Below are 115,343 nucleotides of genomic sequence, written 5' to 3' on the forward strand. Positions count from 1 at the left end.
GGTCAGGATGTGAAAGCAGGGGATGTATTGTATTCCCTAAATGATTCGACATATGTGTCCTCTTATAATCAGGCTCAAGCAGATTTAGATTCTACTAATGCAATTCTTACATCGGCGCGTCAAACCGACAAGCGATTTTCGGAGTTGCGTAAACAAAATAATGTTTCACAATCGGATACAGATGATGCCCATGTAGCTTACCTTGAAGCAGTTGCCAGCCAAAAGAAAGCGGAAGCTGCATTAGAAAGTGCCAAAATCAATTTAGCCTACACTAAAATTACATCACCGATTGATGGTCGTATTGGTATCTCCGACGTTACCGTAGGTGCTTTGGTGACAGCTAACCAAACAATCACTATGACTACTGTGCGTTCATTGGACCCTATTTATGTGGATCTATCACAAACCAGTTTGGACCAATTGAATCAACGAACTCTTCTGTTTAGTGATGATATTGAAGTAGGCAGCAATAAAGTATTACTAACTCTTGAAGACGGTACTATTTATCACTATCCAGGTGTTTTAAAAGCACGAGAAGTAAGCGTAGATGAATCAACAGGTAGCGTGACCTTACGTGCTGAATTCCCTAATCCTGATAATTTACTACTTCCTGGTATGTTTGTACGTGGAGAAATTCATGAGGCAACACACAGTGCGGCTTTATTAGTTCCTCAAAAAGGTGTGTCACGAGATGTTAAAGGCAACCCAATTGCTTATGTAGTGACGGCTGATAACATAATAGAAAAACGAATTCTTACAACAGAAAGGGCAATAGGTAATCAATGGTTGATCTCTTCTGGAATTAATGCAGGAGATAAAGTGGTTGTTGAAGGATCTTCAAAAATTAGAACGGGAAGCGCGGTTACCGCCGTGGAATTAACGTTCGATACTCAAACAGGCGCTATGCTTGCTCAAAATGAAGCAACAACATCGTCTTCGAACTAAGGGAGTATTGAAATGTTAGCGCAATTTTTTATAAACCGACCTGTTTTTGCTTGGGTTATTTCTATCGCCATCATGCTGGCGGGTTTGGGGGCAATTACTACCTTGCCTATTTCCCAGTATCCAGATGTTGCACCACCGTCGATTAATATTTCGGCTACTTACACGGGTGCATCAGCAGAAACCGTTGAAAACAGTGTAACTCAGGTTCTAGAGCAGCAACTGACCGGGCTTGATGGTTTGCTGTATTTTTCTTCTTCGAGTACGTCGACAGGTGGTTCTGATATTACAGTGACATTTGAGCAAGGTACGGATGCTGATTTGGCTCAAGTGCAAGTTCAAAATAAAGTGCAACAAGTGTCCTCTAGCTTGCCTGAAGCCGTTCAACAAAGAGGCGTGACGGTAACGAAATCGAACTCGGATTTCCTTTTAGTTGCGGCGCTCTATGATGAAACAGATACAGACAGTGCTTTTGATGTCGCAGATTTTATGGTGACAAGTGTTCAAGATATTGTTGCTCGTGTAGAAGGTGTCGGAAGTATCCGGGTGTTTGGTTCTGAGTACGCTATGCGCATCTGGTTAGATCCGTTAAAACTCGCTTCTTATAACTTGATACCTTCTGATGTTTCCTCTGCAGTAAGTACGCAGAACACTCAAATTGCTGCAGGTAGTTTAGGTGCTTTTCCTGCAACTCAGGGACAAGAACTAAATGTATCTGTTACGGCGCAATCAAAGCTGCAAACGGTCGAAGAATTTGAAAAGATCATCTTGGCATATGACGACAGCGGGGCAACAGTTCGTTTAAGCGATGTTGCTAGAATTGAAATTGGCAGTGAATCTTATTCTAATATTGTGCGGTTAAATGGTCACCCTGGTTCGGGCATGGCCGTTATGTTATCACCTGGTGCCAATGCCTTATCTACCTCTGAAGGCGTAAAAGCGACATTGGCTGCAATTGAGCCAGACTTACCTGACGGTTACAAATTAGCTTTCCCTGTAGACAGTACTGAGTTTATAAAAATATCCATTGAAGAGGTGGTGAAAACGTTATTTGAAGCCATCGCTTTGGTGGTTATTGTGATGTTTATTTTCTTACAGAATTGGCGAGCAACTCTTATACCTGCCATTGCGGTCCCTGTTGTTTTATTAGGTGTATTTGGTGTACTAGAAGTAGCTGGCTTCTCGATTAATACCTTGACGATGTTTGGTGTAGTGCTATCGATTGGACTACTGGTCGATGACGCGATTGTTGTTGTGGAAAACGTAGAACGAGTAATGGAAGAAGAAGGTCTTTCTCCAAAAGAGGCGACGATTAAATCCATGAAAGAAATCACCAGTGCCTTAATTGGTATTGCTGTGGTGTTGTCTGCGGTCTTTTTACCAATGGCGTTTTTTAGTGGTTCTGCTGGTGTTATTTACCGCCAGTTCTCTGTCACTATTATTGCCGCAATGGTACTTTCCGTTATTGTTGCATTAACGTTAACACCAGCATTATGTGCAACCTTGTTGAAACCAAACCATGGAGCACCTAAAAAAGGTTTGGGTGGTTGGTTTAACCGTAATTTTGATCGTGCAACAAACTCATATTCTGGTCGAGTGGCTCGTCTTGTCAAACAACCTGTTCGTTGGCTGCTTGGCTACGGCATTATTGTCGCTGGTTTGGGTTATATGATGACAAACCTACCAACGGGTTTTTTACCGACGGAAGACCAAGGTCGAATCATTGTCATGGTGAATTTGCCTGAAGGTTCGTCTCAAGCGCGTACTGATGAAGTGATGCGAAAAGTAGAAAATCACTTTTTAGTATCAGAAAAAGACAATGTTGACGCCTTGTTCACTGTGTCTGGTTTTAACTTTATCGGTAGTGGACAGAGTGCGGGTCTTGCTTTTGCTGCACTAAGTGATTGGTCTTTGCGTACTGATCCAAAAGACAGCGCAAGTGCTATTGTTGCTCGATCTTACGGTGCACTTGGTAAAATTCGTGATGCGCGTATTTTCTCCCTTATTCCTCCTTCTATTCGTGGTCTTGGTCAAACAAATGGCTTTACCTTCCAGTTATTGGCCTCTGGTAATACCAGCCGAGAGACGTTAATTACGATGCGAGATGCTTTGTTGTCGGATGCTCGCACGAGTCCGTTATTGGCTGGCGTTCGTTTGGGCGGTGAATCCGAAGCACCGCAATTAAAAATTGATATTGACCAAGAAAAAGCTTCAGCACTTGGTTTGTCTTTATCAAATATCAGTTCGACATTAACCAGTGCATGGGCAGGCAGTTATATTAATGACTTCATTGACCGTGGGCGAGTTAAGAAAGTCTACATGCAGGGTGATGCTGAATATCGTTCTACGCCAGAAAACTTACAGCATTGGTATGTTCGAGGTAGCGATAACACCATGACACCAATGTCTGCGTTTGCGACAAGCGAATGGACTTATGGTCCTAAGACGTTAAATCGATTTAATGGTTCTGCGTCTTATCAGATTCAAGGTGCGGGTGCGGCAGGTATCAGTTCAGGTGTTGCGATGGATGAGTTGCAACGACTCTCTGATGAAATGGCATCAGGTACGGTAGGTGCTTGGAGCGGTTTGTCTTACCAAGAACGATTATCTGGTGGTCAAACACAGCTTTTGTATGCAATTTCGATCTTGGTAGTTTTCCTATGTCTTGCTGCTTTGTATGAGAGCTGGACTGTTCCTTTTTCTGTGATGTTAGTGATTCCTTTAGGGGTTATTGGTGCGGCGGCTGCGGCACATTTACGAGGTTTGGAAAACGATGTGTATTTCCAAGTCGCTTTGTTAACGACGATTGGTCTGTCATCGAAGAACGCTATTCTGATTGTTGAGTTTGCAGAAGCGGCTTATCGGAACGGTGCGAATGCTTGGGATGCGGCTGTTGAAGCTTCAAAACTGCGTCTGCGTCCTATTATTATGACGTCATTGGCATTTATTGTGGGTACATTACCTTTGGCCTTATCGTCAGGCGCAGGTGCTAACAGTCGAATCTCAATTGGTTCTGGTATTGTTGGTGGTACCTTAACGGCAACGGTACTGGCTATCTTTTTTGTGCCATTGTTCTTTGTTGTTATACGTCGCTTATTCCCTAAGCGAAAAGAAGCAGATATATAACAAGGTAAGACTTTGAGTAAGAGTGATGAAAAAAGGAGCCTTGATCTCATTGATCTGGCTCCTTTTTTTGTTGCTTTACTTCATTCTTTGAAACGCTTTTTAATGATTTTATTTAAAGTAAAAGTTGTATTAAATAAAACCTTATATAAGGCGTTTACGAATATTGACTACGGCAATTTCAGCTAGGATAACAATCACAAAAACAGCCAATAAAGCGACGGCAACACGATCCCATTGAAACAAGTTCATTGAATCATCAAGTACGACACCAATTCCGCCAGCGCCAACTAAACCTAGAACCGCAGATTCTCGAACATTAATGTCCCAGCGAAATAATACGATACTAAAGAAAGCAGGCAAGACTTGCGGCCAGTAACCTTTTAGCAGAATGGATAACCAAGATGCGCCAGTGGCTTTTAAGGCTTCAATGGAACCCATGTTTACTTCTTCAATGGCTTCGCCAAGCAATTTACCCACAAAACCAATGGATCGAAACGCAATGGCTAATACGCCAGCAATAACGCCAGGGCCAAAAATGGAAACAAACAGCAGCGCCCAAACCAATGAGTTTACTGATCGAGAAGACACTAAAAAGAATCGAGATATCCACTGACACAGTGCGGAATCAACGATGTTTCTCGCGTTCATTAGCGCTAATGGAACAGCAAAAATAAGTGTGATGAGCGTGCCTAATGTGGCGATGTTGAGTGTTTCAATCATAGCGTCGTGAATGGCGACTGGATAATAAGCGAAATCCATTGGCCACATACGAGAAAACATATCGGCCATTTGTTCCGGAGCATCCAGCAGAAATTCAGGAATAACTTCGACAGATTGTACGGATTGAACAAACGCCATAACGAGAACCAAATAAACGGCATAGCGAGACAGTTTTTGTTTCAGGGTAAAGCGTTCCCAGTGATGATCTATTGTGTTCATAAAATAGGCTCCTAGGTCAAACTAGCGAAAAATGCGGCGAACAATGTTGGAAAGAAACTCGCCAAACATAATAAGAGCAATAATGATGATTAAGATGGCAGCAACAAAATCATAATCAAAGCGTTGAAAAGCAGAAAATAATGTTCCGCCTAAACCACCTGCGCCGACGATGCCGACCATGGTTGAGTTACGTAGATTTGAATCAAGCTGGTAAGTAGAAAAACCAATAAAGCGAGCAAATACTTGAGGCATCACAGAGAACAAGATAATGCTTGTAAATCCTGCGCCAGTTGCACGAATTGCTTCGACTTGTTTAAGTGAAATTTCCTCAATGGCTTCCGCAAAAAGTTTGGCAATAAAGCCTATAGACGCCACAATTAAGGTAAGAATCCCGGCCAATGCACCAAATCCTACGCTCTTAACAAATAAGATTGCAATGATGACGGGATGGAAAGTACGACAAAGCGCGATAACAGCACGTACTGGTGAGCTGATCCAGCTTGGCATCATATTACGAGCGGCAAATAACCCTAAAAATAGAGAGATGAAAATGCCACAAATACTGGAAATAACCGCAATTTCTAAACTTTCTATTAAGCCACTTAATAACAATGACCAACGGCTAAAATTAGGTGGAATCATGCGACCTAATAAATTGCTAGCATGCCCAAAGCCTTCGTTGATTCGTCCCCAGCTAAGATCCATCGCGTTAAAGGTGTAAAGAACATAACAGACCACAAGCAGCCAAATCGCACTGATAAACCAGTTATGTTTGAAGGGATTTTCTCGGTTTTTGTTTGTGTCTATACCATCCATGATTCACCTCCATAAATTTGTTTTAGGTGATCATCTGTGATGCCTTCAGGTGGACCATCATAAACCACAATGCCATTACTCATGCCGATCATACGTTTAGCAAAACGACTAGCCAGTTTAACGTCATGAATATTAACCAATGCAGGGATGTTTTTTTCTTCCGAGAAGCGTTCCAAAAGCTCCATAATTTCGACTGCTGTTTTTGGATCAAGCGATGACGTTGGTTCGTCCGCTAGTAAGATTTTTGGGTTTTGCATGACGGCTCTTGCGATACCAACACGTTGACGTTGTCCACCGGATAAACTGTCTGCTCGTTTAGATGCGTGCTCGGTTAAACCAACGGCGTCTAACAGTTCAAATGCGGTGTTGATGTCTTCTTGGCTGAACTTTCTGCGCCACGCTTGCCAAGCCGACATGTAGCCAAGTCGACCCGTTAATACGTTCTCAATAACAGTTAAGCGTTCAACAAGGTTGTATTCCTGAAAAACCATGCCTACTTGGCGGCGTAGCTTGCGAAGTTGGGCGCCTTTGGCCAAGCAAAGATCGGCGTTATCAAACAGAATCTGTCCATCAGTTGGATCAATGAGTCGGTTGATACAACGTAATAAGGTACTTTTCCCTGTTCCAGAAGGTCCGATAATGGCGATGATTCCAGGTTCGGTGATGTTGATGTCTATCCCTTTTAAAATGGGATTACCGGCAGTGTATTCTTTTTTTAAGTTTCTGATTTCAAGGAAACTTGAACGCTCAGCGACGCTTTGAGTTACAGACATGGTGTTTTCCTACAGGCAAAGAGATCCAAGCAGCCTGACTTCTCAGGCTGCTGGTTATTATTTCTTTAAATGAATTTAAATGTATTAACTAGAGGGTTATTAGTTCTTTTTCGCCGCTTCTTTTGCTCGTTTAGCTGCGGCTTTAGCTGCGTCTGCTTCTGCTAGCTGCTTAAGTCCAGTCTTGGTGTAAGCGGTGCCAGATGAATGAGCAATGTCTCGGATAATTTGCCAATCTTTTGCGTATGTCACTGGGAAGAAACGATCAGCGCCACCAAAAGTTTTTTGCATTTCAGCTGGGAAGCGGAAAGTGAAAAATGCTTCTTTGATTTTCTCAACAAGCTCAGGGTTTAAGTCATGAGCGTAGCCAAAAGAAGAGGTCGGAAAGCGTGGGCTAGTATAAATAGTACGAAAATCGTCTTTGTCTATACGTTCTGCTGCGATCATACGTTTGTATACATCAGAGGCAACTGGCGCAGCATCATAATCTCCAGAAAGCACGCCCATAATAGATTGATCATGTTTACCTGAGTATTTCACTTCATAATCCGTATCTGGCGTAAGACCCAATGCTGGGAATAAAGCACGTGGTGCTAAGTTACCAGAGTTAGAAGACGCAGAAGTATGGGCAACCACCTTGCCTTTTAAATCAGTCATTTTAGTGATGTCGCTGTCTTTGCGAACGATTGTAATTAGATTGTAGCCTTGGAACGATTCTTCCGTGCCTTTTACTGCGATAGGAACTAAGCCACCTAAGTTAACTGCGTAACCTGTTGGTCCTGTAGAGAAACCAGCAATGTGCAAACGGCCAGAACGAAGCGCTTCCACTTCAGCAGCATTTGAGTGAACAGTGTAATAAACCACTTTTTTACCAGTGACGTCGCTTAGGTATTTTTGAAAGTCGCTGAATGCGTCCTTATAAACTGCTGGATCTTCTACAGGCGTGTAAGTGAAAACAAGCGTGCTAGGGTCGCGCCATTGTTTTGAGTCTTTTGGAAGGTCAGCTACGAGGTCATAGTTATCGTCGCAAAACTTGTCGTCGAGAACGCCTCGATAAGCACAATCGTCGGCTAACGCTGTGCTGGCACCTAATAGTAATGAGCCAGAGAGAGCTAAGCCAGTCAGTAATTTAATAGACATTATTGTTTCCTCATTATGCATTTATTATTTTTGTTATCACCGGTCGGGAGGTTCCGTTGTCGGAGATGAGTCACTCAGCATTGGTGCTAAGCTGATTTGTATATAGCAAGGCAAGTGCCAATACGAATAAATCGTTTATAAACAGTCTGTTATGATTTTTCATGGACTTATGTTTATGTCACTTGGGACGCTTTGGTCTCATGATCGATTGTTAAATGGGTCACTCTTGTCCATCTTCTTCGTGCGCTTTGAATTGTTGCTTATCTAATTGATGTTTCTTCATTTTTCGATATAGCGTCTTGCGGGACATATCGAGTAATTCAGCTGCTTCGTTCAATTGTCCATTTTTGGCTCTAAGCCCTTCTTCGATAATGTGGCGTTCGAATTGCCCCATACGTTCTTCATAACTGCTGCTGGTATCATCTTCACGTTTTATTGAAGCTAAAGAGGTTTCACTGATTCCGAGTACAAAACGATCCGCCGCGTTTTTAAGTTCTCGTACATTGCCCGGCCATTGATGTTGAATTAAATGGTCGATAAACGAAGAGGTAATTACCGGCAGAGGCTTAGCAAAATGATCCGCTGCTTTTTGAGCGTAATGGTGAAAAAGCTGCAAGATGTCTTCAGGGCGATCTCTTAGCGGTGGAATAGTGAGGCTGGCGACATTGAGACGGTAAAATAAATCTTTGCGAAACTTTCCTTGTTCGCCCAATAGCGCGAGATTGTCTTTACTGGCGGCAATGACCGTCAGCTCGACGGGAATCGGAGTCGTGCTGCCAACACGTTCAATGGTTCGTTCCTGTAAAACGCGCAGTAATTTTATTTGCACTGGAAGCGGCATGGTTTCGATTTCGTCTAAAAATAGCGTACCGCCGTTTGCGGCTTCAATCTTGCCTATGTGGCGTTTGTTTGCACCGGTGAAAGAGCCAGCCTCATGTCCAAACAATTCACTTTCAATAAGACTTTCGCTGATGCCGCCGCAGTTAATGGCAATGAATCGGCTTTTGTTTCTGAGGCTGAATTGATGCAGCGCTCTGGCAACCACATCTTTTCCGCATCCCGTTTCGCCATAAATAATGGTGTCGATGTTGGCTTGAGCCAGTGAGGATATGTGCTGGCGAATACCTTTGATTGAAGCTGATTCGCCGATGATGAGCGCTTCTAATCCTGTTTGCTGGGCGATGTTTTGCTTTAAATTGCGGTTCTCTAAAACGAGCTGTCTTTTGTCCGCAGCACGTTGTAGTTGATTGATTAGTTGCGCAGGTTGCAGTGGTTTTTCCAGAAAATCATAAGCGCCTTCTTTCATGGCTTCTATTGCCATTGGAATATCGCCGTGGCCGCTCATGAGTAAAACGGGCAACTCATTATCCAATTCTTGGGTGCGAGCAAGTAGGCTTAATCCATCCATTTTTGGCATTCTTACGTCACTCAGAATAACCGCCGCACTGTTTTTATTTAATGAAATAAGCGCTTTTTCTGCTCTGATATGGCTTTCAACGTCAAAACCTTCTAGCTCAAGCATTTCTGTTAAGGCTTCGATGATGGTTGGGTCGTCGTCGATAATGATTATTTTTATTGTGTTGTTCATTTATCTTTCTGCCTTTTTTAATTCTAAGGTAAAGCTGCTGCCTTTATTTGGTGCCGAGATAACGCGTATTTGTCCGCCAAAGTCTTGAATAATGTTGTAGCTAATAGACAGACCTAAGCCTAAACCTTGGCCGACTTCTTTTTGAGTGAAAAAAGGGTCAAATATCTGATCTATTTGATCTTTTTCTATTCCTGTTCCTGTGTCATTGACGTTGATCATGACTTTATTGTCAGACTCATAAACCTCTATTGAAAGTTGTTTAACAGGTGCGCTTGATAAAGCATCAACGGCGTTGCTGATTAGGTTTACCATCACTTGCTCTAAACGGATGGGCTCGGCGAGAACATAAAGTGACGAATTACTCGCTTGGTAGCGAAACGTGCAGTTTTGGTCGTGGATCTGATTAAACATCAGTTCGATAGCGTCTTTTATAACGCTATCTAACAGCACTGGAGAAAGTTCTGTACCTGCCGCGCGGGCAAAGGCTTTTAGGTGTTTCGTGATGCGAGTGATTTTGTTGAGTAGCTGAGTGACTTTATCTAGGCTATTTTGCGCCTTATTGATTTGACCTTGTTCCATGTGGCGACCAGCTGTATGCAAATGACTGGCTATCGCTGTAAGAGGCTGGTTTATTTCGTGAGTAATACCAACACCAAGCTGTCCTAAAGCCGCGAGTTTTCCGGCTTGTACCAATTCGTTTTGAGTCGCTTTTAGTTGTGCTTCAGCGGCGACACGCTCTTCAATTTCTGCTGCGAGAATGTGATTAGTACGCTCGACTTCAATGGCGGTTTGTTGGAAGTATTGAAGGTCTTTCGCCATGCTGGACACTTCATCATGTCCGACAATGCGTATTTGAACATCGAGCTGGGAGTTGGCAATGGCTTGCATGTTTCGTTGTAGCTCGATAATACGCTGTAAGACATTACGGCGTACATAAAACCAAGAGATAGCACAGGCCACACTCAAACTGATGAGCGATAAAAGTAAGATATTTCGAATACTGTTGTTAATGGATTTAATCGCGCCTTCTAGTGAGGCTCGGATGCTGGTGTTGGTGTAGTTTGTGTACTGGTTGATCTGAGCGGCTAGCTGTTGAATGTGTTGTTGGCTGTTCTCTAAGAGAAAGCTTTGTTGGTACAGCAAATCCAACTCTTCATTTTTAAGCTGGAACAGGCTCCCTTGCCGTGAACTCATTTCCAGAAAGTCGGCTAATGACTGATTCAAAGAGGAAGGAGATTGAGGTAACTGTGTTAAGTGTTGAGTGATTTCTTGACCCAATGTCTCAAGTCTTAAAAAGGTGTAATCCAGCTCATTAAAAGAGGAATCATTACTCACTTTTTCAATTAACCCTGAAAAGTAATATAGCCGGCTGATAATTTGATCTAATTCTGGTGAATGATTCAGCTGATTCATTTTGGATATTAGGTTTTGAAATAATGGGAAAATCAGCACGGACTGCTTGGTTAACTCATGACGAATGACTTCTCGACGTTCCACACTTTGGTTTAGCAAGGTTAAGCTGTTTTGAATTTGGGTAATGAGTTCAAGAAAATAGCGATTATAGTCAGGCAAGTTCTTCATGAGCGCATCCATATCACTAATGGCAATTTGTAGCGCGCTCATCGCATTTTCTCGAGACGTTTTAGAGTCGCTGGTAACCAAAAGTGGGGCGGTTGCCACAATAAGTCGGCTTTTGTCGTTTAGTCGAGCCGCCGCGTCTAAACCAGGAATGTCTTGATGTTTTAGTAATAAAAGGCGGTCGCTGAGTTGCAGATAGGTATTGGTCGCTAGCCCACTGGCAACTATGGTAATCGACGAAATGAGTACGAAGGCCAAAAAAAGCCTACCGCCAATGCCAATATGGCGAAGCCAGTAAAACGAAGGGATGCTCATTGGTGCTTGTCCTGTTATTTTTATAATTGGATGTTCTATTTTTAATTCGATGTACTAATGAAAGATTGATGCCAACTCTGTAGCTCAATGATCACGGTCTTTTGTACCGAACAGAGGACAAAAGTGTCCCATCATAATCTTTTAATCGGTTTCTTCAACATTCTACTAATTGAATTTGGTAATTAAAAAGTTCTCCTTCGTTCATGTTCAGTCATTGCAATTAAAAGAATTGATATATTTATATATGGATATTAATATATATGTTAAATCGTATGTTTTTTTGTTTCATCTATTTATAATATTTGTATGTCAGGCTTATAAGCTCATATTGTGTGTTTGGGGTTTGATTGGAGAAAGTGTATGACTGTATTGAATACTAGTTTAGCCAATGTAAATGAAGAGCAGTTTTCGGTGCCAAGTGTTGGGATATTTCATACTGGTGTGTCGACTCATCCTGTACGTATTTTGTTGCTTTATGGCTCGTTGCGCGAGCGTTCTTATAGTCGTTTAGTCATTGAAGAGTGCGCTCGATTACTGGAAAAATATGGTGCAGATGTTCGCATTTTCAATCCGACAGGTTTACCTCAACCGGATGGTAATGATGGTTCTCATCCGAAAGTTCGAGAGTTACGTGAGTTAATGATTTGGTCTGAAGGGCAGGTTTGGTGTTCACCAGAACGGCATGGTGCGATGACCAGTATTCTAAAAAGCCAGATAGATTGGGTGCCTTTAAGTATTGGTGCTGTACGTCCTACACAAGGAAAAACGTTAGCGGTGATGCAGGTAAGTGGCGGCTCTCAATCATTCAATGCGGTTAATCAAATGCGTATTTTAGGGCGTTGGATGCGTATGGTGACAATCCCTAATCAATCGTCTGTAGCTAAGGCATTTCTTGAATTCGACGAAGAGGGTCGAATGAAAGAGTCGTCTTATTATCGTCGTATTGTTGATGTTGTTGAGGAGTTAATGAAATTTACCCTGTTATTAAGAGATAACAAAGATGTCTTAGTAGATCGTTATTCTGAGCGTGTAGAAAGTGCGGAAGAGCTATCAAAACGGGTAAATCAAAAATCAATTTAATTGTTTTGTTTTAAGACAAAGGTGTTGAAATGGGCTTGTTCGAGCGTTATTTATCGGTTTGGGTTGGTTTGGCAATTCTTGTTGGCATGTTGCTAGGTTTTTTGGTACCAGAAGTATTTTCTCTGGTTGCGACCTTTGAATATGCTCATGTGAATTTAGTCGTAGGCGCGCTGATTTGGTTGATGATTTATCCAATGATGGTGCAAATTGATTTCTCCTCCATTAAAGATGTGGGTAAAAAACCAAAAGGTTTGGCATTAACCTTGATAATCAACTGGTTGATTAAGCCATTTACTATGGCGTTTTTGGGGTGGTTGTTTTTCAAAGTGTTATTTGTCGGTTGGGTGGATCCCCAAAGTGCGTCGGAATACATTGCCGGTATGATTTTATTAGGTGTGGCGCCTTGTACTGCGATGGTGTTTGTTTGGAGTCAATTAACAAAGGGTGATGCTAATTACACCTTGGTTCAAGTGTCGATAAACGACATTATTATGGTTTTCGCCTTTGCGCCCATTGCCGGTTTCTTATTGGGAGCCAGTGATATTACGGTGCCTTGGGATACCTTGTTATTTTCGGTTGTTTTATATGTTTTGGTTCCGCTCATTGCAGGTATTGTGACCCGTAAACGTTTGGATAAAGGCGATGATCACAGTAAGTTAAAGTCTTTTCTATCTACAATGAAGCCTTGGTCTATTGTTGGTTTGCTGTCAACGGTTGTTCTTTTGTTCGGTTTTCAATCGAATACTATTTTGGACCAGCCACAAACTATTCTACTTATTGCTATCCCTTTATTGATTCAAACCTACGGTATTTTTGCCTTGGCCTATTGGTTGGCGAAGAAAATGAAACTTCCTCATGATGTGGCGGCACCAGCGTCTATGATCGGTTCATCGAATTTCTTTGAATTAGCCGTTGCAGTGGCGATTTCCTTGTTTGGGTTGCACTCTGGTGCGGCGTTGGCAACGGTTGTTGGTGTGTTGGTTGAAGTGCCTGTGATGTTGTCTTTGGTGTGGTTTGCGAATCGTACGAGACGTTATTTTCCATAATTTAGTAGACTTAATAAAACGAGGAGTTTGCAATGGTTGTCATTCATCATAATCCTGAGTGCGGAACATCGCGTAATGTATTGGCAATTATTCGCGCTGCTGGATATGAACCAAGGGTAATTGAATACATTAAAGAAGGTTGGACTAAGCCTCAGTTATTGGCTTTGTTTGCTGCAGCGGATTTGACGCCAAGAACGGCTTTAAGAACCACAAAATCACCAGCGGAAGAGTTGGGTTTATTAGGCGAATCGGTTTCCGATGAGGTTTTATTAGCTGCAATGTTAAAACACCCTGTGTTGGTTAATCGTCCTATTGTGTGTACTCCAAAAGGGGTGAAGCTCTGCCGTCCAAGTGAAACTGTATTGGATTTACTAGAAAAATGGCCTGAGTCTAATTTTGAAAAAGAAGATGGTGAAAAAGTCTTAGATAAAAATGGACGGCGCATGAGCTGATGGGAAGAAGCGTGTAAATAACGTTTGCATGTGGTGCTGTATTTGGTGTTTTAAGTCAATTGATTGTGCATTTGCATAAAATCAGCGAAAATAGAGCAACGTAATTTAACCTCATTTTTACGCATCTTTTTTGAGTTGCGTCTCATGTACAGTAGAAGACCCTAAATCATGTCTCAAGAGTTTATCGATCAAGTCGAGCAGCGTCGAACCTTTGCTATTATTTCTCACCCTGATGCGGGTAAAACCACGATTACAGAAAAACTGCTGTTGTTAGGTCAACTAATTCAAACAGCGGGCTCTGTAAAGGGTAGAAAAGGTGATAAACATGCAACGTCTGATTGGATGGCAATGGAGAAGCAGCGTGGTATTTCTATTACGTCTTCTGTTATGCAGTTTCCATATAAAGAACGTATGGTTAACTTGCTCGATACACCTGGACATGAAGATTTCTCGGAAGACACATATCGAACGCTAACGGCTGTTGACTCAGTGTTGATGATCATTGATGGCGCGAAAGGTGTCGAGGATCGTACTATTAAGTTGATGGATGTATGTCGTTTACGTGATACACCAATTTTAACCTTCATCAATAAAATGGACCGTGATATTCGCGATCCAATTGATCTATTAGATGAAGTAGAGGAAGTTCTAAAAATAGCGGCGGCACCCATTACTTGGCCAATCGGTATGAGTACCTTTTTTAAAGGTGTTTACAATCTTTATACTGATACTATTCATATCTTTGTTCGTGGTCGTGGTCATACTTTAACTGATGATATTCGTATTGAAGGTTTGCAATCGGACGAAGCAAAAGAATTGCTTGGTGACGAATGGGAAGCTTATGTTGATGAAGTTGAGTTGGTTCGTGGTGCCAGTCATCAATTCGATCATGAGGCGTATTTAGCTGGTGAGTTAACGCCAGTTTTCTTTGGTACTGCTTTGTCTAATTTTGGTGTTCGTGAAATGCTAGATGGCTTTGTTGATTGGGCTCCTTCTCCAATTGGACGTGAAACGAATACACGTGCGGTTGATTCGTTGGAAGCAAAATTCTCTGGTTTCATCTTTAAAATACAAGCGAATATGGACCCGAAGCATCGTGACCGTATTGCGTTTATGCGTGTGTGCTCTGGTACTTATAGTCGTGGTATGAAAATGCGTCATTGTCGTTTAGGTAAGGACATTAAGATCACCGATGCTGTGTCGTTTACAGCGGGTGATCGTGAAGGTGTTGATGAGGCATTTTCTGGCGATATTATTGGTTTGCATAACCACGGAACAATTCAGATTGGTGATACTTTTACTGAAGGTGAAGATCTTAAATTTACGGGTATTCCTCATTTTGCCCCTGAGCTTTTTCGCCGAGTTCGTCTAAAAGATCCAATGAAGATGAAAGCGTTGCAGAAAGGTTTGCAGCAGTTGTCTGAAGAAGGTTCTACGCAGTTGTTTATGCCGTTTCGTAATAATGACCTTATTGTTGGTGCGGTAGGTCAATTGCAGTATGAAGTAGTGGCATATCGCTTAAAAGATGAATACAAGGTTGAATGTATTTATGAACCGATTAGCGTTAACACCGCTCGTTGGGTTGAGTGTGATGATCCGAAAAAATTCGAAGAGTTTCAAAATAAATGCCGTGATAATTTAGCGATAGATGGTGGCGGCCACCTTACATATTTAGCACCAACTCGTGTGAATTTAATGATGGCCGAAGAGAAGTGGCCTGATGTTCGTTTCCGTTCAACACGCGAGCATTGATCAATACTTGACTAAAACACTTGGTTAAGACGATAATTCAACTATTGTAAACTGTATTTATTTAAATGATGTTAGTGGTGTCAAAATGAGTGGTGTTGAATCAGTAGATCCTATTGAGTTTACAGGGGCGGCGGCTGCGAAGTTGAAATCTTTGATTGATGAAGAAGAGAATGATCGGCTCATGTTGCGTGTCTACGTGACGGGTGGTGGTTGTTCTGGCTTTCAGTATGGCTTTACTTTCGACGAAGAGTATCAAGAAGACGATACTGAAGTTAAGCGTGATGGTGTGAGTTTGGTGGTTGACCCATTGAGTTTTCAGTATCTTGTTGGGTCGGAAGTTGATTATAAGGAGAATCTAGAGGGTTCTCGTTTTATGGTTCAGAACCCTAACGCCGCATCGACTTGTGGTTGTGGTGCTAGCTTTAGTATTTAATTGCTAATAAGTATTAAGAAGCCCCTCGTACGAATGTGCGAGGGGCTTCTTTGTTTTACATCGAATAAAAAACTATTAGGCCTGGATGTGAAGGTTGCTTGCCTGACGTGATTTCTCATCATCGTCAATAAAGCTATTATCTAGTGGTTTGTAGTCTCCGACAAATAGTAGACCAATTTTATTATCACCTAGCGCAACAGGTGAGAGTCTATTATTTTTGGCACGCCATATTCTTAATCCAAATACCTTAGGAGATATATCGCTTTCGGTTGTTGTTAATTGGCTTTGGTTTATATGCGCATAAAGTGGAGATAGCTGATCTGATTCGCCATCTTGATCTAGTAATATATGGTGGTGAGTGGGTTGTTGATTTAGAAAGTCTGGTGGATAGGGTGTATTTAGAACAGGCAGCCAGCTTTCCTTAGGAAAGGTGTGAAACATATCTAATGTTTCTGGTGATCCATTATGAGGTGATAGCAGTAGTGTCATTTCAACAGGTATATCATATGAGGGTTTGACTGGAATATGGAAAATTAACTGTTTTGCTGGGCGTCGACTTGGCTCAGGTGTCGCATAGGCTGCATTTGTTTTAGATTTTTCAGTATCCATAGGAGGAATTTGTAAGAAAACTCTCCAATCTTTACTGTCTAGATCAAGTTCTTCTGGTGAATGTAGGTGTAATTTAGAGCCCATTACATGGCTTAATACATGTTCAATGAGGTTTGCGAAAATACTTGTGGAGGCTGTCAGAGGTTGTTTAGTATAGCTGTCTAGGTGTATTTCTTTTACTTGGTGGGCAGCCGAACTCAAATCAACAGAATCTTTATTGCTTTTTATAGAGCGGGTTGTAGTTCTAATAAGCGATTTTTTATCACTCGATTGAGTGTTGGCTCTACTTATGGCCTCTATAAATAGCATGATATAGCTCCTTTGATGACTGTCAAAGGTATCGGCCAAATATTAAAAGAGTTTAGAGATAGTCGTTTTTTGAGTAAAAAGACTATCTCATTCGTCGTATTAGCGTAGTAAATTAGACAATTTTGGATTTGGCTCTAACGCAGCGCGGTAGAAAAGAGCGACTTTACCGATTGTTTGTACAGTTTCGCATTTCATTATTTTACTAATTTCTGCAATAAGGGCTGTACGAACTTCACGATCAGTGATGCTGATACGAATCTTTACAAGTTCATGGTCTTCTAACGCACGGTCTATCTCGGTTAGCACTGTTTCTGTTAAACCGTTTCCTGCAATCATTACCACTGGATTAAGTGCGTGACCGATTAGGCGAAATTGCTTTTTTTGGGCGTTTGTAATGCTCATAGTAATTTTTTCTCATCTTAGTTGACCCTCTTTATTGGAGGCTTTAGAGGTTAAGGGATATTATAGCGGAATATTGACTGATTTAGGTATGATGAAAACGTGGCAAGATCAAAAAGTAGTAATAGTTGGATGAAGGAACATTTTGACGATACATATGTCAAAAAATCCCAACAAGATGGTTATCGCTCTAGAGCCAGTTATAAACTGATAGAGATTAACGATAAAGACAAGTTGTTTCGCCCGGCTATGAAGGTGGTTGACTTGGGAGCGGCCCCTGGTGGTTGGTCTCAGGTAGCAGCGAAATTGGTTGGTGATAAAGGGACTATTGTCGCTTCTGATATTTTAGAGATGTCACCTTTGGCTGGGGTTACTTTCGTGCAAGGGGATTTTACTGAGCAAGATGTTTATGAAGCAATCTTGGCTGAAATGGGAGATGAGAAAGCAGATCTTGTAATTTCAGATATGGCCCCCAATATGAGTGGTAATAGTTCTTCTGATCAGCCACAAGCTATGTATCTGGTAGAACTTGCTTTGGACATGGCAGCTCAAGTGTTGCGTCCGGGCGGGAATTTTTTGGTGAAAGTGTTTCAAGGTGAAGGGTTTGAGGAATACCTCAAGGCCATGCGGGCTCAATTTTCGTCTGTTATAACGCGGAAACCAGATGCGTCACGAGCAAGAAGTCGTGAAGTTTACTTATTAGGAAGACAATATAAAGGTTAATCGGAAATGTTCTGGTATTATTGCCAGAGACATTAAAAATAACCGTTTAGAGGTGTGCTCTTGAACGATATGATGAAAAATATACTGTTGTGGTTAGTTATTGCGGCTGTACTGCTAACTGTATTTAATAATTTTAATACTCCCGCTGAAACAAATCGAATTTCTTATTCTGAATTTGTTAAAGAAGTCCAAAGTGGTCAAATAGCGAAAGTGACTGTTGATGGTTACATTATTAGTGGTAACCGAACTAGTGGTGATACTTTTGATACAGTGCGCCCAGCGGCATCTGATCCTAAAATAATGGATGACTTGCTTAGTAACGATGTTGTTGTTGAGGGAAGCTTGCCTGAACAGACGAGCATCTGGACTCAGTTACTTGTTGCTAGTTTTCCTATTTTACTTATTCTTGCCATATTTATGTTTTTCATGCGTCAAATGCAAGGCGGTGGCGGTGGTAAAGGTGGCCCGATGTCTTTTGGTAAGTCAAAAGCGCGTTTGTTGCCAGAAGATCAAATCAAAACGACTTTTGCAGATGTTGCAGGTTGTGATGAAGCAAAAGAAGATACAGAAGAGCTTGTTGACTTTTTGAGAGAACCAAGCAAATACCAGCGTTTGGGTGGTAAAATTCCTCGCGGTATTTTGATGTGTGGTCCTCCAGGTACCGGTAAGACCTTGCTTGCTAAGGCTATTGCTGGTGAAGCAAAAGTACCTTTTTTCACAATATCAGGTTCCGACTTCGTAGAAATGTTTGTTGGTGTCGGTGCGTCTCGTGTTCGTGATATGTTTGAACAGGCTAAAAAGCACGCGCCTTGCATTATCTTTATTGATGAGATCGATGCTGTTGGCCGAAATCGTGGTTCCGGTATGGGCGGCGGTAATGATGAACGTGAGCAGACATTGAACCAATTGTTGGTTGAAATGGATGGTTTTGAAGGTAATGAAGGCATAATCGTTATTGCGGCAACAAACCGCCCTGACGTTTTGGATCCTGCCTTATTACGTCCTGGTCGTTTTGACCGTCAAGTACAGGTTGGTTTACCAGACATTCGTGGTCGCGAGCAAATTTTAAAAGTACATTTACGTAAAGTGCCTTGTGATGACAATGTCGAGCCGAAAAATATTGCTCGTGGTACGCCTGGTTTTTCTGGTGCCGACTTGGCTAATCTAGTTAATGAGGCTGCTTTGTTTGCTGCGCGCTCTAATCGTCGCTTGGTCAATATGGAGCAGCTTGAGCTAGCTAAAGATAAGATTCTCATGGGTGCAGAGCGCAAAACCATGGTGATGAGTGATAAAGAAAAACTGAATACGGCATATCATGAAGCTGGTCATACTATTATTGGCTATTTGATGCCTGAACATGATCCTGTTTATAAAGTGTCAATCATTCCTCGCGGTCGTGCGTTAGGTGTGACTATGTACTTGCCTGAAGAAGACAAATACAGTGTGAGTAAAACAGGTCTTGAAAGCCAGGTTTGTAGTCTTTATGGCGGTCGTATTGCAGAAGAAATTGTCCATGGTTTTGATGGTGTTTCGACTGGTGCGTCAAACGATATTGAACGTGCGACGAGCATAGCTCGTAATATGGTAACGAAATGGGGATTGTCAGCAAAACTTGGCCCATTCGCTTATGAAGAAGATAATGATAGTGGCGGTTACATTGCGGGCCCTACAGGAGGAAAAGCTAATTACTTCTCTCCTGAAACTGGGAAAATAATTGATGCTGAAGTTCAAGATATTATTAGTCGTTGTTACGCTAAAGCGACAGAAATATTGCATGAGAATCGCGCTAAGCTGGAAGTAATGGCTGAGGCTTTGATGCAATATGAAACGATTGATGCGAAACAGATTAAAGAAATAATGGATGGGAAGAAACCTTCTGCTCCTGAAAGTTGGACTGACTCTGATTCGAATTCTTCAAAAGATAGTGGTGAACAATCATCAGATAATTTTTCTTCGGCTGAGGTGGATTCTTCATTGAATGATGAAGATGAAGTTCCTGACCAAACATCTAAACCAGCGGGTGAGTGATTTGTGTCATTGATTTTTGATATGGTTTTCTCATGTCGTTAATGCCTTTTGGGGACAAGTCGTTAGACTTGTCCCTTCCTCATGTTATGGGGATACTAAATGTGACGCCAGATTCTTTTTCTGATGGTGGTGCTTTTAGTGCTCTAGATGCTGCGTTTCAGCAAGCAGATAAGATGATTCGAGAAGGTGCAAGTATCATAGATGTAGGTGGTGAATCTACTCGTCCTGGTGCTGTTCCTGTTTCAACTCAGCAAGAGTTAGACCGAGTTTTGCCTGTTATTGAATCGATAAAAAAACGCTTTGATATCATAGTGTCGGTTGATACTAGTACAGCAGATGTTATTCGCAATGCATCTGCTCTGGGCGCAGGTTTGATTAATGATGTTCGGGCGCTTGAGAGAGAGGGATCGTTACAGGCAGCGGCACAAACGAATTTGCCTATTTGTTTAATGCATATGAAAGGTACGCCGAAAACGATGCAAAACTCCCCCGAATATACCTCTGTTACGGATGATGTTGCTGATTATTTAGTGTCTAGGGTTGACGTGTGCGAGGCTGAAGGTATTGGGCGTCATCGTCTTATTCTGGATCCTGGTATTGGATTTGGTAAAACCTTGACTCATAACCTATCACTGCTGAAGAATACGAAACATTTTAGAAAGTTAGGTTTTCACGTTCTTATGGGTCTTTCGCGAAAGACGATGATAGGTGATGTGCTGAGCTTACCTGTTGAGGAACGCCTATATGGCACTATGGGGGCAAATGCTTCCGCTTATTCTAAAGGTGCTCGTATTTTTAGAGTCCATGATGTTAGGCCGCATGTTGAAATGTTGGCATTGATGTCTCGTATTGAGAGAGAAGTTTAATGCGCAAATATTTTGGTACAGATGGTATTCGTGGAAAAGTTGGTACAACACCGATTACGCCAGAGTTTATGCTCAAGCTTGGCTGGGCAGCTGGACAGGTTTTCAAAGAAAATGATAAGAAAATTTTAATTGGTAAAGATACGCGAATTTCTGGCTATATGTTCGAGTCAGCACTTGAATCTGGCATTGTTGCTGCCGGTGCGGATGTTCGTTTAGTGGGCCCAATGCCTACGCCAGCGATTGCGTATTTAACTCGTACTTTTCGTGCTAGCGCAGGGATTGTTATCAGTGCTTCTCATAATCCTTTTTCAGATAATGGAATTAAATTCTTTTCAGCTCAAGGTGGAAAGATCTCTGATGAAATAGAAGAGCGTATAGAATATTTTCTTGAACAGCCAATGGAAGTAGTTGAGTCTAGTCTTATTGGTCGAGCTAAGCGGATAGATGATGCTGCAGGTCGATATATTGAATACTGTAAGGGTACCTTCCCTATTGGTCTTCAGTTGAGTGGCTTAAAAATTGTTGTGGATTGTGCTGATGGCGCGACCTATCACGTAGCGCCACGAGTATTTTCAGAGCTGGGTGCTGAAGTTGTTGCCATTGGGGTAAATCCTGATGGGTTGAATATCAATGAATTTAGTGGCGCCACAAAGCCTGAGTTATTGCGTAAAAATGTATTAGCAGAAGAGGCTGATCTCGGTATCGCATTAGACGGCGATGGTGATCGACTAATTTTAGTTGATCGTCATGGAGTGGTTCGCGATGGTGATGATATTCTTTATATTATTGCTAATCATCTGATGCGTACAGGCCGATTTAGTGGTGGTGTTGTTGGTACCTTGATGAGTAATTTTGGCTTGGAACTGGCCTTTTCTGAAACAGGTATTGGTTTTAGTCGAGCGGCTGTTGGTGATCGCTATGTTAATGAAAAGCTGGAGCACCATGGTTGGGTATTAGGTGGTGAGCCATCGGGTCATATTGTATGTAAGTCTATTACCACAACCGGTGATGGTATCATTGCTGCACTTCAAGTACTTAGAGCTATGATTGAAGAAGATAAAAGTCTAGATGAATTGCTTGTTGGCCTAGTTAAGTTTCCTCAGAAATTGAAAAATATTCGTGTAGCGAAGCGTTTTGTACCTAATGAAGAGCCTGCATTGCAAAAAGCCATCGCTGTAGCAAATGAGCGTTTAAATGGTTTAGGGCGAGTGCTGCTTCGTGCTTCAGGAACTGAGCCTCTTATTCGAGTGATGGTTGAAGGGCGAGATGATAAGACTGTCGATGAGTTGGTTGATTACTTGGTCGATGAAGTTAAAGCGGTTGTTGCGGCGAAAATGGCGTAATAAAGCGAGTTTTATGGATGTGACAAAATAAATACTTGAAACCAAAGGGGGCTTTCCATAGAATGAGCCCCTCGAATTTAGGGGTTAGGATATGATTCGTCAAAAAATAGTCGCTGGTAACTGGAAGATGAATGGCACAAAAGAGTCCATTATGACACTGGTGAATGGCTTGCTTGAGATGGACGGTTCTGACGCTGAAATAGTTATTGCTCCTTCTTTTCCTTACTTGTCACAAGTTAATGATCTGGTTGATGGTAGTTGTCTTGTTTTGGCGGCTCAGAACATTAGTGATGAGGTAAAGGGTGCTTATACAGGAGAGGTTTCGGCTTCTATGTTGGGCGATTTTGGCGTTAAGTACGTATTAATTGGTCATTCAGAGCGACGCTCAATCTATCGCGAAACAGATGATGTTATAGCGACTAAAGTGAAAGTCGCGCTGGAATTTGGTTTGACTCCAATGCTTTGTATTGGTGAGACGCTAGAAGAGCGTGAATCAAATCAAACTCTTTTAGTTTGTGAGCGTCAGATTCAAGCTGTTATTGCTGAAGTAGGTATTAAAGAGTTTGAAAAAATGGTTATTGCTTATGAGCCTGTTTGGGCTATAGGTACGGGGTTGTCGGCAAGTGCTGAGCAGGCTCAAGAAGTACATTGTTCGATTAGAGCCTTTTTGGCTAAATCATCAGAGTCTGTAGCTCAGAAAGTTCAGATTTTGTATGGTGGAAGTGTTAAAGCATCAACTAGCTCGGCTTTGTTTCAGATGCCTGATGTTGATGGTGCTCTTGTTGGTGGTGCATCACTTGATGCAAAAGAATTTATTGAAATAGTAAAAACAGCGAGTTAATTGATGGAATCACTTATTTTAGTTTTGCATGTACTAGCAGCGGTAGTGATTATTGCACTGGTCTTGTTGCAGCAAGGTAAAGGCGCAGATGCCGGAGCTTCTTTTGGCGGTGGCGGCGCATCTCAGACTGTGTTTGGTAGTCAAGGTGGCGGCGGTTTTTTTGGTAAAATGACTGCTCTATTTGCATTGGTTTTCTTTTTAACAAGTTTCGGTTTGGCTTTTTATGCAAGCGAGCATGCAAAAAATGTTTCTGGTGCGTTTGATCATGTTCCTTCAGCTCCTCAAGTTGAAGATTCTGTTAGCTTGCCTGATTTAGGTGGCGAGAAGAAAACAACATCTGATCTTCCTGTTACAGAATAGTATTTGGTTTGTGTAAAGGTATTTAGTTTTTAAATACTTGTGTTGCTAAAAAAGAGTTTTGCGGATGTGGCGGAATTGGTAGACGCGCCACCTTGAGGGGGTGGTGAGCTATGCTCGTGGGGGTTCGAGTCCCCCCATCCGCACCAATCTTGAATTGATGTTATGTTTTGTGTATAATGTCGAATTATTGATTTAGAATGATTTGGTTGTTGAAGTTGGCATATTTATTCGGTCGATTTCATTGTCCATTTAGTTGGGTAATATACCATTTTGTTCTTGGTAGTAAGTGTCAGGATTGACGACCTTCTTTGGAAGGATGCTTTCTCAAGATTTTTGGGGAAAGTACTAAGAGCCCCTATATGGGGTTTTTTATTATCTCCACTCTTATATTGTTTGAAAATGGGCCTTGAGCCCGTTTTTTGTTTCTACGTTTTACAAAATTGATTTTCGGAGAAAACGATTGTCAGCAAAATATACGATTTTAGAAGAACTTATTCGACCAGTCGTTGAAGGTTTAGGTTTTGAGTTTTGGGGTATGGAATACTTATCTTTGGGTAAGGATTCTGTACTTCGCATTTTTATTGAAACGGATGCTGAAAAGGGAATTGACGTAGAAGATTGCGCCCGGGTCAGTCGTCAGGTTAGTTCTATTCTAGATGTTGAAGACCCAATAACAGGGGAATACAACCTAGAAGTTTCATCACCAGGTTTAGATCGACCTTTATTTAGTTTGGTTCAATATCAGGCCTATATCGGTTCTGTTGTTTCTTTACGTTTACGAGTGCCTTTTGATGGTCGTCGTAAATTTAAAGGTCAACTTATGGGGATCGAAAGCGAAGACATTGTTATTCGTGTAGATCAAGAAGAATATTTATTGCCTGTCGACTTAGTCGATAAAGCGAATGTTGTTCCACAATTTTAAAATTAACCTTGAAGAGAGGCTAAAAGGATGAGCAAAGAAATTCTTTTGGTAGTAGAAGCAGTTTCCAACGAGAAAGACGTTCCGAAACAAATTATTTTCGAAGCTGTTGAAATTGCTTTAGCTAGTGCTGCCAAACGCCGTTTTGAAGAAGATGCATTAATTCGTGTCTCTATCGATCAGCGTACAGGTGATCATACAACTTACCGTCAATGGAACATTGTTGCGGATGAAGATTATTCTTCTCCTGCTTCTGAGTTAACAATTGATGATTCCGTAGAGCAAAGCCTAGGTCTTGATATTGGCGAAATTTACGAAGAAGAAGTTGAGTCTGAAGTTTTTGGTCGTATTGCGGCACAAACTGCAAAACAAGTAATCGTACAAAAAGTGCGTGAAGCTGAACGTGCAATTATGGTTGCACTTTATGCCAAAAAAGTCGGCAAGCTTGTCCATGGGCAAGTTAAAAAAGTTACTCGTGATAGCTTGATTATTGACCTTGGTGAGAATGCGGAAGCATCTTTGCCAAAAGATCAGTTGATCTCGCGTGAAAGCTTTAGAATGAATGATCGAATTCGTGCTTTATTACTCGAAATTCGTGAAGACAGCCGTGGCGCGCAATTGATTTTATCTCGTAATGATCCTGCGTTTATGATCGAATTATTTCGTCTTGAAGTGCCGGAAATTTCGGAAGAAGTTATTGAAATTCGTAGCGCTGCAAGGGACCCAGGTTTACGCGCTAAAATCGCAGTAAAAACAAACGACCGTCGTATCGATCCTATTGGTGCGTGTGTTGGTATGCGAGGTGCACGTGTTCAGGCTGTTTCTAATGAAATGAATGGAGAGCGTGTTGATATCGTGCTTTGGGATGATAACCCAGCACAATTAGTTATCAATGCTATGTCTCCTGCAGAAGTGGACTCTATCGTTATTGACGAAGATGCTCACTCTATGGACGTTGCTGTTAAGAGCGATAACTTGGCTCAGGCAATTGGCCGTAACGGACAAAATGTTCGTTTGGCTTCTACGTTAACTGGCTGGTCTCTAAATGTTATGACCAGTGAAGACGCTGAAGCGAAGCAGCAAGAAGAATCACAAAAGTTGATTGATATCTTTGTTGCTGGATTAGATATAGACGATGATTTGGCCATTCAGATGGTTGATGAGGGATTCACTTCTCTAGAAGAAGTGGCATATATCCCAATGGAAGAAATGTTAGACATCGACGGATTTGATGAAGATTTAGTAAACGAACTGCGTTCACGTGCAAAAGAAGCCTTGTTAAATCAAGCGCTTCAAGCTGAAGAACAGTTAGATGGTGCTAAACCAGCTGCCGACTTATTGGCAATGGAAGGAATGGATAACCATCTCGCCTTAGTTTTGGCTTCGATTGGTGTGATCACCATGGAAGACTTAGCTGAACAGTCTGTTGATGAATTGCTTGACGTTGAAGGTATGACTGAAGAACGTGCTGGGAGTCTAATATTGACTGCTCGTGCGCCTTGGTTTGCTGAATCTGAATAAAATCTGAGTACATAAGGGGGAACTTAATGACAGTTCAAACCGTAAAGATACTATCCGAGTTGGTAAATACGCCAGTCGATAAGCTACTAACTCAGATGAAAGATGCTGGACTACCTCAAACGAGTGTAAGTCAAGAAGTCTCTGAAGCTGAAAAAGAAGTGCTATTAAACCATTTAAAACGCCAACATGGCGAAGATGAAGGTAGCCAACGCATCACGTTACAACGTAAAACAACAAGTACTCTATCACGAGGCGATGGCGGTAAAGCTGTCAATGTTGCTGTGAAAAAGAAACGTACGTATGTAAAACGTGATGACGTTGATGACGAAGCTCAAAAGCAAGAAGAATTAGTTGCTAGTCGTCTTTTAGAGGAGCAGAATCGTCTAGAAGAAGAGCGTAAGCTTCAAGAAGCGGCAGCTAAAGCAAAAGCCGAAGCTGACGAAAAAGCGCGTCAAGGTGCAGCAGTTAAACCTGTCGTAGCAGATGCCGGCGCGGTAAATGATACGGAGCGAAATGCCTCCGTTACAGGAGCGGTAGACCCCGTGGAATCACCAAAACAGCCAAAAGTAGAGAAGAAAGCTTCTAAGCCAGCTGTGGAACATAAAAAGCCTGACGCGGCTCCTAAAGGTAAAAAGGGACCGGTTAGAAATGACAGCGATAAAGAAAAAGACAAACCACGCGGTCGAAATCATGATAATAAACGTGGTTCGCGCGTTAATTTGAATGGTGATGATGAAAACCGTCGTGGCAAATTAGGTCGTAAAGGTAAGAAGCCAGCATCTAAACAAGAGCATGGTTTCCAAAAACCTACGGCTAAAATTGTTCATGAAGTTGCTTTACCAGAAAGTATTACAGTTGCTGAACTTGCTGAAAAAATGTCAGTGAAAGGTGCTGCAGTCATTAAAGTGATGTTTAAAATGGGCGCAATGGCGACCATTAATGAAACAATTGACCGTGATACAGCGATACTTGTTGTTGAGGAAATGGGTCACACCGCTACTTTTATCGACGAGAACGCTGTTGAAAATGACATGATTGAAGCCATTGATTACGATGGTGAAGCAATTAAACGTGCGCCAGTTGTTACTGTAATGGGTCACGTAGATCACGGTAAAACATCTTTACTAGATTACATTCGTACTACACGTGTTGCTGCTGGTGAGTCTGGTGGTATTACACAGCATATTGGTGCATACCATGTTGAAACACCTCATGGCATGGTTAGTTTCTTAGATACACCTGGGCACGCTGCGTTTACTTCTATGCGAGCTCGTGGTGCCAAAGCAACAGATATTGTTATCCTTGTTTGTGCTGCTGACGATGGTGTTATGCCTCAAACAATTGAAGCAATTCAGCATTCTCGTGCTGCAGGCGTTCCAATGGTTGTTGCTATCACCAAGATTGACAAAGAAGGAGCAGACCTTGATCGTGTTAAAAACGAATTGGTTGCCCAAGAAGTAGTGCCTGAAGAATGGGGTGGCGACACTCAGTTTATTGGTGTTTCTGCTAAGTCTGGTGAAGGTATCGAGGCGCTGTTAGAAGCTGTTTTGTTGCAGTCTGAAGTACTTGAATTAACTGCGGTCCCTAGCTCACCAGCGAAAGGTGTGGTTGTTGAAGCCCGTCTTGATCGTGGTCGCGGTTCAGTTGCTACCTTGCTTGTACAAAACGGTACGCTGAAAAAAGGCGACGTTGTATTGGCCGGTCTACAAATGGGTCGAGTACGTGCTTTGCTTGACGAAAATGGTAAGCCAATTGAGTCTGCTGGTCCTTCTATTCCTGTTGAGATTCTTGGCCTTGATGGAACACCGGATGCGGGTGAAGAATTCATTGTTGTTGCCAATGAGCGTAAAGCTCGTGAAGTAGCCAACTTCCGTCAAGGTAGATATCGCGAAGTACGCTTTGCTCGTCAGCATACCGCTAAATTAGAGAATTTATTCTCTGAAATGGGTAAAGACGAAGTTCGTACTTTGAATGTAGTTCTAAAAGCTGACGTTCGTGGTTCACTTGAAGCCTTGATTAAATCATTAACTGATTTGAACACTGAAGAGGTACAAGTAAACGTTGTTTCTAGCGGTGTTGGTGGTATTACTGAAACTGACGCTTCTTTGGCTCTCGCTTCTGATGCTGTTATTTTTGGTTTCAATGTCCGTGCAGATACATCGGCTAAACAGTTCATTGAACGTGAAAGCATTGACCTTCGTTATTACAGCATTATCTACAATATTATTGATGATGTTAAACAAGCGCTTTCTGGTATGTTGTCTCCTGATCTACGTGAAGACATTCAAGGTACAGCTGAAGTTCGTGACGTATTTAACTCGCCTAAGTTTGGTTTAATTGCCGGTTGTATGGTGATTGAAGGTACTATTTATCGTAACAAGCAGATCCGTGTATTGCGTGATGACGTTGTTATTTATGAAGGTGAGCTTGAGTCTCTTCGTCGCTTTAAAGACGTGGTTAATGAAGTCGGTCGCGGCATAGAATGTGGTATCGGTGTGAAGAATTACAACGATGTCAAAGTAGGCGATAAAATCGAAGTTTTTGAAACTGTCGAAGTTGCGCGTACACTTTAATAGGACAAGATCATGGCAGGCGAATTTAGTCGTACTAGTCGGATTGGTGACCAGCTCCAGAAAGAGCTGGCGTCCTTAATCCAATTTGAAGTAAAAGATCCTCGTTTGGGATTAGTTACTGTCAATGAAGTGCGCGTAGCAAAAGATTTAGGCTATGCAGATATCTATTATACTGTTTTGGGTAAAGATGATCAGCCAGAAGTATTGGCTGAAAATCAAGCCGCATTAGACAGTGCAAAAGGTTTTTTGCGTCGTCGTTTGGCAAAAGAAGTAAAACTTCGTGTTATGCCTCATTTACGTTTCCATTATGACCAGAGTGTTGTAAATGGTTCGCGAATGTCGACTCTTATTGACGAAGCAATTCGTGATGATGAGACGAAAAACGGTAACGAAGACGAGTAATTATTTCGTATGTCTAAGACAAAATGGCGTTCGGTAGACGGAATCGTTCTACTGAATAAGCCGATAGGTTTAAGCTCGAACCAAGCACTTCAGCGTGTCCGCCGGCTCTATCGAGCGGCAAAAGCAGGGCACACTGGAGCACTTGATCCTTTGGCAACCGGTATGTTGCCTTTGTGTTTGGGGGAAGGAACCAAGTTTTCACAATTCCTATTGGATGCAGATAAGCGTTACATAACCTGTATTCAATTAGGCAAAAGAACCACCACTGGAGACCGTGAAGGGGATGTATTAACTGACGAGCCTATTCCGATATTGACGGATGATGAGCTTGAGCTGGTTTTAAATCGTTTTCGTGGAGAAATAGAGCAGATACCACCTATGTATTCTGCGTTAAAGCATGAAGGCAAACCTTTGTATGAATATGCCCGTCAAGGCATTGTCATAGAAAGAAAGCGACGTACTGTGACTATTTCTAATCTAACGCTGGTTTCTAGAACAGAAGATACGCTTACTTTAGATATTCAATGTACCAAAGGAACTTATATTAGAACCATAGGTGAAGATATCGGAGAGGCGCTCGGCTGTGGGGCTCATTTGCATTCTTTGCATCGAGTTTCATCAGCAGGGTATTCGCCAGAAGGCATGCTTTCTTTAGAAGAATTTGAAAGCATTGCAGAGCAAGGTGAAGCTGAGTTAGATACTTACTTAATGACAATGGATACTGCTGTTGCGCATTTGGATAAGGTAGAATTACCGCCTCAAGATACAATAGAAATGCTATTTGGTCGTAGTGCCGTTAATGCAACATCATTAGATAATGGTACGTTAGTAAGGCTCTACGACGGAAGTAATAAGCGTTTCTTAGGATTAGGGGTGATAAAAGGGGTATTTATTCGTCCTCATCGACTCGTAAATACCAGTGAGTTAGTTAACAATTAGTGTTAGACTTGCTCACATAGGATAACTGAAAATATGCTCGGCTATCCTTGATTTTTAATAGCATATTAATTTGGAGATAAAGATTATGGCATTAACTGCAGAATCAAAAGCAGCATTGGTTAAAGAGTTTCAAGTAGCGGAAGGCGACACTGGTTCTCCTGAAGTTCAAGTGGCATTGTTGACTAAGAATATCGAAGCTCTACAAGGTCACTTTAAAGCTCATATCCATGACCACCATTCTCGTCGCGGTCTAATCCGCATGGTAAACCAACGTCGTAAGTTGTTGGATTACCTTAAGCGTAAAGACGCAGCTCGTTACACTGGTTTGATCAAAAAACTAGGTCTGCGTCGCTAAGACTGAGGAAGGGCCATAAATTATTATGGCCCTTTTTTTATTGGTCTCCCAAGGGACAGCCTGTACTTCATATGTGTTTTTCTCGTTATTGAAGAGATAAAAGAGTGCATATGAGTACTGGCTTAAAAAGATGGTCTTTGGGAGAAAGCAATTTTTTTAATGAAAAGGAATACGTGTGAGTATTACAACAAAAACTTTCCAGTTCGGTAACGATACCGTAACACTAGAAACAGGTCGCATTGCTCGTCAAGCAACTGGTGCTGTTCTATGTACTATTGGCGATGCGCAAGTACTTGCTACTGTTGTCGGTTCTAAAAAAGCAAAACCTGGTCAAGACTTTTTCCCGTTGTCTGTTCATTACCAAGAGCGTGCTTACGCTGTCGGTAAAATCCCAGGTGGATTTTTGAAGCGCGAAGGTCGCCCTTCTGAAAAAGAAACACTGACTTCTCGTCTGATCGACCGTCCAATTCGTCCATTGTTTCCAAAAGGTTACATGAACGAAGTTCAGGTTGTTTGTATGGTTATGTCGACTAACACTAACTTAGACGCTGATATTGCGGCTATGTTGGCAACGTCTGCTGCATTGACTATTTCTGGTATTCCATTCAATGGTCCAATCGGTGCTGCTCGTGTTGGATTTAATGACGAGTCTGGTTACATTCTTAATCCTAGCTATTCTGACCTAGACAGCTCTTTGCTTGACATGGTTGTAGCAGGAACGAAAGACGCTGTCTTAATGGTTGAGTCTGAAGCTCAAGAGCTAACAGAAGACGAAATGTTAGGTGCTGTACTTTACGCACACAAAGAAATGCAATCTGCAATCACTGCGATCACAGAGTTTGCGTCTGAATGCGCTAAACCTCGTTGGGATTGGGAAGCGGAAACAGTAAGTGCAACCTTGACTGATGCTTTATCAACAGGTTACGCAACTCAAATTGAAGAAGCTTATGGCATCAGTGAGAAAATGGCACGTTATGCTAAATTAGGCGAAGTGCGTACGGCTGCTATTGCTGCTCTTGTGTCTGAAGAAGGTGAATTCTCTGAAGCAGACGTAACTGGTGCTTTCTCTAAACTTGAAAAGCGTACTGTTCGTCGTCGTGTTATTGATGGTCAGCCTCGTATTGATGGTCGTGACAACAAAACAGTCCGTCCGATCAATGTTGAAGTTGGTCTGTTGAGCAAAACTCACGGTTCTTCTTTGTTTACACGTGGTGAGACTCAATCGATTGTTACTTGTACTCTAGGTACTAGCCGTGATGCGCAAATGTCTGATGGTTTGACTGGCGAAAGTAAAGACAGCTTTATGCTTCATTACAACTTCCCTCCTTATTCTGTAGGTGAGTGTGGTCGTATGGGCGGTGTTGGTCGCCGTGAAATTGGTCACGGTCGTCTAGCTCGTCGTGGTGTTCAAGCCGTATTGCCAAGCGAAGATGAATTCCCATACACAATTCGTATCGTGTCTGAGATCACTGAATCTAATGGTTCAAGCTCAATGGCTTCCGTTTGTGGTGCATCTTTGTCTATGATGGATGCTGGTGTTCCTCTTAAAGCCCCGGTTGCTGGTATCGCAATGGGTCTTATTAAAGAAGACGACGGTTTTGCAGTATTGACTGATATCCTAGGTGACGAAGATCATCTTGGTGATATGGACTTTAAAGTAGCTGGTACAGAAGAAGGTATTACAGCGCTTCAAATGGACATTAAAATCGAAGGTATCAATGAAGAAATCATGGATATTGCATTAACTCAAGCAATGGAAGCCCGTAAGCACATCTTACGTGAAATGGCTGAAGTGATTGGTTATGCCCGTCCTGAAGTTTCTCCGAATGCACCTTCTATGGCGTCGATCAAAATTGATCCTGAGAAGATCCGTGATGTTATCGGTAAAGGTGGTGCAACGATTCGTTCTATCACAGAGCAAACAGGTGCTTCTATCGATCTAGATGACGATGGTACTGTCCGTATTTATGCAGCAGATAAAGCATCTTCTGATGCCGCTTTGTTGAAAATTCACGAAATTACAGCCGAAGCTGAAATTGATAAACTTTACAAAGGTAAAGTGGTTCGTCTTGCTGAATTTGGTGCATTCGTTAATATCTTACCAGGTAAAGATGGTTTGGTTCACATATCTCAGATCGCTGAAGAGCGTATCCGTGCAGTAACTGACTTCCTTGCTGAAGGCCAAGACGTTATCGTTAAAGTGTTAGATGTTGATGCGCGTGGCCGTATTAAACTTTCTATGAAAGACGTAACTGAAGAAGAAAAAGCTGCTTATACTGAGTAATTTCTTGGTGTAAAGTTAGGTGTAAAAAAGGGTGCTATTTATTAGCACCCTTTTTTGTGTTTAAGGGAATAAATCAATTAAGATAGAATAAACTAGTATTAATTAACTATAATGAGTCGATTAGGCCTGATGGCTGACATACTAATTAATGAAGGAAAGTACAATGAGATTGAAACTTGCAAGCATCCTAGTAGCCAGTGTTGTTTTAGTTGCGTGTAGTAAAGATGCTGACGATACGCCTGCTGTCGCTGTTCCAGATTGTGTGTTTGCAGATGGTTCAAACCAACCAGCGCCAGATTGGGTATGTGGATCACCAGTAGAAGGTGTTGCTTTGTCTGCTGTAGGCTATAGTGAAAATAGTGCTGCCGGTCCAAATTATATGAAGCAAATGGCAGCAACTGCGGCGCGGGTTGAGTTAGCTCAAGTACTTAGTCTTGATTTACAGAATATGGTTAAGCAGTATGTAGAAACCACAGGTGCTGGCGATGCAGAAACAGTAGATCGCGTTAATAGTGTTGTTACTAAGCAAGTAACTGAACAAAAACTTGTTGGTTCCCAAGTTGTGCGTCAAATGCCGACACCTTCTGGTGGTTTAGTGGTTTTAGTTGGATTGGATCCAGCTCAAGCTGAGGGTGTAGCAGAAAGTATTTTGCGTACTTCTATGAGAAATGAAGCGGCATTGTTCCAAAAAATGGAAGCTGAAAAAAGCTTTGATGAATTATCAGAAGAAATTGCTAAGCGTTACTATAACTAAGTTATAAATGTTTGCTTTTGTATTCATTCAGTAATGAGTAAAAGATTCGCTCATTACTGAATGCATTTTCTAAATCTATTTTAGAAAGTTTTTGTTCCTTTTAAAGACTGCTTTCTTCATCAAAAATTGGTGTTGGTTTTTTATTTTCATCAACAGCAACAAAGTTAAAATGCCCTGTTATGGCTTTTTCACGTTTATCGCTGTCTAGTTGCTCTAGAAAAATAGAGACTTCGACTTTTAATGATGTGCGACCGACATGCACTACGCGAGCGACTAACTCAACTAAAATTCCAGATGGAATAGGTTGCTTAAAGTCTACTTGTTCTGTGGAAATGGTTACCATAGGCTTTCTAGAGAAGCGTGTTGCTGCAATGTAAGCGACTTCGTCCATCCATTGAAGGGCTATGCCTCCAAATAAAGTGTCATAGTGATTGGTTGTTCCTGGGAATACCATTTTGGCTACACGTGTTTCTGAAATTTCTTCACGTTTTTGAATGAGTAACTTGTTCATGTTAGTAAAACCTTTTATTTCGATGAGTCTGTTGAGCATTATTATACTCGTTGGTGTTAGTGGTTGTGACATGCGTTTTAAAAGTGAAGCTATTTTGTCTGAATATATTATCGACTTGAGTCGCTCCCAGTTCATTGCTGTTGATGTCCCAGCAATTGTAATGCCAATTTCTTTGCCTTCGAGGCGTGATCGACAGTTGGCATTATCTCAATTTGATATTGGTTTATTGGATTTTTTGTCTTTGCAGCAATGCGATGTTGGTATTGTTGCAGGGAAGAGAAATAGTATTCTAGGGAAAGTAATGACAGACAGTCAGCGCTTTTTGTACGAGTTAGATATTATTCGTGCAATTGAGTCGTGTGACGTGAAGGATGAAGTGCTTTCAGCTGAACTTAATGATATCGCTAAAAAAAAGCGCCTTGAACTGCCCACTGTTTTTGGAAATGCCATCATAAATGGTGAAGAAGCTTCGGTGTTTTTTAGTTTGTCTAATGGATTTTTGCCTCTCAACTACTCTACAGAAAATCAACAAGACCTATTAAATGCTTTAAATAGATTGGTTGCGATTGGTGAGAACTTAGTAGATTTACCTAAAGTAGATGGTCGTGTTTTTGAAAATGATCTAAAAATACTAATGGATAGTGAATACGGAGGTAGATTGTTGTATTCATTAGCTCAGCTTAGTCGTTATTTGACTTCGGTATCTAACAATATTGGTTTATTAAGTAGTGAAGTGTGTGGTTCGCCTTTAGCGTATTTGAAACAACAGTTTGAGCAACATTACGTTAAAAAAATTCAACCCTATATGGGAAGAATAAATAGAAGTGCTTACGAAGTGTTGCCGTTACTAAAGCGTTTGATCGATTTGGGCGTTGTAGGTGACGAAATGAAAAATTTCTTGAATCAATTCTCACTAATATCAACAAGTAGTATATGGCATCGTTATCAGTTAGCTTCTCAAGTGCATGCAAAACAGTGGAGTCGCCTGTTTGAGTCTTGTTCAGTATCGTTAAGGTCTAGAAGCTAGGATCTGCTCTTCTAAATTCTTAATGGCATCATATTTATATACTGGGCCGTTTGCTAAGGGTTCCTGGCTTAACGATTTGAGCAAGGCAATATTTGCTATTGGATTACTACCAATGTCATTAGAGAACTGCATAGGTCTAGTGATTGCATGAGGTTGATGTTCATTTAGAGTGTCAGGTGTATTAAGTAAAGAGGGCCCGGGTTGACTAAATAAACTCATCATCAATGCAAAATGAGCATTGCCAGACACAGGTTGGCCAGCTTGGCTACTTTGAGTTACCTGTGTTTCAACAATTTCTCTTATATTCATCTATTAGCCTAATTAGTGTATTTACAATAAGGCTATCGGCATAAGTGGATTTTTCTTAAAGAAAACAGTGAATTAATTAAAAATAGAATTACCGAAATTATTGTTATTATGAATGAATATACCGTCTGCTGAGTGTTTATTTTATATGCTTTATATTGTAAATTTTTGTATGCCACCCATCAATTTTTAACCAGTGTATGGCTCAAAGTGTTCAAGCATCGTACTATAAAGCACTACAGGCCTATTATATTTTCAGATATGGGCTTTTATGAAAAATAATGAGTCGCCTAATATTTGAGCGGTAGGGCATATGAATGCATGACATCAACGAATTAATAGAAAATGTTAGGCATAATGAAGGAATTGCGCGCAAATTTTTTGAAATAGAGCGCTGTATTCTTTCGATTGGTCGTTGTGATCAGTTTGTATCTACCTTAACAAAAGAAGTGCAAAAGCACTTTAATGTCCCCTATGTTTGGGTGAATCTCATTAATGAAGCGCCTCTATCACATCTGATAGAAAGCTTGGAAAAAATGCCCGATTTACGTGATCGCGTATTGTTTACAAAACGTCGCTCTATGATCGACATTATTAAATCGAGTAATAAAACGGTTCTGGTAAATACAAATCTGAATGAGTGCTGGGAAATTGTCCCTGACGTTTATCGAGATATTATTTCTTCTGTTGCAATCTCTCCTTTGACTATTGATGGGGAGTTGGTTGGTTTGTTTTGTCAGGCTGATTCAGACAGTACACGATATGATGCTTCTACCAAGGATACTTTCTTGCTTGACCAGCTTGCGATTAAAATTTCTATTTGTTTGAGCAATGTCACAGCACGAGAAAAATTAGAATATTTAGCAACTCGTGATCCTTTGACTGGGTTGTTGAATCGCCGGCAATTAGAGTTAATGTTAGACCGTGAATTTACTCGTTCTAAACGACAGCAGCGAGATTTGACGGTCGTCTTTATTGATTGTGATGCTTTTAAGTCAATCAACGATACCTTAGGGCATAACTGTGGAGATGAGGTTTTAGAATATATTGCTAAGCGCTTGCTTAAGTATGTACATAAACAAGGTTTGGCTTTTCGCTTTGCCGGTGATGAGTTTGTTTTTGTTATGCCAGGGAAAAACTACGAACAAGCACTTTTGGTCGCTGAATCAATTCAAGAATATCTACAATCTAATCCTTTAAGGTATAAATCTAACCTTGTCCCTATTACTATTAGCTTTGGTGGTGCGAGTGTTATGTCTGACGCGCCTAGTAACTACAAAAATTTACTGAAAGTGGCGGATGAACGCCTTTATGACTACAAAAATAACCGAAAGAGATTGGTGCCAACTAAAGTCTTTAAGTTTTTAAATAGACTCAGATAGTTTCGTAATTTTATTACATGAAATGGTGTGTTTTTAAGGGTTATTGTATTTTTACGATTTATTTTGTTGTAAAATTTCAGAAAATATTATTAGGGTTCGTTTATGTCCCATGCTTTGATTGCTGACCTTGGTGGAACTAATGCTCGTTTTGCCTTAGTTCCCATTCATCAATATGAACCTCTAGAAGTTAGAGTGCTTCCTTGTAAAAATTACAACGATTTCTTTGCCGCTGCAGCGGATTATATTGGTAGCTGTAGTGTTGATATGGCTGATATCGATGCCGTTGTTCTAGCTATTGCAGGCCCAGTTAATCAGCCTGTTATACGCTTTTCGAATAATCCTTGGCACTTTACACGTGAAGAAGTGCAATCTTACTTTGGTGATAATAAGCCTGTTGCCCTATTGAATGATTTTGATGCTGTTGGCCATTGTCTAGAAGTGCTTTCACCAAAAGACTTAGTCGTTGTCGGTGATCATTCAACTGTTGACCCTAAGGGTCCTTGTTGGGTAGTTGGTGCAGGTACAGGCTTAGGTGTTTCTTGTGTTGTTCCTCAGGATCACGGGCCTAATATTATTTTGCCGGGAGAGGGTGGTCATGTAGATCTATCTTCTTGTAGTGATCTTGAAGACGATATATTAAAGTTTCTTCGTAAGCGCCATAAGCGAGTTTCAGCAGAAAGAGTTCTTTCTGGAATGGGGCTTGAAAATATTTATGAGGCTATAGCTTTGCGTGAAGGTGTCGAAAGACGCTTAACGGCGCCGCAAATTGGTGAAGCGTTGGCGTTAGGGACTGATCCTATTGCCGTTGCCGCATTAGAGCAGTTTTTTGTCTTTTTAGGTCGTGTTATTGGTGATCTTGTTTTATCTGTAGAATCTCGTGGTGGTGTTTACATTGCGGGTGGTATTGTTCCTAGATATTTAAATGAAATCCTTAGTAGTGGTTTCCGTGATGCTATGCAGGACAAAGGGCGTATGAAGGAATTTGTTTCACCTATTCCTACCTTTGTTGTGATGTCTGAATACCCAGGGCTGATGGGATGTGCTTGTTATGCCTCTTATCTTGTGTCGAAAGCCTAGTTTAGTTGGAGAATAAAATAATGAAGGCAAGTTTAAAGGCCTGTGATGTAGTAATTTTTGGTGGTGGTGGCGATCTTGCGATGCGTAAGTTGCTTCCTGCTTTGTTCCATTTAGATATGGATGGTTTACTCGCTCCAACGACTCGTATAATTGGGGCTTCAAGACGGGAAGTTAGTACAGAAGACTATCAGGCAAAAGTTCGTGATGCACTTGATGAGTTTGTTCCATCAAGCATTGGGGACGAGAAAACATGGCCTCGTTTCAAAGAGCGTTTAAGCTATGTTTCTGTTGATGCACAGCAAGAGTCAGATTTTTCTCGATTAAATGATCACCAAGTGGGTGGCGATGATCGAGATGTTGTTTTCTACTTGGCAACCTCTCCTGATTTATTTGGTTCTATTTGTTCATCATTAGCGACTCATGGTCTGAACGCAGATCGCATGCGTGTAGTGCTAGAGAAACCGCTAGGTCGTGACCTTAAATCTTCACGAGCGATTAATGATGAAGTGATGAAAAACTTCAACGAGCAGCAAGCGTTCCGTATTGACCATTATTTAGGCAAAGAAACGGTACAAAACTTGTTAGCCATTCGTTTTGGTAACACGCTTTTTGAACCTCTTTGGTCAAGCGCACATATCGACAATGTACAGATTACTGTCTCTGAAACGGTTGGTGTTGAAGGTCGCTGGGGGTATTACGACAACGCTGGTGCCATGCGTGACATGGTGCAAAACCATTTGATACAGCTGTTGTGCTTGGTAGCTATGGAACCTCCGGGTCGTATGGATGCAGACTCAGTACGTGATGAAAAAATTAAGGTGTTAAAAGCGTTGCGTCCAATTGTTGGAGCTAATGCTTATAACAAAACCGTTCGTGGTCAATATGCGAAAGGCATGATCAAAGGTAAGGGGGTGCAAGGTTACTTTGATGAAGAGGGTAGTAACCCAGATTCAAGAACCGAGACCTTTGTTGCTTTGCGTGCGGATATCGACAATTGGCGCTGGGCTGGTGTGCCGTTTTACCTAAGAACAGGCAAGCGTTTAGGTCAGCGTTATTCTGAGATTGTTATTCAGTATAAAGCAGTGCCACACAGTATTTTTAGCGATGAAAGTAACCGACAGTTGCAGCGTAACCAGTTGATTATTCGCCTTCAGCCAGAAGAGAAAATTTCTTTGACTGTAATGAATAAAGTGCCTGGCGCAAGTGAGGGTATGAACCTCCAGCCTGTTGATTTGAACTTGAGTTTAACTGAAGCGTTCAATGATAAACGTAGCCCAGAAGCTTATGAGCGTTTGTTATTAGACGTGATGCGCAATGATGCGACCTTGTTTATGCGGTATGATGAAGTAGAAGCGGCTTGGAAATGGGTAGACGGTATTATGTCTGCTTGGAGTCAAACAAGTGAGCGGCCAAAAGAATACGCATCGGGTTCTTGGGGCCCTGCGGCTTCAATGGCGTTACCAATAAAAGATGGTCGAAACTGGCACGATTATTAAGTCTAAAAAAGGAAAATATAATGAGTACTTCTTATACTGCTGAGCAGGTAATGACGGCGACACCTGTTGTTCCAGTTATTGTTGTTGATAATGTGGAGCAAGCTGTTGCTCTAGGCAAGGCTCTTGTCGCTGGTGGCGTACCTGTTTTAGAAGTTACATTACGCACCCCAATCGCTTTAGAAGCGATTACAGCACTTCGTAAAGAAGTGCCAGAAGCAATTGTTGGTGCTGGTACCGTGTGTTCTCGTGCTCAATATATTGAAGCAATTGAAGCAGGGTCGCAATTTATCATTAGCCCTGGAATGACGGCTGATCTATTGGCGGTTGGTAAAGAGTACGATGTGCCTTACTTGCCTGCTGTAGCGACCATTTCTGATATTTTGCTAGGAATGGAATACGGTTACGACCGTTTCAAGTTTTTTCCAGCAGAAGTAAATGGCGGTGTGAAAGCCCTCAAAGCTTTCGGTGGTCCATTGTCACAGATTAAATTCTGTCCAACGGGTGGTATTGGCGCAGACAACTTCCGCGAATATCTTGCTCTACCCAATGTGCTTTGTGTTGGTGGCTCTTGGATTGTTCCAACCGATTTGGTTCGTGCTGGAAAGTGGGATGAAATTACCGCTTTAGCAAAATCTGTTTCTCAGTAAGATTTTTTTAAAATAGAACTCTAAAAAGGGAAAGATATCTGTCTTTCCCTTTTTTTATACGAATTTTCTGTTTATAAATTCTCTTCTGCAAATTCAGCCAATCGGCTTCGTTCAATTCCATTTACATGCATGATGCTGGCGTATTTAAATGACTTAGATTTCTCCACTAAATAAGTGAGTCCTGAGGTAAGTGGGGTAATATATTTGTTATCAATTTGAGCCAAGTTGCCTAGTACAATTATTTTTGAATTACTTCCGACTCGAGTGACAATAGATTTTAATTGGAATTGAGTTAGCCCTTGTGCTTCATCGATGATAATTAATGCGTTATTAAAAGAGCGTCCTCGCATAAAGTTTAATGACTTGAATTGAATGTTGGCTTTTTGTTTAACGTAATCAATACTGCTAAAAGAATGTTCATCTGCGCCATGTAGAATTTCTAAGTTATCGTCAAATGCGGCGAGCCAAGGCGCCATTTTTTCTTCTTCAGTTCCAGGTAAAAAACCAATATCTTCAGCCATGGGTGGTGTAGAGCGAGCCACAATGATCTTATTAAACCGCTTCTCTTCCATTGTTACTTGTAGACCATAAGCTAATGCCAACAGGGTTTTCCCTGAGCCTGCAGGGCCTGTCATTACCATAAGATCGGAGTTATCGTGGCGTAGTAAATAAAACGCCATGGCTTGCTCTAGGTTGCGAGGTAGAATCCCCCAAAAATTTTGATTCATTAAGTGTTGCTTATTCACATCGAGTAAATAGATGTACTTTGGGTCGATGTTAACGACAAAGCCAACAAAGTCTTCATCATCAATGACAAACATATTTAAGTGAATATTTGGTAGGTGGTGTTTGTCAATTAAATGGACTGTATGCCGTCCGTGAGCTTCAGTATTGACGCTGTCTAGAGTAGACCAAAAGCTATCTGAAAAGTGAATGTACCCCTTACTCATTAAGTCTAAGTCATCAAGTACTCGGTCCTTTCGATAGTCTTCAACTCTTTCAAGTCCAGATCCTTTTGCTTTGATGCGCATGTTTATGTCTTTGGTGACAAGACATACTGAAGAGCGAGGGTGTGTTGCTTGTAAACTGAGCCCTACATTGATAATACGATTATCATTAGCGTGGTCGTGGTTACCGTTTAGGAATGGAATATTGTCGGTAAGGGTGATTTGTTGATCTGGAAAAATACCTAAAGTGCCTTCGCAGCCTTTAATTTGGGTGAACTCGTCACCTTCTAATATTTGAATCGGTACGCCAGCTTGTAGTTCCTTTGGTGATGCGTTGCCCACTATTTTATCTATGGTGTTAATGGCGACACGTGCTTCACGACTAACATCTTTGTCTCGTCTGTCTTTTATAACATCTAACTCCTCTAAGACAGTCATAGGGATGATGACTTTATGTTCGGCAAAAGCATAAATCGCCAAAGGGTCGTGCAATAACACATTGGTATCAAGTACGTAGATTTTTTCCATAGAGTATTACTCCTGTTATGAACATGAAGTTTTCTTTTGAAAGGGAAATGAACGAATGAAACAAATGGTGCAGAGAGTATGATAAAAAATTTGCTAAGGTGGTGTTTATCTCGTTAAGCGTTTCTCCTGATGGAGAGAGGATGTGTGTAAGGTTGTACTGATGAGGGTTATGGTTTTTTAGCAAGCTAGGCTCCACTGTCGTTATCCATACTCTAATTAGAGTGTATGACAGTTTTATTGCTTATGCTTATTTTAATAGATGTTTTTAGTAATAAAAAAGCCGCTGTTTATGGCAGCGGCTTTTTTGAACGGCTATTCTTGATGAATAATTACTTATTCGTCAAGAAAGCTTCGTAGGTGTTCCGAACGACTTGGGTGGCGCAATTTACGCAATGCTTTTGCTTCGATTTGACGGATACGCTCACGCGTTACATCAAACTGTTTACCAACCTCTTCAAGCGTGTGGTCAGTATTCATGTCAATACCAAAACGCATACGTAGTACTTTGGCTTCTCGAGCTGTTAAGCCAGAAAGAACCATAGTAGTTGATTCACGTAAGCCTTCAATCGTTGCGATATCGATAGGGGATTCAGCGCCATCGTCTTCGATAAAGTCACCTAGGTGTGAATCTTCGTCGTCGCCGATAGGTGTTTCCATAGAGATAGGTTCTTTCGCAATTTTCAGTACTTTGCGAATCTTATCTTCTGGCATATCCATGCGAGTAGCGAGTTCTTCTGGTGTTGCTTCGCGGCCCATTTCCTGAAGCATCTGACGAGATATACGATTCAGTTTATTGATCGTTTCAATCATATGCACAGGAATACGGATGGTGCGAGCTTGGTCGGCAATCGAACGAGTAATTGCCTGACGAATCCACCAAGTGGCATAAGTCGAGAATTTATAACCACGACGATATTCAAACTTATCAACTGCTTTCATTAGGCCAATGTTGCCTTCTTGAATTAAATCCAAGAACTGTAGACCACGGTTGGTGTATTTTTTTGCAATCGAGATAACCAATCGTAAGTTTGCTTCAACCATTTCTTTCTTCGCACGACGAGAGCGAGTCTCACCGATTGAGATACGACGGTTGATTTCTTTTAACTCAGCGATAGTTAAGCCTGTGTCTTTTGTTACCGCACGAAGCTTGCGTTGACTACGCATAAACTCAGATTCGTGTTCTTCAAGCGCAGCTGCATAGCCAGCACCTGTTGCAATCTGTTCTTTTAGCCAATCAGGATTAGTTTCATTGCTTGGAAAGCGTTTTAGAAACTCTGTTCTAGGCATGCCTGATTTACGAACACATACCTGCATGATAAGACGTTCCTGATCACGTACTTTTGTCATACGTGAGCGAACGCGATCAACTAGGTTATCAAATATCTTAGGAACTAATTTAATCGGAGCAAAACTAATACTCAACTCTTCTTGTTTACTCTGAACAGCAGGATCTTGACGATTGCTTGTTTCTAGCAAAACTTTTAGTTCGTTATAAATACGTGCGATATCATTGAAACGTAATGCAGTCTCTTCAGGGTCAGGACCGTTATCCGTTTCTTCTTCTTCGTCATCATCTGAATCGTCATCGTCGTCAGTATCTGGCGTTTCTTCCACAATTGGTTCTTCAACAACGGCTTCTTCAAAAACAGGCTCTTCGCCATCACCATCGATGAATCCACTGAAAATGTCGCTCAGACGGCCTTCTTCTTCCACTACTTTAGCGTATGCATCAAGCAATACATCTACAGCACCAGGGAAGTAAGATACTGCGGCCATAACTTCACGTGTACCTTCTTCGATACGTTTTGCAATAGCGATTTCACCGGCACGAGTTAGTAGTTCAACCGTACCCATTTCACGCATATACATACGAACAGGGTCTGTTGTTCTGGTGATATCACCTTCTACAGCAGCTAAAGCGGCGGCGGCTTCTTCAGCGGCAGCTTCGTCTGTAGAATCGCCTTCTTCCATAAGAAGGCTATCTTTATCGGGAGCAACTTCAGAAACGGTAATTCCCATGTCGTTAATCATGGCAATAATTTCTTCAACTTGCTCCGGGTCAGAAAGGTCATCGGGGAGGTGGTCATTAACTTCCGCAAAAGTTAAGTAACCTTGTTCTTTACCCTTGGCGATCAGCTCTTTGAGACGTGACTGTTGAGTGTCTGGCATTCGACAACCTATCGTTAGAAAATTATTTGGATTTTAGCAAGCCGCGGATTATACCAAAAATAATCACTTTTATCTAGATTTTCATCTTTTATTTAGACGAAAATCACGCAAAAATTATGATTTTTTTTGTCTCATCTGTTCTATCCGATTACGGATGTCTTGCTTGTTTTCATCTGTATCTATGGATGCGGGGCCTTTGTTTTTCAAGTATTCCTCGCCAAGTTTATTTTCTTTGAAGGATATTGTGTCAATTACTTCTTTTTCTGGGTTTGGAATGTCGAGCTTTATTATTGCATCTGGATGATTTAATAGTGTTTGGATTTCTTGAATTATTTGAGTGTTATTCGCGCTTCCTAGCAAATGACCTGTGTTGTGGTTGGGGTATTTTGAAAAATAGCGCCAGATTTTACAAAGTGTTTGTAATTCATCATTTGCCTGATTGATCAAAGGATCGGGAATATCAATTTCTTTTGCAATGTGAGGGTGAAGCAATAGACATAATGAAGCTTGCTTTATACGACTAAGACTAGAAGGTGCTGGTGGAAAATAGACTTCTTTTTCTTTGAACTTATTGAATTTTCCGCCTTTTTTAAAGGTGCTTTTCTTACCCGAATCATAATGTGTTGGTGTGCTGTATTCTTGGCTTGGTTGGCTATCGTATTCATCGTATGTTGCTGGAGGGTAATAGTACTCCTCATCGCTAGTGGTGTTCGATGTATGCTCTGGCGCAGCGGATGATTCAGTAGTGTTCTGTTGTTGGTGTCTAGTCTTTGGTATTGCTGTGTTGCCAAGAGTGTCTTTATCTATTCCTGATTGGTCGCTTAGTTGTTTGATAAGGATTGAGCGAAAAGTGAGCTCTTTGGGTATTTGTTGGATCATGCTCATGGCATTGCGAGTGAATTGGGCTTCGCCTTCTTCATCCCCCAGTGTGACCTGGTTTCTAGCGTGCTCTAAAAGTACGTGGGATAGCGATGAAGAATCTTCTAGTCGGTGGTTAAATGCTTCTTTGCCTTCTTTTCGAACAAGGGAGTCTGGGTCTTCACCGTCAGGTAAAAACAAGAAACGAACTTGTTTTTCATCTTGCATTACCGGTAGGGATGCTTCTAACCCGCGAATGGCTGCGGCACGACCGGCTTTGTCGCCATCAAAGCAGAGTATTACCTTACTAACTAACTTAAAAAGTTTGCGTATATGTTGGCTGTTAACCGAGGTCCCAAGCGTGGCGACGGCATTGGTTATGCCGTGCTGCGCTAGTACGATAACATCCATATAGCCTTCAACAACGATGATTTGATCGAATATAGGTGTATTTTGCTTGGCTTCAAATAAGCCGTAGAGTTCTTGGCTTTTTTGAAAAACAGGAGTTTCAGGAGAGTTTAAATACTTTGGCTTTTCGTCTCCAAAAGCGCGCCCGCCAAAGGCGATAACTCGACCGCGAGAGTCGCGAATAGGGAAAATAATTCGGTCGCGGAAGCGATCATAATAATGGCCTGGCTGTTCTTTTTTCTCGATGAGCATGCCGCCATGGAGTAGTTGTTCTTGGCTTTCTGCTCTAGTACCTACGTCTTTTAATAGGTTGTCCCAGCCTGCTGGTGCATATCCTAAACCAAATACTTTGGCTATTTGACCTGATAGTCCGCGGTCTTTTGAAAGATAGTCGGTGGCTTTTTTCTTGTCAGGGTGTTGAGTTAGTTGTTTTTGATAAAACTGAGAACTCTCTGATAGGCGTTTTAATAATTCTGCATTTTGTTCATATCTATCTGGTGCCCCTTGCTCTCTAGGGACTTCCATACCAGCGTCTTTGGCCAGAACCTCGATAGCATCAACAAAATCTAGGTGATCGTGTTCCATTACAAATGAAATGGCGTTGCCGCCAGCCCCGCAGCCAAAGCAATAATAAAACTGCTTGTTAGGATTTAAGCTAAAAGAAGGGCTTTTTTCATTGTGGAAAGGACAGAGGCCGCTGTAGTTCTGTCCTGTTTTTTTTAGGCTAATGCGAGACGCAACCACATCGGTTAAGTCGGTTCGAGCTAAAAGCTCGTCAATAAACTGATCAGGAATGCGTCCCGCCATGGTGCTAGCCTAGTTGTGCTTTTACTTGTTTGCTGATTTGCGCCATGTCGGCACGGCCTTGAACTTGTGGCTTAACAATAGCCATAACAGCGCCCATTTGTTGCATCGAATTGGCACCAGTTTCTGTAATAGCGGCTTTCACAATCTCACCGACTTCTTCGTCAGTCAATGGTGTAGGTAAGAACTCACTAATAATGAGCATTTCTTCTTGTTCGATTTTGGCTAAATCTTCACGGCCGCCATCGATGAATTGCTGGTTTGAGTCTTTGCGTTGTTTGTTCATTTTGTCTAGAACGGCTAATACGCGAGCATCATTAAGTTCGATGCGCTCATCAATTTCAATTTTTTTGCACTCAGATAGAATCGTACGAATTACTGTTACACGTTGCTTTTCTTTAGCACGCATTGCTGTTTTTAGCGTATCTGAAATGTGTTTTTTTAATTCTGACATCGGATCCTCTTTACTTTCTAGTAGGCAAGTATATAAACAAAAAAAACGGCTAGTTTGTTAACTAGCCGTTTTTTATAAGCCTAAATGCAATGTGCGTCTAGGCAGACATTTGTTTTTTAGCAAATTGCCAAACGGCAGATCGACCTAGTACAAACGTTGGAATTTTTTCTGCTCACGAGAAACTTTCTTAGCGTGGCGTTTAACAGCAGCAGCTGCAGCACGTTTGCGAAGAGTAGTTGGTTTTTCGTAGCATTCACGACGACGAACTTCAGCCAAAACGCCTGCTTTTTCACAAGAGCGTTTGAAACGACGTAGAGCGATGTCAAATGGTTCGTTATCTTTTACTTTTACTGCTGGCATGTTTTTACCTTCAAATATGTTTTTTTAAGTTTAAGTATTCACAAAAACGGCGTGAATCATACCCGTATTTAATGGGCTTTCAAAGCGCGCTTTTGTTGAACAGAGTAGACCATCCATCAAGATGATCGATTTTTCTAACCCTGAACAGACTGATGTCGCGTCTGTAACTGTTAATATTTTACCAAGAGTTGTGTTTGGTCCGCCATATTGCTTACTTTGGAAGCTATGCGCCAAACGAGAAAAATCACCTGCCTTATAATTTAAACATTGAAAACGCGGGCATTATAATGTTTTTAGTTTCCCTTGTCTAATAAGATTTGCGCTCGCGTGTTTAAGTAAATGCATTTTGGCTCTGCTATGGTAGTTATAGATAAGGTACAATGCGCGCAAATTATTAATGAGATTATTCTGATGAAAGTATTGGGATTAGAAACCTCTTGTGATGAAACCGGTATTGCCATTTATGATACGGATAAAGGCTTAATCGCTCACAAAATTTACTCTCAAATTGCTCAGCACGCCGAATATGGTGGAGTGGTGCCTGAATTGGCGTCCCGTGATCACGTGCGTAAAACCCTTCCCTTGATTGATGAGGTTTTGCTGGAAGCGGGCATGACTAAAAATCAATTAGACGCGATTGCGTATACGAGCGGGCCAGGTTTGGTGGGCGCTTTAATGGCTGGCGCGACAATTGGGCGGTCTTTGGCGTATTCGTTAGGGATTCCTGCGTTAGGTGTTCATCACATGGAAGGCCATCTTCTGGCGCCTATGCTAGAAGAGTCGCAGCCTGAAATGCCATTTATTGCCTTGTTGGTCTCTGGTGGTCATACACAATTGGTTCGTGTCGATGCTATTGGAGAATATCGTCTTTTAGGTCAATCGTTAGATGATGCGGCAGGTGAGGCGTTCGATAAAGCGGCTAAAATGATAGGTTTACCTTATCCTGGTGGTCCACAAATAGCAGCTCTAGCAAAAAAAGGTAATCCAAAGTCAGGGCTTAAGCTTCCTAGACCTATGACGGACCGACCTGGATTAGACTTTAGTTTCAGTGGATTAAAGACTGCTTTTCTTACGGCTGTGCATTTAGCATTAGATGAAGAGCGTTGTGATGAGCAGTTTAAAGCCGATGCAGCTTTGGCGTTTGAGACAGCGGTTGTGGATACCTTGGTAATAAAGTGCCGTCGAGCATTAGAGGCTGAAGGATTAAAGCAATTAATTATTGCTGGTGGTGTTAGTGCTAATGAGAGATTGCGAGAGCAACTAGAGGCACAGTTGAAAAAAATCAAAGCAAATGTGTTTTATGCGCGACCAGAATTTTGTACAGATAATGGTGCGATGATTGCCTATGCAGGTGCTCAGCGTTTATTACATGGCCAATCGTCTGGCTTGAGTTTATCTATTCGTGCACGTTGGCCTTTGTCTGAATTGCCACCGTTAAAGGAGTCTTAATATGAAAGATCTAGTCTTTATTGAAGGCTTGAAAGCGCGTGCTGTTATTGGTGTGTATGATTGGGAAAAACAGATCCAGCAGGACTTGGTGTTTGATTTGGAAATGGCACATGATAACCGTGTGCCAGCCGCAACCGACGATTTGTCTAAAACATTGGATTATGAAGCCATTTCAAATTTCATTTTAGCATTTTGTGAAAAAAGACAATTTGAGCTTATTGAGACTCTGGCAGAACGTTTGGTAGAGGAATTAATTGCCGCATTTACATTAAGCGCCGTGACTCTTGTTTTACGCAAGCCTGGTGCTATAGCTGCAGCGGCTTCCGTTGGTGTGAAAATTTACAGGCAGGCTTAATTGATAAGAGGGGTGAGCATTTTGTCGAGCGTATCAATTCGTGCTTGTTTTAACGCTTGACCTAATTCTGCACCAGCAAAGCCTTGCTTCATTAGGCTTGCTGCATTAATTATGGCAATGGCATCGCGTAATGCTTGCCAGTCTTTTTGTTCGCTATTGGTTAAATGACTTAGAACCTCAATCAGTAATATAAATGGTTGAGGTTTTTTTATGGCATTAACGGACATTAACCAATTTTCCCAATCAGGTGCATTCATAGGGATAGTTTGGTTTTCTAAAAATCCGCGAACTTGTTCTGCGAGCGTTTTGAATTGATTTGGGGTTCTGATGTGTTGATGTAATTGATCTAGCTGAGTTAATGGTGTGTCTTTGGTGAGGATGGCCCAGCGCTGTGCTGGTGTTAAATTCACCTGTTTCTCTAATGGATTTTTGTCTGAATAGTTTGACCAAACAAATTCAGGAAACAGTTTCTTTAGAGCTTTTGCTTCTTGTAAGACTAAAAAGAAAACATCTGAATGTTTCGTATTAAGGGCTTTTTCAAGTTCTTTCCAAACACGTTCCGCACTTAATGTGGACAATTCACCTGAGTCACTAATGGTTTTCATGAGAGACATGGTTTCTGGTGCAATCTTGAAATCAAGGTTATGAAAGCGAGCGGCAAATCGAGCGACTCTTAATACTCTGAGCGGGTCTTCTACAAAGGCATCCGATACATGGCGAAAGAGACGGTTTTTGAGATCCTGTTGACCATTGAATGGATCTATGAAGTTGCCATCTTGAGTTTTTGCTATCGCGTTAATGGTTAGGTCTCGTCGTTCTAAGTCTTCTTCCAAGCTAATGTCAGGAGAAAAATCACAGATAAATCCTGTATAACCTGCTCCTTGTTTTTTTTCTTTACGAGCGAGGGCATATTCTTCTTTGCTTTTAGGGTTCAAAAAAACAGGAAATTGCTTACCTACTTGCTGGTAGCCTTGCTGCTCAAGCTGTTCTGGTGTTGCGCCGGTGACAACCCAATCACGGTCAACCACAGGGATATTAAGTAAGGCATCTCTGACGGCGCCGCCAACAAGGTAAACTTGGTAAGAGGTCATAAAATATTAGTGATCCATTTCACATTGTTCTGGAAACATAGCGCTCCACTGACTAAAGCCACCGTTCAATGAGTAAACCTCAGTAAAGCCTTGAGATGCAAGGTATTCAGCGGCACCTTTACTACTATTACCGTGGTAACAACAAACAACGATAGGTTGTTGTTTTTTAGCTGAATCAATAAAAGTTTGTACGTTATCGTTAGTTAAGCTAATCGCGTTGGTTATGTGGCTGGTTTGAAAGCTAACTAAGTCGCGGATATCTACGATAGCGGCGTCATTTTCAATAATAGGGAGGGCGTCTGCGATGTCGATACAAGTATAGGTCATGAATTCTTCCGGTTAATAGTGCAAGGAGTACTAAAGCGTTGCCTGTCTTCTAAGCGTAGGGCGGTTAAGCTTCCACCCCAAACGCAGCCTGTGTCTAGCGCATGTATTCGTGCCTGCTGAGTGATTCCTTCAATAGCAGCCCAATGACCAAAAACAATATGGCAATGTTCTGGTACTTGAGTTGGATAGTTGAACCAAGGGGCATATCCTTCTGATGCTGTACCAACGCCTTCTTTTGATTTTAAATCAAGTTTGCTGGCTGAATCACAAAATCGCATACGTGTTAAATAATTGGTGATAGTACGTAGTCGATCTGTCCCTGTTAAATTATCTTGCCATGTGTCCGGTGTGTTGCCATACATGGCGGCAAAAAAGTCATTGGCTGAGTCTGATTTAAGAGTGTCTTCAACTTCCTTTGCTAGCGCCAGTGTTTTGTCTAAATCCCAACAAGGAGGTATGCCTGCATGAGTCATTACTGCATTTAACTGAGAGTCATAATGGCACAAAGGTTGTTGACGAAGCCAATGGATTAAATCGTCACGGTCACTCGCTGTTAATATTTCAGCAAGCGTGTCTTTACGCTTAAGTTGACCATGACCATGAGCAACAGCAAGTAAATGCAGATCATGATTACCAAGAACAACCGTTGCATTGTTCCCTAGAGATTTAATGAAACGTAAAGTTTCAAGTGATGCTGGACCTCGATTAATAAGGTCTCCAGCAAACCACAGGTTGTCTTGTTCAGGGTGGTAATTTATTTGCTCTAGTAGCTGTATGAGTTGGGGTAAGCAGCCTTGTAAATCTCCGATAACATACGTTGCCATAATGGTCTCAGTGCACCTGATTTGGAACAAATAAAGTGAAAGGGCGAATCAGAGCATCAAATTCGGTGCCGTCGTCAGCTAAAAATTGGTAACTGCCTTGCATACTACCAACGACCGTGTCCATGACGGTGCCGCTTGTGTAGTGAAAGGACTCACCAGATTCAAGGTGTGGATATTCTCCAATGACACCACTGCCTTTAACTTCTTGCACTTGCTCATTGCCATTGGTAACAACCCAATGACGCGTTTGAAGTTTAGCTGGCTGTGTACCACAATTTGTAATAGAAACATGATAAGCAAATACGTAGCGAGATTCAGCTGGTGTTGATTGGCTTACAATGTATTCAGTGCGAACTGAAACGACGACATCGTATTTTTCCATTCAACCTTCCTTGTTCAGAACATAGTTTGTAATGCGCACAAAATCTTCTACATCAAGTCTTTCTGGTCGTAAGCCAGGGTCAATTTCAAGCGCTGCAAAGTCTTCGTTGTCCAATACACCTTTGTAGTTGTTACGTAATGTCTTGCGGCGTTGTTGGAAGCCAGTGCGAACCATGTCTTCTAGTGTTTTAATATTATTGACTGGATAAGGGAGTGTTTTATGAGGTGTCATTCTGACAATCGCAGAATCTACTTTTGGCGCAGGGTCAAACGACTCAGGGCCAACAATAAAAAGAGACTCTACAGAACAGTAGTATTGAGCCATTACGCTTAGGCGACCATAAAGGCTATCACCTGGGCGAGCGGCTAAACGATCGACAACTTCTTTTTGAAGCATGAAGTGCATGTCTTCAATCACGTCTGCTTGGCTTAGTAGGTGGAAAATCAGCGGCGTTGATATGTTGTAAGGTAGGTTGCCGACAACACGAATTTTTTGCTCGTCTGTTTTAAGTGAAGTGAAGTCGAACTTCATTGCATCGGCTTCATGAACGGTTAAATCAGGGAATTTAAACAAATTCACTTTTAAAATAGGAATTAAATCACGGTCAAGCTCAACCACATCCATACGTTCTGTTACGCTAATAATTCCTTCTGTTAAAGCGCCTTTACCCGGTCCAATTTCTACAAGGCGTTGACCTTTTTTGGGTCCGATGCAAGCAACAATGCGTCGAATAACGCCGTGATCATGAAGGAAGTTTTGACCGAATCTTTTTCTTGCTTTATGGGGTTGTTGTTTGCTCATTTAGAAAACTTTTTCGCGTTATTTGCCATGTTAATAGCATGTTGAATGGCCACTTTAAGGCTGCCGTTATTTGCTTTGCCTGTACCAGCTAAATCAATAGCTGTGCCGTGGTCGACAGATGTTCTTATGATAGGTAAGCCTAATGTAATATTAACGGCGTTACCAAAGCCTGAGTATTTTAACACAGGTAAGCCTTGATCGTGATACATCGCCAATGCGCAATCTGCATCATCTAGGTATTTTGGTGTAAATAGAGTGTCTGCAGGTAGAGGACCGATTAGGTTCAATCCTTCTTGGCGAAGTTTATTGAGTGTTGGAATGATGACGTTAATCTCTTCCATACCAAGATGGCCATCTTCACCAGCGTGTGGGTTTAGTCCACAGACTAAAATTTTTGGATGTTTAATATTAAATTTTTCTTGTAAGTCTTTGTTTAGGGCTTTAACCACAAGGCTGATACTTTTCTCTGTTATTGCTGCCGATACATCTTTTAAAGGTAAGTGAGTGGTAACTAAAGCAACCTTCATTGCCTCTGTTGCGAGCATCATGACGACATGAGGAGACTGGCATTGAGCTTGGAAGAATTCAGTATGTCCAGAAAAGTGGACACCAGTTTCACACAATATGCCCTTGTGAACAGGAGGTGTGACGATGGCATCAAACTTTTGATTGATACAGCCTTCACCTGCTTGTTTTAGTGTCTCTAAAACGTAAGGAGAATTGGCGACGTCTAATGTTCCTGCTATGGTTTTTTGAGCGAGGGTGATTGGCGATACGTGAATATCGCCTTTTTTATGGGGAATTGTATGGTCTTGTTTTTCAAGGCAAATAATATTCGCAGTCAGCCCGAGGGTTTTAGCTCTGTCTTTAAGTAACTCTGAATCCGCCAAAATAACGAAGCGAGCAGAAAATTCATGCTCGGTCAGCGTGCTTAAAATTATATCCGGCCCGATTCCCGCAGGCTCACCGGAAGTAATGGCAATAATGGGAAATGAGCCTGCCGTATTATTAGCCATCGTTTTACTCTTATTTCTTTTTATCAATGAAGGCGTCTGCACGTAATTCATCAAGCCAATTACCAAGTACAACATCTTGCTTTTGTGTTGTTAAGGCTTGTTTTGCGTTTTGACGTTTTACCTTGTCGCTAATATCTGCTTCTCTACGACCTTCGACTTCTAAAATATGCCAGCCAAATTGAGTTCTAAACGGTTTGCTAATATCGCCAACATCGGTTTTATCCATCATGGCTTCGAACTCTGGAACCATGGTGCCAGGTGTTACCCAGCCAAGGTCACCACCTTGTAGTGTTGAACCCTGATCTTCGCTATATTCTTTGGCTGTTGCGGTAAAGTCAGCGCCATTTTTTAGTTTTGCATAAAGCTCATCAGCAAGCTCTTCAGTCTGCGATAGATTTCTAATTTCATTTGCACGAACTAAGATATGTCGTGTTTTAGTTTGCTGTTGCAATGTCACAGACGGTGTTCTTTTGTCTATAAGCCATAATAAGTGATAGCCAGCGTTACTTTGTAGCGGTCCAATAAGAGGGCCTTCTTCTGTTTCTAAGGCTCGGACAAACAGTGGTGGAAGCTGGTTCAGTGGGCGCCATCCTAAGTCACCACCTTCAATTGCAAATTGACCGTCAGAATTTTCGATGGCTTGTTGAATAAAACCTTCTTCTGTGCTAATTGATTCTGCAATGGACTTTATTGTAGCTTCGGCTTTCGCTGGATCACTTGCTCGTATAAGTAAATGGCGAAGATGAACCTGATCCTTTTCTTTGGTAATGCTGTCGCTTGAGCTAAGGTAATCATCAATTTCTTGGTCAGAGATTGAAATACGCTTTTTAATAATTTCTCGCTTTACATTATTAATCAAAAATTCTTGTTCAATTTGATCGCGATAACGAGCGAAATTAATGCCTTTATTTGCAAGTATCGTTTTCAATCCTTGCAAATCTAAATTCATATTTTTGGCCACACCAAGAATTGCTTTGTCAACATCTGAACTGGAGGCTCGCATACCTATTTTACGTGCGTAGTTTACTTGTAGTGCTTCATCGATCATTTGGTTTAAGATTTGGCGATGTATATTGTCTGTTATTACTCCCCCTGGAATACGATCTTTAACGATTTGAAAACGATTTTGAATATCACTTTCAAAAATGGGTTGAGAGTCAACAATAGCTGCAATACCGTCAACTTTTATTGGGGCAGCATTGAGTGTTTTTAGGGGAGTCAGTGTTAATACAATAAAAGATAAAAAAGAAAACAACTTCATGGTTAATATCCAACTTTTCCTTGGTTCCAGTAAGTGTCAGCAATACTGGTTTCGCTATTAGCGCTACCAACGGTGCTTAAACTACGTAAAGTAAATTGTAAAAAGACGCCTCTATCAAATTCGTCATCGTCATCGAGCCAATCCTGATAGCTCAATGATACCTTCATACAGCAGTTTTCATAACCTAATCCTGAGACTTGTTTAGTCGCTTGTTTGTCTAAGAAGTCGTATGTATATTGCGAGTAAAATGACCAGTTTTGATTTAACGGAAAGACAGTGCCAATACTTGCTTCATCGGTATCGTCATCTGAGTCTGTATTATTAATAGAATACAAATAACTTAAATGTATTTTGACGTCATCTACTGGTTCTAATTTAGCAATAATTTGAGCTAGACTGACTTCATCTTCATGTAAGTCGTAATTTAAATTGCTAGTAAGACTATAACGGTCACCATTGTAACTGGCAGACGTCAGTAAATCACTTTGTTCTGAATCATCAATGGCTGTACTCTCATCAGTATCACCACTTATATCAACATAGCGATCTTTTAAATAGAAGACTTGTCCTACTTTGAATGTCCATTTTTCATTATTCTTTTCATCATACAGACGACTTTCTAAGCCAAATGTGACTTGCTCTGTATCACCAATACGGTCATTACCATCAAAACGTGTGTGACTGAAGGCTTGTGAATAGGTCAATGTGGGGTCGCTGGCATCAAAGTCTTCTATTTCATCCTGGTCTTTAAAAGGTGCATTTAAATAACTGAGACGAGGAGTGAGGGTCTGCCTCCATGTATTGTTATGAAGTATGAGCCGACGTTCAAAATCTAAAGATGAATCAATATAGCCAGTTATGTGGGAAATAGAAGTGGTGCTATCTGAATTAGTTGTGTAGTCGTGAGTGGTGTAATCTCGAAATTGCCCGAGTATACCTGGAGTGATGCTTCCCCATGTGTTTTCAAAATTTAGCTGAAGGTCTTGATTGATGACTGTACGCTGACCGTCAAAGTCATCTTCATCTGGATCATAGAAGTCTGTGTATTGTGCTTCTATGTCATATTCAAAGTAAGTGCTTGCTATATCGTAGGAACTGCTAAAGCGTGGTAGCCATTCAAATGGTTGATCTTCTGAGTCGTCAGGCGTTTGGTAGGTTAAGTAAGTAAGTTTGTTGAGAAAATTTCCATTATTGAAACTTACATAAGCACTACGTTCGTAACTGTCTTCTTCTCCAATCGACGTTGTATTTGCCTCGGGGTATTTTTCTTCTGTCGGATTGGCCTCGATAGTCAACCCGGCACTGAAGTAAGGGTTGAATTTCTGATCTGAGGTCAGTTTAAGCAGTGTTTGCTCACCTTCATCCACATCATCAAAAGTTGATTGTTCGTAGACAGTTTCACCGTATGAGCTTAGATGGCGAAACTCTAAGTCAATACCTGCGCCCTTTTCTTGCAGATAATTAGGAGTAATGGTTGCGTCGTAGTTTGGTGCTATATTCCAATAGAAAGGCGCCGAGATACCAAGGCCGTTTGAACTAGAGTAGCTCACATTGGGAAATAATAATCCAGTGTGGCGACGCTCATCGATGGGAAACCGTAGCCACGGAAAGTAAAAAACAGGTATGCCTGCTATATGAATTTGGACATGCTTTGCTGTGCCGAAACCACTGTGTTGGTCAAGTTCTATTGAGCTGCCATAGAGTTTCCAGCTTTCCTCGTTTGGTTCACAAGTTGTGAAAAAGCCTTCTTCTATAAATATTACGCCATTTTGATCGTATGTTAGCGACTCTGCTTCAATACGAGAGCTAGTGTCATGGTTGAGGAATTGAGCGTTCGTGAATTTGGACGATGTGTTGCCTTTGCCTGATATATAGCTGCTTGAGCCACGAATAAGTAGGTCTTCGCTACGCAATATTACATTGCCGTTGGCCTGATAGTATTCATCAGGAATGCCTTTTATCTTATCAGCTGAAAGTGTATTAGTAGGCTGAATTATTTGAGCAGCACCTTCAAGGTATATTACCCCGTCTGCATCTCGAACAATTAGATCGGCAGCGAGATTCGTGTTTTGTGTGTTTGTGGCTTGCCAGTTGTTAATATATGAACCCTGACAATATTGGCCAAGCTGTGTCTGCTGTTCAGCAGTGAGGGATTCTTTAGGCGTCCAATCCCATTGATTCGCTTGCGCTTCAGCAAGGGGTAAAATGAAAAGACTTTGCAAAAAAATGCTGTAGGTTCGTAAATGCTTAAGCATGCAGGTTATACTTGTTACCACTAATTATTGTCCGAAATGGGATACTGCTTATTAAGCAGATTCATGTAATAAGGCAAATGATAATCTAAGCAGGCCCATAGGGGCTACAGATTCTGGAGAAATATCTTTATGTGGAAAGTTGTTTGCGCCATTTTGGGCTATATTTTAGGTGGTTTTTTAGGTGGTTTTTTAGGGTTTATTGTTGGCAGTTTAGTCGATAGAACCCAGGTTGGCGGGGCTTTTGGCAGTATCGGTGGTCGAGCTAATGTGCGTTTACAGCAAGAAACATTTTTTCGTACTTTATTTCTTTTGATGGGGCGTTTGGCAAAGTCCGATGGTCAGGTGTCGGAAGCGGAAATTCAGTTAGCTCAATCTGTTATGCAGCGCCTGAGGTTATCGCCGGTTGCTCAAGAGCAAGCGAGACAATTGTTTAATGAAGGTAAATCAGCCAATTTTGATCTTATTACAGTGCTTAATAATTTTAGAGACGTAGTTGGTCCTGGTGATCTTACTCGTACGTTATTGGAGGTGTTGTTGGTATCTGCTTATGCAGATGGCCATTTTAGTGTAGAAGAAAAGTCGTTTGTTTCTCAGGTGTGTGCTCATCTTGGTATTTCTGTTGCAGAATTTGAAGCATTGCATATCCAAGTGAAACAACAAGCACACTTTAGACAGGGTTATCAATCTTCTCCGGATAGTATGGGATCAAAAGACTTATTGAAGTCAGCTTATGAAGTGCTTGGTGTCACTGCTGATATGAATGATGCTGATATTAAAAAGGCTTACCGTAGATTAATGAGCAAGAATCATCCTGATAAACTGAGTTCGAAAGGTTTACCTAAGGAAATGATTGAACTAGCGAAAGAAAAAACACAGGAAATTCAATCCGCATATGAGTTAGTTAAAAACTCTCGGAAGTAAGTGACTCTCCTGGACGTTTTTTTGTTTGCCTAGTTTTTTAAGTGATCGATAAATTGTAATTAAGGGCTTTCATAGAAAAGCCCTTTTTTTACGCTTGGTAATGTTTTTCTTTGATCTATTTGACTTGTATTTTGTTTTAAAAATCCACGTACGCGCTGTACCAATAATTGTTTGCTTTTCTTTCCAGTTACTCTATCTGGTACCGAGTCTAACTGTATGAAATCACCTATTGCTTCAGTTCTCTGGTTTGCGGCTTGTTTACGCCATGTAGCAAATTGATTACTTCCTGCGTTACTGTTTACATAATAATCAAGTATCGGTTGAGGAACTTTGCGAATTTGTTGAGCAAGGTTGTAATTTGTTATTGTTGATGGCGTTTCGATATCAATTAGCATTAATGCTTCAGCGGTTGTTTGGTTATTGGCTAAGAAATTTAGCGCGTAAGCAGCGCCAGTCTTGTATCCCAAAAAGGTAAATTTTTCTACACCGTCATTTTGAGCCTTGTTCATTGTCGCAATGATTCGTGCAAACACCATTTCTTGATTTGGCAATTCTAGTATTTGAGGGCCGCTTTCTTCTTTTGTTTCTATCAGAGTGCTTACGGGCTCTGCTCGCTTGGTTATATCGGGTACTTCGATGGATATCGTACACCAGCTATGTTTTGGCAAACTATTACGCAGAGGTGCAACGGCATCTGGCCAATCTGGATGCTCGTTGTCGCTATGTAAAATAATAGTGCAACCTTGAGTTGAACTGGTTAAAGAGGGTTGGTAAAGCGTCAGAAAAGGTTCCTCGTTAGCTTCCAATATGTTTATTTGGTGAGTAAGGCGTCGAATTTTCAGTGAGTTTTCTAAGGCGCTAATACGTGAGGCTTGGGGAGTGGGGATAATATAAACTTTATCCACAGAATTATTATCTTCAGATGTCGTATTTTGTATGGCGGTACTGTCACCAGCCACTTCGCTTTCAGGCGCAGAATCTTCGGCAAACGATAGAGTACAAGTACTTAATAACATAAATGTGATTAAGATGTTGAACAGCGCTGTATTTTTCTTCATTGTTTTCAATACTTCTTTTGTGTGCCTTGTTAACATAATGACATATTTTAAAATAATTTTTTATTGTGTCACCGCTGGAGTCAGATATGAATAATTTTATTATCGCCCCTTCGATCCTTTCGGCCGATTTTGCTCGATTAGGCGAAGAAGTAGATCAAGTTCTTGAAGCGGGAGCAGACATCATACACTTTGATGTGATGGATAATCATTATGTTCCCAATTTAACGATTGGCCCTATGGTCTGTAAAGCATTGCGTAAGCATGGTGTGACAGCAGATATAGATGTGCATCTTATGGTGAAGCCTGTTGATCGTATGATAGGTGAATTTATTGAGGCAGGTGCTTCTATTATTACTTTTCACCCTGAAGCAAGTGAGCATATTGACCGATCTTTACAAATGATAAGAGACGGAGGCTGTAAAGCTGGTCTTGTGTTTAACCCTGCGACGCCGCTGCACTACCTTAAGCATGTGATGGATAAAATTGATATGGTTTTGTTGATGTCGGTTAACCCAGGTTTTGGCGGACAATCTTTTATTCCAGGTACATTAGATAAATTACGCGAAGCGAGAGCTTTGATTGATGCTAGTGATTACGATATTCGTTTAGAGGTTGATGGTGGCGTAAGTGAAAAGAATATTGCTGAGATAGCGAGGGCAGGTGCAGATACCTTTGTTGCTGGGTCGGCTATCTATGGTAAACCTGATTACAAAGCGGTTATTGATATGATGCGTAAAGAATTAGCGAGCGTGGGTTAATGAAGACTCCTACCTATTTTTCTAAGTGGTTTGAAGGTTGGCCTGAATTAGTGTGTTTAGATTTAGATGGCACTTTAATGGATAGCGTTCCAGATATTGCTAATGCAGTTGATGCGTTTTTATTAGAATTTAATGTGCCACTCGCTGGTGAAAAACTGGTTCGTACTTGGATTGGCTTTGGCTCTACAAAATTAATAGAGCAAGCATTGGAGTGGGCAAGTATCGACCCTAGTAAGTATGAGGAGGCCTATCGAATTTTTCTTACTCATTATCATGCTCATTTGGTGGATGGAACGACCTTGTACCCTAATGTAAACGCCTTGCTAAAGGCCTTTAAGCATAATGGTGTGCCGGTAGCCTTGGTCACCAATAAACCGAGTGGTTTTATTAAGCCTATGTTAGATCACTTTGAACTGACAGAGCATTTTGCTTGGTTACTGGGCGGTGACACATTAGAAGAAAAGAAGCCTTCTGGTATGCCTCTGCTGCATTGTAGTGAAGCCATCGAAGCGCTGCCTGATAAATGTTTAATGATAGGTGATTCAATTACCGATTTTAAAGCGGCAAGTAATGCGGGCTTCAAATGTGCCTTGGTGACATATGGTTACCATCAAAATGTTGATCTTAAAACACTTGGTGCTGATGCGATTATTGATGATTTGGCAGAGTTATTAATCTGACACTTTAATATCCTGATGAAATAAAAACGCCAAGTCAGTTCCTAAATCTAGGAGTTGACTTGGCGTTTTTATTCGTGCGTTTTATGTATTTTTTGATGGTTGTGAAGAGGTTTGGGGAGTAGAGGGGATTAAGCTTCCATCGTTTGCCATGTGGACTGTATGTGTTGGAAAGGCAACCTCAGCATTATGAGACTCAATGATTTGCATCGCCTTAAATAGAACGTCTTGTTTCACATTATGGAATGTTCGCCAGTCTACAGTTTTTGTATAAGCATAAATAAAGAAGTCTAAAGATGAAGGGCCAAATTGATTGAAATTCACCATGTAGGTTTGAGTTGTATCAAGGTCTTCATGCTTGGCAATCATATCTTTAATATCGGCCAAAATAGCCGGCAACAGGCTGAAATCGTCGTATCGTACTCCAATTGTTTCGTTAATACGGCGATGTGTCATGCGTGATGGGTTTTCTACTGAAATTAATGAAAACGTTGCATTGGGAACATATAGGGGGCGTTTCTCAAAGGTTCGAATCCGTGTTTGTCTCCAGCCTATATGTTCAACCGTTCCTTCAATGTTTTGGTCTGGAGAGCGTACCCAATCGCCAATAGCGAAGGGTCTATCTAGATAAACAATTAAGCCACCAAAGAAGTTAGCTAATAGGTCTTTTGCTGCAAAACCTACTGCAATGCCGCCAATGCCGCCAAAAGCTAAAACCCCTGAAATACTGTACCCAAGAGTTTGTAAAACAACCAAAGCTGAGGTAATGATGACAGAAGCACGTAATAATTTACTGATAGCACTAGCGGTTGTGTAATCAACGTTTGTCTTTATTTTTTCTGAGTTAACAACCGCTTTTTCACATTCGTAAATACAGCGCAGAATAAACCAAGTTAGTACTACAATAACGCCAACTTCACGTACGGATGAAATAAGTGACGATAAGTCAGGATCAATCTCTGTTCCTGAAATTTCCGCTGCAATACTGAGTCCGACTAGCCAAATAAATACTCCTGCAGGTTTTTTGGCTGCAATAATAAGTACATTGTCCCAAGGTGTTTTTGTTCGCTCTAGCTGCTTGTCAATTCGGGCTAAAGTAAGTTTGACCATGAAATTAACCACCATAGTAGCTAATACAATAATAAACACTCTAACAACCCAATGCATTTGTGTATCACCCAATCCAAAATAAAATTGCATTGTTTCCCAAGTCATTCCATTACCTCTGTTTTGTTAGGTTTTAAATGTGGTTTTACTTTGTCCTTAAAAACTAAATAAGTAGCAAAGTTCCTAATCCTAAGAAAGCCACAAATCCTGCGATATCAGTTACTGTTGTTAAAATGACAGATCCAGATAGTGCGGGGTCAATACGTAGTTTATCTAATAAAACTGGAATTAATACGCCAGAAAGAGCGGCCATGAAAATATTTACAATGATGGCTAGCCCAATCACGAGACCCAGCATAGGGTTTTCAAACCACCATAGTGTTACCACACCAATAACAATGGCCCATAATATACCGTTTAAACCACCGACTTTTAGCTCTTTTGATAGTAGTGATTTTAGGTTGCTTCGAGTTATTTGCCCAAGCGCCAAGCCTCGTACAATCAATGTTAAGGTTTGGCTACCAGCGATGCCACCCATAGAGGCAACCACTGGCATTAAGACGGCTAAAGCAACAACTTGTTGTAATGTCGCCTCAAACATTCCAATGAAAGCAGATGCTAAGAAAGCAGTTAGTAGGTTAATGCCTAACCAAATGCCACGGGTCGCAGCGCTGCGCTTTACTGGCGCGAACAAGTCTGATTCTTCATTCAAACCAGCTGTTGCCATCTGTTGAGCTTCGTGTTCTAAACGCCATGTTTCCATTGCGAGGCCTGCGTGAAACCTGCCAAGTAAAATGAAATTCTTGTCTACAACGGGAAGAGCTACCAAGCCTGATCTTTCCAGTTGTTCAGCCGCTTTTGTTAATTCTGCCTCAGCATCAATAAAAGTACATTCTTCATCAATTAAACTGGAAATGGGTTCATGGCCTTGAGCTTTAAAAAGTTTGTCGAATTTTACGCAGCCGACCCAGCGGCCAGTTCTGTTTACCAAATACACCATGTCTGTATAACTTGGCGTCTCTTTTTTAAGTAGTCTAAGCGCTTCTGAAGTGCGAATGGATTGGGATGCGATCAGTAAATCATGATCAATCCAGCGACCGACTACGTCATCGTCGTAAACAATACCTTGTTGGTAATATTCACGTTGTTTGTTATCCATCTGATTAAGAGCGATATCAACCAAACGATCAGGTAAGGAATCGGTGATTTCCAGTAGGTCTTCTGCGTCTACATCGGTAAATAGGGTTTCAATCTCAGTATCGTCTAATTCTTTTAAAAGAAGCTGACGCGATTCACCACGCATCTCAACCAAAATATCAAGACGATTTGCTTGTTTAATATTCGCCCAGGCTTGTTGTCGTTGAACAAGCGGAATGGATTCGAGGGCCAATGCTACATCGTCAGGAGTCAGCTCTGAAATAGCTTTATTGACGGACTCAGGTGAGTGTTCGTCATTAATGAGAGTTTCGATAAGGTCAGCGACTTGGCTATGCACAGGGAATCCTTAAAACACTGAAAGTTGAGAGTAAAGATAGCATGCGAGCTAGTGTGTTATACAACAGTTTGTTTATCAAACAAGGCTTTGTTTTTACACGAAATTATTGAAAAAATTTCAATGTGTTGAGAAAGAGAATCGAGTAAAGAGTAATGAAAGGTGGAGAACAATAGTTTTCATCGTTCAAATCCTTTAAAATCGCTAACTATTTTCTGCGATTTTCCTTTATTTAGTGTTTTTAATTTGCAAGTTACGCAAAAAAACATTTTCACGAGTTAGCCTTTACATGCTGTTGATGATTGATAACTACGACTCTTTTACCTACAACCTTGTTCAATATTTTCGTGAGCTTGGTGTGGATGTGCAGGTGTATCGTAATGATGAAATCACCATAGAAGAGATCGAGCGACTTGCACCCGCTCATCTAGTTATTTCTCCTGGGCCTTGTACACCAAATGAAGCGGGTATTTCGATGGCGGCGATTGAGGCGTTTGCAGGAAAAATTCCGATATTGGGTATTTGCTTAGGTCATCAAAGTATTGCTCAGGTCTTTGGTGGTGAAGTAATTCGTGCTAAAAATGTAATGCATGGAAAAACTTCCTTGATACATCATCAAAATACATCGGTATTTTCAGGATTACCGAACCCGCATGTGGCGACACGCTATCATTCTTTAGTGGTGTCTGCGGATACTTTGCCTGATTGTTTTGAAGTAACGGCTTGGTGTCAGAATGAAGCGGGTGGAAAAGAAGAAATTATGGGGATTCGACATAAGGCATTAGCCATTGAGGGGGTGCAATTCCATCCTGAGTCGATCCTTACTGAGGCAGGACATGCCTTATTAGCGAATTTTTTAACACGATAGGAGAAGCTGGTGGATATTCAAAAAGCGATTGCTGCCGTTGTTGAGCGCCAAAATTTGAGTGGCGACGAAATGCGTGCCGTGATGAGTGACATCATGACGGGAAAAACCACGCCAGCACAAATTGGTGGTTTTTTAATTGGTTTAAGAATGAAGGGTGAAACGGTAGAAGAAATTATTGCCGCCGCTCAAGTCATGCGCGATTTATCAAGTAAGGTTGATCTGGATTTTGACGATATTGTTGATACCTGTGGAACCGGTGGCGATGGTGGTAATTTATTTAATGTATCGACTGCGTCAGCTTTTGTTGTCGCCGCTGCTGGCGGTAAAGTGGCAAAGCACGGTGGCCGTTCTGTGTCGTCTAAATCGGGCAGTGCTGATGTATTAGAGCAAGCTGGTATTTACCTTGGGCTAGATGCTGAACAAGTTTCTCGATGTGTTGCTGAAATTGGTTTGGGGTTTATGTTTGCACCAAATCATCATTCAGCCATGAAACACGCTGTTGGTCCTCGTAAAGAAATGGCAACGCGAACGATTTTTAATTTACTTGGCCCGCTCACTAACCCAGCTAATGCGAAGCGCCAGGTAATGGGTGTATTTGATCAGAAGTGGGTGCGACCAATTGCTGAAGTGTTAAAGGCGCTTGGCAGTGAACACGTTATGGTTGTGCATTCTGAAGACGGTTTGGATGAAATGAGCATTGCGGCATCGACATTTGTTGCAGAGCTAAAGAACGGCGTTATTTCAGAATACATGGTTTCCCCAGAAGACTTTGGTATTCCATTGCAGTCTATCGATACGATCCAAGCAACAGACGCAGGCGAAAGTTTGACGCTTATTAAAACAGCACTAGAAGGTAAGGGCAAAGTAAATCCTGCACGTGACATCGTTGCTTTAAATGCGGGTGCGGCGATTTATGTTTCAGGCATTGCTGATACTCTGGCGGAAGGCGTTAACATCGCAGAAGATGTGATTGGCGGTGGTACAGCGAAAGTTAAAATGTCTGAACTGGCAAGTTTTACACGTTGTTTTATGAGCCCTGACTCACTTTAACGAATAGGAGCGGAAGCATAATGCAGATAGAAACCCCAACCATTTTAAAGAATATCGTTGCCCGTAAATACGAAGAAATTAACGAGCGAAAATCCCATACTCCGTATGGCAATTTAGAAGTTGCTGCGTCGGTAGCGAATGTACACAACCTTCCTCGTGGTTTTGCCAATGCATTGAAGCATCAAATAGCGATTGGTAAAGCGGGTGTCATTGCAGAGATCAAAAAAGCCTCGCCAAGCAAAGGTGTTTTGCGTGAGAATTTTGTTCCTGCAGATATTGCTCGATCTTATGAGAAAGGTGGAGCGGCATGTTTGTCTGTTCTAACGGATCATGACTTTTTCCAAGGTCATGAAGACTTTTTAGTAGAAGCGCGTGCGGCGTGTGGATTACCTGTTATTCGTAAGGACTTTATTGTCGATGAATATCAAGTTTTAGAAGCCAGAGCCATTGGTGCAGATTGTATTTTGTTGATAGCGGCGTGCTTGAGTGGCGACAAACTGCGTCAGCTCGATAATATGGCAAGTGATCTTGGTATGGATGTTTTGGTTGAGGTGCATAACCGTCCTGAGCTTGAACTGGCATTGGAATACACAGAAACAGAATTGTTTGGCATCAATAACCGTGACTTGCATACTTTTGAATTGAGTCTAGACCACACGTTCGAACTGATGGACAGCGTGCCTTCTGATCGTCTTATCGTAACGGAGAGTGGAATTCATACTCGTGACGATGTGGCCCTGATGCGTGAAAAAAATATTAATGCCTTTTTGGTCGGTGAAGCGTTTATGCGAGCTGACAATCCAGGTGAAAAATTAGCTGAGTTGTTTCAGTCTTAATGAGTCATATTAAGGCTTAGTAAAGGCAACTTCAGACACAACAGAATAATGTAGGGTTGAATGATGAAAACGAATGTAAGTTGGCAAGAAGATGTACATTTTACTGCAGAGACAGGTTCTGGCTTTAAAGTAGAGATTGACGGTAATCAGGTTGCAGGCCCAAGACCAATGGAGTTGTTGCTTGCCGGGTTGGGTGGTTGTACTTCTTATGATGTGGTTGGCATTCTTAAGAAATCTCGTCAAGACGTTGTCTCTTGTGTCGCTCAAATCGATGCGGATAGAGCGGATGCTGTTCCTGCTGTTTTCACAGAAATTCGAGTTCACTTTGTAGTGACTGGACGAAAACTGAAGGAAAGTGTGGTTGCTCGCGCTGTAAAGCTATCTGCTGAAGAATACTGCTCTGCTTCATTAATGTTAGAGCGAGGCGGCGTTAAAATTGTCCATAGCTTTGAGCTTATCGAAGTAGAATAAACACACTTAAGTGTTGTGAAAAGGAGTCAAATGGCTCTTTTTTTATGTTCGAAATTTCTATTTAAAGAGTATGTTTATAAGATGGTATTTGAAAATATGGTGTCCCTACCAGGACTCGAACCTGGAATAGCTGCTTAGGAGGCGGCCGGTATATCCTGTTTACCTATAGAGACATTCGGGTTTTTATATCGCAAAGTAACATTGAATGCAAATAATATGCTTCATCATATTGATTTGTATCGTTAAATTTTCATTAGGAAACCTAGGCTCGACCTAAAGTATGCTTGCTGCTGATAGGTCGTGTAGAGCCTCTAGAGGTATAGACTTTGTTTTTGATGCTATGACCTTGAAGAAGCTCATATAGGTGTTTGTTGCGCTTTTGGAGGGTGCTGAGTATGCGAGCGTTAGTGTTGTTTTGTGTTTTACATTTTTTAAGAAGCTTTTCGCATTCTTGAATGAGTAGGCGAACATCATCCATAGAACTATCTTGCAAACTAAGCCAAGTTTTGAATTCTTCTTCAGTTGGGTTTCTTCTATCTACAATGTCGAATTTAATGAGTATGTTGATTTTTTTCTCATTAAGTTGATTCATTTCATCGAGAAGGCTTTGCTTTTGTTCGGCTAAGTTTATTATCTTTTTACTGTCTGATTGCCCATAAGCTAATCTTTCTTCGTCAAGAAGCGAAGAGAGGTTTTCTAGTATCTCTTTGCTTCTTACAAATATGAGTGCAATAGGAATCATAATTCAAACCGCTTAAAGATTGTATATTCACAATCTAGAATAACGAGTCCATAGAGGCCATGTTACTAGCTAGCTTCTGTGTGTCTATTTTATATTCACCCGCTGCAATAGCGTTCTTTATTTGCTCTACTTTATCCATATCAACATCTGGTAAATTGTTGATTTTAGATTGTTGGCTATGGAGTGTTTGTGCTGTACCGCTCAATTTAACGGTATCCTCTGCTAACGTGCCACCACTTTGTACTGCGCTTTGTTTCTCAGGTGCGCTACTAGTTGCATCATCTTTTTGCGAACGTTCGCTTTTATTGATGCTGCTTTGATTTGATAGACCTGTTAATTGTATTGCCATTGGGTTTTTCCGCCCTATTATGATTTGCCTGTCTATATTGTCGGCTATGGTCGTTGAAACTTTAGTGATAATTCTTATGAAAAGAGAATTAATTGCCGTGCCAACGTATCTGTGATCAATAGTTTACAAGAACCTCACTGTTAGTTACAACTTTGGCGTATATAATTCGTCCAGAACTTGTGTTTTTTACACGTATTTGTTGTCCTTTTATACCATTTTCTAATGATACCCCGTTCATTTTGACAGTTATTGTTCCACTACTTGCTGTTATGAGAATGAGATCCCCTTTTTTTATTAGAGTGGGTTGGCTAGTAAGGTTGTCAGTAATAAAGGTATTAATGCGTAAGTTGCGTGATGCAATAAGGCCATAAGGTGGGTTACTTTCAGTGAAAATATCACCTCTTAGGCTCGATAAATCCACTTCACCTATATCTGTATTGGATTTACTTATTACTTGGCCTCTATTAATAGGGCTGCTCGTTTTAATTGCAGTGATCATAATAGATTGTGTCGCTGGAATGTAGGATTTCCAAACGGGGGATTCACAGCTAATTTCATAGTTTGTTCGTTTTGTTGTATCAGGTCTTTGGTTATTGATACTTATAGTTGACGCTTCGCAGTCGGGTAAATAGTTTAGAGCTGCTAAGTTGTTTAAAGAAATGTCTATGGATGCGCCAGGGTATATTTTGGATAGCCTAGGTATTTCTACTTCATTTATGTAGTGATTTAGTTGAGCTTCTATCGAAATTGCAAATGTTAAGCTTGCTTGAAAACAAAAGAGAGCTATTGTTAGCCTTATAATTCGCATGATTCTATCTCTTTGTTTATGATTACGTTATAAATAAAAAAATTAGTGAAAAACTAGATATCACCTTATCATCGGATGATACATATTAACAATTTTGAGGTGATACCTCAGTATAATGTTTTGGAGGCGTTTATGGCTGGAGTTTTGGATACTGTTAACCAACGTACGCAGTTAGTTGGAGAAAACCGATTAGAGCTACTGTTGTTTCGCTTAAATGGAAAGCATCTTTATGGCATTAATGTATTTAAGGTAAAAGAAATTCTTCAATGCCCTAAGTTGACGACTATGCCTCATAGTTCTCCTGTTGTTCGTGGTGTTGCTCATATTCGTGGTGGAACGATTCCAATTTTAGATTTAGGTCTAGCGACTGGCTCAAGTCCACTTGAAAATATTGATCAGTGTTTCGTTATCATCACTGAATACAATCGCCGTATACAGGGTTTTTTAGTTCGTGGTGTTGAGCGTATTGTTAATATGAATTGGAGTGATATTCAGCCACCGCCAAAAGGTTTGTCTAATGACAACTATTTAACCGCGGTTTGTCAGGTTGAGAAGGAGATGGTTGAAATTCTTGATGTTGAGCAGATTCTTTCAGAAGTCGCTCCTACTCGTCAGGATATCTCAGATGGTATCGTAAATGAGGGCGTTCAAGAAAACGCTAAAAAGCATCATATATTAATTGTTGATGACTCATCTGTTGCACGTAAACAAATTAAACGTTGTATGGAACAGGTTGGTTTTTCTACTACTGTTTTATGTGATGGTCGTGAAGCGTTAAACTTCCTAGAGGCTATGGTGGCTGAAGGTAAAGACGTTACTGAAGAGTTCTCTATGGTTATTTCTGACATCGAGATGCCTGAAATGGATGGCTATACTTTGACAACGGCAATTCGTAATGACAGCCGTTTGCAAGATTTATTTATTCTTCTACATACTTCATTAAGTGGTGTGTTTAATGAATCTATGGTGAAAAAAGTTGGTGCTGATGGGTTCTTGGCTAAATTTCAGCCAGATGAATTAGCTCGTTTGGCAATAGAAACAGTGCAGGTTCAGTCTGAATAAGATGTTGGTCAATTTTGTTTGGCTTTATTTATTGAGCGTCTGTCACTCATGGAGTTTTAATGCTCAATAGTACAAATGCAATTACGCCTAATGGCTATATCCGTTTCAGAGAATACTTGCAGAAAGTGTGTGGTATTTCTCTGAGCGATAATAAGCAGTATTTGGTGGCTAGCCGTTTAGGCAAAATGTTAGAAAGAGAGAATTTCACTAAGATTGAACAGCTCGTCGATGCTCTGGAGCGGCCTGGTGGTTCTAAATTAAAGGAAGAAGTCATTAATGCAATGACGACAAATGAAACTCTTTGGTTTAGAGATACGCACCCGTTTACTATTTTGAAAGAAAAAGTATTACCTGAAATGGGGGCTTCTCCTTTGAGGATTTGGTCTGCTGCATCTTCAACAGGTCAAGAACCTTATTCTATTAGCATGGTAATTGAGGAATTTAAATCTTCTCGACCTGGTGTATTGAAAGCGGGTGAAAGAATTGTTGCGACAGATATTTGTACCAATATACTTCAACATGCTAAGCAGGGTGAATATGATAGTTTAGCCATTGCTCGAGGTCTTGGTGCAGATCTGCAAAAACGTTATTTTGATAAAATTAATGAGCTGACTTGGAAAATAAAACCAAATTTAAGTTCACGTGTTGAATTCAAGTATCTGAATCTTATTGATTCATTTTCTATGCTCGGTAAGTTCGACATTATTTTTTGTCGTAATGTTCTTATTTATTTTACCGTCGATTTAAAACTTGATATTTTGAAAAGGATGCATGCATCTTTGAAGCCTGGTGGGTATTTGTTCCTTGGCGGCTCTGAGGCATTGAGTGGGCTTTCTGCTTACTTTGAAATTGTGCAATGCCATCCTGGTATTGTTTATAAAGCTAAGGTTTTATAACTTATATTGAATCTTTTTCTCCAATGAAAGACCTGCCTTACTCTTATGTTTGGCAGGTTTTTTTTATCCTGTCTTTATTGTTGCCGCTTTTTGCCGTCACACCTTGAATTTTTAATAACTTATTGAATATAAAGGGTTTTTATTTCTGGCATCATAATTGCTTTATATTAACCAGTTAATAAATTCAGTTTGAGGGTTAGATGGCTATATCTTTTGCGAGTGCGTTTGCAGGACATGATAAAACTCTAGAGTTTAGAAGTGCTAGGGCTGCTGTGCTTGCCAATAATATAGCCAATGCAGATACGCCAAATTATAAATCAAGAGATATGACCTTTGATTCTATTTTGAGTGATGAAGGTAGTAAGTTGAAGCTGGCTGGAGCAAATGAGCGCCATATATCAGGTGACAGTGTTACATCAGGTTCAGGTGCTTTGTTATATCGAAATGCTAATCAACCATCTTTAGATGGCAACAATGTTGATATGCAGAGAGAGCAGGCTGAATACGCACAAAACTCATTGCAATTTGATACAAGCTTTATGTTTCTGAATGGAAAAATCAGTGGCATGAAAAAAGCACTTATTGGGAACTAATGACGATGTCTTTAAGTAATATTTTTGCTATTTCTGGATCAGCAATGAGTGCGCAAACAGTACGTTTGAATACGGTTGCCAGTAATATGGCTAACGTAGACAGCGTAGCAAGTTCTGCTGATCAGACTTATCGTGCACGTAAACCAGTCTTCTCTCAAATGATGAACGATAACATGCGTGAATTTGGCTGGAATAATGCCAGCATGGATAGTAGTGGTGCCGGTGTTGGTGTGAAAATTGATGGTATTGTTGAATCTGATGCTCCTTTACAGCCTCGCTATGAGCCAGATCACCCAATGGCTAATGAAGAAGGTTACGTATTTTATCCAAACGTGAACCCAATGGAAGAGATGGCCGATATGATGTCGGCGTCACGATCTTTTCAAACGAATGTGGAAATTATGAACTCAGCAAAAAGTATGATGCAGAAAATGCTCACACTTGGGCAGTCATAGGAGCTGATAGATGGCAAATATATCTGATACTAAAGGGCTTAATAATCTTATTTCCCAATATGGGACGGATTCAGCTAAGTCAAAGAGCGGCATTGAAAAGCCCGAAGTGCAGGCAGAAAAGACTGCAATGGCGGATCAGAATGTTTTTTTGAAGTTGTATATTGAACAGTTGAAAGGCCAAGATCCAACATCTCCGCAAGATGCCAATGATATGGTTGCGCAGATGTCTCAGTTTAGCTCTTTAGAGAGATTGACAGGCATTTCGGATCAGCTGGAAAATATGGCGACATCCCTAACATCTAATCAAGCCCTTAGTGCCTCCACCTTAGTAGGTAAGTCCATTTTGATGGAGGGCAGTAAAACTAAGATGACAGAAGATGGTAGTGATATTCAGTTGAGAATGACTATTCCTGAAAACTCTCAGTCTGCAACGCTAAAAATTTATGATGCGGATAATAAGATTGTTCGTACAGCTACACTGAATTCTGATGACTATAAATGGGATAAGCTGGACGATGACGGAAATACTTTGCCGTCTGGTGAATACCGCTTTGCCGCTTCGTCAGCTAATGCAGAAGGTGAGATTTCCGCCATGATTACACGGCTTCCTACTCGTATCCAAGGTGTCACTATTAATGGTGAAAATGGAACGGTTTTAAACGTGGAAAATCACGGAAAAATCAAACTTACAAATGAATTAGAAATATTAGGTTAACTGGAGAGTATTATGGGATTCAATACTGCGCTATCGGGTATTAAAGCTTCTGCCGATTATTTAAGTGTTGCGGGTAATAATATTGCCAATGCCGATACAACAGGCTTTAAAAAGTCACGTATTGAATTTGATGATATCTACAATACGAGTGTGCTTGGTGCTGGAAGTGGAAACAGTATTGGTTCTGGTGTCAGTGTAAGTAAGGTATCTCAGGAGTTTGCATCTGGAAACCTATCCTATACAGACAACAATTTAGATGTTGCGATCGATGGTAGCGGCTTTTTTGTGTTGGATGCTGGTATTGCTCAATCTTATACTCGTGCTGGTAACTTTAAGCTGGATGAAGATGGTTTCTTGATAACTAATTCAGGTAGTCACCTTCAGGGGTTTAATGCCGTTAACGGTGTTATTGGTGGTAATTTGGAAAATATGTTTATTCCAACTGATAGGATCTCACCAGAGCCAACGACTGAAATGGAGCTTAAGGTTAATCTCAATTCAAAAAGTGAAGATATTCCGCCATTTATCAAGGCAGATTTTGATCCATATGATCCTGATACGTATAACTACACTCAAACCCAGGGTGTTGTAGATGCCAACGGTAAAACAAATATAGTGACGTATTATTATTCTAAAAGTGAGCTTCCTAACACATATAAAGTAAATGCTACTGTTAATGGTAACTTAACAGATGATACGGGGGCTGCATTTTTAGGTGAAACTTTTGCGACTTACAATTCTGCGGATGGTGACACTGATCATAATGGTGACGGCACTAATGAGCAGCCATTTGAATTGCTTTATCTTGGCGAGAATGAGCCGGGAGTGTCTGATATAGCGGCTGGTACGAAGGCCGCTTTAACGGTTTCTGGTACGTTGGGTGGAGTAGCTGTTACATCGACACTTGCTCCTGAAGAGGTTCGTGATTCAAGCTCTGTTGCTCGAGAGTCTTTTGATGCTCTTAACCCTGAAACCTACACTTATGGTAATACCAGAAGTGTTTATGATTCCTTAGGTGAGACCCACACAATGGGTTATTACTTTATTAAACAGGGTGAAAATAACACCTACGAGTTACGTATAACAATGGATGGTGAAGAAACTTTTAGCGATCCTTTAACCGGTGAAGATACCCGTTTCCTAGAAGAAAAAACTGCGGTTTCTTTTGATGCTGCGGGTAATTTGTTAGGTACATATCGTGGTATGCCTCCATATGATGTTGCCCAGCCTATCGCATTAGAAATAAAAGGTGTAGATCCTACTAATCGAGGTCGTATTACGCCTCTTGATTTTACTGGATCAACACAGTTTGCTTTAGAGAATACTGACAACTTTGAACAGGATGGTTTCTCTGCTGGTGAGTTGCAGGGCGTTTCTTTTGACCGTGATGGTTTCTTGGTTGCTAACTATACAAATCAACAAACGGCAACACTTGGCCAGATCGCATTAGCGACATTTGATAGTACTGACGGTCTTCTGCCGGCAGGGCACACTTCCTGGTTGGCAAGCAAAGGTTCGGGCCCGGCTGATATTGGTCGTCCTAATAGCGGAACTTTTGGTAAGATAGAAGGAGGGTCGCTGGAAGAGTCTAACGTTGATTTAACGTCTGAACTCGTTGCCCTTATTGAGGCACAGCGTAATTATCAAGCAAACAGTAAAACATTAGAAACAGAAAATACTGTGACGCAGACGATAATTAACCTTCGTTAATTTTCTGGAGAGAGAAGATTTCAAGCCGAAGCAACTTTTGTTGTTTCGGCTTTTTTTTACCTTTTTTTAAGTTGGTACGATTCTTGATAGATACTTATTAACTAATCATTTAATTATGTGAATTTTTCTAGGGGTATCGTTGTGGATAAGGCCTTATATTTGGCAATGAGTGGTGGTGTACAGACCATGAATGCTCAAACAATACACGCTAATAACCTTGCAAACGTCAGTACAACCGGCTTCCGTTCTGACTTTGAGCAAGCACGTTCAATGCAAGTGTATGGCGATCATCATCCTAGTCGAGTGTACGCTATGACTGAAAACCCAGCGACGCGTTATACACAGGGAGATATGATTCAAACAGGCAGGAATTTGGATGTAGCTGTTGCTGGTGAAGGCTTTATTGCTGTTTATGATGATAAAGGCCAAGAAGCTTATACTCGTGCGGGTGACTTGCAAATTAATGCCGCAGGGCAGCTTGTTACAGGACGAGGTTTGCCTATAGCAGGCGTTGCAGGGCCTATATTTTTACCACCTCTCGACAGTATAAATATTACAGCTGACGGTTCTATTTCTATTGTTCCTCAAGGTGGTGCTGGTAATGAAGTGGCAGTCTTGAATCAAATTAAATTGGTTAATCCTGATATTCAAAATTTACGCAAAGAAGAAGATGGCTTAATTCATCCGCGTGATGGTCAAGAGTTTGAACAAGACTTAAATGTCCAGCTTGCTTCAGGTTTTGTGGAAGGTAGTAATGTTAATGCGGTAGAGGAAATGACTCATATTATGAACCTCTCTCGCCGTTTTGAGATGAATGTAAAAATGATGGATACGATACGAGAAAATGCAGATTCGTCTGCTCGAATATTACAGCGTACATCTTAAATATAGCCCATAAATTAAAAGGCTAATAAATTAAGCCGTGGCAACAGATTAATAGAATTAGAAGAGGCTCTTATGAATTCAGCATTATGGGTAAGTAAAACCGGTTTAAGCGCAATGGATAAGCAGTTGAATGTTGTTGCCAATAACTTGGCAAACGTTTCGACAACAGCGTTTAAGAAAGACAGAGCGGTATTTGAAGATCTGATGTACAAAACAGTACGAGCACCAGGTGGAGTGAGCGCTCAGAATGCTGAGTTACCATCTGGTCTGCAATTAGGTACAGGTGTAAAAGTTGGAGCGACACAAAAAGACTTTTCGAATGGCGATTATAATATGACGGATAGGCAGCTTGATGTTGCTATTCAAGGAAAGGGTTTTTTACAGGTTTTACAGCCAGATGGTACGATAGGCTATACAAGAGATGGTAGCTTACAGCTAAATAGTGAAGGGCAGATATCTACTTCTGGTGGACTAATTGTTGAGCCAGGGATTGAAATTGACCCTAACGCTATTGAAATTATGATAGCGGAAGATGGGATAGTATCTGTTCGAATGAGTGGTGAAGCCGATGCTCAAGAGGTCGGTGCAATTAATATTGCAGGCTTTATTAATCCAGCAGGATTAAGTTCAGCAGGGCAAAATATTTTCACAGAAACGAATGCCAGTGGCCCACCTTTGGTAGGTGTTCCTGGAACGGACTCGTTAGGTACTCTTGCTCAAGGTATGTTAGAAGCATCTAATGTAAATTCGATTGAAGAACTTGTTAATATGATTACCACTCAAAGGGCATATGAGATGAATTCAAAAGTTATCTCCGCAGCTGATGGTATGATGAGTTTTGCAATACAGCAGTTATAGTAGCGTGCGGAATATTATGAAAATAAAATTTACTCTCTTAGTATTATTTAGTGTTTTTTTGACTGGCTGTTTATCTTTTGATGTTGATGAACAGGCAGTGGCTAATGCTGCAGCGGCTGGTGCTGCAGGAGTTGTTGCGGACGCTGTGGTTGACGCAATAACAGAAGAGGGTGAAGAGGAAGTAGATGAAGAAGTACCGGATGAAGTTGTACGTAAAGGTTATGTTCCTGACGGAGCTGATCCATTAAATGGGCCGGAAATTAGTCAATCTATTCGGTCTGATGACCCTTATTATACACCTGTATATCCAAACGGTATGAGCCCTTCACAAGCGCCAACGGGTGGTATTTATCAGGTTAGTATGGGGGATGTGTTTTTCGGTGATCAAAAAGCCAGTAAAGTAGGTGATATATTAACGATAAACTTAAATGAGACGACGACATCAACGAAAGCCAATGCCGCTACAGTGTCTAAGTCATCTTCGGCTACTATTGAAAACCCTACAGTATTGGGGGAAGAGCTCAAAATAGACACCACTCTTCCTCAGCAAGGAACAGACTTTACCGGAAATGCATCTGCGAATCAGAATAATAGTTTGAACGGTACAATCTCAGTTACAGTATATAAGGAATATCCGAATGGCTTATTGGCTATTCGCGGTGAAAAATGGTTAACCCTAAATCAAGGTGATGAATATATTCGTTTCTCAGGCATCGTTCGGAAACAGGATATTTCGCCAGAGAATACAGTAGAATCTGAACGTGTTGCAGATGCGCGAATTGTTTATTCGGGTACAGGTGAAGTTGCCGCAGGAAGTGAGCAGGGTTGGGTGAGTCGTTTGCTTAACTCTAGTGATATGCCTTATTAATTTAATGATAAAAACATATGAGAGAAGCGTATTTCTCTCAATAGGTGATGTGATGAAATACATAGCGTTAGTTGTCTTATACATTTTGTCTTTTTCGGTACAGGCAGAACGCCTGAAGGACATCACCAGCGTTCAAGGTGTTCGTGAAAACCAATTGTTTGGCTATGGTCTAGTCATCGGTTTGAATGGTACTGGAGACAATACAGATTTTACCAGTCAAAGCTTTGCTAGCATGCTGTCACGTTTTGGTGTGACGTTGCCTGCAGGTGTTAGTGCAACATCTAAAAATGTCGCTGCGGTTTCTCTTACGGCAACGCTGCCTGCGTTTTCTAAGCCTGGTCAAAAAATTGATGTGACTGCATCTTCTATTGGTAATGCCAGTACATTACGTGGTGGTACATTGCTATTATCTACTCTTAAAGGTGCTGATGGAGCTGTGTATGCTATTGCACAAGGTAATTTAGTGATTGGTGGCTTAGGTACTAATGGCACTGATGGATCACGGACATCATTAAACATTCCAACGGTTGGTCGTATCCCTAACGGTGCCAGTGTAGAGCGTACGGTTCCTAGTAGCTTCAATACCGGCGATACATTAACCTTTAATCTAAATCGACCAGACTTCACAACGGCTAAGCAAGTTTCTGACAAAATTAATGACCTTTTAGGGCCGGGTGTCGCAACGACATTGGATGCAACTTCTATTCGAGTGTCTGCACCAAGAGACCCAAGTCAGCGTGTAACCTTTTTATCTATACTTGAAAACCTCGAAGTGGAAATGGGTGAAGAGAGGGCTCGTATTGTTATTAATTCTCGTACAGGAACTATTATTATTGGTCAGCACGTGAAAGTATCACCTGCTGCTATCACGCATGGCAGCCTAACCGTAACAATCAAAGATGTGCCGCCAGTGGTAGGTCAAGATGGAACGGTTACGGGAGGAGAAACTATAGTATCTCCTCGTGAAGGGATTGAAATTAGCAATAACAGCGGTCATATGTTTGTGTTTGATCCGGGTGCTTCATTGAATGATATTGTTCGAGCTGTGAACCAAGTCGGCGCTGCACCAGGTGATGTGATGGCAATTTTAGAAGGCCTGAAGCAAGCCGGTGCAATTAATGCTGATTTAGTCGTTATATAGGCCGTATTATGAACTCCGTTTCTACAAAAGATGACTTTTTTGCCGATTTTTCTGCACTTACCGCGTTAAAGACGAAAGCACAAAAAGACCCAGATGCCGCATTAAAAGAAGTAGCTCAGCAGTTTGAATCCATCTTTATCAATATGATGTTTAAAACAATGCGAGCTACCAATGAAACGATTGGTAGTGATTTATTTTCTAGTCCTCAAACGAAACAATACCAAGATATGATGGACTCGCAAATGTCTCAGAGTCTTGCGACAACAGGCGGTATTGGTCTGTCAGAAGCCTTGATTAGGCAGTATCAAGCTCAGCAGCAGGGTCGCGTTAGCTCGGCAGAAGCAAAAGAACGAGGGGATACGGATTTTCTGAATCAAGTTGCAAAACAAGATTTGGTTAGAATTCAAACATTGGCTAACAGGGCTTCCACCGATTTTATTCAATCCGTGCAAAAAGAAGCGAGTCAAAGTGCTCAAAGCATTTCCGGTGATAGTCTGGTTTCTGCACCATCGGCACTTTCCGTGGTATTTGATTCTCCTGATGAGTTTGTCGAGTACCTTTGGCCTCATGCGCAGCAAGCAGGTGAAAAACTGGGAGTGAACCCTAAAGCAATATTAGCCCAAGCCGCATTAGAGACCGGTTGGGGGAAATACCCGATTGCTAAAGAAGATGGCGCGGCTAGCTTCAATCTGTTTGGTATAAAAGCAGACAGTAGATGGCAAGGTGATAGAGCTGTTGTGAATACTTTGGAATTTCGTGATGGTGTTGCCAAACGAGAAAAAGCAGCTTTTAGGGCTTATGATTCCTTTGGACAAAGCTTTGATGATTACGCAAATTTTTTAAATTCTAGCGAGCGGTATAAAGATGCCTTGGAGTCTGGAGACGACGCGTCAATGTTTGCCGCCTCTCTCCAACAAGGTGGTTATGCTACGGATCCTAAGTACTCAGAAAAAATTGAGAGTATCCTCTCAAGTCAATGGTTTCAAAGCCTGTAGGTTTTTTTCAGAAAAAAAACAACATTGGTAAACTTCTTGCATTGATTGTCTATAGAGTTAAAAAAAGACATCAAGTTATTCTTTGAACAACACGCTAGAGGTGAGCAATGGGCTCAGCAAGTTTATATTCAGTTGGTTTGTCTGGACTACAATCCAGTAATGCTCGTATTAATACTACAGGGCAAAATACAACTAATGTGGATACTGAGGGCTACAGCCGTCAGAGAACTGATACCACGAGTTCGCCAATTGGCGGCGTTATTCTTCGTGATACCTCTCGTCTTGTCGATAATTTCGTCAGTACGCAAATGCGATCTGATAAGTCCAATTTTGCTTATTACGATACTTACCATTCTATGATGACAGTGGCTGATAATTTACTTGCAGAAGACAGTGTGTCTTTGACAGGTTATTTAAACGAAGCCTTTAACGCATTACAGACAGCTAATAATGATCCGACTTCTACATCATTAAGACAACTTGCACACTCTAGTCTAAATAATTTAGTCGAACAGTATAAAACACTGTCTAGTATTGTAACGCGCCAAGAAAAGTTAGTTGATGAGCAGCTATCAGCCTCGTTGATAGATTTGAATGCAATTACAACAAAAATTTCTGATTTAAATAACAAGATATTAAGAGAAGAGAGTTTATCTATTTCACCTGCTAATGAATTGCGAGACCAGCAAGAACTTTTAGCGAAAGAACTTTCTGAGTATTTAGATATCAAGGTGCAATTTAGTACAAAGGGTTTAATGTCTGTTCAATTAGACAACGGTCAACCACTGGTTATGGATCAAAAGCCTACAGAGCTAAAAGTGATTTCAGACCCGTTGGATCCAAAGAAAATAAGTTTAATCGTAGATTTTGGTGATTATGATGTTGGTTTAAAAACGGATGGTCTTGGTGGAAATATTGGTGGACTGGTTGATTTTCGTTCTGAATTTAGTGTCAATGCAGATCGAACATTAGGGCAGCATGCTATTTCTATTGCCGATGCGATGAACGTGCAAAATGCTAAAGGTCTTGATGGTAACGGTGTATTTGGTCGTGATTTATTTTCATTAGATGATGTGAATATTTATTCGACTAAAGATAATATACATAAACTGTCTGATATCTCAGTGAAAGTGTCTGCTGGCAGCGCAGAAAAGATAACTAAAGATAATTATGAATTAACTAGGACTGACGCGAACCGTTTTGCAATTACACGCTATGATGAAAATGGCAATGCAAATGGACAGCCGGTTTTATTTGATCCGTCTAGCATGACCCCAGATAATAGTGGTTACTATTCGATTGAAGAGCTAGGCTTAGATGTTCGGATCTCTGATTTGAGTGATATTGATGATAATGATGTTTTTCGCTTTGCTCCGACGGAAGGTGCTGCAGCGCATTTAAAACTTCAGGCAAAAAATGGTGATGCTATTGCATTAAGTGCACCATTAGGTGTGAGTACAAATTCAGATAATCTATCTGATGCTAAAATTTCTTTAGAGTCGGTTACAAATACAAACCCTGAAACGTCGGCTTTTACACCAGACGGCTCACTTTATCCAAGTGCGCCGCATAAAATTTATTTCACATCACCTAGCTCTTATGTTGTTCAGGATGCATCTGGTGTTGAGCTTGCTACTGTTAAAGATGTGTTTCATTACAGTAATTTATTGGAACAAGCGGGTCTGTCTGAAGAAGCGGGATTTGATGTTTCTATTTCTTCTATGCCGCAATTAGGTGATGAATTTTCTATCAGTACAGATATAGTTGGGCCTGCCGATAACTTTAATGGATTGGCATTGCTCGACTTACAAAATCAATCTTTGGTGGAAGGTAAATCGAGCTTAACTAAAGCATTCGCAGGCTTTATTTCTTATGTTGGTAGTAAAACAAATGAAGTGGCAGGTCATGCAGAATCGAGTGAAATAATTATGAATGACAGCATGGCTCGCCGTGACAGATTATCGGCGGTTAGCCTTGATGAAGAGGCAGTAAATTTATTGAAATATCAGCAATCTTATTCCGCTTCTGCGCAAGTAATAACGGCGGCTCGTACGACGTTTGAAACCTTGCTTGGGATAATGAGGTAAGTTTATGCGAGTAACAAATAATCTAATTTATGGGCAGTCAAGCAGGGCAATTAGTCAGGCCAATGAGAAAATACTGCATGTCCAAGAAAAAATTGCAGCACAAACTGACATTGTAAAACCAAGCGATAACCCAGTGGGTGCAAGTCAGGTTTTAATGTATCAAAGTAGTAGCCATCAATTGGAACTTTTTGATGATGCAATGAAAATGGCAACCAGTAATCTTGAATATCAAGAGGTCGCTTTAGATAGCTTAAATGCCTTTATGGACGATGTTCGAACGCTTTTTATTCAGGCTCAGAATGACATTAATACGCAAGATGATATAGATGCAATTGTACAAGAAATAACCATGATTACAGAATCTATGGCTGAGTTAATGAACTCAAGAAGTGCTGATGGAAGCTACATTTTTGCGGGCACTGATACACTTTCTCCTGCATTTGTATTAAACAGTCAAGGTCGTTATGAATGGGCTGGTAATGAGGGTCAGAAATACGCACAAATTTCTGAAAATATGAAAATTCCAGTAACTGATTCTGGAAAAAAACTGTTTCAAGATATTTGGACAAACCGTTCATTTACACCTGAGTTAATCATTGGTGATGTCTCTCTTTCTGCAAAAGTTCAAAACCAAGGTGACTTTGATACGTTCATGGAAGACTTTTATGATCCAGAGAATGCATCTTCTAATATGTATTATTTAACTACCTCCCCTGTACTTGCTGAAGGTGAGGCAGCTAAACCTCTTGATTCAACTTATATCGGATCAGATACAAGGGAAGATCAATATAGACGCAGAGCTTTTGATGGTACGCCAGGGACTTACCGTATTATGAATAATTCTGGTGAAGAAGTTTCTTCTGGTTCTTATACCGCAGGTAAACCTATCGCCTTTGGTGGTATGTCATTTCTTGTGAGAGGAGAGCCAGGTGCTGCTATAGATTTTTCTTTGGATAAACCTAGACGTGATAATGTACTTAACGAAATAAATGACACATTAGCGGTTTTAAGTAATGAGTTCTCTACTCATGAAGAGAGGGAAGAGGCTTTCTTTGATGCGACTACTAGTGTTAATAACGCTCAGCGCATGGTTGGTGAAGGTCGCTCAGCTGTAGGCGCTCGATTGAATATTCTTCGAGAGAGAGAGGATTTTAGCTCTGCAAATCAACTCTCAAACTCAGTGGCTCAAGATAGAATCGGTGGTTTAAGCATAGCTGAAGCCGCAACAGAACTATCTATGAAAGAAGCCGCGTTAGATGCTTCTCAGAAAGTGTTTAATCGAATTAGTAATCTTTCTTTATTCAATAAAATGTAAGTTTTGGGAGATTGGTTAAAAAATGTCAGCATTTAAAATAGAATCTTGTTTTGGGGCTGATATCAATGTCGGGTATTTCAATTTAGACGAGATACTCGATATTATGCAAATAAAAAAAGCAGTGCTAGATAGTAAGCGAGTTAAGAGTTTAATTGCTCTTAATGGTCGAAAAGACCGCATAGTAAGTATTGCTATGAGGCAGGTTGCTTTTGATATCCTTCGCCCTACTCTTGAATCTGCCTTCCTTCCTTATGACTCTTATCATGTTAATGATTATAAACTTTTAAATACTCGCCGAGAGCGCTTATACGATGCGCAAGAGCGATGCCTTATATTATGTATGTCTATAGCGAGTGGCCGATCGGTAAAAAGCCTTAGAAAGCTCAACCTCGAATTAAACACTAAAGAGTTGCGCAGTAAATATTCTAAAAATCAGAGTCTTTTTCGCTATTTTAGAGAAGAGCTCAATGAGCAGACAAGAGAGCACATCCTTACGTATAAATCTCGTATGGATAAGGAATCTGGAGGAGAAGGCGTTAAAAACGCTATCGATGTTGATACCTCAGAAGTAATAACAGAACAAGATGTTCCCAAAACGTCTATTGCTAAAAGGCCTCATTTAGAAAATAAACTCATTCCAACGTCATTCGATGATGAAACAGCTACAGCGCTTAAGTTATTTCAAGATGGACACTTGCTGTTGTCAGTTCAAGTAGAAAGATTCAAGCGCGGCGATCAATTAGAAGTAGTTGAGTTGATGAAGTTTTGTCGTCGTTTGGTTGAATCTCATACTCGTAATAATTTTTCCCTTATGGCAATTCGACATATTAAAGATGCGTCTTCTTATTTAGAGCAGCACGCGATGGGAATGGCTGTACTTGGGATACATTTTGCTAAAGCAATGAAATTATCGAGTGCTTATGTCGAGGTTATTTCTCTTGGTGCTTTGTTATTTGATCTAGGTAGGTTCCGATTGCCTATGGCAATGGTTACGAAAACGACCAAAATGACATCAGGCGAGTTTGATTTGTTTCGAAAACACATACAGTTTGGGGAGCAAATTTTACAAAAATGTGAAGGCATACCTAAAGCTGTGTATCAAATGCTCTATGACCATCATGAAAAAATAGATGGATCAGGTTATCCAGAAGGTAAGCAAGATCAAGAGATATCTGTTTATGGGAAAATTGCTGCAATTGTTGATGCTTATGATGCCATCACATCTGAGCAATCACATAAACCTTCTATAGGGCCAATATTAGCTTGTGTAAAACTCAAAAAAGAGTCAGGTTTAGCGTTTGATAAGGAACTTCTAAGTATTTTCCTTAAAAGCATTGGAACTATACCTGTTGGCTCTTGTGTTGCTTTATCTAATGGTAGAGTTGGTTTTGTATTGACTCTTAATAAGTCTTTTCAGCCGTCTTTAATTAGACAAGTATATAGTATAACGAATAAAGCCTTTATAGAGGCCTCAGATATCGAGTTGAATAAGTCGGCAGCGTTAAGATCGGAAGTTTTTATTGAGAAAGAAATAAATCCACAGACTCTTAAGTTGCAATTTATCGATCATATTTCATAGTTCACCAGTTCACCAGTTCACCAGTTCACCAGTTCACCAGTTCACCAGTTCACCAGTTCACCAGTTCACCAGTTCACCAGTTCACCAGTTCACCAGTTCACCAGTTCACCTTTATCTACTTATTAATTTCTGATTTTTACACAAAGGTGCTGCTTAATTTACTTCATTTGCTAATTAAGTTGCTTAATTCTATTTTTGAAGTGTGATTAATTTTATTTTTTTGCTTTTTTCAGAGCGAATAAAACCTCATTTCTCCCCGTTATTTGATGCGGCTTTTTTGAAAACTTTAGCGTTTCATTCAATATTTTTACTTTATTTTATTAATATCAATTTTTTAGGTTTTTTTGCCATTTTTTTCTCTTTTTTTTTAAAGTTTTTTGGCCTTAGTACGATAACTTTGAGTAACGTTTTTTTGAGTGATTAAAAAATTAAAATCTCAAAAAATCATAAAAAAATATTAAAGATAATCACATTTATGTCGATAACTTTAATAAGAGACAAAAACCAAATAATCAATTAAATCAAAAGGTTGTCTCGTTAAAAAACATTCTTAGGAGAGAAAAAATGGCTTTATACGTAAATACTAATGTGTCCTCGCTGAATGCTCAGCGTATGCTAAATAACTCTAGTCGAGAGCTAGATACATCCTTCCAACGTTTGTCTTCTGGTAAGCGTATTAACAGCGCAGCAGATGACGCCGCAGGTCTTCAAATTTCCGACCGCTTGACCTCGCAAATTAATGGTTTGAACCAATCAGTACGAAATGCAAATGATGGTATTTCATTAGCTCAAACAGCTGAAGGTGCGTTGGATGAAACGACAAGTATGTTGCAGCGTATGCGTACTTTATCTATTCAGTCTGCTAACGGATCAAATTCAGCGAAAGATCGGGTTGCCCTACAACAAGAAATGGCACAACTATCTCAAGAGATTAACCGTATTGCAGATACAACGACATTTGGTGGCGCTAATTTATTAGATGGTACTTACCAAGGCATTTTCCAGGTAGGTGCGGATGCTAACCAAACCATCAGTTTTACTATGGAATTTGGTGGTGCGAATAATTCTATTGATTATCAGGCGAATAATGGCTTTACCATGTCGGGTTTATCGAATCAGGCCTCATCTCAAGTAAGTGAAACGACAGCCTCCGTGTCAACAGCTGTTAATGCACAGAGTATGATTGCGATTATCGACTCTATGATTGCCGCAGTGGATTATAAACGGGCTGAGTTGGGTGCAATACAAAACCGTTTCAGCTCCACTATTACTAACTTGAGTAATATCTCTGAAAACGTATCTGCCGCTCGAGCGCGAGTGCGTGATGCCGATTTTGCGCAAGAGACGGCTAACCTGACTAGTACGCAAATTTTGCAACAGGCGAGTAGTACTATTCTTTCGCAAGCGAATCAGCGTCCACAGACGGCACTGTCTCTATTAGGTAATTAATTTAAAAACAGAATGATGTAAAGCAGTGGCAGACAGCTGCTTATTCAAACTCTTCGAGTGTTTCTCGGAATATAGGCTACTTCTCTCTCCTAGAGGTGCCTTTTCAGCCGGGTGGATTTTTTCACCCGGCATTTTTTTACCTAAATATTGGTTTTCAACCGTTTTAGGGCGTTTTTTAGGAGAAAAATTTTGTTCGAGGCTTATATCAAAGGGGGTTATAGGATGAATGTAATAAGTATTAGTAGTCGTATTTTATCTCTGACTGACTTTGATAGTGGCTTTTTTTCTGTAGCTAAAAAAGCTCCGATTTTAAAGCTTCGTATGCAAAGACAAAATGCTTTATCTAATGTCGTATTTTTATTTCAATTCTTGTTCCTTTCTCAATTTTCGAACCGAGTCTTTAGGTTGGATAAAAACCACATCTTATTACAGTGGCAGTTTTTTGCTACTCCTAGTCTTTTTGTTAACAACATTAATGTAAAGGTGTCTGGTAAAAAAAATCTTGGTTTGAAGAGGGGGGCGTTTTTGAATAGAGGAAGCCTCAGCCCTGAACGATTGAATTCAGACGATATACATGTACTTCAAAACTACTTGAGTTTCTATACAGAAGTTTAATACGTAGTTTTTTATGCATTGACGAAAAATTTTTGATTTCCGGCCATGTTCTTAGTCGAGATCCTTTTCATTGAGAAATAAAGATTTGGAATGACAAATTATTAATAGCTTATTGATGGATAACCCAAGTAGAAAAACGATAACTGTATGTTTTTCTTTGGATTAAAGAGCGTCGTATTAGAGTTTTTTTACATTGTTTCGAAGAACATGTGTATTGGGATGGATTATTGCGTTTAGAAAAAATTTCTGTTTATACGGGACGTACCTTGATACCTCATATTTTTTCTTGGGTCTCTACTGTGTATAGGTGTTGGGTTATCGCTTATGGTTTCGAATTTGTTCGACAGATATGGATCATGACGACGATTCGAACTGATTTTTAAGGTGACAGATTTTACAAACTAGAAGAGGTTTTTGGGAACACATTCCTATCGAAATGCTATTTGTTATTAAGGGGCGTGGATCAGAAATCAAATGGTCGAAATATAAAATAATTTAGAAAGCGAAGTGATTCGGAGTAGATGCTATCAGCAGAGTATTGATGGATAAACAAAACAGTAAAACAGTAAAACAGTAAAACGGTAAAACGGTAAAGGCATGTTTGTCTTTGGTCTAAAACGCATTGCATATGTGAGTTCTCAGGCATATTTGAAAAATATGTGTATTGGGGTGAATCAATGTACTTAGAAGAATCTGTTGTTTATACGGAGCGAACTTTGACGTCTTATTTTTTTACATCACTACAAAGTATAGGTATTGGATTGGAGTTTATTCGTTGGACATGAGTCATTGTGGCGACTCAAGAAAATTATGTGTAGTGATGGAACTTATAACAGGACGAAGTATTTTTGCGTGCTTTTTTATCGAAGTGTTATTGATCGGTAGACACTGAGTGTTAGAGGCCAGGTACCTGAAATACATAAATGATTTAGAAATTAAGTGATTGGAGTGCGGATTATCAATAGCGCATTTGTGGATAAGCGAAATAGTAGAGCGTTAATAACATATTTGGCTTTGGACTAAAGTCTAATTTATGCGTGATTACTCAAAAACGTTCGAAAAATATACGAATTCGAGTGAATTAATCTGTTTAGAAAAAGCTGCCTGTTGTACAGGGGGCTCTTGGGCATTATTTTCTGTTTTTTGAATAGCTACAAAGTATCGACGTCGTAGTTATTTATGTTTTGGAATTTATTTATCGGTTTAAGAATGCCGTGACTTAGAAATTAGGTGGTTTGAAATATGGGCGATCAGCCAAGTATTGATGCATAAGCAAAACAGTAAAGTGCTAAGAGTGTATGTAGCTCTGGACGAAAGTGCAGTTTATGCATGGTTACTTAAGTGCGTTTGAAAAATATATGTACTTGAATGAATCGATAAGTTGAGACAAGTCTGTTGTTTATACGGAGCGAATCTTGGTGCTTTTTACATCGCTAAATATAACAAGTTTAAGTTGTTGCTTATGGTTTGGGGTTTATTTATTGGTTTAAAAACGCAAAGACTTTGAAGCTGAGTAATTGAGCTTAGGTGAATTTGGACGGATGAATGTATTCAAAAAAATTGTTTTTTTTGTAGTGGACGACTTTTAGCATCTGATTTTTTGCTTTTCGAATAGCCATAAAACGCAGATGTACGATTGCTTATTATGATTTGGAAATTCTCAAATGAGTTATGTCTCATGATGAAGGTGCTAATTAATAGTATTCAGGTCATGCAATTTTTCAAAAGAAGAGACTGAATTTGGTTAGCGCTTCTTTTTCTTGAAGTGTTACGGATTAGAAATTAAGTGTTTTAAACGTCGGTTTGTAGTTGAAATTTGTGTTGGGAAATAGGTTTCTATTTTGGAAATGATTTTAGCTCAGCATTTGTTGACTCTTAAGGCCTGTTTTATGTCGACTGCTTTGCAGTTTATTTTTTAGTTTAGAGCGCTTAATTGTCATTAAAGCTACGTGGCATTTTTTTAAAGAATTGAGGCAAAAAGCGGATGTTTTTTGCTGTGAGGAAGGCTTTGTTTTGCCTTTTTGGGGTATATGAATTTAAGAGCTGTATTTGATTTGTTGGTGAGGTTGTTTATTCGGTCAGTTGTTTGTCTATTTAATGTGACCATTTAGCAAATTTGAAGCAGTATTCTCTATTTTTTATGCTTAATAAGTGTTGGTTTAACGGAAATAAGCACTTTTTAGTAAAAAAAGTAGAAAAAAATTTAATTGTTTTAAATTTAATTAAAACAATTACTTAGGCAATTATTTGCCATATAAAAGGAAGGTTTTTTCCGACTGTCGGTAATTATTTTCCTTAATTGACTAAAGGTTTTCAAATTCTTGTCGAAAACCTTAATACGATCTGCTTACTTGCAGGATTTAATGAAAATTTAGGAGGCTATGATGGCTCTTTACGTAAATACAAATACTTCATCTTTAAACGCACAGCGCTCTTTGATGAACTCTAGTAATGATTTGGATACCTCTTACCAGCGTTTGTCTTCTGGTCAGCGTATTAATAGCGCTAGAGATGATGCTGCAGGTCTTCAAATTTCGGATCGATTAACATCTCAGGTTAATGGCCTTAACCAATCAGTACGTAACGCCAATGATGGTATTTCTGTAGCTCAAACTGCAGAGGGTGCTTTGGATGAAACAACAAGTATGTTGCAACGTATGCGTACTTTGTCTATCCAGTCTGCTAACGGATCGAACTCTGATAGTGACCGTGTTGCGCTACAACAAGAAATTAAACAGTTATCTACAGAGATTAACCGTATTGCTGATATCACGACTTTTGGTGGTGAAAAACTATTAGCAGGTGAATATGAAGGTATTTTCCAAGTAGGTGCTGATTCAAACCAGACAATCAGTTTCAGTATGACTACTGGTGGTGCGTCTAACTCAATTGATTTTGCTGGTAATGCTGGTTTCACAATGTCTGGTCTGTCAAGTAGTTCAGCAACAGCTCAAGTGAGTGTAACAAGTGCTTCAGTATCTTCTGTTGCTAACGCTCAGAGCATGATTGATATTATTGATACTATGATTAGCGCAGTTGACTCTAAACGTGCTGATTTGGGTGCGATTCAAAACCGTTTTGGTTCTTCTATCAGTAACTTGAGTAACATTTCTGAAAACGTATCTGCTGCACGTTCTCGTGTTCGTGATGCTGACTTTGCTGAAGAAACTGCGAAACTAACAAGTACGCAAATTCTTCAACAAGCAAGTTCATCTATTTTGTCTCAAGCAAACCAACGTCCACAAACCGCTTTGTCTCTACTAGGCTAAGCACTATAGTGGTCAGGAATTAGAGCTGGGGCTTACTTTTGTAGTCTCAGCTTTTGTTTATTCGGAGGGAATTTTGGATGTCTATTAATACAAATGATTTTTCTAAACAAAACATAAACTATTCTGTAAACACAGATCATAGAACTGCTGAAGAATTTACTGCATTACGTCAAGCGAATGCTAAAGTTGTTCAAAATATGACCGATACGGCTAAGTCAGATTCAGAGAATAAAGACTCTCGATCTTTTGCTTCTTCAGTCAAAATTGAACCTCGTGAAATTGAGGCGGCAAATGAAAAAATGTCTCAGCTAAATGTTCAGTTAACCTTTGAAATGACAGAAGAACGAGAGCAGAATATAGTAAAAGTTTTAGATCAGACTACAGGTGATGTTGTTCGTCAAATTCCGACGGAAGACTTTCTTAAAATGTCTGAGAGAATTGATGCTATTATGGATCAGCTTACTGATATCAAAGGAACTTTGGTAAATAGCGAGGCTTGATTAGTTAATAGGTAATGTAGAAACTCTAGGAGATAAAGTTATGTCTATAGGCTCATTAGGTATCGGATCTGGAATGGATCTCGAATCCCTTGTTAAAGAAATGGTGAGCGCACAAAAAGACGCAAAAGTTAGACTTTATCAAACCCAAATTAATGAGTACGAAGCAGAATTATCTGCATTAGGTCAAGTTGGGTCGGCCATAGATAATTTTAAGTACTCTGTTCAATCGTTGAATGACGAAGACCTTTTTACTGGGCGTGATGCAAAAATTGCCCAAAAAGAAGGTGAAGAGGTTATGTCTATTAACACGGACAATACAGCTTCAAATGGCTCTTATTCTATTGATATTAATCAAATAGCAAAAGGCAGCCGTGTTATGTCCGCACCTGGTGTATTTTCCTCTGCAGACGATGTCATAACAAAAAAAAATGACACTCTTATCTTCAAAGCAGGCGACAATGAATTTTCAATAGACGTTACTGCTGGTACCACCTTATCCGAACTTCGCAACTTAATTAATACGTCAGAAGACAATTTTGGTGTATCTGCTAATTTAGTTGATGATGGTAGCGGAAATTTATTTTTCACGGCAACATCTTCTATTGAAGGCGCGGGAAATACACTAAGAATTATCAACTCTTCTCCAATCGACAAAACTGATGAACTTCTTGATGATAAAGAAGAAACACCCATCGAAGATACCCTTGCAGTTGATGAGTCAGAAGAAATAGATGAATTAGATTTGGCCGGTGACGATGTTGATTTTGCTAATGATGGCCCAATACCTGAAGATGATGTTAAAGAAGCGGCAGAAGCAGCCGTTAAAGAAACAATAGCAGACGAAGATGATTCTTCAGATGAAGAAAATGAAAGTGCTGCTTTTAATGGTAGCGCTACAGGTTTAAACAGTGTTTCAACCGAGGGTATGTTTGCTGGACTATATACACCACTAGGTGAGCAAGCCCGTGATGCTGTTATCACAGTGGATGGTATTCAAATTCGAAATGAAACCAACACATTTGATAATGCGGTAGCTGGGTTATCTATTGAAGCATTGGCTGTTACGGACAAAACGACAAAAGTTGATGTCAGTTTTGATCAAAAAACTGTGCAGGAAACTATTAAAGAATTTATTGGATCATACAATGATCTGCTTAACACGTTTCAACAAAGTACAGGTAAGAACTCTGCGTTAAGCGGCAATAGTATGATTCGTAACTTACAGTCATCTTTGTCTAGCCAGCTTATGGCTGGTCGCAGTGATACTGGCGTTTTCACCTCTGTTTTTGATCTTGGAGTAAAGATGGATAACAAAGGTGTATTGAGTTTTGATAGTGCTAAATTTGATAATGCTATGAAAAAGGGTTATAGCGATGTTGTTTCTCTAATGACTGGCGAAAAAGGTTTAGCTCAGTCTTTAGAAGATTTATTGGATAACTATACAGGTTCTTCAGGAATGACGAATTCATTAAGGGACTCTGTTAGTGGCTCGATAGATAGTACAGAATTAAGATTAGAAGCCTATGAAGACCGTATGGCGCGTTATGAGGAATCTCTTCGAGATAAGTTCACGGGATTAGATTCTCGTTTGGCGAATATGAATGCTCAAGGCAATTATTTAAATACAGTATTATCACGACTGTAAATTATCGTAATTGAAATATAGAAGTTAATGGGGTTGTTTATGTACAAGAGTAAAGGGATTCAAGCTTATAGAAAGGACTCTTTAAAGTCCGATTTAGCTTCAGCTGACCCTCACCGTATTATTCAACTACTTATGCAAGGGGCTCTTGAAAAGCTTGCTTTGGGAAAGGGTTGCATTGAACGCTCTGATTGGGAAGGAAAGTCCGCTTCTTTAACCCGTGCTGTTGAGATTATTAATGCATTAAGAGATGCATTAGACAGAGATGTGAATCCAGAATTAGTAGATAATCTTGAATCATTATATGAATATATGACAGTCCGTATTACAGAGGCTAGTGCCAGTAAAGATATTTCCATTATCGACCAAGTTATAGGTCTTATTTTACAAATTAAGGGCGCTTGGGATCAAATTTCTCCAGCAGATAAACAAACAGCTTACGAAGAAAGAAATGAAGCTCTTGTTGGAGCCATTTGATGTTTGATATGCCACACTTAACAGAGTTAAGTGCCGCATTACAAAAGGGTGTGGCGAATAAAGATATTGAAAGTATTCAGACTTTATGTGAAGAAAATGATGCTTTTATTCGTACAATTAAGCCTTTTTCAAATGATATAGAAAGTAATGAAAAGATAAAAAATTTTATTATTGCGCACCAGTCTGCTACACAGCTTATTAGTGATGTACATGTAGAAATGCAACGACAGCTTTATTTAGTGAATAAAACCCGTAAAGGGGTTAGTAAATACAAAGGCGTAAAAAATGCGTGATGAGGAAACGACATCCTCGCTTAAGGATGCTGAAGCGTTTGCTTCCTTATTTGAAGAAGGTGTTAAACGTCTCAAAGAAAATGATAAAGAGTTAACTGAACGATACATCAGAAACATGACTGTTTTTTCACAGGTCATGCCACATATATCCGAATCTTTTCAAGGTTATCAACCTAAAAAACGTCATATTTACATGGAAGAGTGTGGTGATCTTAACCTCTATCGTGATGATGCTAATATTCCTTTTTTTACTAATACTCCTAAAGATAAAGCGGCTGAAAAAGTAGCTCAGGCTTTTAAAAAGCCTAATAAAACGGTATTAAATTTAGAGCGTACGGATAATCACCCTAGTCGTCATGTTTACTATAGTAATAAAATATTAGATCAAATAACCGTCCAGTCTGAAGGACTTAAAGAGCAAGAAGGTTGGCCAGATTTTGTGGGGTCTGCCATTTTATTTGGTCTTGAATTTGGTTATCAATTAGAAATCATTCTTGCCCAACGATCTATTAAACACCTTTATATATATGAACGAGACTTAGATCTTTTTTATTATTCGTTATTTGCTATCGAGTGGCGAGATGTTTTAGAAACGTTCAATAGTGATGGTCGTACTATTCATTTTTTCTTAGGTACGAATCCTGAGGATTTCACAGAAAATTATATTCTTCAGTTGGCAGAGAATGGCTACTTCATGGCGCCAGAAACGTATCTCTACGTTTCTTATTCCAGCGAAGAAAATAATTTAGCAATAGATTACTTTAAAAAACATTATGCTCGCCAGATCATGGGGTGGGGCTTTTTTGATGATGCCCTTATTGGTATCGCCCAAGGACTTACATCATCGACTAAAACTAAAATAGCCCACTTCCAAGGACGAGAGGCGCTGCCTAAGTGGGTAGTAAATACTCCTGTCTTTATTTTAGGTAATGGTCCTTCGCTCGACCAAGGTATTGAACTAGTTAAAGAAGTGCGCGATCAGGTGATTGTGGTTTGTTGCGGCTCCACTATTAATACATTGAAGAAACTGGGCGTTACGCCAGATATTCATGTTGATATCGAACGGCTTAAACAAACGGTCGATAAGTTTTCATTTTTAGATCAAGACTATTTAGATAAAATCTGGGGTTTATCTGTAAATGTAATGCATCCAGGTTTTTTTGACTGTTTTAAACGCTCTGGTATGGGAATGAAACCAGGTGAAGCGATTACTTCATTAATGTTGAGTCAGGCTCGCTCGCATGGTGATGAAACTGAATATGTTCAGTTGAATTATTGCAACCCTATTGTTGCTAACTTGGCATTGTCTTATGTACATCTTTTCGGCTTTAATAATGTTTATTACATGGGCGTAGATAACGGCTTTAAAGACAAAGGTAGCCATCATTCCGTGCATAGTGGTTATTATAAAGACGGTAAAGAAACAGGTTTTCAGACGTTTCAAGAAGCTAAACTTGTCGAACGAGAAGGTAATTTTGGCGGTACAATTCATGCCACAGGTATTATGGATACATCAAGAGTACAGCTTGAGTCTTTGACGAAACAACTCAATAAACGCCGTAATTTTACAAGTTATAACTTATCTGACGGTGCAAGAATAGAAGGCGTAACTCCACTGCATGTTGAAGATGTGCTAATCATGGATCCTAAGATAAACCACGCTAAAGTGATTGATATTTTAGAAAATGTGTTTTTTACTGAACCTCCTGCTTCGCTATTAAATCAATCTGCTGAAACGCTTATTTCTGTAGATGATTTTAGAACAATCAGCAAAATGCTTCAGCAAGGTTGGGATGAAACCATAGTGACGCGAGAGCAAGTATGTGATCTTTTGTGGTCTCATCATAGAAAAATTTATTTCTTAAAAGGTAGTGTCCACCGTCATATTCATGATTTATTAATTGGCTCTTTTACTTATTCTGCATTTCTTATCGTACAGTTCCTATTTAAGCATGAAAATGAGGCCGAAGTGGTTTCTCGCGCTCATCACCTATTTTTACCTTGGTGTGAATTTCTTAATGAAATGCCTGATATGCTTCAGCAGGCATCAGAATATGTTGATCAAGGTAATGATCATCTAATTAATTTTTATAATGGCTAAATGTTTTTGAAAGCCAAAATTTTAGGTGTAGCTCATATGTATGTAAGACCTTGTCAGAAGAATACGCTTAAACTGTTTATATCTTGCTAAATTAAGAGTTTTTACGTGCTATACAATCAGCAATATGATCGTTCACCATGCCAGTTGCTTGCATAAAAGCGTAGCATGTTGTTCCGCCTAAGAATTTAAATCCTCTCTTTTTTAGATCTTTTGCTAATTGTGTAGAAAGCTCTGTTACAGCTGGTACATCTGTTACGCTATTTACTATGTTGTTAATAATTTTGTTATCACTGAATGCCCAATAATATCGGCTAAAAGAACCAAATTCTTCTATGATTTTCAGAAATGCATTGGCGTTATTAATAGTCGCTTCTATTTTGCCTCGGTGGCGAATAATACTAGCGTCTAGAACCAATTCGTCAACATCTTGTGTTGTCATTTTGGCGACTACTGTCGGGTCAAAATTATGAAATGCTGAACGATAGCCTTCGCGCTTACGTAAAATAGTAAGCCAACTTAGGCCCGCTTGAGCACTTTCGAGTACAATACATTCAAATAGTGATTGATCGTCATAAATAGGAATGCCCCATTCTGTATCATGATAATGGATGTATTCAGGCGAACCTAAACACCAAGAACAACGAATATTTTCCATTAAATAACACTCCAATATGTATGCTTTTTTGAAAGTAGGGAAGATCTTTCTCCACTTTTATGTGTTAATCATATCAGACACTAATTAAAAATAGTGGACTGCGTAGGGCAAGATAATATGAAATTTAAGCCAGTATATGGACGTAAAGATGTTGAGATAATAAAAGACGAATGTCTTTATAAAGGTTTTTTTGAAATGCGTAAGCTCACCTTGAAACATAAGAAGTTCAATGGTGATTGGAGCGCCCCCATGGCGCGCGAAATGATGGTGCGTGATGACGCTGTTTGTGTATTCTTATTCGACCCCGTAGCAGATAAAGTATTACTCATTGAACAATTTCGTCCTACAGTATTAAAAAGCGAATCACCTTGGCTATTGGAATTAGTGGCTGGCATGGTAGAAGAGGGAGAAGAAGACGAAGAAGTGGCGCGACGTGAAGCATTAGAAGAAGCGGGGGTGAGTATAAAACGTTTAGAATACATGTTTAAGTTTGTGCCTTCACCAGGTGGATTGGTTGAATATCTACGCATGTTTGTTGGTGAGTTTGACTCAAGTGCAGTGGATGTAACAAAGACTCACGGTTTAGATGAAGAAAATGAAGATATAAAACTACATTTAATCTCATCTATGGACGCCATTGATTTACTTAGAAATGATGTGGAAAATGCTAGTACTATTATGGGACTGCAGTGGTTTGCACTTAATAGAGCTGATCTAATGGCTCGCTGGAGTATTTAATTTATACCGGCGTCAGATCCGTTAATTGTTTATCAGAGATACCGTTTTCCTAAAGGGGATATTTTACAAAAATGACGTATGTTATGAAAAAAACATCGAAACAGTATGTTCCTGATTTGGTCAGTTTGCAGATGCTTGGTGAGCTGAATTACCGTCGTTTGGGTAAACTAATGCGAGGCCAAGAAGACTTAGACGCATGGCAGTTTTCTATTCATAGCGTAGGTGATCAAGAAAGCCGCCTTAGATTAGCGTTAGGTAAAGAGAGCCGTTTTACATCTGAAATAACATTAGAGTTTGGTCCTGAGATTAAAAAAGAATTACTTTTCAAAACGACATTATCGATGACGGTTCGTTTGTATCATGATGTTAAGCTTGCTGAAATTACAGATGGTCACCGACAATATAGTGGCGTTTATCCTTATCCGAATGATGCGATGTTACATCGGGACGAAAAATTTCGATTGAATCAACAGTTGGCAGATTTATTAGAGTTGTGTTTAAAACACGGGCACAGATTAACTGAAACATTACCTTTTCAATTTTCTTAAGGTTAATTTAATTGAAACAACGAGGGGGCTTGTGAATACCTTACTATACATTCATGGTTTCAACAGTTCGGAGCTTTCCCATAAAGCGACTGTTTTGATGAAAGCGGCAAAACGTTTTAATAAATCAGGCGCTATTATTTCTCCGCGTTTATCTTGGCAGCCAGCGCAAGCTATTAAACAATTAGAAGCGATTATTGAAGAAAAAAAATCACAAGGAATTACATTGATTGGTAGCTCTTTGGGTGGTTTCTACGCAACATACCTTGCTGAAAAATATAAAATTAAAGCGATTTTAGTGAACCCAGCAGTGCAAGCGCCAGAATTATTGAAAGAGCACATTGGTACACAATATAACCCTTATACAGAAGAAAGTTACGAACTAACCCAGAATCAAATGATAGAACTACAAGAGCTTGTCGTAAAAGATCCTACGAAAGACTTATATTGGTTAATGATTCAAGAAGGAGATGAGGTATTAGATTACCGAGCAGCGCTTCAGGCTTTTCCGAATGTCGCACGACTTACTCATGAAAAAGGTGGCGATCATCGATTTATCGAATTTGAGCGATTTGAAGAAGAAATACTTCGCTTTGCTGAGATAATTACCTATTAAATTCAGTAACTAAGCGTCTGGTTTGACTGGATAGTTTCCCACTACGCAAAACCAGTGATAAACTCTAGATCCTTTTTAAATATAGATAACAAGCAAAATACTCGACTGTAATAGAATAGAGACACACTGCATTACACAATCAACTTGGAAGAAAAACACGCATGTCTGCAAAAGAATATAACGCCGGATCGATAGAAGTTCTTAGTGGTTTAGAACCTGTTCAAAAGCGCCCAGGAATGTACACAGATACTTCACGTCCTAACCATCTTGGACAAGAAGTTATCGATAACTCAGTTGATGAAGCGTTAGCAGGGCATGCCGATCGTATTGAAGTGATTCTTTATAAAGATGGTTCTTTAAGTGTTGAAGATAACGGTCGGGGTATGCCTGTTGATATTCACCCTGAAGAAGGTGTATCCGGGGTAGAATTGATTCTTACCAAGCTACATGCTGGCGGTAAATTTTCTGGTGATAATTATCAATTCTCCGGTGGTTTGCATGGTGTCGGTGTATCAGTTGTAAATGCCTTGTCGACCTCACTTGAAGTCTGGGTAAGACGTAATGGTATTCAGTACCACATTGGTTTTGAAAATGGTTTTAAAACCTCAGAATTAAAAGAAATTGGTACTGTTGGCAAGAAAAATACAGGTACAAAAGTAAAATTTACTGCAGACACCAGTTATTTTGATACTCCAAAATTCTCAATTTCTCGCTTAAAACACCTCTTAAAAGCCAAAGCGGTATTATGCTCTGGTTTACACGTTGTCTTTATTGATCAAAGCGGCAGCGAAGATGTCCGTGAAGAATGGTTCTATCAAGACGGATTAAAAGACTATCTTGCTTTAGCCAATACAGGTTTTGTTCTATTACCTGAAGCGCCTTTTGTGGGCGGATTAACGGAAAAAACACAAGGTGTAGATTGGGCCGTACAGTGGCTACCAGAAGGTGGTGAACTGGTCACAGAAAGTTATGTTAACTTGATTCCAACAGCACAAGGGGGAACTCACGTTAACGGATTGCGAACAGGCTTGCTTGAAGCTATCCGAGAATTTTGTGATTTTCATAACTTACTGCCACGAGGTATTAAACTGACCGCAGAAGATGTGTGGGATCGTTGTAGTTATGTTCTATCTGCTAAAATACAAGAACCGCAATTTTCAGGACAAACGAAAGAGCGTTTGTCTTCTCGTCAAGTGGTCGCCTTTATTGCTGCGACAGTAAAAGATTCTTTTAGCCTTTGGCTAAACAAACACGTTGAAGACGGCAAAAAAATTGCTGATATCGTAATCAATAGTGCTCAAAAGCGCCTAAAAGACAGCAAAAAAGTAGTGCGTAAAAAAATCACTCAAGGACCTGCATTACCGGGTAAATTGGCGGATTGTTCTGGTCAAGATTCCACACGAAGCGAGTTGTTTCTTGTAGAAGGGGATTCGGCAGGTGGCTCTGCCAAGCAAGCGCGTGAAAAAGACTTCCAAGCAATTTTACCATTACGAGGTAAAATCTTAAATACGTGGGAAGTGGATTCGAACCAAGTACTCGGCTCTCAAGAAATTCATGATATGTCTGTCGCTATCGGTGTCGATCCAGGTGATGATGACCTTAGTGGTCTTCGTTACGGAAAAATTTGTATTTTGGCTGATGCAGACTCCGATGGCTTGCACATCGCGACTTTGATTTGTGCCTTGTTTGTTAAGCATTTTCCAGCCTTGGTAAACAATGGACATGTTTTTGTTGCCATGCCTCCTTTGTATCGTATCGATATTGGCAAAGAAGTGTATTACGCTTTGGATGATGAAGAAAAAGACATTACCCTTCATAAAATTGCTTCAGAAAATAAACGCGGTACACCTAATGTACAGCGATTTAAAGGTCTGGGTGAGATGAACCCATCTCAACTACGCGAAACAACTATGGCCCCTGATACACGCCGCTTGATCCAGTTAACGATGGAAGACAAGCCAGACACAGATGAGCTCCTTGATAAATTATTATCGAAGAAACGTGCAGGCGATCGTAAGAGTTGGTTAGAGACCTATGGTAACTTGGCTATAGTTGATTAAAAATACTGATACCTTCTCCAAGGTAGACTAAAATAGACTGTATAGCTCAATCAAATGGAAACGAATGGATGTCTGAGAAAAGCGGTGATGACGTAATAAGTGAAGAAATTCTTTATGAAAAGATTGACCACTATTTACTAACGTTTGGATGCGACCGCTCACTACTTTGCGTGTCGGAACTAGATGGTTTTTTAACAGCGTTAGGATGTTCAATACAAGAACTAGAGCCAGACCTTTGGTTAAACGCAATCTGGGGAACAGACGAAGACCAGCCTGTTTGGGAAAATACTGAGCAAGAAGATGAGTTTTTAAGCCTTGTTCTAATTATGTACATGGAAACCATGAATAGTTTATTGTTTGGTGACTTCTATCCAGTCTACCTAGAGCAAGAAGTCGATGGTGAATATAAAATAATTGTTGAAGAATGGTGTGTCGGATTTATTCGTGGTGCAAAACTCATAGGTATAGGCATCGGAGGCGATAAAGAGTTCTTTGATGAAGCTTTGGCACCAGCACGCTTGTTTGGTACTGAATTAGGTTGGGAAAAACAACAAAGTATGGTTGAAGAAGAGATTTCTTTTTGGCGAGATAATTTAGAGCCATCGGTACTTCGACTGGCGCATCATTTCCATCCTGAGATGCAAGCTGGTACCCATAGTGCTGAGACTAGAATACTGCACTGATTTTTATTGACTCGTCTTATTCTCGTTCCTATTTAAATAATACGAAGCTAAACAGTATGAAACACAAAAAAACCGTGACCAGTTAACTGATCACGGTTTTTTAATAGATATATTGTACAGTATTAACCAACGACTTTTGCGATACTCTCACAAAGGTAATCGATGTTGTCGTCACTCACTCCAGCAACACTCATACGACCTGTATCGGCAATATAAATAGAGTATTCACTGCGAAGTTTTCGAACTTGTTCTAGTGTTAAACCAGAATAAGAGAACATACCGCGCTGATCCTTAATGAAAGAAAAGTCTTTACTGACGCCCGATGCTGCCAATTTTGCAACAAGTTTATGGCGCAAGCCATTAATACGATCACGCATTCCAGTAACTTCCAATTCCCACTCTGCTTTCAACTCTGGGTCATTCATAATGGTATAAACAACCGCAGCACCGTGCGCTGGTGGCATTGAATAGTTTGCGCGGATTGCTTGTCCAATAATTGAAAAAGCCGCATTTGCTTCATCAGCAGAAGCGGCAATAACACTCAAACCACCGCAACGCTCGCGATAGATACCAAAGTTCTTCGAGAAAGAGTTGGCAATCAACATGTCTTGTACATTCGCAGCCATGTGACGTAAGCCAGCCAGATCTTCGTCTAAACCATCACCAAAGCCTTGGTAAGCTGCATCAACCAAAGGTAAAAGGCCACGTTTATTGACAAAGTCAGTGAGGACTTTCCAGTGATCAAGTTGTAGATCGATACCTGTTGGGTTATGACAGCAAGCGTGTACTAACAAGACATCGCCCTGTTTTGCTTCAGCTTCAAGTTTTGCCATCATATCGTCAAAACGAAGACCGTTTGTCGCAGAATCGTAATAAGGGTAATCAACAACCTCGACACCAGCAGAATCAAAAATAGATTTATGGTTACCCCATGTTGGGTCACTTACCCAAAGGCGCGCACCACTCAAGTTAGCGCTAATAAAATCAGCTGCGACTTTTAATGCACCGGTTCCGCCAGGTGTTTGCGTAGAACGAACATGACCCGATTGAATCAATGGGTTGTTTTCGCCAAGAACAAGACCCTTGATAAGACCTTCAAATTCAAGCGCACCATAAACACCTTGATAACTTTTAGAATCTTCTTGTTCAAGCAAAATAGCTTCGGCTTTTTTAACACTGTTTAAAATAGGCGTATGACCATTATCGTCTTTATAAACTCCCACACCCAGATCAATTTTCTTTGGGTTTGGATCTTGTTGATGGGCGACAATAAGAGCTAAAAGAGGGTCGCCAGGAACGACTTGAAGATGCTTAAACATAATAGTTACGAAGTCCTATTTTAAGGTGGTTGCTAAAGTAAATATTGAGACGGTACGATTTTAAACAATCATGTCATTTTGCCGTATTTACAACAAAATACAATCAAAGTAAGCGGTAAACTTTCTTCTAACTGTAAAGAAAAGAAGACACTGTGCTTTTCTCTCTAAGAATTATTCTATTAATTCTATTTAGCTGCGGATTGGCGACATTATGAATTCACTCTACACTTCTAAGCTTAACCAAATACATAACAATTTTAGCCAGTATAAATAGGATCAAATAATTATTGTTTTAAACAATAAGCATTATCGTTTATATTTGTCATTTCTAATTTTCCGCGTTTGGTGGATGATGCTTTGTATGAGGGTTTATGACGTCGATTTTGAAAAACGAACGTGTTGAAGTGCCGCTGAAACAGCGTGTTGCAACCGTTGTTGAGGTAACGGATTTATCTAAAACATTACGGAGAATTAAGTTACAAGGAGACGATTTAGAAGGGTTTGGGTTTCACCCTTTGGCACCGGAAGCGCACGTAAAACTTTTTTTTCCAGAAGAATCGAGAGATGAACTTTGTTTACCTAAGGTGTTAAGTAATGGTCAAGCAGATTGGAAAGGCGCGGCGAGGGGGCGTTTTTCACCCTTTCGTGAATACACTATTCGTGCTTATGATGCGGATTTATTAACAGTCGATATTGATTTTGTTCTGCATGATGAAGGGGTTGGTGGGCCTTGGGCAAAACAAGTTGAAGTAGGTCAAACGCTTGGCATATTTGGGCCAAGGTCTGTTAAGTTGCCTCCATTTGGCGCATCTAATTATGTATTTTTTGCTGATGAAACAAGCCTTCCTGCATTGGTTCGTTGGTTAGAAATTCTACCAAAAACGGCGAAGATTGATGCTTGGGTTGAAGTGCAATCTGCTGAAAATGAAATACCCTTACCACAGCACAGTTGCGCAAATATTCGTTGGCTTTATCGTAATGACCGTTTAAATAAGGTGGCTTATGGTGCTTTACAGCTTCAAGCTTTAGCAAGTCTGCCAGAGGATTTGTTATCTAAAAATACTTGGATCTGGGCCGCAACAGAAGCCCATACAATCGGTCAAATGAAGCGTGAATTGATTAAGAACAGCAAAATAAATACGGCTCACTTAGATCTGACTTCTTATTGGAAGCATGAGTAAAATGAAGTGCAAGGAACTGAGTGTTCAGCTCTTTGCACTTATTAGTTTACTGTGCATTTATCTAAAAACGACTAACGATTAATTACTTATCAGATAAGGTCGAAAAGCAGTGCTTTACTACGTTGTTGGCCGACTTTTTTGAAATGAATATCCGTTTGATCTTCTATTTTTGCACCGTCACCTGCTTTTAATATCACGCCATTACCTAGAGATAATTCACCCTCTATAACGTGAACATAATAATGACGGTATTTATCGGCTTGCCATGTAACTTCTGTTTCGCTTTCTAATATTAATTGAATAAGCTGCATGTCTTGCTTAACTTGCAAGGTGTCATTTTTTCCATCTGGTGTGATCACAGTGGTGAAACCTTGAGTTTCACCAAACGTTTTTTGTTGGTAGTCAGGTGCTCCACCTAGTTTATTCGGCTGTATCCAGATTTGCAGAAACTTAAGCGGATCTGTTTTTGACGCATTAAATTCACTATGGAAAATACCTTTACCCGCTGACATCAATTGATATTCACCGACTGGTAGTTCTTCAATATTGCCAGCACTGTCTTTATGAGAAATTCTGCCTTCTAATACTAAACTTATAATTTCCATGTCTTTGTGACCATGGGTTTCAAAGCCTGCGTCAGGGGACACTGAATCATCATTAATGACGCGTAGATGTGAAAAACCCATGTGCTGAGGGTCATAATAGTTACCGAATGAAAAACTGTGATGGCTGTTTAACCAGCCGAAGTTTGCGTGTCCACGGTCTTGAGCGTGACGAAGAGTAATCATAGAATGTCTCCAAATTTTTCTATAAATCTTGATGATTTATTCTTGATGAATTCAGTGTATGAGCTTGAGAAAAGAAAGAAAACCGGAAGCTTTTGAGATACTATTTCAAAAAAATTGAATAAAGGTTATTCCATGGCTCATGCCGTTACGTTAGAAGCACTACGAGTACTGGAAGCGATTCATAAACTGGGCAGTTTTGCCGCCGCCGCAGACGCTTTGTTTAAGGTACCATCGGCATTAACTTACACCGTCAAAAAATTGGAAGATGATTTAGGTGTGCCTCTATTCGATCGTTCACGCCAAAAAGCCGTATTAACGCCAGCAGGCCATCTGGTACTAGATCAGGGACGAGCGATTCTAGATGCCGCCACACGATTAGAAGATTCAATAAAGCAATTTGAGTCAGGCTGGGAGCCTAAGCTGAGAATTGCTCGTGATACGGTGTTACTTGAATCACCTTTAATGGAGACTGTTGGGGACTTCTTGGTGCAGAATCGCCCATTAGAATTGACTCTATCTGAAGAATCCGTTGGTGGTGGATGGGATGCTTTACATGATGATCGCGTAGACTTGGTGATTGGTGCAACAGGTGAATTACCAAAAGGGAACTTTCATACTCGAGCGATTGGTGAATTAGAATTTGTGTTTGCTGTCGCGCCAACGCATCCTTTAGCATTGATTGAAGGTGTCGTTACCGCTGCACAATTACGACAATATCCAGCGATTGTGGTTGCTGATAGTTCAAAAGTTTTGCCAGCTCGAAATATCGGTATTTTTGAAAGTCGTCAGGTGCTTAGGGTCGATACCATGCGCAGTAAAATACAGGCGCAATGTCTTGGGCTAGGAGTAGGGTATTTGCCTAAACATCGAATCATCGATGAATTAAATTCGGGCCGTTTGGTAATGAGACAATGTGAGTTCCCAAGACCTAATATCATAGCGTATTTAGCATGGCGGAAAGACAGCCCTGGTCGAGGATTATCTTGGTTTGTTGATCGTTTGAGTAAGCAAGATTGGCAGCTTATTAGTGTTTCAGAGTAATGGTTTTTATTTGTTAGGCGATCATGTATTAATGATTTGATTGAAGCCTTGTATTTAACGTCGTTTATGACGTCATAAGGAGTATTGGTGTTTTCTCTTTCTCTTTCCGTATTGCCCGTATTTTTATTATTGGTGGCTGGTGCTGCTTGTCAGCGTTTTCGCTTCCCTATGGGCGGCTTTTGGCCTGGTGTAGACAAGCTGGCTTATTGGGTGTTGTTTCCCTCTTTGTTATTCCATAAGACATCGCAAATTGACTTCTCAAACCCTATGTTGCCAAAGTATGCATTTATTCTTTTGTGCGCTTTGTTTATCACGGCAATTTTTGTCTTTATCAGTGCGTGGTTTTTGAAAATACAACCACCGATTGCATCGTCGATGCTGCAAGCTGGTGTTCGTTTTAATACTTTTATTGTCTTGGCACTGGCTGGTAGTTTATATGGCGATGAAGGTTTGGTATTAGCTGCGCTGGGCGCATCTGTTTTAATCCCTTCGGTTAATGTGTTCTTGGTGGTGTCTATGGTATTGATGCATCGTCCGCCGGCAAAGAACGGTGTGGTGGTGACTTTACCTAGGTTGCTTAGTGGTGCCTTGGTTCGAAATCCTTTGATCGTCTCCATTGTGTTAGGTAGTGGTTTAAATCTACTAGGATTAACGCCAATTGTTTTAATTTCCGACGTAATTGGTATGTTGTCTCAATCTGCCTTGCCGTTAGTCTTATTAGCCGTGGGAGCCAGTGTGCGGTTAGAAGCGATTCGCACTGTCGGTATGACGTTTGTCTTGTCTTCGGTAGCTCGTTTTGTGGTGTTTCCTCTAGTAATTGGCATCCTGTGCTGGTGGCTTGATGTTCGCGGTTTGCCTGCCTTGGTTGCGGTGTTGTTTGGCATGGTGCCAACGGCTACATCCGCCTATGCGCTAGCTCGTCAGCTCGGTGGAGATGCAGATAGAATGTCGGCTTACATCACAATACAGACGTTGATGTCAGTATTAACTGTTCCGGTTAGTGTTTGGTTAAGTCAGTTGTATTTGTCTTAATCGACAGAATTTAAAATAAAAAAACCACGCCTATTACTTTAGTTTGCCTCTAAGCAATAGGCGTGGTTTTTATCGTTATGGCAATTTAGTGTAAAAAGTTAACTTTCTTTGTAAATGTGCTTATAACAGTAATTTGTCGCTTCAACAAAGCCATCAACACTGCCGCAGTCAAAACGTTTGCCTTTGAATTTATAGGCGATGACACAGCCTTCTTGTGCTTGTTGTAAAATAGCATCAGTAATTTGAACTTCACCATTACGTCCAGGCGGTGTATTTCGGATTTTGTCGAAGATGTCTGGTGTAAGGATATAACGGCCAATAATAGCGAGATTTGAAGGTGCCTCTTCTTTACTCGGTTTCTCTACCATGTCTGTAACACGATATAGACCATCGTTCATTGACTCACCTTTTATCACACCATATTTGTGCACTTCATCTTCAGGTACTTCTTCGATAGCAACAATGGTGCAACGAAACTGGTTATACAGTTTAACCATTTGCGCCATAACACCGTCGCCATCATCTTCGCCGAAGCAAAGGTCATCGGCTAGTACGACGCCAAAGGCTTCGTCGCCAATAATTGGTTCGCTGCTTAGTATGGCATGACCTAAGCCGAGCATATTGTTTTGACGAATATATGAGAAGTTTACATTGTCAATTAGGTGACGGATGCCTTCTAAATATTGCTCTTTACTGGTGCCAGAAATTTGGTGTTCTAACTCATAGCTGATGTCGAAGTGATCTGCTATAGCGCGTTTGCCACGACCAGTCACGAAAGTTACATTGTTTAGGCCTGCGGCTTCTGCTTCTTCTACACCATACTGAACGAGAGGCTTGTTCACGATAGGAAGCATTTCTTTTGGCATGGACTTAGTGGCAGGTAAAAAACGAGTACCGTAGCCAGCAACAGGGAATAGACATTTACGAATCATAACTTTTCCTTTTAATAATGGCTTATATCATGGCTGTCAAAAAAAGTGGTAGCCAGCCAGTTCCAGTGGATATCTATATTATAGAACATCTCGTGTGACAGTTAATATTACCTTGGTTAACCGATCTAATACAGGGGCATTCAGTTTGTACCAGTGCCAATACAGTGGCAGCGTCAGCGGTTTGTCAGGAAATAAAGAGACTAGTTGCTTATTCCTTAACTGATCTTTAATTTGTACACTAGGAACTAAAGCACAGACTGTGCCACTCATAGCGAGTTCAACAAAGCCGTGAGACGAGGGATACCAGTGACTGTTTCGAGTATCCGCTTTTATATTTAAGCATTCGTCTTGATAACGGGTCCAAAGCTCGTCCCGTTCGTCATAAATTAAAGATGGGGAACATAAGACGGCTTCAGGACTAACATCTCCTTTCAAATGTGTTTTGATAAACTCCTGTGTCGCTACCAATTCATAATTCATATAGCCTAAAAATACCGAATCCCCACCTGTTACAGGGGTTCCAGTTTGACTAAGGCAGGCGATCACTTCTCCTGTTTGAAGCAAGGTTCGTGTATGTCCTTCGTCTGCAGATTTTATATGTAATTTGGTGCTGCTCGTGGAAGAGAATTGACTAAGCACTTCTGTAAACCAAGTCGCCAAGGCATCGTTATTCACTGCGATACTAAGTGGATGATTCGATGTTGTTCCTTGTATGTCTTCCTGTAGACCTTCTTCTAGCATGGTAACTCGGTTGAAGTGTGCGAGCATTTTTTCACCGAGTGGTGTTGCCGTTACAGGGCGTGCGCGAATTAACAGAGGTCGACCGCAGTCTTGCTCAAGGCGTTTTATGTTTTGAGATACCGCGGATTGGGTCAGGCTTAAGTGTTTCGCTGCCTTATCAAAACTCTGAAATCTTAATACTGCATTCAGGCTTACTAGCGCTTTATAATCCATCATAATTTTTATTACCTAGTATTAAATAGCTAAATATTAAATTTTCTAATGTGGTTTTAGTTTAATTAATTTTAATTTAAGCGCTGCTTTCCGTAAGATCAAGCGAAATTTAAGGAGAGTGACAATATGTTGGCATTAATAAGCGGTGCGATTACCGGTGGTGGTTTGATTGTAGCGGTAGGCGCACAAAATAGTTTCTTATTAGAGCAGGCCTTAAAACGACATTATGCGTTTCCGATCGCGTTACTCTTTATTTTGAGTGATGCTCTTTCAATCGCCTTGGGGGCATTTGGCTTAGGCTTGATTCTGCAAAGTCACGATTGGTTATTAACCGTTTCACGCTGGGGTGGTGTGGCTTTTCTAGTTTGGTTTGCACTGGGGAAATGGCGATCTTCTTTCCAAGAAGAACATTTGATTTTAGAGCGGTACATTAAGCGTCTCGCGATTTGGCCTTTATTTTTGATGGGCTTTGCAGTGACTTGGCTTAATCCACACTTTTATTTGGATACTATGATTTTAATGGGCAGCTTGGCAAACCAATGGCAAGATGAGAAATGGCAGTTTGTTTTAGGTGGCGTGTTAGCTTCTGTCGTGTGGTTTTTGATGTTGGCTTTCATTGGTAGGTTGTGTGCTAAATGGTTAGAAAAAGCGGCATTTTGGCGCTGGTTTAATCGTATAAATGCCATCTTGATTTGGAGTATCGCATTCAAAATCGCCACACAGCCTTTATCCTAATGGAATAAAAACTGTGTGAAGACAATGGCGTAATAAAAGATGAAGAAAGCTAGGGAAGGTGCGAATAAGTCTCCTGTTCTCAGTCTTACCAGAAAAAGCGTCACACAAGGCGTCACTTTGAAGTAATGTAGGTACCTTTCAAGAAGGGACAACACAGGGTGACGTTTTTTCTGAAAGACCCGAAGGGCGTGGCCTAAAAGCCTTATCTGTAAGTTGACAAGCTGATCAATAGAATGACTATTAAGTTGCGCTTCTCGCCTTAAATCTCAGACTTTTATCCACACGCTGAGGCGGGAGGACTTATTCGTACCTTCCCTAGAGTTTGATCTCAACCTCATGGCTTTCTTCAACGGGAGTGATAGACGAATCGGCGTCGACCAACATTTCTGCGGTTGCTACAGAGGATACTGTTAATGCCACAGGGATCTGATCGCCCTGATCTTCGATGATCATCGCTGGCTGGTAATGTATTCGATACAAGGCAACAAGAGACACTACGATATTGAGTGCCGCGACAAACCAAAATAAAGCATCAATTCGAATGGTATCCATTAGTGCGGCAGCAGCAAGAGGTCCAATCATACCGCCAACACCATTGAGTAAAATCATACCGCTACTAGCGGAAAGAATTTGCTCAGGACGTAATTGGTCATTCATGTGAGAAGAGGCTAAAGAATACATAGGGAAGACAAACGCACCGACAGCAAACATGCCCATCATCATCACTAATTGATTATTAAGACTGCCACCGAGCGGAACAATAAACGCAGATAATGCGCCAACAATACTTACCCAAAGAATGGTTACTCGTCGATCTTGTCGATCAGATAGCTTACCTATTGGCCATTGTAATAACATTCCACCTACGTAACTGGCACCAATGAAAAGTGATATTTCAGCGACGTTCATACCGATACTTTTGGCATAAAGTGCGCCAAGACCCAATAAAGCACCCGAAGTAACCCCAGCAATGGTGACGCCTGTGACACCAAGTGGTGCGGTTTTGACTAGGCTAAGGATGTTGAGCTTTTCAGGTATATGAATCGTAGGGGATGGCGTACGTACTAGCAGCAGAGGTACAAGGGCTAATGAAATCAAAACTGATGTCAAAATAAACAAGCCATAACCACTAGGAGGCGAAAGGTTTAGTAAAAACTGGCCAAGTGTTTGACTGGCCCATATTTCAATAATGTATATAGAAAACAAACGACCGCGAGTTTTGTTTGTCGCGATCTCGTTAAGCCAGCTCTCAGTGACGATAAATAGAGCGGCATAACATAAGCCTGTTCCCATTCGCATCAACATCCAAAACCATGGATTGACGACTACAGATTGCATAAGAATCGTGATAGAAGCCAAAGATGCAACCGCGGCAAACACTCGAATATGCCCCACGTTCTTAACCCAGTTTGGAACCAATAAGGAACCAATCACGAAGCCAAGATAATAAGACGACATGATCAAACCTGTGGCCGTCGTATTAAAGTCTTCGATGGAGGCTCGAATACCGATCAGAGAGCTTTGTAAAGCACTCGCCATGGTTAAGATGGCAATACCAAAGAGCAAGCTCCAGATGGGAAATAGGGTTTGTTTTAACATGCAATATCCTTGAGCTAGCTGCGTATTAAAAATGAAATGCGAAACGGTTCGAATTGGTCATTATTTCGGCAGACTATACCGATTGAAATTCTGAATGCAATCACTATCGACGAGTTAAAAGATAGTAAAGAAAAACATACGTTTTTGAGAAAAAGCAGCTCGCCAATAATTGATAGGTTGACACTATTAATTCTTTATTTGATTTGTCTTTTCACTTTGACTCCATATAAAAAAGGCGAACTTTGGTAAGTTCACCTTTTGGGTATTAAGAGTTAATGCTCAAGTATCGTTAAGAATTACGCCGCTTCTGTATCGCGTCCAAAATGCTTACCAAGCAAGGCATGGTAAAAATTGTGATCGTTTAAGATGCCTACGCATTTTTCATTCTCTTCCAACACCATAAAATGTTTCGAATAGTAGCGAATTTCGACTGCATCACGCATGGCGATATTGGCTGGCACAATGAAGATGGCGTTATCCGGAATGTTGTCTAAAACCATATTCGGTGTCCAAGAGACGGTCGGAACTTCACCTTCAAGGTTTTGTATAGACGTTAATTTTCCATCGCTTAGTTCCAGCCACATGCCATTTTCCATCACCACTTTACTGTCTTGTACTGCCAGTTCAGACAGTGGCGTCATTAATGAATTACCACGTAAAACATTCAATGGATTGGTGTGAGCAACAAAGTTTTCGACGTATTCTGTCGCGGGGTTCAAAACGATTTGCTCAGGTGTGTCTTCTTGAATAATTTTCGCAGATTCCATGATTGCGATTTTAGTACCGATTTTTAGCGCTTCGTCTAGATCATGGCTTACGAAAATAATGGTTTTATTTAAACGCTTTTGCAGTTCAATCAGCTCGTCTTGTAGCTGAGTACGAATCAATGGATCCAACGCTGAGAAAGGCTCATCCATTAACAAGACATCTGTGTCCATTGCAAAAGCACGAGCAAGGCCAACACGTTGACGCATACCGCCAGATAATTCATCTGGTTTCTTATCTGCCCACTGATCTAAGCTAACCATCTTGAGCTGTTCACGAGCTTTTATAAAACGCTCTGTTTTTGGCATGCCTTGCATTTCTAAACCAAAGGCAACGTTTTCTAAAACCGTTAACCAAGGCATTAATGCAAAGCTTTGAAACACCATAGATACTCGGTGTGTACGCATGTGGCGCAAAGTGGCTTCGTCACACTTGGCCATGTCGACCATATTGTCGCCGTCTCTAACAAGGCAGCGTCCACGAGCGATTTTATTTAAACCATTGATGGCGCGAAGTAAGGTAGATTTACCTGATCCAGATAAACCCATTAAGACGCAAATTTCGCCTTCGTTAACTTCAATGCTGGCGTTTTGTACGCCAACCACGTCACCTGTCATACCTATGATTTGATCTCGGCTATGACCTTTATCCATAAGAGGAAGTGTTTGAGCTTTATTGTCACCAAAGACAATATCGACGTTTTCAATTGTTACAACAGCCATAAATTATCCTTCGCTCTTCGCGGATGGTGACTTACAAATACGATCTAGCATGATGGCAACCAATACAATGGCGATTCCAGCTTCAAAACCTTGGGAAATATTGACGGTATTCAAAGCACGTACAACGGGCTTTCCTAGGCCATCAGCACCAACAAGAGCAGCGATAACCACCATAGATAAAGACAACATAATACATTGAGTCACACCTGCCATAATGTTTGGCATAGCAGCAGGCAATTCAACTTTGTAGAGTAATTTTGATTTTGTACAACCAAATGCCAAACCCGCTTCAAGTAGCTCGTTAGGCACTTTACTGACGCCTAAGTACGTTAAACGTATTGGTGCGGCAATGGCGAAAATAATGGTTGAAATTAGGCCGGGAACATAGCCCAATCCAAATAAAATAAGGGTGGGAATGAGATAAACAAACGTGGGAATGGTCTGCATCAAATCCAAAATCGGGCGCAAGATTGTGTATAGCCAAGGACGATGCGCTGCCGCAATACCGATAGGCACACCAATTAACACGCTAATAGCGGTAGCAGATACCACAAGTACGAGAGTTTGAATGGTTTCTACCCAATAACCCATATTAATAATGAATAGCAGTGCGGCGGTAATGAAAATTAATAAGCCAATGCTGCGGTGGAGAAACCAAACACCTAATAAAACGATACCTATAACAATAAGAGGGTGAACCGATTCAATGGTATCGACCATAGAAACAATCATTGTTTCTAAAACGATAGAAATTAGATCAAAAAAACCGGAAGCCGCACTCACTAGCCAATCAACAAAGTTTTCCATCCAAGCGCCAAGAGGGATCTTGTTATCCGTCAGCCAATTCATATGTGTTCTCCCGATATTTAAAATAATACACCCTAAGTGGTGTATGCCACGAAGGGTGTGTTTTTTGTTAGTAACTAATGTTACTAAGAGTACTGATTAAGTCTTTGTTATCGATCTAGTATTAAAGGCCTAAATGTGATTTGACAGCACTAAGACCATTGTCACCAGATGCAGTTGTTACGCCTGCAAGCCATTTATCAAGAACTCCTGGGTTTGCTTTTAACCAAGCTTTAGCGGCAAGGCTTGGCTTCTGACCATCATCAAGAATGGCGCCCATGATTTCGTTTTCCATTGGCAAAGAGAACGTTAGGTTTGTTAGTAACGCACCTACGTTAGAGCATTCTTGAATATAGCCTTTACGTACGTTGGTATGTACATTGGCACCACCAAAATCTGGGCCGAAAAAATCGTCGCCACCAGATAGGTATTCCATTTCAAAGTTGGCGTTCATTGGGTGTGGAGCCCAACCAAGGAAGGCAATCCACTTATCGCGACGAGCATTACGGCTTACTTGTGAAAGCATGCCAGCTTCGCTTGATTCAACCAGTTGGAAGTCGCTTAAGTCGAAAGCATTTGAGTCGATCATGCTTTGTATAATACGGTTGCCATCATTACCAGGTTCGATGCCGTAAATGCGACCAGAAAATTCTTTACGGTGTTTTGCAATATCGGCAAAATCAGTAACACCAGCATCATAAGCAGGTTTGCTAACCGCTAGAGTGTACTTGGCACCGACTAAGTTAGGACCTAGGTCTTCAACCGTACCTGCTTTTAGATAAGGGTCTATATCAGCTTGCATCGTTGGCATCCAGTTTCCTAGAAATACATCGATGTCGCCATTAGCAAGTGATGTATAAGTAACAGGAACAGATAATAACTGTGTTTTTGTTTTGTAGCCTAAGCCTTCAGCAATTTCACTAACAACTGCTGTTGTTGCAGTAATGTCCGTCCAACCAACATCAGAAAAACGTACCGTTGAACAATCTGCAGCCATAGTTAAGCCAGAAACACTTGCCATACTAATGGCTATCGCGGTTTTCTTTGCCTTGTTTAACATACTTTACCCTCTTTATTATTGAACACTAAATTTAAATAATGCTGTATTTGTTGTGCTGATATTTCCTTATCAATACCGCCTGCCAATGAGCCTCGTAACCACATACCATCAATGAGTGCTGCGACAGTTAGTGCGATATTTCGTGCTGTTTCAGTTTCAAATTCTTCTTTTAGTACACACACTAGCGATGTTTGTAATCGCTTAGAGTAGACATTTTGTAATCGATATAATGACGGCTTGTGCATAGCCGATGCCCAAAACCCCATCCAAGCCTTTACCACTTGAGGGTGTGTTTGGGACTGACTAAAACTGGCTTTTACAATCGCCATTACTTTAGTTTTAGCAGGTTTGTTTTTCGTTTTTATGACTTCTTCGGACAAAATTTCAAAGAATTCACGAATTAGGCTCTTCATTGTTTCTTCGTAGAGACCATCTTTACCGCCAAAGTAGTGATTAATTATGGCAGGAGATACTCCAGCTTTTTTACCTATTACACTAACTGTTGCACCAGCAAAGCCATGTTTGTCTATAGCTCTTATTGCGGCCTCGATGAGCTGAGGCTTTCTTATTTCGGGCATTCCGATTTTTGGCATTATGGTCTCTTTTTATTAAACAAGCGTTTAACTAAAACTATACTAGGCTGATTGTGTGATTTAGGTCAACCCTTGACAATTCTAAATATTAGTACTCTAAGTAAATTAAGCAATTGATTTATAAGGATATTGTTGTCCTTTTAAAAAAACTTGTCTCTTTTAGTGATTACTTTTGTCGGTTTAAGATAAAAAATAAGGATTTTTGTCTACGTTAATCTAAATAACCTAGGTTATTTAGATTAACTCCCTTGCTTTAAATATCGCTAGAACTGGAGTTTATTACTAAGATCATGGTAATTATAAAGGTAAATTTATGTTTGGAGCTTTAATTAAATGAATACCTCTTCTTCCGTATTTGACACTTTAATAGACCGATCTGGAATGTGCAGTGATAAATGGTCTAAATACCCTGATAATGTCATTCCAATGTGGGTTGCAGATATGGACTTCGATTCTCCTGACTGCATTAAAAAAGCATTACACCAACGAGTTGATGAAGGTGTATATGGATATACTCATACTCCGAAGGCCCTAGTCGCAGCAATTCAATCACATCTCAAAACTCGTTATAGCTGGGAAGTATCCGCTACAAACTTAGTGCATTTACCTGGATTAGTTTGTGCGTTGCACTTAAGCGTCAGAATTTTTTCTGATGAAGGTGATGGTATCGTTGTACCTGGTCCTGTTTATTATCATTTAACCAAAGCACCTTTATTAGCTGGTCGCGATTTAACCAGTGTAGATATGGTAATCGAGAAGGATCGTTGGGTACCAGATATGGCACAATTCGAAGCGGCTTGTGCTAAGTCGAATAGTAAAATGATCCTTTTATGCAACCCCCATAACCCTGGTGGAACGGTATATACAAAAGCTGAGCTGATAAGTATTCATGCTTTAGCGGAAAAATATAACCTAATTGTAGTGAGCGATGAAATACATTGTGACTTGGTTTTAGATGGCTTGCCTCATGTGCCTTTTGCTAGTTTGAATCATGATGCCGCTAATCGCACGATTACCTTAATGGCCCCAAGTAAAACCTTTAATGTTGCCGGATTAGGCTATGCTTTTGCGGTAATTGAAAATGCAGAATTGCGTGCTGAGTTTAATCAAGGAAAAACAGGACTGGTGGCTTCTCCTAATATGTTAGGTTTAACGGCAGCGATAGCTGCCTATGAACATGGCCAAGAATGGCATAAAGAGTTATTGGTTTATTTAGCAAAAAATCGTGATTTTTTAGAAGAAAGATTAGCGCCTACACCAATGAAAATGTTACATCTGGAAGCTACTTATCTTGCGTGGATTGACGTGTCTGGATTGTCTTTGGAAGACCCTTATCAATTCTTTTTGGACGCTGGTGTGGGGGTATCAAACGGTAAAGACTTTGGCAATTCTAATTATCTTCGCCTAAACTTTGGGTGCCCTAAAACCACTCTTGAACAAGCCATAATTCGTATTGAAGATGCTTTAAAAAAACATGGTCTGATGTGATTTACTTTATTCAAATAAAGTATGTTGTCGAATTAGTGGGTTTTTAATAGATATAAAAAAAACCGGAGCGTTGAGCTCTACTGCAGAGGTTATTATTTTGACTGTAATATCAGATGATTTTGTTGAACATTATGTTCAAAGTACTTCTTTAGAAATGCGTTCGGATTTATTAGAAATTATTGAAATGATGAAATCTATTGCTCCAGATGCCGAATTGACCAGCGACTTGGGTATTCCATATTTCCAGTTAGATTCTAGCTGGTTGTATGGTGTGGCTGCGAGAGAAGATCATTTACATGTGTATTTTTCAGATCTTAGTTTGTTGCACGCCTTTGAAAAACGATTACGTCATGCTCAATTCGGTAATAACTGCTTAATTATTCATCGTTTAAGTGATATTAACCGGAATGTTTTTGTCGAACTGCTTGGACAAATGAAAGTCCATTTTGATAACAGTATTGAAAAAATAAAACGCTAATCGAATATATAAGCACTCCTTAATACTATGCTTAATTTAAAGGTCTACTGACAAAAATTAGTGAAGTCCTTTAACTGTTTAAATGCCAGTAGACTATATTCTTATTTGACGTCAAACTTAGTGCGTTTTTACGTCCTTCATATGTTGGGTGTTGATGCTTTTATTCATATTTGTGGCTGTAAGGAGAATCCTATGAAGAATTTACGCTGGGGAATTATTGGAACAGGTCATATTGCGCATTCGTTTGCTAGTGATTTTTCTCACGTCAAATCAGGTGAACTTCGTGCTGTTGCTTCTCGTAATAAAGCATCTGCAGACCAATTTTCTGCTAAGTTTGATATTGAATTGTCATTCGTTGATTATTTTTCTCTTATCAATAGTCAAGAGGTGGATGTCATCTACATAGCTACGCCCCATGTTTACCATTATGATCTAACAAAAGCCTGTATTTTGGCTGGTAAGGCTGTGTTATGTGAAAAGCCTTTTACTCTTAATGAGCATCAGTCTAAAGAGCTGTATGACCTTGCAGAAAAGCATAATATTTTTGTCATGGAGGCCATGTGGACACGTTTCAATCCAGTTATTGAACAAGTACTTGAATGGGTTGAAGAAGGTGAAATTGGTACTTTGAGTAGTATTCAAGCGAACTTCAATTTTCTTGCGCCAACGGATCCAAGCCATCGCTTGATGAATATTGAATTGGGTGGTGGTGCCTTATTAGACATTGGTATTTATCCTGTGTTTTTAGCGCAACTATTTTTTGGTAAACCAGACTTTATACAAAACCAAGCTGTCATCGGAGACACGGATGTAGATTTGTTTGAACAGATTTTATTAGGTTGGGAGAATGGTCAGCTTGCGTCTTTAGAGGCGTCTTTAATTTCTTGTAATCCTAATCGTGCTGTTTTATCTGGATCTAATGGCTACATTGAAATTGATTCAGAGTGGTTTAGAGCCAAATCTTGCCGTATTGTGAATGTGGATAATACAGAGCATGCAATAGAATTTGATTTTCCTGGACAGGGTTATCAGTTTGAAGTGGATGAAGTAAACCGCTGTTTAGAAGAGGGCCTTCTGCAGAGCCCAAATTATAGTTGGAAAGATAGTCTGGAGTTGATAGCGACATTAGATGAAATCCGTCAAGACATGGGGCTCTACTATCCAAATGAAGGGCTACCAGCTGAAGAGGTGTGTGATATTCATGATCATCATCACGAACATGGGCATCATAAACACTAGAATATATATTTATTAAGGGGCCTTGTTAAAGCCTCATAATTTTTTCAATAAAAAGCCGCTATACAATATGTTGTATAGCGGCTTTTTTATATCGAATACTTACTTATACGAGCGTAAGCGTTCTAAATAAATATCTTAGCTAAGGTGCTTGTTCAGAAGTGGTAGCAATGTTTTGAATAATCGTGGTGCTGCACATAACACATTGCCTTTTTCTAGGCTTGGTGAGCCATCAAAAGCAGCAAATAAACAGCCTGATTCTGTCGCGATAAACAAAGGTGCTTGCATTTCCCACTCTTGAAGTTTAATACCCCAAGCACCATCAAGGCGACCTGCAGCAGCATTGGCTAACATCAAAGCTGGGGCGTCTTGCATTACAACGCGTGCACCTTGTTCGGCCACTTCTTTAAGGATAGAAAATTGGCCTGCTAAATAAGGGGCAGTGCGATCTGTTGCTGGGAATTGTGCTGCTAGAGTTGTTTTATCTAGATCGCGAGCAGTACTGCTACGAATACGAGAGTTGTTCAGATAAGCACCACGACCTTTACTTGCGTAAAACTCGTCTTTGGTGTGAGGGTTTAGCACGAGAGCGTGCTCCACTTTACCGGCAACTAGGTAGCTCATAGTAATGACGTGGCCAGTTAAGCCGCGAGAGAACAAATGTTGTCCTTGGATCGCATCAATAATCCATTCACCTT

Annotated in this window: 110 protein-coding genes and 2 tRNA genes (2 of these 112 running past the window's edge); 70 read left to right on the forward strand and 42 right to left on the reverse strand. The window is 40.5% G+C overall.

The annotated features are described in order from the left end of the window. Together IF202_RS01265 and IF202_RS01270 are read left to right on the forward strand one after the other, a co-directional pair. A protein-coding gene (locus IF202_RS01265; protein WP_235963155.1) for an efflux RND transporter periplasmic adaptor subunit crosses the window boundary here: on the forward strand, nt 1-945 show its 3' portion. Its footprint begins 240 nt before the window's first position; the window shows 945 of its 1,185 coding nt (coding positions 241-1,185); its start codon lies beyond the left edge, outside the window; the stop codon is at nt 943-945. Nucleotides 946-957: 12 nt separating this feature from the next. Next, on the forward strand, nt 958-4,068 hold the full coding sequence (locus tag IF202_RS01270) for an efflux RND transporter permease subunit (protein WP_191593058.1): 3,111 nt from the start codon (nt 958-960) through the stop codon (nt 4,066-4,068). A 141-nt stretch (nt 4,069-4,209) separates the two neighbouring features. Here the strand turns inward: IF202_RS01270 and phnE (IF202_RS01275) are convergent, their stop codons facing one another. From phnE (IF202_RS01275) to IF202_RS01300, 6 genes are all read right to left on the reverse strand, one after another. Continuing rightward, nucleotides 4,210-5,007, reverse strand: coding sequence for a phosphonate ABC transporter, permease protein PhnE (gene phnE / locus IF202_RS01275; RefSeq protein ID WP_191593059.1), 798 nt, complete (start codon nt 5,005-5,007; stop codon nt 4,210-4,212). A 21-nt stretch (nt 5,008-5,028) separates the two neighbouring features. After that, on the reverse strand, nt 5,029-5,823 hold the full coding sequence (gene phnE, locus IF202_RS01280; RefSeq protein ID WP_191593060.1) for a phosphonate ABC transporter, permease protein PhnE: 795 nt from the start codon (nt 5,821-5,823) through the stop codon (nt 5,029-5,031). Continuing rightward, on the reverse strand, nt 5,811-6,596 hold the full coding sequence (gene phnC / locus IF202_RS01285; protein ID WP_191593061.1) for a phosphonate ABC transporter ATP-binding protein: 786 nt from the start codon (nt 6,594-6,596) through the stop codon (nt 5,811-5,813). The genes phnE (IF202_RS01280) and phnC overlap by 13 nt, the downstream gene beginning before the upstream one ends. Nucleotides 6,597-6,695: 99 nt before the next feature. Beyond that, nucleotides 6,696-7,733, reverse strand: a complete 1,038-nt coding sequence (gene phnD / locus IF202_RS01290) for a phosphate/phosphite/phosphonate ABC transporter substrate-binding protein (RefSeq protein ID WP_191593062.1) — start codon at nt 7,731-7,733, stop codon at nt 6,696-6,698. Nucleotides 7,734-7,953: 220 nt separating this feature from the next. After that, the gene (locus IF202_RS01295; protein ID WP_191593063.1) at nt 7,954-9,321 is read right to left on the reverse strand and encodes a sigma-54-dependent transcriptional regulator; all 1,368 of its coding nucleotides are present in this window, start codon (nt 9,319-9,321) and stop codon (nt 7,954-7,956) included. Further along, entirely contained in the window at nt 9,322-11,214 is a 1,893-nt protein-coding gene (locus IF202_RS01300) for an ATP-binding protein (RefSeq protein WP_191593064.1), read from the reverse strand. A 360-nt stretch (nt 11,215-11,574) separates the two neighbouring features. On the opposite strand from IF202_RS01300, the gene arsH reads away from it, so the two are divergent. The 5 genes from arsH to erpA all read left to right on the forward strand — a co-directional run bounded on the left by arsH (nt 11,575) and on the right by erpA (nt 15,977). Next, nucleotides 11,575-12,294, forward strand: a complete 720-nt coding sequence (gene arsH, locus IF202_RS01305; protein ID WP_191593065.1) for an arsenical resistance protein ArsH — start codon at nt 11,575-11,577, stop codon at nt 12,292-12,294. Nucleotides 12,295-12,323: 29 nt separating this feature from the next. Next, nucleotides 12,324-13,340, forward strand: coding sequence for an ACR3 family arsenite efflux transporter (gene arsB, locus IF202_RS01310; RefSeq protein ID WP_191593066.1), 1,017 nt, complete (start codon nt 12,324-12,326; stop codon nt 13,338-13,340). Nucleotides 13,341-13,372: 32 nt separating this feature from the next. Beyond that, on the forward strand, nt 13,373-13,792 hold the full coding sequence (arsC, locus tag IF202_RS01315) for an arsenate reductase (glutaredoxin) (RefSeq protein ID WP_191593067.1): 420 nt from the start codon (nt 13,373-13,375) through the stop codon (nt 13,790-13,792). 168 nt (nt 13,793-13,960) lie between these two features. Further along, on the forward strand, nt 13,961-15,544 hold the full coding sequence (locus tag IF202_RS01320; protein ID WP_191593068.1) for a peptide chain release factor 3: 1,584 nt from the start codon (nt 13,961-13,963) through the stop codon (nt 15,542-15,544). 85 nt (nt 15,545-15,629) lie between these two features. Next, nucleotides 15,630-15,977 (forward strand): iron-sulfur cluster insertion protein ErpA, encoded by a 348-nt coding sequence (gene erpA / locus IF202_RS01325; RefSeq protein ID WP_191593069.1) that lies wholly within the window; start codon nt 15,630-15,632, stop codon nt 15,975-15,977. Nucleotides 15,978-16,052: 75 nt separating this feature from the next. Here erpA and IF202_RS01330 read toward each other — a convergent pair whose 3' ends face one another. Together IF202_RS01330 and IF202_RS01335 are read right to left on the reverse strand one after the other, a co-directional pair. Then, nucleotides 16,053-16,895, reverse strand: coding sequence for a hypothetical protein (locus IF202_RS01330; protein WP_191593070.1), 843 nt, complete (start codon nt 16,893-16,895; stop codon nt 16,053-16,055). A gap of 99 nt (nt 16,896-16,994) precedes the next feature. Further along, nucleotides 16,995-17,297 (reverse strand): YhbY family RNA-binding protein, encoded by a 303-nt coding sequence (locus IF202_RS01335; protein ID WP_191593071.1) that lies wholly within the window; start codon nt 17,295-17,297, stop codon nt 16,995-16,997. Between the two features lie 99 nt (nt 17,298-17,396). Here IF202_RS01335 and rlmE point away from each other — a divergent pair, with 99 nt between their 5' ends. The 15 genes from rlmE (at nt 17,397) to IF202_RS01410 (ending at nt 33,202) form a co-directional block, all read left to right on the forward strand. Continuing rightward, nucleotides 17,397-18,017, forward strand: coding sequence for a 23S rRNA (uridine(2552)-2'-O)-methyltransferase RlmE (rlmE, locus tag IF202_RS01340; protein WP_191593072.1), 621 nt, complete (start codon nt 17,397-17,399; stop codon nt 18,015-18,017). 60 nt (nt 18,018-18,077) lie between these two features. Next, a complete protein-coding gene (ftsH, locus tag IF202_RS01345) occupies nt 18,078-20,045 on the forward strand; it encodes an ATP-dependent zinc metalloprotease FtsH (RefSeq protein WP_191593073.1) in 1,968 nt (655 codons plus the stop codon). Between the two features lie 32 nt (nt 20,046-20,077). Beyond that, nucleotides 20,078-20,911, forward strand: a complete 834-nt coding sequence (folP, locus tag IF202_RS01350) for a dihydropteroate synthase (RefSeq protein WP_191593074.1) — start codon at nt 20,078-20,080, stop codon at nt 20,909-20,911. Beyond that, the gene (gene glmM, locus IF202_RS01355) at nt 20,911-22,254 is read left to right on the forward strand and encodes a phosphoglucosamine mutase (protein ID WP_191593075.1); all 1,344 of its coding nucleotides are present in this window, start codon (nt 20,911-20,913) and stop codon (nt 22,252-22,254) included. The genes folP and glmM overlap by 1 nt, the downstream gene beginning before the upstream one ends. 91 nt (nt 22,255-22,345) lie before the next feature. Then, entirely contained in the window at nt 22,346-23,095 is a 750-nt protein-coding gene (gene tpiA, locus IF202_RS01360; RefSeq protein ID WP_191593076.1) for a triose-phosphate isomerase, read from the forward strand. Between the two features lie 3 nt (nt 23,096-23,098). Beyond that, a complete protein-coding gene (gene secG / locus IF202_RS01365) occupies nt 23,099-23,455 on the forward strand; it encodes a preprotein translocase subunit SecG (protein ID WP_191593077.1) in 357 nt (118 codons plus the stop codon). Nucleotides 23,456-23,515: 60 nt separating this feature from the next. Continuing rightward, nucleotides 23,516-23,601 (forward strand) — tRNA-Leu (locus IF202_RS01370). Between the two features lie 314 nt (nt 23,602-23,915). Continuing rightward, on the forward strand, nt 23,916-24,377 hold the full coding sequence (gene rimP / locus IF202_RS01375; protein ID WP_191593078.1) for a ribosome maturation factor RimP: 462 nt from the start codon (nt 23,916-23,918) through the stop codon (nt 24,375-24,377). Nucleotides 24,378-24,404: 27 nt separating this feature from the next. Continuing rightward, nucleotides 24,405-25,895, forward strand: coding sequence for a transcription termination factor NusA (nusA, locus tag IF202_RS01380; protein ID WP_191593079.1), 1,491 nt, complete (start codon nt 24,405-24,407; stop codon nt 25,893-25,895). A 26-nt stretch (nt 25,896-25,921) separates the two neighbouring features. Then, nucleotides 25,922-28,468, forward strand: coding sequence for a translation initiation factor IF-2 (infB, locus tag IF202_RS01385; RefSeq protein ID WP_191593080.1), 2,547 nt, complete (start codon nt 25,922-25,924; stop codon nt 28,466-28,468). A 12-nt stretch (nt 28,469-28,480) separates the two neighbouring features. After that, the gene (gene rbfA / locus IF202_RS01390) at nt 28,481-28,870 is read left to right on the forward strand and encodes a 30S ribosome-binding factor RbfA (RefSeq protein WP_191593081.1); all 390 of its coding nucleotides are present in this window, start codon (nt 28,481-28,483) and stop codon (nt 28,868-28,870) included. A 9-nt stretch (nt 28,871-28,879) separates the two neighbouring features. Continuing rightward, complete coding sequence (gene truB, locus IF202_RS01395; protein WP_191593082.1) at nt 28,880-29,809, forward strand: tRNA pseudouridine(55) synthase TruB; 930 nt, start codon at nt 28,880-28,882, stop codon at nt 29,807-29,809. Between the two features lie 85 nt (nt 29,810-29,894). Continuing rightward, nucleotides 29,895-30,164 carry a 30S ribosomal protein S15 gene (gene rpsO, locus IF202_RS01400; RefSeq protein ID WP_036162137.1) on the forward strand — a complete coding sequence of 90 codons (270 nt, stop codon included), beginning with the start codon at nt 29,895-29,897 and terminating at the stop codon, nt 30,162-30,164. Nucleotides 30,165-30,339: 175 nt separating this feature from the next. Continuing rightward, complete coding sequence (gene pnp, locus IF202_RS01405) at nt 30,340-32,448, forward strand: polyribonucleotide nucleotidyltransferase (protein WP_191593083.1); 2,109 nt, start codon at nt 30,340-30,342, stop codon at nt 32,446-32,448. A gap of 163 nt (nt 32,449-32,611) precedes the next feature. Further along, the gene (locus tag IF202_RS01410) at nt 32,612-33,202 is read left to right on the forward strand and encodes an LPP20 family lipoprotein (protein WP_191593084.1); all 591 of its coding nucleotides are present in this window, start codon (nt 32,612-32,614) and stop codon (nt 33,200-33,202) included. A 100-nt stretch (nt 33,203-33,302) separates the two neighbouring features. Here IF202_RS01410 and IF202_RS01415 read toward each other — a convergent pair whose 3' ends face one another. Continuing rightward, on the reverse strand, nt 33,303-33,713 hold the full coding sequence (locus IF202_RS01415) for an acyl-CoA thioesterase (RefSeq protein WP_191593085.1): 411 nt from the start codon (nt 33,711-33,713) through the stop codon (nt 33,303-33,305). Between IF202_RS01415 and IF202_RS01420 the strand changes: the two genes are divergently transcribed. Beyond that, nucleotides 33,712-34,740, forward strand: a complete 1,029-nt coding sequence (locus tag IF202_RS01420) for a DUF3080 family protein (RefSeq protein ID WP_235963156.1) — start codon at nt 33,712-33,714, stop codon at nt 34,738-34,740. The two genes, IF202_RS01415 and IF202_RS01420, sit on opposite strands and share 2 nt — an antisense overlap. Here IF202_RS01420 and IF202_RS01425 read toward each other — a convergent pair. After that, entirely contained in the window at nt 34,723-35,049 is a 327-nt protein-coding gene (locus IF202_RS01425) for a hypothetical protein (RefSeq protein WP_191593086.1), read from the reverse strand. The genes IF202_RS01420 and IF202_RS01425 overlap by 18 nt on opposite strands. A 314-nt stretch (nt 35,050-35,363) precedes the next feature. Here IF202_RS01425 and IF202_RS01430 point away from each other — a divergent pair, with 314 nt between their 5' ends. The 4 genes from IF202_RS01430 (at nt 35,364) to IF202_RS01445 (ending at nt 39,648) form a co-directional block, all read left to right on the forward strand. Further along, nucleotides 35,364-36,428: a sensor domain-containing diguanylate cyclase gene (locus IF202_RS01430; RefSeq protein ID WP_191593087.1), complete on the forward strand. Its 1,065-nt coding sequence runs from the start codon at nt 35,364-35,366 to the stop codon at nt 36,426-36,428. A 102-nt stretch (nt 36,429-36,530) separates the two neighbouring features. Next, complete coding sequence (gene glk, locus IF202_RS01435; RefSeq protein WP_191593088.1) at nt 36,531-37,505, forward strand: glucokinase; 975 nt, start codon at nt 36,531-36,533, stop codon at nt 37,503-37,505. Nucleotides 37,506-37,525: 20 nt separating this feature from the next. Beyond that, on the forward strand, nt 37,526-39,001 hold the full coding sequence (zwf, locus tag IF202_RS01440; RefSeq protein ID WP_191593089.1) for a glucose-6-phosphate dehydrogenase: 1,476 nt from the start codon (nt 37,526-37,528) through the stop codon (nt 38,999-39,001). Between the two features lie 20 nt (nt 39,002-39,021). Continuing rightward, nucleotides 39,022-39,648, forward strand: coding sequence for a bifunctional 4-hydroxy-2-oxoglutarate aldolase/2-dehydro-3-deoxy-phosphogluconate aldolase (locus IF202_RS01445; RefSeq protein ID WP_191593090.1), 627 nt, complete (start codon nt 39,022-39,024; stop codon nt 39,646-39,648). 71 nt (nt 39,649-39,719) lie between these two features. On the opposite strand, the gene IF202_RS01450 is transcribed toward IF202_RS01445, so the two are convergent. From IF202_RS01450 to IF202_RS01475, 6 genes are all read right to left on the reverse strand, one after another. Further along, entirely contained in the window at nt 39,720-41,123 is a 1,404-nt protein-coding gene (locus IF202_RS01450; RefSeq protein WP_191593091.1) for a PhoH family protein, read from the reverse strand. Nucleotides 41,124-41,456: 333 nt separating this feature from the next. Continuing rightward, nucleotides 41,457-43,292 (reverse strand): RNA polymerase sigma factor RpoD, encoded by a 1,836-nt coding sequence (rpoD, locus tag IF202_RS01455; protein WP_191593092.1) that lies wholly within the window; start codon nt 43,290-43,292, stop codon nt 41,457-41,459. Between the two features lie 114 nt (nt 43,293-43,406). Continuing rightward, the gene (dnaG, locus tag IF202_RS01460; RefSeq protein ID WP_191593093.1) at nt 43,407-45,365 is read right to left on the reverse strand and encodes a DNA primase; all 1,959 of its coding nucleotides are present in this window, start codon (nt 45,363-45,365) and stop codon (nt 43,407-43,409) included. Nucleotides 45,366-45,369: 4 nt separating this feature from the next. After that, the gene (locus tag IF202_RS01465) at nt 45,370-45,816 is read right to left on the reverse strand and encodes a GatB/YqeY domain-containing protein (RefSeq protein ID WP_191593094.1); all 447 of its coding nucleotides are present in this window, start codon (nt 45,814-45,816) and stop codon (nt 45,370-45,372) included. Between the two features lie 144 nt (nt 45,817-45,960). Next, nucleotides 45,961-46,176 (reverse strand): 30S ribosomal protein S21, encoded by a 216-nt coding sequence (gene rpsU / locus IF202_RS01470; RefSeq protein ID WP_009835737.1) that lies wholly within the window; start codon nt 46,174-46,176, stop codon nt 45,961-45,963. Between the two features lie 30 nt (nt 46,177-46,206). After that, on the reverse strand, nt 46,207-46,410 hold the full coding sequence (locus IF202_RS01475) for a hypothetical protein (RefSeq protein WP_191593095.1): 204 nt from the start codon (nt 46,408-46,410) through the stop codon (nt 46,207-46,209). A 177-nt stretch (nt 46,411-46,587) separates the two neighbouring features. Between IF202_RS01475 and tsaD the strand changes: the two genes are divergently transcribed. Then, complete coding sequence (gene tsaD, locus IF202_RS01480) at nt 46,588-47,625, forward strand: tRNA (adenosine(37)-N6)-threonylcarbamoyltransferase complex transferase subunit TsaD (RefSeq protein ID WP_191593096.1); 1,038 nt, start codon at nt 46,588-46,590, stop codon at nt 47,623-47,625. 1 nt (nt 47,626) lies between these two features. After that, nucleotides 47,627-47,980: a dihydroneopterin aldolase gene (gene folB, locus IF202_RS01485; RefSeq protein ID WP_191593097.1), complete on the forward strand. Its 354-nt coding sequence runs from the start codon at nt 47,627-47,629 to the stop codon at nt 47,978-47,980. Here folB and IF202_RS01490 read toward each other — a convergent pair. From IF202_RS01490 to IF202_RS01525, 8 genes are read right to left on the reverse strand one after another with little or no spacing between them, the layout of a single operon-like run. After that, entirely contained in the window at nt 47,977-49,071 is a 1,095-nt protein-coding gene (locus IF202_RS01490) for a tRNA nucleotidyltransferase (RefSeq protein ID WP_191593098.1), read from the reverse strand. The two genes, folB and IF202_RS01490, sit on opposite strands and share 4 nt — an antisense overlap. A 6-nt stretch (nt 49,072-49,077) precedes the next feature. After that, nucleotides 49,078-49,398 (reverse strand): thiosulfate sulfurtransferase GlpE, encoded by a 321-nt coding sequence (glpE, locus tag IF202_RS01495; protein WP_191593099.1) that lies wholly within the window; start codon nt 49,396-49,398, stop codon nt 49,078-49,080. Next, the gene (locus IF202_RS01500; RefSeq protein ID WP_191593100.1) at nt 49,395-50,222 is read right to left on the reverse strand and encodes a symmetrical bis(5'-nucleosyl)-tetraphosphatase; all 828 of its coding nucleotides are present in this window, start codon (nt 50,220-50,222) and stop codon (nt 49,395-49,397) included. The genes glpE and IF202_RS01500 overlap by 4 nt, the downstream gene beginning before the upstream one ends. A gap of 7 nt (nt 50,223-50,229) precedes the next feature. Continuing rightward, the gene (gene apaG / locus IF202_RS01505) at nt 50,230-50,604 is read right to left on the reverse strand and encodes a Co2+/Mg2+ efflux protein ApaG (RefSeq protein ID WP_191593101.1); all 375 of its coding nucleotides are present in this window, start codon (nt 50,602-50,604) and stop codon (nt 50,230-50,232) included. Continuing rightward, on the reverse strand, nt 50,605-51,405 hold the full coding sequence (gene rsmA, locus IF202_RS01510; RefSeq protein WP_191593102.1) for a 16S rRNA (adenine(1518)-N(6)/adenine(1519)-N(6))-dimethyltransferase RsmA: 801 nt from the start codon (nt 51,403-51,405) through the stop codon (nt 50,605-50,607). It abuts the gene before it with no gap. Next, entirely contained in the window at nt 51,402-52,421 is a 1,020-nt protein-coding gene (gene pdxA, locus IF202_RS01515) for a 4-hydroxythreonine-4-phosphate dehydrogenase PdxA (protein ID WP_191593103.1), read from the reverse strand. The genes rsmA and pdxA overlap by 4 nt, the downstream gene beginning before the upstream one ends. A gap of 10 nt (nt 52,422-52,431) precedes the next feature. Further along, nucleotides 52,432-53,682: a peptidylprolyl isomerase gene (locus tag IF202_RS01520; RefSeq protein ID WP_191593104.1), complete on the reverse strand. Its 1,251-nt coding sequence runs from the start codon at nt 53,680-53,682 to the stop codon at nt 52,432-52,434. Between the two features lie 2 nt (nt 53,683-53,684). Beyond that, nucleotides 53,685-55,937: an LPS-assembly protein LptD gene (locus IF202_RS01525; RefSeq protein WP_191593105.1), complete on the reverse strand. Its 2,253-nt coding sequence runs from the start codon at nt 55,935-55,937 to the stop codon at nt 53,685-53,687. Between the two features lie 129 nt (nt 55,938-56,066). Here IF202_RS01525 and djlA point away from each other — a divergent pair, with 129 nt between their 5' ends. Next, entirely contained in the window at nt 56,067-56,858 is a 792-nt protein-coding gene (djlA, locus tag IF202_RS01530) for a co-chaperone DjlA (protein WP_191593106.1), read from the forward strand. Between the two features lie 59 nt (nt 56,859-56,917). On the opposite strand, the gene IF202_RS01535 is transcribed toward djlA, so the two are convergent. Further along, nucleotides 56,918-57,916: a DUF3530 family protein gene (locus IF202_RS01535; protein WP_191593107.1), complete on the reverse strand. Its 999-nt coding sequence runs from the start codon at nt 57,914-57,916 to the stop codon at nt 56,918-56,920. Nucleotides 57,917-58,002: 86 nt separating this feature from the next. On the opposite strand from IF202_RS01535, the gene rpe reads away from it, so the two are divergent. Both rpe and IF202_RS01545 read left to right on the forward strand, forming a co-directional pair. Further along, nucleotides 58,003-58,674: a ribulose-phosphate 3-epimerase gene (gene rpe, locus IF202_RS01540; RefSeq protein ID WP_191593108.1), complete on the forward strand. Its 672-nt coding sequence runs from the start codon at nt 58,003-58,005 to the stop codon at nt 58,672-58,674. Then, a complete protein-coding gene (locus tag IF202_RS01545; protein WP_191593109.1) occupies nt 58,674-59,354 on the forward strand; it encodes a phosphoglycolate phosphatase in 681 nt (226 codons plus the stop codon). Before rpe ends, IF202_RS01545 begins: the two co-directional genes overlap by 1 nt. 81 nt (nt 59,355-59,435) lie before the next feature. Here IF202_RS01545 and IF202_RS01550 read toward each other — a convergent pair whose 3' ends face one another. Together IF202_RS01550 and IF202_RS01555 are read right to left on the reverse strand one after the other, a co-directional pair. Further along, nucleotides 59,436-60,566 (reverse strand): mechanosensitive ion channel family protein, encoded by a 1,131-nt coding sequence (locus IF202_RS01550; RefSeq protein ID WP_191593110.1) that lies wholly within the window; start codon nt 60,564-60,566, stop codon nt 59,436-59,438. A 55-nt stretch (nt 60,567-60,621) separates the two neighbouring features. Continuing rightward, nucleotides 60,622-61,953, reverse strand: coding sequence for a magnesium transporter (locus tag IF202_RS01555; RefSeq protein ID WP_191593111.1), 1,332 nt, complete (start codon nt 61,951-61,953; stop codon nt 60,622-60,624). A gap of 286 nt (nt 61,954-62,239) precedes the next feature. Here IF202_RS01555 and IF202_RS01560 point away from each other — a divergent pair, with 286 nt between their 5' ends. From IF202_RS01560 to IF202_RS01575, 4 genes are all read left to right on the forward strand, one after another. After that, nucleotides 62,240-62,818 carry an anthranilate synthase component II gene (locus IF202_RS01560; RefSeq protein WP_191593112.1) on the forward strand — a complete coding sequence of 193 codons (579 nt, stop codon included), beginning with the start codon at nt 62,240-62,242 and terminating at the stop codon, nt 62,816-62,818. A gap of 9 nt (nt 62,819-62,827) precedes the next feature. Continuing rightward, entirely contained in the window at nt 62,828-63,868 is a 1,041-nt protein-coding gene (gene trpD / locus IF202_RS01565) for an anthranilate phosphoribosyltransferase (protein ID WP_191593113.1), read from the forward strand. Between the two features lie 20 nt (nt 63,869-63,888). Beyond that, nucleotides 63,889-64,704, forward strand: coding sequence for an indole-3-glycerol phosphate synthase TrpC (trpC, locus tag IF202_RS01570; protein ID WP_191593114.1), 816 nt, complete (start codon nt 63,889-63,891; stop codon nt 64,702-64,704). Between the two features lie 63 nt (nt 64,705-64,767). Further along, complete coding sequence (locus tag IF202_RS01575; RefSeq protein ID WP_191593115.1) at nt 64,768-65,175, forward strand: OsmC family protein; 408 nt, start codon at nt 64,768-64,770, stop codon at nt 65,173-65,175. A gap of 97 nt (nt 65,176-65,272) precedes the next feature. Here the strand turns inward: IF202_RS01575 and IF202_RS01580 are convergent. The 4 genes from IF202_RS01580 to flgA all read right to left on the reverse strand — a co-directional run bounded on the left by IF202_RS01580 (nt 65,273) and on the right by flgA (nt 67,074). Then, nucleotides 65,273-65,348, reverse strand: a tRNA-Arg gene (locus tag IF202_RS01580). A gap of 89 nt (nt 65,349-65,437) precedes the next feature. Further along, nucleotides 65,438-65,917 carry a flagella synthesis protein FlgN gene (locus IF202_RS01585; RefSeq protein ID WP_191593116.1) on the reverse strand — a complete coding sequence of 160 codons (480 nt, stop codon included), beginning with the start codon at nt 65,915-65,917 and terminating at the stop codon, nt 65,438-65,440. A 34-nt stretch (nt 65,918-65,951) separates the two neighbouring features. Then, on the reverse strand, nt 65,952-66,266 hold the full coding sequence (gene flgM, locus IF202_RS01590) for a flagellar biosynthesis anti-sigma factor FlgM (RefSeq protein WP_191593117.1): 315 nt from the start codon (nt 66,264-66,266) through the stop codon (nt 65,952-65,954). Nucleotides 66,267-66,381: 115 nt separating this feature from the next. Further along, a complete protein-coding gene (flgA, locus tag IF202_RS01595; RefSeq protein WP_191593118.1) occupies nt 66,382-67,074 on the reverse strand; it encodes a flagellar basal body P-ring formation chaperone FlgA in 693 nt (230 codons plus the stop codon). 132 nt (nt 67,075-67,206) lie between these two features. On the opposite strand from flgA, the gene IF202_RS01600 reads away from it, so the two are divergent. The 22 genes from IF202_RS01600 to IF202_RS01705 all read left to right on the forward strand — a co-directional run bounded on the left by IF202_RS01600 (nt 67,207) and on the right by IF202_RS01705 (nt 92,579). Beyond that, on the forward strand, nt 67,207-68,136 hold the full coding sequence (locus IF202_RS01600) for a chemotaxis protein CheV (RefSeq protein ID WP_191593119.1): 930 nt from the start codon (nt 67,207-67,209) through the stop codon (nt 68,134-68,136). 59 nt (nt 68,137-68,195) lie between these two features. Continuing rightward, nucleotides 68,196-69,032 carry a CheR family methyltransferase gene (locus IF202_RS01605; RefSeq protein WP_191593120.1) on the forward strand — a complete coding sequence of 279 codons (837 nt, stop codon included), beginning with the start codon at nt 68,196-68,198 and terminating at the stop codon, nt 69,030-69,032. 200 nt (nt 69,033-69,232) lie between these two features. Beyond that, nucleotides 69,233-69,625: a flagellar basal body rod protein FlgB gene (gene flgB, locus IF202_RS01610; protein WP_191593121.1), complete on the forward strand. Its 393-nt coding sequence runs from the start codon at nt 69,233-69,235 to the stop codon at nt 69,623-69,625. A gap of 5 nt (nt 69,626-69,630) precedes the next feature. After that, entirely contained in the window at nt 69,631-70,080 is a 450-nt protein-coding gene (gene flgC, locus IF202_RS01615; RefSeq protein WP_191593805.1) for a flagellar basal body rod protein FlgC, read from the forward strand. Nucleotides 70,081-70,090: 10 nt separating this feature from the next. Continuing rightward, nucleotides 70,091-70,795 carry a flagellar hook assembly protein FlgD gene (locus IF202_RS01620; RefSeq protein WP_191593122.1) on the forward strand — a complete coding sequence of 235 codons (705 nt, stop codon included), beginning with the start codon at nt 70,091-70,093 and terminating at the stop codon, nt 70,793-70,795. A 12-nt stretch (nt 70,796-70,807) separates the two neighbouring features. Continuing rightward, nucleotides 70,808-72,505: a flagellar hook-basal body complex protein gene (locus IF202_RS01625; protein WP_191593123.1), complete on the forward strand. Its 1,698-nt coding sequence runs from the start codon at nt 70,808-70,810 to the stop codon at nt 72,503-72,505. A gap of 141 nt (nt 72,506-72,646) precedes the next feature. Then, a complete protein-coding gene (flgF, locus tag IF202_RS01630) occupies nt 72,647-73,390 on the forward strand; it encodes a flagellar basal-body rod protein FlgF (RefSeq protein ID WP_191593124.1) in 744 nt (247 codons plus the stop codon). A 72-nt stretch (nt 73,391-73,462) separates the two neighbouring features. Further along, nucleotides 73,463-74,248, forward strand: a complete 786-nt coding sequence (gene flgG / locus IF202_RS01635) for a flagellar basal-body rod protein FlgG (RefSeq protein ID WP_191593125.1) — start codon at nt 73,463-73,465, stop codon at nt 74,246-74,248. 16 nt (nt 74,249-74,264) lie between these two features. Then, on the forward strand, nt 74,265-75,116 hold the full coding sequence (locus IF202_RS01640; protein WP_191593126.1) for a flagellar basal body L-ring protein FlgH: 852 nt from the start codon (nt 74,265-74,267) through the stop codon (nt 75,114-75,116). Between the two features lie 52 nt (nt 75,117-75,168). Further along, a complete protein-coding gene (locus IF202_RS01645; RefSeq protein ID WP_191593127.1) occupies nt 75,169-76,257 on the forward strand; it encodes a flagellar basal body P-ring protein FlgI in 1,089 nt (362 codons plus the stop codon). A gap of 8 nt (nt 76,258-76,265) precedes the next feature. Further along, on the forward strand, nt 76,266-77,252 hold the full coding sequence (gene flgJ, locus IF202_RS01650) for a flagellar assembly peptidoglycan hydrolase FlgJ (RefSeq protein WP_191593128.1): 987 nt from the start codon (nt 76,266-76,268) through the stop codon (nt 77,250-77,252). 107 nt (nt 77,253-77,359) lie between these two features. Then, on the forward strand, nt 77,360-79,339 hold the full coding sequence (gene flgK / locus IF202_RS01655; protein WP_191593129.1) for a flagellar hook-associated protein FlgK: 1,980 nt from the start codon (nt 77,360-77,362) through the stop codon (nt 79,337-79,339). A 4-nt stretch (nt 79,340-79,343) separates the two neighbouring features. After that, complete coding sequence (flgL, locus tag IF202_RS01660; protein ID WP_191593130.1) at nt 79,344-80,654, forward strand: flagellar hook-associated protein FlgL; 1,311 nt, start codon at nt 79,344-79,346, stop codon at nt 80,652-80,654. Between the two features lie 22 nt (nt 80,655-80,676). Next, nucleotides 80,677-82,233 carry an HD-GYP domain-containing protein gene (locus IF202_RS01665; protein ID WP_191593131.1) on the forward strand — a complete coding sequence of 519 codons (1,557 nt, stop codon included), beginning with the start codon at nt 80,677-80,679 and terminating at the stop codon, nt 82,231-82,233. 564 nt (nt 82,234-82,797) lie between these two features. Continuing rightward, entirely contained in the window at nt 82,798-83,682 is an 885-nt protein-coding gene (locus IF202_RS01670; protein WP_191593132.1) for a flagellin N-terminal helical domain-containing protein, read from the forward strand. A gap of 189 nt (nt 83,683-83,871) precedes the next feature. Next, nucleotides 83,872-84,297, forward strand: coding sequence for a hypothetical protein (locus IF202_RS01675; protein WP_191593133.1), 426 nt, complete (start codon nt 83,872-83,874; stop codon nt 84,295-84,297). Nucleotides 84,298-86,681: 2,384 nt separating this feature from the next. Next, complete coding sequence (locus tag IF202_RS01680) at nt 86,682-87,566, forward strand: flagellin N-terminal helical domain-containing protein (RefSeq protein ID WP_191593134.1); 885 nt, start codon at nt 86,682-86,684, stop codon at nt 87,564-87,566. 77 nt (nt 87,567-87,643) lie between these two features. After that, entirely contained in the window at nt 87,644-88,066 is a 423-nt protein-coding gene (locus IF202_RS01685) for a flagellar protein FlaG (RefSeq protein WP_191593135.1), read from the forward strand. A 40-nt stretch (nt 88,067-88,106) separates the two neighbouring features. Beyond that, a complete protein-coding gene (gene fliD / locus IF202_RS01690; protein ID WP_191593136.1) occupies nt 88,107-89,711 on the forward strand; it encodes a flagellar filament capping protein FliD in 1,605 nt (534 codons plus the stop codon). 39 nt (nt 89,712-89,750) lie between these two features. Continuing rightward, the gene (fliS, locus tag IF202_RS01695) at nt 89,751-90,185 is read left to right on the forward strand and encodes a flagellar export chaperone FliS (RefSeq protein ID WP_191593137.1); all 435 of its coding nucleotides are present in this window, start codon (nt 89,751-89,753) and stop codon (nt 90,183-90,185) included. Further along, entirely contained in the window at nt 90,185-90,478 is a 294-nt protein-coding gene (locus IF202_RS01700; RefSeq protein WP_191593138.1) for a hypothetical protein, read from the forward strand. Before fliS ends, IF202_RS01700 begins: the two co-directional genes overlap by 1 nt. After that, on the forward strand, nt 90,471-92,579 hold the full coding sequence (locus IF202_RS01705) for a motility associated factor glycosyltransferase family protein (RefSeq protein ID WP_191593139.1): 2,109 nt from the start codon (nt 90,471-90,473) through the stop codon (nt 92,577-92,579). Before IF202_RS01700 ends, IF202_RS01705 begins: the two co-directional genes overlap by 8 nt. A 91-nt stretch (nt 92,580-92,670) precedes the next feature. Here the strand turns inward: IF202_RS01705 and IF202_RS01710 are convergent, their stop codons facing one another. Further along, on the reverse strand, nt 92,671-93,234 hold the full coding sequence (locus IF202_RS01710; RefSeq protein ID WP_191593140.1) for a DNA-3-methyladenine glycosylase I: 564 nt from the start codon (nt 93,232-93,234) through the stop codon (nt 92,671-92,673). Between the two features lie 117 nt (nt 93,235-93,351). Between IF202_RS01710 and IF202_RS01715 the strand changes: the two genes are divergently transcribed. The 5 genes from IF202_RS01715 to IF202_RS01735 all read left to right on the forward strand — a co-directional run bounded on the left by IF202_RS01715 (nt 93,352) and on the right by IF202_RS01735 (nt 97,876). Continuing rightward, nucleotides 93,352-93,972 carry an NUDIX domain-containing protein gene (locus tag IF202_RS01715; protein ID WP_191593141.1) on the forward strand — a complete coding sequence of 207 codons (621 nt, stop codon included), beginning with the start codon at nt 93,352-93,354 and terminating at the stop codon, nt 93,970-93,972. Nucleotides 93,973-94,055: 83 nt separating this feature from the next. After that, on the forward strand, nt 94,056-94,520 hold the full coding sequence (locus IF202_RS01720; RefSeq protein ID WP_235963157.1) for a DUF1249 domain-containing protein: 465 nt from the start codon (nt 94,056-94,058) through the stop codon (nt 94,518-94,520). A 31-nt stretch (nt 94,521-94,551) separates the two neighbouring features. After that, nucleotides 94,552-95,133: a YqiA/YcfP family alpha/beta fold hydrolase gene (locus tag IF202_RS01725; RefSeq protein WP_191593143.1), complete on the forward strand. Its 582-nt coding sequence runs from the start codon at nt 94,552-94,554 to the stop codon at nt 95,131-95,133. A gap of 161 nt (nt 95,134-95,294) precedes the next feature. Beyond that, a complete protein-coding gene (parE, locus tag IF202_RS01730; RefSeq protein ID WP_191593144.1) occupies nt 95,295-97,193 on the forward strand; it encodes a DNA topoisomerase IV subunit B in 1,899 nt (632 codons plus the stop codon). A gap of 68 nt (nt 97,194-97,261) precedes the next feature. Then, nucleotides 97,262-97,876, forward strand: coding sequence for a UPF0149 family protein (locus tag IF202_RS01735; protein WP_191593145.1), 615 nt, complete (start codon nt 97,262-97,264; stop codon nt 97,874-97,876). A gap of 122 nt (nt 97,877-97,998) precedes the next feature. On the opposite strand, the gene IF202_RS01740 is transcribed toward IF202_RS01735, so the two are convergent. Beyond that, nucleotides 97,999-99,195, reverse strand: coding sequence for an amino acid aminotransferase (locus IF202_RS01740; protein WP_191593146.1), 1,197 nt, complete (start codon nt 99,193-99,195; stop codon nt 97,999-98,001). Between the two features lie 371 nt (nt 99,196-99,566). Between IF202_RS01740 and IF202_RS01745 the strand changes: the two genes are divergently transcribed. Next, a complete protein-coding gene (locus tag IF202_RS01745; protein WP_191593147.1) occupies nt 99,567-100,376 on the forward strand; it encodes a siderophore-interacting protein in 810 nt (269 codons plus the stop codon). Nucleotides 100,377-100,465: 89 nt separating this feature from the next. Here IF202_RS01745 and IF202_RS01750 read toward each other — a convergent pair whose 3' ends face one another. After that, nucleotides 100,466-101,164 carry a pirin family protein gene (locus tag IF202_RS01750; protein ID WP_191593148.1) on the reverse strand — a complete coding sequence of 233 codons (699 nt, stop codon included), beginning with the start codon at nt 101,162-101,164 and terminating at the stop codon, nt 100,466-100,468. Nucleotides 101,165-101,296: 132 nt separating this feature from the next. Here IF202_RS01750 and IF202_RS01755 point away from each other — a divergent pair, with 132 nt between their 5' ends. Together IF202_RS01755 and IF202_RS01760 are read left to right on the forward strand one after the other, a co-directional pair. Next, on the forward strand, nt 101,297-102,205 hold the full coding sequence (locus tag IF202_RS01755) for a LysR substrate-binding domain-containing protein (RefSeq protein WP_191593149.1): 909 nt from the start codon (nt 101,297-101,299) through the stop codon (nt 102,203-102,205). 87 nt (nt 102,206-102,292) lie between these two features. Continuing rightward, the gene (locus IF202_RS01760; RefSeq protein ID WP_191593150.1) at nt 102,293-103,237 is read left to right on the forward strand and encodes an AEC family transporter; all 945 of its coding nucleotides are present in this window, start codon (nt 102,293-102,295) and stop codon (nt 103,235-103,237) included. A 98-nt stretch (nt 103,238-103,335) separates the two neighbouring features. Here IF202_RS01760 and galU read toward each other — a convergent pair whose 3' ends face one another. Next, entirely contained in the window at nt 103,336-104,169 is an 834-nt protein-coding gene (gene galU, locus IF202_RS01765; protein ID WP_191593151.1) for a UTP--glucose-1-phosphate uridylyltransferase GalU, read from the reverse strand. A gap of 78 nt (nt 104,170-104,247) precedes the next feature. Next, nucleotides 104,248-105,126 carry an ArgP/LysG family DNA-binding transcriptional regulator gene (locus tag IF202_RS01770; RefSeq protein ID WP_191593152.1) on the reverse strand — a complete coding sequence of 293 codons (879 nt, stop codon included), beginning with the start codon at nt 105,124-105,126 and terminating at the stop codon, nt 104,248-104,250. 123 nt (nt 105,127-105,249) lie between these two features. Here IF202_RS01770 and IF202_RS01775 point away from each other — a divergent pair, with 123 nt between their 5' ends. Beyond that, nucleotides 105,250-105,858 carry a LysE/ArgO family amino acid transporter gene (locus tag IF202_RS01775; protein WP_191593153.1) on the forward strand — a complete coding sequence of 203 codons (609 nt, stop codon included), beginning with the start codon at nt 105,250-105,252 and terminating at the stop codon, nt 105,856-105,858. A gap of 315 nt (nt 105,859-106,173) precedes the next feature. On the opposite strand, the gene IF202_RS01780 is transcribed toward IF202_RS01775, so the two are convergent. The 5 genes from IF202_RS01780 to betI form a co-directional block, all read right to left on the reverse strand. Beyond that, on the reverse strand, nt 106,174-107,457 hold the full coding sequence (locus IF202_RS01780) for an MFS transporter (protein ID WP_191593154.1): 1,284 nt from the start codon (nt 107,455-107,457) through the stop codon (nt 106,174-106,176). A gap of 296 nt (nt 107,458-107,753) precedes the next feature. Then, nucleotides 107,754-108,944 (reverse strand): choline ABC transporter ATP-binding protein, encoded by a 1,191-nt coding sequence (gene choV / locus IF202_RS01785; protein ID WP_191593155.1) that lies wholly within the window; start codon nt 108,942-108,944, stop codon nt 107,754-107,756. Between the two features lie 3 nt (nt 108,945-108,947). Then, nucleotides 108,948-109,793, reverse strand: coding sequence for a choline ABC transporter permease subunit (gene choW / locus IF202_RS01790; RefSeq protein ID WP_191593156.1), 846 nt, complete (start codon nt 109,791-109,793; stop codon nt 108,948-108,950). 121 nt (nt 109,794-109,914) lie between these two features. Next, on the reverse strand, nt 109,915-110,850 hold the full coding sequence (locus tag IF202_RS01795) for a choline ABC transporter substrate-binding protein (protein ID WP_191593157.1): 936 nt from the start codon (nt 110,848-110,850) through the stop codon (nt 109,915-109,917). Further along, nucleotides 110,844-111,443: a transcriptional regulator BetI gene (gene betI / locus IF202_RS01800; RefSeq protein ID WP_191593158.1), complete on the reverse strand. Its 600-nt coding sequence runs from the start codon at nt 111,441-111,443 to the stop codon at nt 110,844-110,846. The genes IF202_RS01795 and betI overlap by 7 nt, the downstream gene beginning before the upstream one ends. 333 nt (nt 111,444-111,776) lie before the next feature. Between betI and IF202_RS01805 the strand changes: the two genes are divergently transcribed. From IF202_RS01805 to IF202_RS01815, 3 genes are all read left to right on the forward strand, one after another. Next, nucleotides 111,777-112,931 carry a MalY/PatB family protein gene (locus IF202_RS01805; RefSeq protein ID WP_191593159.1) on the forward strand — a complete coding sequence of 385 codons (1,155 nt, stop codon included), beginning with the start codon at nt 111,777-111,779 and terminating at the stop codon, nt 112,929-112,931. Between the two features lie 97 nt (nt 112,932-113,028). After that, the gene (locus tag IF202_RS01810; RefSeq protein WP_191593160.1) at nt 113,029-113,409 is read left to right on the forward strand and encodes a DUF1801 domain-containing protein; all 381 of its coding nucleotides are present in this window, start codon (nt 113,029-113,031) and stop codon (nt 113,407-113,409) included. Nucleotides 113,410-113,601: 192 nt separating this feature from the next. Continuing rightward, entirely contained in the window at nt 113,602-114,648 is a 1,047-nt protein-coding gene (locus IF202_RS01815; protein ID WP_191593161.1) for a Gfo/Idh/MocA family protein, read from the forward strand. A 135-nt stretch (nt 114,649-114,783) separates the two neighbouring features. Here the strand turns inward: IF202_RS01815 and IF202_RS01820 are convergent, their stop codons facing one another. Further along, nucleotides 114,784-115,343, reverse strand: partial view of an inositol monophosphatase family protein gene (locus IF202_RS01820; protein ID WP_191593162.1) — the 3' portion only. Its footprint extends 229 nt past the window's final position; 560 of the gene's 789 nt are visible here — the last part of the coding sequence; its start codon lies off the right edge, out of view; the stop codon is at nt 114,784-114,786.

It is taken from the genome of Marinomonas colpomeniae, from assembly GCF_014803385.1.
GTDB lineage: Bacteria > Pseudomonadota > Gammaproteobacteria > Pseudomonadales > Marinomonadaceae > Marinomonas > Marinomonas colpomeniae.

Bases quoted from the DNA above. Each gene is read 5' to 3' on its own strand.
- rbfA (WP_191593081.1), top strand. From the start codon at position 28,481: ATGGCAGGCGAATTTAGTCGTACTAGTCGGATTGGTGACCAGCTCCAG.
- IF202_RS01525 (WP_191593105.1), bottom strand. From the start codon at position 55,937: ATGCTTAAGCATTTACGAACCTACAGCATTTTTTTGCAAAGTCTTTTC.
- IF202_RS01320 (WP_191593068.1), top strand. From the start codon at position 13,961: ATGTCTCAAGAGTTTATCGATCAAGTCGAGCAGCGTCGAACCTTTGCT.
- IF202_RS01795 (WP_191593157.1), bottom strand. From the start codon at position 110,850: ATGTTAAACAAGGCAAAGAAAACCGCGATAGCCATTAGTATGGCAAGT.
- IF202_RS01585 (WP_191593116.1), bottom strand. From the start codon at position 65,917: ATGATTCCTATTGCACTCATATTTGTAAGAAGCAAAGAGATACTAGAA.
- folP (WP_191593074.1), top strand. From the start codon at position 20,078: ATGTCGTTAATGCCTTTTGGGGACAAGTCGTTAGACTTGTCCCTTCCT.
- glmM (WP_191593075.1), top strand. From the start codon at position 20,911: ATGCGCAAATATTTTGGTACAGATGGTATTCGTGGAAAAGTTGGTACA.
- IF202_RS01500 (WP_191593100.1), bottom strand. From the start codon at position 50,222: ATGGCAACGTATGTTATCGGAGATTTACAAGGCTGCTTACCCCAACTC.
- IF202_RS01620 (WP_191593122.1), top strand. From the start codon at position 70,091: ATGGCAAATATATCTGATACTAAAGGGCTTAATAATCTTATTTCCCAA.
- IF202_RS01545 (WP_191593109.1), top strand. From the start codon at position 58,674: ATGAAGACTCCTACCTATTTTTCTAAGTGGTTTGAAGGTTGGCCTGAA.
- flgJ (WP_191593128.1), top strand. From the start codon at position 76,266: ATGAACTCCGTTTCTACAAAAGATGACTTTTTTGCCGATTTTTCTGCA.
- IF202_RS01445 (WP_191593090.1), top strand. From the start codon at position 39,022: ATGAGTACTTCTTATACTGCTGAGCAGGTAATGACGGCGACACCTGTT.
- IF202_RS01645 (WP_191593127.1), top strand. From the start codon at position 75,169: ATGAAATACATAGCGTTAGTTGTCTTATACATTTTGTCTTTTTCGGTA.
- erpA (WP_191593069.1), top strand. From the start codon at position 15,630: ATGAGTGGTGTTGAATCAGTAGATCCTATTGAGTTTACAGGGGCGGCG.
- IF202_RS01295 (WP_191593063.1), bottom strand. From the start codon at position 9,321: ATGAACAACACAATAAAAATAATCATTATCGACGACGACCCAACCATC.
- secG (WP_191593077.1), top strand. From the start codon at position 23,099: ATGGAATCACTTATTTTAGTTTTGCATGTACTAGCAGCGGTAGTGATT.
- flgM (WP_191593117.1), bottom strand. From the start codon at position 66,266: ATGGCAATACAATTAACAGGTCTATCAAATCAAAGCAGCATCAATAAA.
- IF202_RS01415 (WP_191593085.1), bottom strand. From the start codon at position 33,713: ATGAACAAGTTACTCATTCAAAAACGTGAAGAAATTTCAGAAACACGT.
- dnaG (WP_191593093.1), bottom strand. From the start codon at position 45,365: ATGGCGGGACGCATTCCTGATCAGTTTATTGACGAGCTTTTAGCTCGA.
- IF202_RS01705 (WP_191593139.1), top strand. From the start codon at position 90,471: ATGCGTGATGAGGAAACGACATCCTCGCTTAAGGATGCTGAAGCGTTT.
- phnE (WP_191593060.1), bottom strand. From the start codon at position 5,823: ATGGATGGTATAGACACAAACAAAAACCGAGAAAATCCCTTCAAACAT.
- IF202_RS01520 (WP_191593104.1), bottom strand. From the start codon at position 53,682: ATGAAGTTGTTTTCTTTTTTATCTTTTATTGTATTAACACTGACTCCC.
- IF202_RS01700 (WP_191593138.1), top strand. From the start codon at position 90,185: ATGTTTGATATGCCACACTTAACAGAGTTAAGTGCCGCATTACAAAAG.
- IF202_RS01490 (WP_191593098.1), bottom strand. From the start codon at position 49,071: ATGACCTCTTACCAAGTTTACCTTGTTGGCGGCGCCGTCAGAGATGCC.
- IF202_RS01420 (WP_235963156.1), top strand. From the start codon at position 33,712: ATGTTAGTAAAACCTTTTATTTCGATGAGTCTGTTGAGCATTATTATA.
- IF202_RS01535 (WP_191593107.1), bottom strand. From the start codon at position 57,916: ATGAAGAAAAATACAGCGCTGTTCAACATCTTAATCACATTTATGTTA.
- IF202_RS01560 (WP_191593112.1), top strand. From the start codon at position 62,240: ATGCTGTTGATGATTGATAACTACGACTCTTTTACCTACAACCTTGTT.
- betI (WP_191593158.1), bottom strand. From the start codon at position 111,443: ATGCCAAAAATCGGAATGCCCGAAATAAGAAAGCCTCAGCTCATCGAG.
- IF202_RS01680 (WP_191593134.1), top strand. From the start codon at position 86,682: ATGGCTCTTTACGTAAATACAAATACTTCATCTTTAAACGCACAGCGC.
- parE (WP_191593144.1), top strand. From the start codon at position 95,295: ATGTCTGCAAAAGAATATAACGCCGGATCGATAGAAGTTCTTAGTGGT.
- IF202_RS01665 (WP_191593131.1), top strand. From the start codon at position 80,677: ATGTCAGCATTTAAAATAGAATCTTGTTTTGGGGCTGATATCAATGTC.
- folB (WP_191593097.1), top strand. From the start codon at position 47,627: ATGAAAGATCTAGTCTTTATTGAAGGCTTGAAAGCGCGTGCTGTTATT.
- tpiA (WP_191593076.1), top strand. From the start codon at position 22,346: ATGATTCGTCAAAAAATAGTCGCTGGTAACTGGAAGATGAATGGCACA.
- flgG (WP_191593125.1), top strand. From the start codon at position 73,463: ATGAATTCAGCATTATGGGTAAGTAAAACCGGTTTAAGCGCAATGGAT.
- djlA (WP_191593106.1), top strand. From the start codon at position 56,067: ATGTGGAAAGTTGTTTGCGCCATTTTGGGCTATATTTTAGGTGGTTTT.
- IF202_RS01815 (WP_191593161.1), top strand. From the start codon at position 113,602: ATGAAGAATTTACGCTGGGGAATTATTGGAACAGGTCATATTGCGCAT.
- glpE (WP_191593099.1), bottom strand. From the start codon at position 49,398: ATGACCTATACTTGTATCGACATCGCAGACGCCCTCCCTATTATTGAA.
- IF202_RS01550 (WP_191593110.1), bottom strand. From the start codon at position 60,566: ATGACTTGGGAAACAATGCAATTTTATTTTGGATTGGGTGATACACAA.
- apaG (WP_191593101.1), bottom strand. From the start codon at position 50,604: ATGGAAAAATACGATGTCGTCGTTTCAGTTCGCACTGAATACATTGTA.
- nusA (WP_191593079.1), top strand. From the start codon at position 24,405: ATGAGCAAAGAAATTCTTTTGGTAGTAGAAGCAGTTTCCAACGAGAAA.
- IF202_RS01740 (WP_191593146.1), bottom strand. From the start codon at position 99,195: ATGTTTAAGCATCTTCAAGTCGTTCCTGGCGACCCTCTTTTAGCTCTT.
- IF202_RS01715 (WP_191593141.1), top strand. From the start codon at position 93,352: ATGAAATTTAAGCCAGTATATGGACGTAAAGATGTTGAGATAATAAAA.
- tsaD (WP_191593096.1), top strand. From the start codon at position 46,588: ATGAAAGTATTGGGATTAGAAACCTCTTGTGATGAAACCGGTATTGCC.
- IF202_RS01335 (WP_191593071.1), bottom strand. From the start codon at position 17,297: ATGAGCATTACAAACGCCCAAAAAAAGCAATTTCGCCTAATCGGTCAC.
- flgC (WP_191593805.1), top strand. From the start codon at position 69,631: ATGTCTTTAAGTAATATTTTTGCTATTTCTGGATCAGCAATGAGTGCG.
- IF202_RS01720 (WP_235963157.1), top strand. From the start codon at position 94,056: ATGAAAAAAACATCGAAACAGTATGTTCCTGATTTGGTCAGTTTGCAG.
- IF202_RS01330 (WP_191593070.1), bottom strand. From the start codon at position 16,895: ATGCTATTTATAGAGGCCATAAGTAGAGCCAACACTCAATCGAGTGAT.
- choV (WP_191593155.1), bottom strand. From the start codon at position 108,944: ATGGCTGTTGTAACAATTGAAAACGTCGATATTGTCTTTGGTGACAAT.
- infB (WP_191593080.1), top strand. From the start codon at position 25,922: ATGACAGTTCAAACCGTAAAGATACTATCCGAGTTGGTAAATACGCCA.
- rpsU (WP_009835737.1), bottom strand. From the start codon at position 46,176: ATGCCAGCAGTAAAAGTAAAAGATAACGAACCATTTGACATCGCTCTA.
- IF202_RS01575 (WP_191593115.1), top strand. From the start codon at position 64,768: ATGAAAACGAATGTAAGTTGGCAAGAAGATGTACATTTTACTGCAGAG.
- truB (WP_191593082.1), top strand. From the start codon at position 28,880: ATGTCTAAGACAAAATGGCGTTCGGTAGACGGAATCGTTCTACTGAAT.
- IF202_RS01425 (WP_191593086.1), bottom strand. From the start codon at position 35,049: ATGAATATAAGAGAAATTGTTGAAACACAGGTAACTCAAAGTAGCCAA.
- IF202_RS01710 (WP_191593140.1), bottom strand. From the start codon at position 93,234: ATGGAAAATATTCGTTGTTCTTGGTGTTTAGGTTCGCCTGAATACATC.
- IF202_RS01430 (WP_191593087.1), top strand. From the start codon at position 35,364: ATGCATGACATCAACGAATTAATAGAAAATGTTAGGCATAATGAAGGA.
- IF202_RS01685 (WP_191593135.1), top strand. From the start codon at position 87,644: ATGTCTATTAATACAAATGATTTTTCTAAACAAAACATAAACTATTCT.
- glk (WP_191593088.1), top strand. From the start codon at position 36,531: ATGTCCCATGCTTTGATTGCTGACCTTGGTGGAACTAATGCTCGTTTT.
- zwf (WP_191593089.1), top strand. From the start codon at position 37,526: ATGAAGGCAAGTTTAAAGGCCTGTGATGTAGTAATTTTTGGTGGTGGT.
- rpoD (WP_191593092.1), bottom strand. From the start codon at position 43,292: ATGCCAGACACTCAACAGTCACGTCTCAAAGAGCTGATCGCCAAGGGT.
- IF202_RS01300 (WP_191593064.1), bottom strand. From the start codon at position 11,214: ATGAGCATCCCTTCGTTTTACTGGCTTCGCCATATTGGCATTGGCGGT.
- flgB (WP_191593121.1), top strand. From the start codon at position 69,233: ATGGCTATATCTTTTGCGAGTGCGTTTGCAGGACATGATAAAACTCTA.
- rpe (WP_191593108.1), top strand. From the start codon at position 58,003: ATGAATAATTTTATTATCGCCCCTTCGATCCTTTCGGCCGATTTTGCT.
- IF202_RS01755 (WP_191593149.1), top strand. From the start codon at position 101,297: ATGGCTCATGCCGTTACGTTAGAAGCACTACGAGTACTGGAAGCGATT.
- phnE (WP_191593059.1), bottom strand. From the start codon at position 5,007: ATGAACACAATAGATCATCACTGGGAACGCTTTACCCTGAAACAAAAA.
- IF202_RS01735 (WP_191593145.1), top strand. From the start codon at position 97,262: ATGTCTGAGAAAAGCGGTGATGACGTAATAAGTGAAGAAATTCTTTAT.
- flgA (WP_191593118.1), bottom strand. From the start codon at position 67,074: ATGCGAATTATAAGGCTAACAATAGCTCTCTTTTGTTTTCAAGCAAGC.
- trpC (WP_191593114.1), top strand. From the start codon at position 63,889: ATGCAGATAGAAACCCCAACCATTTTAAAGAATATCGTTGCCCGTAAA.
- flgL (WP_191593130.1), top strand. From the start codon at position 79,344: ATGCGAGTAACAAATAATCTAATTTATGGGCAGTCAAGCAGGGCAATT.
- rsmA (WP_191593102.1), bottom strand. From the start codon at position 51,405: ATGAGCAAACAACAACCCCATAAAGCAAGAAAAAGATTCGGTCAAAAC.
- IF202_RS01750 (WP_191593148.1), bottom strand. From the start codon at position 101,164: ATGATTACTCTTCGTCACGCTCAAGACCGTGGACACGCAAACTTCGGC.
- IF202_RS01410 (WP_191593084.1), top strand. From the start codon at position 32,612: ATGAGATTGAAACTTGCAAGCATCCTAGTAGCCAGTGTTGTTTTAGTT.
- fliS (WP_191593137.1), top strand. From the start codon at position 89,751: ATGTACAAGAGTAAAGGGATTCAAGCTTATAGAAAGGACTCTTTAAAG.
- IF202_RS01605 (WP_191593120.1), top strand. From the start codon at position 68,196: ATGCTCAATAGTACAAATGCAATTACGCCTAATGGCTATATCCGTTTC.
- arsH (WP_191593065.1), top strand. From the start codon at position 11,575: ATGACTGTATTGAATACTAGTTTAGCCAATGTAAATGAAGAGCAGTTT.
- IF202_RS01600 (WP_191593119.1), top strand. From the start codon at position 67,207: ATGGCTGGAGTTTTGGATACTGTTAACCAACGTACGCAGTTAGTTGGA.
- IF202_RS01770 (WP_191593152.1), bottom strand. From the start codon at position 105,126: ATGATGGATTATAAAGCGCTAGTAAGCCTGAATGCAGTATTAAGATTT.
- IF202_RS01465 (WP_191593094.1), bottom strand. From the start codon at position 45,816: ATGTCAGAATTAAAAAAACACATTTCAGATACGCTAAAAACAGCAATG.
- arsB (WP_191593066.1), top strand. From the start codon at position 12,324: ATGGGCTTGTTCGAGCGTTATTTATCGGTTTGGGTTGGTTTGGCAATT.
- choW (WP_191593156.1), bottom strand. From the start codon at position 109,793: ATGAATTGGCTGACGGATAACAAGATCCCTCTTGGCGCTTGGATGGAA.
- arsC (WP_191593067.1), top strand. From the start codon at position 13,373: ATGGTTGTCATTCATCATAATCCTGAGTGCGGAACATCGCGTAATGTA.
- IF202_RS01805 (WP_191593159.1), top strand. From the start codon at position 111,777: ATGAATACCTCTTCTTCCGTATTTGACACTTTAATAGACCGATCTGGA.
- pdxA (WP_191593103.1), bottom strand. From the start codon at position 52,421: ATGGCTAATAATACGGCAGGCTCATTTCCCATTATTGCCATTACTTCC.
- IF202_RS01450 (WP_191593091.1), bottom strand. From the start codon at position 41,123: ATGGAAAAAATCTACGTACTTGATACCAATGTGTTATTGCACGACCCT.
- fliD (WP_191593136.1), top strand. From the start codon at position 88,107: ATGTCTATAGGCTCATTAGGTATCGGATCTGGAATGGATCTCGAATCC.
- flgK (WP_191593129.1), top strand. From the start codon at position 77,360: ATGGGCTCAGCAAGTTTATATTCAGTTGGTTTGTCTGGACTACAATCC.
- phnD (WP_191593062.1), bottom strand. From the start codon at position 7,733: ATGTCTATTAAATTACTGACTGGCTTAGCTCTCTCTGGCTCATTACTA.
- IF202_RS01745 (WP_191593147.1), top strand. From the start codon at position 99,567: ATGACGTCGATTTTGAAAAACGAACGTGTTGAAGTGCCGCTGAAACAG.
- galU (WP_191593151.1), bottom strand. From the start codon at position 104,169: ATGATTCGTAAATGTCTATTCCCTGTTGCTGGCTACGGTACTCGTTTT.
- IF202_RS01640 (WP_191593126.1), top strand. From the start codon at position 74,265: ATGAAAATAAAATTTACTCTCTTAGTATTATTTAGTGTTTTTTTGACT.
- IF202_RS01670 (WP_191593132.1), top strand. From the start codon at position 82,798: ATGGCTTTATACGTAAATACTAATGTGTCCTCGCTGAATGCTCAGCGT.
- IF202_RS01270 (WP_191593058.1), top strand. From the start codon at position 958: ATGTTAGCGCAATTTTTTATAAACCGACCTGTTTTTGCTTGGGTTATT.
- IF202_RS01775 (WP_191593153.1), top strand. From the start codon at position 105,250: ATGTTGGCATTAATAAGCGGTGCGATTACCGGTGGTGGTTTGATTGTA.
- phnC (WP_191593061.1), bottom strand. From the start codon at position 6,596: ATGTCTGTAACTCAAAGCGTCGCTGAGCGTTCAAGTTTCCTTGAAATC.
- rpsO (WP_036162137.1), top strand. From the start codon at position 29,895: ATGGCATTAACTGCAGAATCAAAAGCAGCATTGGTTAAAGAGTTTCAA.
- IF202_RS01780 (WP_191593154.1), bottom strand. From the start codon at position 107,457: ATGTTAAAACAAACCCTATTTCCCATCTGGAGCTTGCTCTTTGGTATT.
- IF202_RS01625 (WP_191593123.1), top strand. From the start codon at position 70,808: ATGGGATTCAATACTGCGCTATCGGGTATTAAAGCTTCTGCCGATTAT.